Source organism: Streptomyces sp. NPDC050732 (genome assembly GCF_040654255.1).
GTDB lineage: Bacteria > Actinomycetota > Actinomycetes > Streptomycetales > Streptomycetaceae > Streptomyces.
Genome location: NZ_JBFAHP010000024.1, coordinates 1 through 112705 on the forward strand (window position 1 = coordinate 1; position 112705 = coordinate 112705).

The window sequence follows — 112705 nt, forward strand, 5'->3', positions numbered from 1 at the left end:
CGGTTACATTCCGAACCCGGAAGCTAAGCCTCATAGCGCCGATGGTACTGCAGGGGGGACCCTGTGGGAGAGTAGGACGCCGCCGAACTCCTTTTATAGCCGTGCCCCCTGGATTAAGTTCCGGGGGGCACGGCTTTTTTTGTTTTTCGGGTGTTCTGGGAGCCCGGCCACCCCTCCGCGCCGACCTGCCACAACTGAGGGTAAGGTCAGGGGGCATCATTGGCTCTTTCCCACAGGAGGCCCCCGGGTGGAGGTCCAGGAGACTCGCGTCCAGACGGACCGGGTCCTCACCATCCCGAACATCCTCAGCATGGCGCGCCTCGCCGGCGTACCTCTCTTCCTGTGGTTGATCCTCAGGCCCGAGTTCGGAGGGCCCAACAGTGACGGCTGGGCGCTGCTGGTCCTGGCGCTCAGCGGCGTCAGTGACTACCTCGACGGCAAGCTCGCACGCCGGTGGAACCAGATCAGCAAGCTCGGCCGGCTGCTCGACCCCGCGGCCGATCGGCTCTATATCCTCTCGACGCTGGTCGGCCTGACCTGGCGGGAGATTCTCCCGCTCTGGCTGACCGCGGCGCTGCTGCTGCGCGAGCTGGTCCTGCTGGTGATGGTCGGGATCCTCAGGCGCCACGGCTATCCGCCGCCCCAGGTGAACTTCCTCGGCAAGGCCGCCACCTTCAACCTGATGTACGCCTTTCCACTACTGCTGCTGAGCGACGCAAGTGGCTGGATCGCCACACCCGCTGCTATTTTCGGATGGGCGTTCGCCGGATGGGGTACAACGCTCTACTGGTGGGCAGGGATCCTATATGTGGTTCAGGTCCGCCGACTTGTCAAGGCGGACAACCCGGCCGATTGAGCTCGCCGATTCGGTGGCTGTAGAGGCTCCATGGGCCCGCATCCGACATGTGCGGGTCCATTCAGGTGAGCTCGTCGGCTAAATCGTCGTCTATTGAGGAGGACGCTTCCGACATGAAGGCCGTCGTGATGGCCGGCGGTGAGGGCACACGCCTTCGCCCCATGACCTCTAGCATGCCCAAGCCGCTCCTGCCCGTGGCCAACCGGCCGATCATGGAGCACGTGCTTCGGCTGTTGAAGAGGCATGGGCTCACCGAGACCGTAGTGACAGTGCAGTTCCTGGCGTCTCTCGTCAAGAACTACTTCGGCGACGGCGAAGAGCTTGGGATGGAGCTCACCTATGCCAACGAAGAGAAACCGCTCGGTACCGCAGGCAGCGTGAAGAACGCCGAGGAAGCGCTGAAGGACGACGCCTTCCTCGTGATCTCCGGTGACGCTCTGACCGATTTCGACCTCACCGACCTGATCGCCTTCCACAAGGAAAAGGGCGCCCTGGTCACCGTCTGCCTGACGCGCGTACCCAATCCGCTGGAATTCGGCATCACCATCGTCGACGAAGAAGGAAAGGTCGAGCGCTTCCTGGAGAAGCCGACCTGGGGCCAGGTCTTCTCCGACACGGTGAACACGGGCATCTACGTCATGGAGCCCGAAGTCTTCGACTACGTCGAGGCCGATGTGCCCGTCGACTGGTCCGGTGACGTCTTTCCGCAGCTGATGAAGGAAGGCAAGCCCGTCTACGGCTACATCGCCGAGGGCTACTGGGAGGACGTCGGCACGCACGAGAGCTACGTCAAGGCGCAGGCCGACGTCCTTGAGGGCAAGGTGGACGTCGAGCTGGACGGCTTCGAGATCTCTCCCGGGGTCTGGGTGGCGGAAGGGGCGGAGGTGCATCCCGACGCCGTCCTGCGCGGACCGTTGTACGTCGGGGACTACGCCAAGATCGAAGCGGACGTCGAAATCCGCGAGCACACCGTCGTGGGCTCCAACGTCGTGGTGAAGAGCGGCGCCTTCCTGCACAAGGCCGTCGTGCACGACAACGTCTACATCGGGCAGCACAGCAACCTGCGGGGCTGCGTCGTCGGCAAGAACACCGACATCATGCGCGCGGCCCGCATCGAGGACGGCGCGGTCATCGGCGACGAGTGTCTCGTCGGCGAAGAATCGATCATCCAGGGCAACGTCAGGGTCTACCCCTTCAAGACCATCGAGGCCGGCGCCTTCGTCAACACCTCGGTCATCTGGGAGTCCCGTGGGCAGGCGCACCTCTTCGGAGCGCGCGGAGTCTCCGGAATCCTGAACGTGGAGATCACGCCCGAACTCGCCGTGCGCCTGGCCGGTGCGTATGCCACGACCCTGAAGAAGGGATCCACCGTCACCACCGCGCGTGACCACTCACGAGGCGCGCGGGCGCTGAAGCGGGCGGTGATCTCGGCGTTGCAGGCCAGCGCCATCGACGTACGAGATCTTGAGAACGTGCCCCTGCCCGTCGCGCGGCAGCAGACGGCCAGAGGAAGCGCCGGCGGGATCATGATCCGCACCACGCCTGGGGTGCCGGACTCCGTCGACATCATGTTCTTCGACGAGCAGGGCGGGGACCTCTCGCAGGGCAGCCAGCGGAAGCTGGACCGGGTCTACGCGCGCCAGGAGTACCGGCGGGCCTTCCCCGGGGAGATCGGCGACCTGCACTTCCCGTCCAGCGTCTTCGACTCCTACACGGGGTCGCTGCTCCGGAACGTGGACACCACAGGCGTCGCCGAGTCCGGTCTCAAGGTCGTCGTCGACGCGTCCAACGGCAGTGCCGGGCTGGTACTGCCGAGCCTCCTCGGCAAGCTCGGGGTGGACGCGCTGACCATCAACCCGGGGCTCGACGAGTCGCGGCCCACGGAGACCGCCGAGTCCCGCAGGGCCGGGCTCGTCCGGCTCGGGGAGATCGTGGCGTCCGCCCGCGCCGCCTTCGGGGTGCGGTTCGACCCGGTGGGCGAGCGGCTTTCGCTCGTCGACGAGAAGGGCCGGATCGTCGAGGACGACCGGGCCCTGCTGGTGATGCTCGACCTGGTGGCCGCCGAGCGGCGCAGTGGGCGGGTCGCGCTGCCGGTGACGACGACGCGCATCGCCGAGCAGGTCGCCGCGTACCACGGGACGCAGGTGGACTGGACGACCACGTCGCCCGACGATCTGACGAGGGTCGGCCGGGCCGACTCCACCATCTTCGGCGGTGACGGGCGGGGCGGGTTCATCGTCCCCGAGTTCAGCGGCGTCTTCGACGGAACTGCCGCGTTCGTGCGGCTCATCGGTCTTGTGGCGCGTACGCAGCTCACCCTGAGCCAGATCGACGCGCGCATCCCGCGCGCCCACGTGCTGCGGCGGGACCTCGCGACGCCGTGGGCGGTCAAGGGGCTCGTGATGCGGCGCGTGGTGGAGGAGGCCGGCGAGCGGTCCGTGGACACCACCGACGGTGTGCGGGTCGTGGAGACCGACGGACGGTGGGTGCTCGTGCTGCCCGACCCGGCCGAGGCCGTCACCCATCTGTGGGCCGAGGGCCCCGACGACGCGTCCGCCCAGGCGCTGCTCGACGAGTGGTCCGCGGTGGTGGACAGCGCAGGTCGCTGACCTTTCCGAGCGCCGGGCAGCACCCACAACGGGTGCTGCCCGGCGCGTCGGTGGGGCCATTCGGAGGTAGCGCCCCCGACGTGCGACGATGTGCGGCATGCCGCAGCAGCCCCCCGTTCGGAGCACCCCCTCGCGCCCCCGGCGCCCGGACGCGTCCATGTCGCTGCTCACCACCGTCATGGACCACAGCCTGGACGAGGGGTACGCGGAAGCGGCCGCCCGCAAGCAGGCCAGGGGGAACAGTGGTGTCCCTCGCCCCCTGCGGGCCAAACTCGGGCTCGCGGCCGGGCTGGTGCTCGCCGCGCTGGTGGTCACCGTGGGGGCCGCGCAGGCGCGCATAGAGGCGCCGGTACTTGCGAAGGAGCGCGAGGAGCTCATCGACCGCGTCGAAGAGGCGACGGCGGGAGCCGACCGCCTCGAAGACGACGTGGACGAGCTCCGCGACGACGTCGGCGAGCGGCAGCGCGCCGCGCTGAAACAGCACGGCGGCAGCCAGGGCGAGTTGCTCGGACTCCTCTCCGGAGCCACGGAAGCCCAGGGGCCCGGCGTGAAGCTCGTCGTGGACGACAAGAAGCAGGCCGACCAGGGCGGCGGCGGGCCGCGCGAGAGCTCCGGATTCTCCGACACCGGACGGGTGCGCGACCGCGACATGCAGCGCGTCGTCAACGGCCTGTGGCAGTCGGGCGCCGAGGCGATCTCGATCAACGACCAGCGGCTCACCGCCCTGTCGGCGATCAGGGCCGCGGGTGACGCGATACTGGTCGACAACAGACCGCTGGTGCCGCCGTATACGGTGCTCGCGGTGGGTGACGGGAAACGCATGAGTACCCGTTTCCAGAACAGCCGTGACGGTCAGTACCTGCATGCTCTGCAGGAGAACTTCGGCATCAGGACCAGCATCTCCGTGTCGGACGAGCTCCGGCTGCCGGCTGCGCCGAGCGTGACCGTACGAACAGCAGAGCCGAAGGCAGGAAAGGGCACATCGTGATCGCCGTACTGGGCCTCGTCGTGGGAGTCGTGGCCGGATTGTTGGTTCGGCCCGAAGTTCCGGCGGTGGTCGAGCCGTATCTCCCGATCGCCGTGGTCGCGGCTCTCGACGCCGTGTTCGGAGGGCTGCGGGCGATGCTCGACGGCATCTTCGACGACAAGGTGTTCGTGGTGTCGTTCCTGTCGAACGTGGTGGTGGCCGCGCTCATCGTGTTCCTGGGCGACAAGCTCGGCGTCGGTGCCCAGTTGTCCACCGGCGTCGTCGTGGTCCTCGGCATCCGGATCTTCTCCAACGCCGCGGCGATCCGCCGGCACGTCTTCAGGGCGTGACGCCGATGAGTGCCGACGAGAGGCCCGAGTACAACCGGCGCAAGGAACTTCCCGCCGAGGTTCCCAGCGCCCCCGAGACGCCCGCGTCCGCGGAGCCCGGGGGGAAGCCGCAGCTCACCGGCCGTCAGCGGCTGGTGAAGGGCCTGTGGCCGCCACGGGTGACCCGGCCCCAACTCATCGTCGCCCTGCTGCTGTTCGTGCTGGGCCTCGGCCTGGCCATCCAGGTGCGGTCCAACAACGACAGCAGCGCGCTGCGCGGCGCGAGGCAAGAAGATCTCGTACGCATCCTCGATGAACTGGATGACCGTACCGAGCGTCTGGAAGAAGAGAAGCGACGCCTTGAGGAACAGCGGACCGGACTGGAGAACAGTTCGGATCAAGCCGAGGAGGCGCGCAAGCAGACGGTCGAGCGGGAACGGCAACTCGGCATCCTGGCAGGCACGGTGGCGGCCCAGGGGCCCGGCATCACGCTCACCATCGAGGACAGGAAAGGGGCGATCGAGGCGGACATGCTGCTCGACGCCATTCAGGAGCTGCGCGCCGCGGGCGCCGAGGCGATCCAGATCAACGACGTACGCGTCGTGGCGAACACCTATCTGTCGGACGCCGGCGGCGGGGGAGTACGGGTGGACGGCCACAAGGTCGGCGAACCGTACCTCTTCAAGGTGATCGGCAAGCCGCAGGATCTCGAACCTGCGCTGAACATTCCGGGAGGCGTGGTGCAGACTCTGGAGAAGGAGCAGGCCACGGTCACCGTGGAACGCTCGGAGAAGATCGTCGTGAACGCCTTGCGACCTGCGAAGCAGCCTGACTACGCTCGGTCGTCCTCCCAGTGAGGGGCGGACGCATGAGGGTCGTCGGGCGGGGGCATGAGGTTGCGGGGGGTCGGCGCACCGGAAGCGTGGTGCGTGGTGGAAACTGTTTGGTGGCCACGGACGTTGTGAGGATGTCTGGCTCACCGATGAATGCCGGTGTGTGCAATCAGGGTTCGTCCTGCCCCACGGGCGGGTCTGTTTCGGTCAAGGGGAATCGCCCGTGAAGTTGTTTGCGAAGTTGTTCGGCAAGAGCGCACGAGAGGACAGCGGCAATCCGGCCACTGCCCGGCACCGTGCTCCGCGCCATGGAGATGCCGAGGAGCAGGGCGCGGGGCGCCCGATGTTCCGCGATCAGGTCGCTGGTCCAGGCGGTGACATTTCGGGCGGACAGGGCGCGTCGTCTGTTGACCCTGCCGGTCCCGGACGCATAGGTTTCGGAGAACCTTCAACCTCAAGTGCGGGTGGAGGGTACACCTCCGACCCGTACGCATCGAATGCCCCTGCGGGGCAGCCACGGCAGGAGGACCCGTCCATGGCGCTGGTGTGTACGAGGTGCGGTAACCGAAACGCCGAGGCGAGCCGGTTCTGCTCCAACTGCGGTGCGCCGCTGCGGGCCGGTGCCGCACCGGAGCGCGCGTCGGAGACGACCTCGACGATCTCCATCTCGGGCCTGGAGGCCTACGACGCCGAGGCGACGGGTACGAACCCGTCTCCCGCGCTCTCCCCGGAGGCGCAGGCGGCCGTCGACGCACTGCCGCTCGGCTCGGCGCTCCTGGTGGTGCGCCGCGGGCCGAACTCGGGCAGTCGTTTCCTGCTCGACGGTGAGCTGACCACGGCGGGGCGTCACCCGCAGAGCGACATCTTCCTGGACGACGTGACGGTGTCGCGTCGCCACGTGGAGTTCCGTCGCCTCGGGGACGGTTCCTTCACCGTCGCCGACGTGGGCAGCCTCAACGGCACGTACGTCAATCGGGAGCGGATCGACTCGGTCTCGCTGTCGAACGGCGACGAGGTGCAGATCGGCAAGTACCGACTGGTCTTCTACGCGAGCCAGCGGGCCGTCGGCATCTGACCCTCCCCCAGACGCCGTCCGGGGGGATCCCCAGGGAAGGTCCATGCTTCAAACACCGAGGGGCGGTGCCGGTCACGGCACCGCCGCCGCGGACCGCCGGCTGATGAGCATCGGCACCGTGCTGAACGAACTGCGTGCCGAATTTCCCGAGGTCACGATCTCCAAGATCCGGTTTCTGGAGTCCGAGGGGCTCATCGAGCCCCAGCGCACCCCTTCCGGATACCGGAAGTTCAGCCCGGAGGACGTCGAGCGGCTCGGTCAGGTCCTGCGGATGCAGCGGGACCACTATCTGCCGCTCAAGGTCATCCGTGAGCACCTCGACGCGCTGGAGCGCGGCGAGAGGCCCCCGATGCCGTCCCTGGGGCGTCAGGGGGACGTCGGCGACGCCCAGGGCCCCGGCGAGGCCGAGGGGCCGACGGCGGCCCGTGTGGGCCGTGCCGAGCTGCTGGCGGCCGCCGAGATCGACGAGGTACAGCTCGCCGAGTGGGAGGCGTACGGCCTCGTCGCACCGTTGCCGGACGGCGGGTACGACGCGGAGGCGGTCACGGTCGCCTCACTCGTGGTCGAACTCGGCCGGTTCGGCATCGAGCCACGGCACCTGCGGGCCATGAAGGCCGCCGCGGATCGCGAGGCCGGGCTCGTCGACCAGGTGCTCGCTCCGCTGCGGCGGCACCGTAATCCGCAGACCAGAGCCCATGCCGAGGCCCGCGCCAAAGAGCTGGCGGGCCTGACGGGGCGGCTGCATTCGGCGCTCGTGCAGACGGCGCTCGGCATCAGATTGCCCTGACTCGCCCAGTCCCGTCCGGTACTCGGCGGGTGCCCGACTACCCAAACCTGCCAGCCACGTCCTAGGGTTGCTGTGTGAACGAGCTCGACGTCGTAGGTGTCCGGGTCGAAATGCCCTCCAACCAGCCGATCGTGCTCCTGCGTGAAGTGGGAGGCGACCGGTACCTCCCCATCTGGATCGGTCCAGGTGAGGCGACCGCCATCGCCTTCGCGCAGCAGGGCATGGCACCCGCACGGCCGCTGACCCACGACCTGTTCAAGGACGTGCTGGAAGCGGTGGGCCAGGAGCTCTCCGAAGTGCGCATCACGGACCTGCGGGAAGGGGTCTTCTACGCGGAGCTGGTCTTCGCCAGCGGTGTCGAGGTGAGCGCGCGTCCGTCCGACGCCATAGCGCTGGCCCTGCGCACCGGGACGCCCATCTTCGGAAGCGACGGTGTCCTGGACGACGCCGGCATCGCGATCCCGGACGAGCAGGAGGACGAGGTGGAGAAGTTCCGCGAGTTCCTCGACCAGATCTCGCCCGAGGACTTCGGCACCAACAGCCAGTGAGCCGCTTCCTGCGGCTCTCCGTCGGGCCATTCGGCTAGCCTTTCCCCGCGGTGAGGTACGGGAAACCACTCTCAGGGTGATTATCACTCGGCGTGCCGAGTGTGGCGATCGTTGACGAGCCCCTGGCGACTGCCTACCGTCGAGAAGGCAGGTCAAGGAGGGAGGTCGGCGTGAGAAGCAGCGGCGACGGTACGGCGATGGGCGGTCCGTACCCGCTCCACGGCGGCGCGGCCGGTCACTCTCCGACTCGACCGATGGCGGTCCAGGGGAGCGGGGACACGACGTCCGAGCATTCCGAGCAGGTCGGCTACCGCGGTCCCACCGCGTGCGCGGCCGCGGGCATCACCTACCGGCAACTCGACTACTGGGCCCGTACGGGCCTGGTCGAGCCCAGCGTGCGGGCCGCGGGCGGCTCAGGGACGCAGCGGCTCTACAGCTTCCGCGACGTCGTCGTCCTCAAGATCGTGAAGCGGTTCCTCGACACCGGGGTCTCGCTGCAGAACATCCGTACGACGGTGCAGCATCTGCGGGAGCGCGGGTTCCGCGACCTGGAGCGGATGACGCTGATGAGCGACGGCGCCACGGTCTACGAGTGCACGTCCTCCAGCGAGGTCCACGAGCTGCTCCAGGGCGGCCAGGGGGTCTTCGGGATCGCTGTGGGGGTCGTCTGGCGTGACGTCGAGGCCGCGCTGTCCCAGCTGCACGGCGAGCGCATCGACACCGGGGAGACGCTCATCGGGCACAATCCGGCCGACGAGCTGGCCAGAAGGCGCAACAAGGCGGTCTGAGGCCGCGTTGTCAGTGGCGTAGGGCAGCATCGGAGATGTGAGAAGCGCCCCGACGATCCTGCATCTGGACATGGATGCCTTCTACGCGTCCGCGGAGCAGGCCGCGAAGCCCAGTCTGCGTGGCAAGGCCGTGGTCGTGGGCGGGCTGGGGCCGCGGGGTGTGGTGGCGACCGCTTCTTACGAGGCGCGGCGGTTCGGAGTGCACTCGGCGATGCCCATGGGGCAGGCGCGCAGGCTGGCGCCGAACGCCGCGTATCTCGTGCCGCGCTTCGGGTTGTACCGGGAGATCAGCGAGCAGGTGATGGGGCTCCTGCGGGAGCTGTCGCCGCTGGTGGAGCCGCTCAGCCTGGACGAGGCCTTCGTGGACCTGGAGGCCGGCGGCGTCGCCGACGACGAGGAGTCGGCCAGGGCCGTGGGGGAGCGGCTGCGGGCAGACATCAGGGCGGTGACGGGGCTCGCCGGGTCGGTGGGGCTCGCCGTCTCCAAGATGCTGGCGAAGATCGCCTCGGAGGAGGCCAAGCCGAACGGTCTCGTGCTGATCGCCCCGGGGACGGAGCGCGCCCTGCTGGGGCCGATGTCCGTGCGGACGTTGCCCGGGGTGGGGCCTGCTACGGGGGACCATTTGCGGCGGGCCGGGATCACGACGGTCGAGGAGCTCGCGGAGGCGGGTGAGGACGAGCTCGTACGACTGCTGGGGAAGGCCCACGGGGGCTCGCTGTACGCGATGGCGCTCGCGCACGACGAGCGGCCCGTGGTGGCCGAGCGGGAGTCGAAGTCGGTCAGCGTCGAGGACACGTACGACGTGGACATCCACGACCGGGTGCGGGTCAGGGCGGAGGTGGGGCGGCTCGCGGAGCGGTGTGTGCAGCGGCTGCGGGCGGCCGGGCACTCCGGGCGGACCATCGTGCTCAAGGTGCGGAGGTTCGACTTCTCGACGCTGACGCGGTCCGAGACGCTGCGCGGGCCCACGGACGACCCTGGAGTGGTGCGGGAGGCCGCGGCGCGGTTGCTGGAGTCCGTGGACACCACGGGAGGGGTGCGGCTGCTCGGAGTGGGCGTCACGGGGCTCGCGGACTACACGCAGGAGGATCTCTTCGCGCAGGCCCAGGCTGCTGAGGCGGCCCTGGCCGGTGCCGAAGGGGCGGCGGGGGAGGATGCCGGTGGGGCGGCGGCCGCGGAGGTGGCCGCGGGTGATCCGGAGGGGGAGCGGGCCGTGGAGCCGGTGGTGCCTGCCGAGCGGCGGTGGGTGGCCGGGCACGACGTGCGGCATGCCGAGTACGGGCACGGCTGGGTGCAGGGGAGCGGGCTCGGGCGGGTGACGGTGCGCTTCGAGACGCCGTACTCGCCGCCCGGACGGGTGCGGACGTTCCGGACGGACGACCCGGACCTGGAGCCTGCGGAGCCGTTGCCGCTGGTCGCCGCCGGGCCGGGGCGCGTGACGGCGGCAGGAGCGGGGCTCGAAGCGGCGTCTGAAGCGGCTCGGGCGGCGGTGGAGGGCTAGGGCGTGTGTCGGTCAGGGGGCTTCCGTGCCGGCGATACGGCCGAAGTCCTGGTCGGGCGGGGGTGGGGACGGCGGGGCGTTCGGCGGTGTCGTGTCCAGGCCGTAGTGGTGGTAGAGCTGGAGTTCCTGCTCGGGGGAGAGGTGGCGGCCCACCCCGAAGTCCGGGGCGTCCTTGATCAGGGCGCGCTCGAAGGGGATGTGCAGGGTGCCGTCCTCGGCCAGCTCGCTCGGCTCCAGCGGGACGAAGGCGTCGCGGCTGAACAGGCCGGTGCGTATGGCGGCCCACTCCGGGGCGCCGGTGGCGTCGTCGAGGTAGACCTCGTCGATCGTGCCGATCTTGGTCCCGTTCCGGTCGAACGCCTTGCGGCCGATCAGGTTGCGCGGATCGATATCGGTCTGCACGGGCCCTCCAGCTGGTCGCGGCTCGTCGGAAACGGGCGTAACTCATCTTTAATCATTCGTAGTCACTACGAAAGAGCACTTCGGGGCAGGTGGCCACTTGAGGGAACGGCCGGGGTCCTCGCTGGTAGGCTGACGCTTGGCTGCTGACCCCGTGCGGGAGAGCTCTCCGGAAGGCACTTCCCGGAGGCGCCGAAGGAGCAAATCCTCCCCGGAATCTCTCAGGCACCCGTACCGCACGGACGAGGTCACTCTGGAAAGCAGGGCGGGCGTCGGGCGGGCACGTTCGGAACCCTTCCTCACCGACGGTGAAAGCAGATCTGTCGAAACAGACGGGTCTGTGAAGCTCTCAGGTTGAGATGACAGAGGGGGAGGCCGTCCGGGTACCCGCGCCGTGGTACCCCTCGCAGGTCGTGCAGACCAGGAGGCCTCCGCAATGACTGCCACCCATCGCACCCCGCTCTCGGAGCTTGAGCAGGGCATCCCCTTCGAGCAGCGGCACATAGGGCCCGATGCGGAAGCGCGGGCGAAGATGCTCGCCCAGGTCGGGTACGGCTCGCTCGACGAGCTGACGGCCGCCGCGGTGCCGGATGTGATCAAGAACGCCGAGGCGCTGGACCTGCCCGGCGCGCGCTCCGAGGCCGAGGTGCTGGCCGAACTGCGCTCCCTCGCCGACCGGAACCAGGTCCTCGACTCCATGATCGGACTCGGGTACTACGGCACCTTCACGCCGCCGGTGATCCTGCGGAACGTGATGGAGAACCCGGCCTGGTACACGGCCTACACGCCGTACCAGCCCGAGATCTCGCAGGGCCGTCTTGAGGCGCTGCTCAACTTCCAGACCATGGTCGCCGAGCTGACCGGCCTGCCCACCTCCGGAGCCTCGCTGCTCGACGAGGGCACCGCCGCCGCCGAGGCCATGGCCCTCTCGCGCCGCATGGGCAAGGTCAAGAACGGCGTGTTCGTCGTCGACGCCGACGCCCTGCCGCAGACCATCGCCGTCATCCGGACCCGCGCCGAACCGACCGGTGTCGAGGTCGTCGTCGCCGACCTGAGCGAGGGCCTGCCCGCCGAGGTCGCCGAGCGCGGTGTCGTCGGCGTACTCGTCCAGTACCCGGGTGCCTCCGGTGCCGTCCGCGACATCAAGCCGCTCATCGACCAGGCGCACGAGCTCGGTGCCGTCGTCACCGTCGCCGCCGACCTGCTCGCCCTGACGCTGCTCACCTCGCCCGGCGACCTCGGCGCCGACATCGCCGTCGGCACGACGCAGCGCTTCGGTGTGCCGATGGGCTTCGGCGGCCCGCACGCCGGTTACATGGCGGTCCGCGAGAAGTTCGCCCGCAGCCTGCCCGGGCGGCTCGTCGGCGTCTCCGTCGACGCCGACGGCAACAAGGCCTACCGGCTCGCGCTGCAGACCCGTGAGCAGCACATCCGCCGCGAGAAGGCCACCAGCAACATCTGTACCGCTCAGGTGCTGCTCGCCGTCATGGCCGGAATGTATGCCGTCTACCACGGGCCCGACGGTCTGAAGGCCATCGCGCGGCGCACCCACCGGTACGCGACGCTGCTCGCCGCCGGTCTCACCGGGGGCGGCTACGAAGTCGTCCACGGCGCCTACTTCGACACGCTCACGGTGCGGGCGCCCGGCAAGGCCGAGCAGCTGGTGGCCGCCGCCCGCGAGGGTGGCGTCAACATCCACCTCGTCGACGCCGACCACGTCTCCCTGTCCTGCGACGAGACGACCACGCGCCGGCAGCTCAGCGCGGTCTGGGGCGCCTTCGGCGTCGACGCCGACGTGGAGGCGCTCGACGCCGCCGTCGCGGACACGCTGCCCCAGGGCCTGCTGCGCGGCGACGACTACCTGACGCACCCGGTCTTCCACCAGTACCGCTCCGAGACGTCGATGCTGCGCTACCTGCGCAAGCTCGCCGACCGCGACTACGCGCTCGACCGCGGCATGATCCCGCTGGGCTCCTGCACCATGAAGCTCAACGCGACCACCGAGATGGAGCCCGTCACCTGGCCCGAGTTCGGCCAGCTGCACCCCTTCGCGCCCGCCCAGCAGGCCCAGGGCTACCTCACGCTCATCCGTGAGCTGGAGGAGCGGCTCGCCGAGGTGACCGGGTACGACAAGGTCTCCCTGCAGCCCAACGCCGGTTCGCAGGGTGAGCTCGCCGGTCTGCTCGCCGTCCGTGGCTACCACCGGGCCAACGGCGACGAGCAGCGCACCGTCTGCCTCATCCCGTCCTCCGCCCACGGCACGAACGCCGCGAGCGCCGTCATGGCCGGCATGAAGGTCGTCGTCGTGAAGACCGCCGACGACGGCGAGGTCGACATAGCGGACCTGCGCGCCAAGATCGAGAAGCACCGTGACGAGCTCTCCGTGCTGATGATCACGTACCCCTCGACGCACGGCGTCTTCGAGGAGCACGTGGCCGACATCTGCGCGGAGGTGCACGAGGCCGGCGGTCAGGTGTACGTCGACGGGGCCAACCTCAACGCCCTGGTGGGTCTCGCCAAGCCGGGCCACTTCGGCGGCGACGTCTCGCACCTGAACCTGCACAAGACCTTCTGCATCCCGCACGGCGGCGGCGGTCCCGGCGTCGGCCCGGTCGGTGTGCGCGAGCACCTCGCGCCGTACCTGCCCAACCACCCGCTGCAGCCCGCCGCCGGCCCCGAGACCGGCGTCGGCCCGATCTCCGCCGCGCCCTGGGGCTCCGCCGGCATCCTGCCGATCTCCTGGTCGTATGTGCGCCTCATGGGCGGCGAGGGCCTCAAGCGCGCCACCCAGGTCGCGGTGCTCTCCGCCAACTACATCGCCAAGCGCCTGGAGCCGCACTACCCGGTGCTCTACACCGGTCCCGCCGGTCTGGTCGCGCACGAGTGCATCGTCGATCTGCGGCCGATCAGCAAGGCGACCGGTGTCAGCGTCGACGACATCGCGAAGCGCCTCATCGACTACGGCTTCCACGCGCCCACCATGTCGTTCCCCGTCGCGGGAACCCTGATGATCGAGCCGACCGAGAGCGAGGACCTGGCCGAGATCGACCGGTTCTGCGAGGCGATGATCGCCATCCGCCGGGAGATCGAGAAGGTCGGCTCCGGCGAGTGGGCCGCCGACGACAACCCGCTGCGGAACGCCCCGCACACCGCCGCCGCGCTCGGCGGCGAGTGGGAGCACGGTTACAGCCGTGAGGAGGCCGTCTTCCCGGCCGGGGTCTCCGCCGCGGACAAGTACTGGCCGCCGGTGCGCCGTATCGACCAGGCGTACGGCGACCGGAACCTGGTCTGCTCCTGCCCGCCGCTGGATGCGTACGAGGACTGATGTCCGCGCCCGCGTGAGGCGGGCATGCGGCGGGGCCGGTTCGGAGAGTTCTCTCCGGGCCGGCCCCTCGTCTGTTCGGTGGTGCGCTGCTGCGGACTTGCGGTGTGGTGCGGTCGCGCGGATGTGCCGTCGGTGCTCAGGCGGCTGTCATGACCTGGTCGGTGCCCAGCGGTCGGTGCGGGGCGATGATCTGGCCGTCCGGCAGCAGCTCACCGGTGTCCTCGAAGAGCAGGACGCCGTTGCACAGCAGGCTCCAGCCCTGCTCCGGGTGGCTCGCCATGAGGAGCGCGGCTTCCCGGTCGGCGGAGTCGGCTGTCGGGCACGCGGGTTGGTGCTGGCACATGGAAGGGTTCTTTCGCTGCGATGAGATGGCTGTGACGTCGGTCCTGTGGCTCGATGCGGTGTTCATAACCGCCCCCCGTATGTAGTCGGTCCGATCCCAGTGTTGCCCTCCGGGCGTCAATCCGCAGGGATTTTGCCGCAGCAGCTCCTACTGCTTAATGACGTATCACCCGGCCGGACGGTTCAGCCCAACTTGCCTGTCTCTTCGGGTGGTTCGGGGTGGCCTGACCGGGCTAGTCCACCTGGGTGGACAGCGCTGTGCCCCGCGGCCGGGAGCGGCGGGGCACAGGAAGCGGCAGAGGCGCTGTCAGGCGGGTGAGCTCAGCAGCGGTGCCGGGGTCAGACGGTGGTTGAGCATCGGCAGCAGCTCGGCGACGCGGTGCGGGCGGTGGGCCGCGATGCCGGGCGGGGCGGGCGCCAGGGGCACCAGCAGGTCGGTGGCGGCGAGGGGGCCCTCGGCGCCGTCGTCGGTGCAGTCCCGGTGCAGCCAGAGCGTGAGCATATAGAGCTCGGGCACGGAGAGCAGCCGCGGCTGGCAGGGCATCGGCATGGCTTCGGCGTGCCTCAGGGCTCGTTCGGTGGAGGCGATGTACGGCCCTTCGAAGAAGTGGGAGAACGCCCAGCCGTCCGGAGTGAGCATCGTGTCGGCCGCGGCGACGGCGCGCTCGCCGCAGCGGATGAGGAAGCGCCAGCCGGCGAGTCGGGTGGGCGAGGTGCCCTCGGGGGTGATGCGGTCCAACACGTGGACCGGCAGCGGGAGTTCGGGGCTCGCCGGTCCCTGTGCGGTACGCAGGGACGGCGTGCGGGCCTCGCGTACGGCTGTGGGGGAACCGAGTGCCGCGAGGACGCTGCGCAGGGCGGGCGCTGGAGCCGGGGGGACATGCAGCGGCATGGTGGGTCGCCTCTCTCATTCGACAGGCACGGTGGAGCGGGGGCAGGTGCGTGACGGCGCTGTCAGCTCTGGGTCAGAGGGGCGGGGGCCGTTGCCGCGAGCGCCAACTCTCTGCCTAGATTGCGCAGTTTATACGAGACGTGTTCGAGCAGTGTTTCATCTAGGCGCTTCGTATATTGCGAGCAAGGCCTTAATGAGACGTCCTTGTGGGGCCTTTCTCCCGATTTCGCAGGGGGCTCGGCCCTCATGACCTCGGATTTCTCCGTAAACGCGGTCGGCCGATTTCTGCCGGTGCTTTTGACCAGGCGCATCGGAAGGGAATCTTCATCCTGCCGCATGCCTGGCGAATGTGCCGGACCCCAGCTGTGTCGAGCGTACCGGCCGGTGGCCGGAGCCGGGGCGTTATCGATCACATTGCCTGGGCATCATCCCTCGTACACAGCGGCCGGACCCGTGGCTGCCCGATCGAGGAGGGATGCTTCGATGGGGGAGAAGGTCGTGGCGGGCACGTTCGACCTGGCCGATCGGAACCACTTCCGAGGCAAGCTCCGACAGTGCCTGACGGGGCTGGAGCGTTTGTTGGAGGAACAGCGATTCGATCGGCCCAAGAATCTGATGGGCATGGAGATCGAGCTGAATCTCGCCGGGCCCGACGGGCTGCCGAGGATGTTGAATGCGCAGGTTCTTGAGCGCATCGCGAGCCGGGATTTCCAGACGGAACTCGGAATGTTCAACCTGGAAGTGAACATTGCTCCGCACCGGCTCGGCGGACGTGTTCTCGACCGGCTCGCCGAAGAGCTGCGCACCGGCCTCAACTACGCCCACAGGAAAGCCGCCGAGCTCGACGCCGGCATTGTCATGATCGGCATTCTGCCGACGCTGAACCGCGCCGATCTGGTCTCCGCGAACCTCTCGGACGTCGACCGCTACGCCCTCCTGAACGATCAGATCGTGGCGGCGCGCGGTGAGCACTTCGCCCTCGACATCCAGGGCGTGGAGCGGCTGACCTGCACTTCCGCGTCGATCGCCCCGGAAGCGGCGTGCACCTCGGTGCAGTTGCACCTCCAGGTCACCCCGGGCCGGTTCGCCGATGTGTGGAACGCGGCGCAGGCGATCGCCGCGGCCCAGGTCGCCGTGGGCGCCAACGCGCCGTTCCTGTTCGGCCGTGAACTCTGGCGCGAGTCCCGGCCACCGCTGTTCCTGCAGTCCACCGACACGCGGTCGCCCGAACTGCAGGTCCAGGGCGTGCGCCCACGCACCTGGTTCGGGGAGCGGTGGATCACCGAGCCGCTGGAGCTCTTCGAGGAGAACCTGCGGTACTTTCCCGCGCTGCTGCCCCTGATGGAGGAGGAGGACCCGCTCGGCGTCCTCGACGCGGGAGGTGTGCCGCGCCTCGGTGAACTCGTCCTGCACAACGGCACCGTGTACCGCTGGAACCGCCCGGTGTACGGCATCGCCGACGGCGTCCCGCACCTGCGGGTGGAGAACCGGGTGCTGCCCGCGGGCCCCACCATCACCGACGTCATCGCCAACGCCGCCTTCTACTACGGGCTCGTGCGGGCGCTCGCCGAGGAGGCGCGGCCCGTGTGGTCCCGGCTGCCCTTCGAGGCCGCGGCCCACAACTTCGACGTCGCGTGCCGCCACGGCATCGACGCCACGCTGCGGTGGCCGCGGCGCGGCAGGCTCGGCGGACTCACCGAGGTGGCGGCCGTCCGGCTCGTACGCGACGAGTTGCTGCCGCTCGCGGCCACGGGACTCGACGCGTGGGGCGTGGAGGCCGCGGACCGGGATCTGTACCTCGGGGTGATCGAGGAGCGGTGCCGGCGGCGGGTCAACGGCGCGTCGTGGCAGGCGACGACCTATCACAAGGCCCTGGAGAGCGGGATGGCCAGGGAGGAGGCGCTGGCCGCGACCACCAAGCGGTACTGCCGACTGATGCATGAGGGAGAGCCGGTGCACACGTGGCCCGTGGGGCTCAGGGAACCGGCGATACCGCTGAGCTGACCGGGTTCCGGGGCGGTCGCGGTTCCGGCAGCGTTCAGCCCTGGTTGCTGCCCGCCTCCATGATCGCCTTGAGGATGACCGCGTGGATCTGCGTCGGGTCGTCCACCTGGTGGCCGGAGCCGCCGGTCGCCGCGGCGATCTGCTGGACCTCGTCCTTGTCCGCGTCGGGGCCGACGGCGATGGCGATGATCGGCACGGGCCGCGCGGGATCGGCGAGATCCTCCAGGCGGGCGATGAGGGAGCTGCGCGAGATGCTGCCCGGGTCCTGGTTGGCGCCGTCCGTCAGGATGACGAGGGCGTTGAACTTGCCGCTCGCGTACGTCGACCGGGCTTCCTTGTAGGCGGCGAGTGTCGTGTCGTACAGGCCGGTGGCGCCGCCCGGCACGGGCTGCAGGGCGGTGAAGGCCGCGGACAGCTTGTCGCGGTGGGTGACGTTGCCCTTGCGGTCGCCCAGGCGCCGGGTCGGCTGCAGTTCCCGGTAGTCCCGGCTGCCGTCGAGGCGGGTGGCGAACTCCCACAGACCGATCTCGTCCTCGTCGGTGAAGCCCGCGAGGGCCCGCAGGAGTGAGGCCTTGGTGACCTCCATGCGGGACTGGCCGCGGCCGGGAACGAGCTGCCGCATGGACTCCGAGGCGTCGACGACCGTGCTGAGGCGAGCGCTCTGCACCGTGATCGTCCACATGCCCAGGGTCTCCTGGAGCTGCTTGTCCGAGGGCGGATCCGTGGCCTCGTCCGCGTACGGCTGCGGGGTGCGGCCGCCCGCGGCGGTGACCAGCTTGTCCGACGGCCGGCCGGGGTCGGTCCTGAAGCCGTACCCGGCCAGGATCCGGCGGCCGTCGTCGTCACTGAACATCGTCATGAAGCGCAGGGCGGCGCGGCTCGTGTCGGTGGACATCCGGTCGTCCTCGACGAGCGTGTACGGATAGTCGAGTCGGGGCGAGCCGTCCTTGGGGTAAAACAGATCGAGGCTGTTCTCCTCGCCCGCCGAGGCGTTGTGTGCGTACGCGGCCTGTTCGGAGAGGATCAGGGCCTGGTTGCGGCGCGGGTTGCCCTTCTCGGCTCCCGAGCCGTCGCGGGCCAGGGTGTCCAGCAGCTGGCCGTCACTGTCGGTCGTACGGGTCGACAGGGCTTTCGCCATGGCGGCGGCCCGGGTGTCGCCTTCCTCGCCGCCCTGCTTCTTCGCGGAGGCGCCCAGCTTGGCGAGGGCGAGCAGGCCGGTCGCGCTGCGTGCGGGGTCGGCGGCGCCCAGGCGCAGCTTGTCGCCCTTCAGGGCGGCCGCCGTCAACCGCGGCCAGTCGTACGTCTTCTCCGGCCAGCCCAGCGACGCGGCGGCGGACGGGATCATGCCGACGCCGACGGGCGAGGAGGCTATGTTGCCCGCGGGCGCGATCTTGGTCTGTTTGGCGCCGAGACCGACGCGCTGCACCCACAGCTCGGAGTCCGGCACCCACACGTCGTACTCCCGATCGCCCTTGCCGGCGCGGAGTTCGGCCGCGACTTCGTACGAGTCGCGCGCGGTGACCCGTACGTCGATGCAGTGCCCGTCCGAGGTGAGCTCCTTCTCGCGGGCGAGGTCGGCCGCCTCGCGCAGGGCGGGGGTCACGTCGGGTGCGGCGACGACGTCGAGGCGTACCGCGTCGTCGCCGCAGGTGCCGCCGAAGGAGAGCAGTCCGCCGCTGACCGCCGCCGCCGCGCCGCCCGCGGTCACGAGGACGAGGGCCGTGGCGATGGCGACAGCGCGGCCGCGCGCACGAGGTCGGGGGTCGGCCGCTGCCGTCCCGCGCTCATCGGGCAAGCTGTGACGTCCCATGGCGGTGGTGCCCCCTCCTTGAACGATGTGGCAAGGAAAGAGGGGGCTGTACGCCCAACCGGCGTTCGTCCCCCTCGGCCTGTCGCGCACGGTCTTCGTAACTTCTTTCGAGACCCTAGCGGGACGAAGATGGGGATGAGACGGGATTACTCAACTGGAGGCGGAAGTGCAAGCGGAGCCGGGGCCGATGGCCGGTTCTCTTCCGGTGGACGGACCTTCGCGGCGGATGCTGCGGGACGAGACGCTGCTCGTCCTGGCCGTCTCGCTCGGGGCCAGCGGTGTGTCCGCGCTGATCAGCTTCGTGGGTTCGGTCACCAGACCGGGCGGCCTGAAGGACCAGGCGGCCACGATGAACGCGTCGGCGGCGCCGGGCCGGCCGTGGCTTGATCTCGCGTGGCAACTGTTCGGCATCACGACCGCGTTGGTGCCGGTCGCACTGGTCGCGCACTTCCTGCTGCGGGAGCGGGCGACGCTGCGGACCATCGGTTTCGACCGGACGAGGCCATGGCCGGACCTGGGGCGCGGCACCGTGATCGCCGCGGTGATCGGCAGCACGGGGATCGCCTTCTACCTCGCGGCCCGCAGCCTCGGCTTCAACCTGACGGTGGTGCCGGAGGCGCTGCCCGACGTGTGGTGGAAGTATCCGGTTCTCGTGCTGTCCGCGGTGCAGAACGCGGTCCTGGAAGAAGTGATCGTCGTCGGCTACCTGCTGCGCAGGCTCGGACAGTTGGGGTGGACGCCGATGGCCGCGCTGGTGGGCAGTTCGGTGCTGCGGGGCTCGTACCACCTGTATCAGGGCATCGGCGGCTTCCTCGGGAACCTCGCGATGGGTGTGGTCTTCGTGCTGCTCTACCGCAGGTGGGGCCGGGTCGGACCGCTGGTCGTGGCCCACTCGCTCCTCGACATCGGCGCGTTCGTCGGCTACGCGCTGCTCGCGGGGAAGGTGGGGTGGCTGCCCACGCCTTCGTAGGCAGCGCCCCGTCGTGGCGCAGGGATGCGGCGTCAGGCGAAGAGGTCGCCTTCGATGACCGTGACGGCGTGGCCCGTCAGGAGGGTGCGCTCGCCGCGGAGCCGGGTACGGACCAGGCCGGTGCGGGCCGAGGCCTGCAGCCCTGTCAGTTCGGTGCGGCCGAGCCGCTCGGACCAGAAGGGGGCGAGGGCGGTGTGGGCGCTGCCCGTCACCGGGTCCTCGTCGATGCCGACGCGCGGGAAGAAGCCACGGGAGACGAAGTCGTAGCCCTTGGAGGGATCCTCGGCCACGGCAGTGGCGATGATGCCGCGCTCGGAGTGGCGCACGAGGGCCTTGTGGTCCGGGGTGAGCGACCTGACCGCCTTCTCGTCGGCGAGTTCGACCAGCAGGTCACCGACGTTCCGACCCGTGTCGTACGCGGCGAGCGGCTCGGCGCCCAGCGCCTCGGCGATGCCGTCGGGGAGCGCGGTCGCGGTGAGCGGGGCGGTCGGGAAGTCGAGGGTGAGGGAGCCGTCCTCGTGCGCGGTCGCGGTGAGGACGCCGCTGCGGGTGGCGAAGCGGACGGTGCCGGAGGCCGCACCGGTGGTGTGCAGGACGTGAGCCGTGGCCAAAGTGGCATGGCCGCAGAGGTCGACTTCGGTGGCGGGTGTGAACCAGCGGAGGGCCCAGTCGGCTTCGCCGCCCGCGGGCAGCCGGTGGGCGAAGGCGGTCTCGGCGTGGTTGACCTCCCTGGCCACGTGCTGCAGCCAGGTGTCGTCGGGGAAGGCGTCGAGGAGCAGGACGCCGGCCGGGTTGCCGGCGAAGGGGCGGTCGGTGAAGGCGTCGACGACGCGGATGCGGTGGGGGGCTTGGGAGCGGGGTGCGGTGTCGGAAGTCGGCATGGACATCACGGTAGAGGGCTGTGGAGCGTCGTCGGTAAGGCCAATTCGGGGTTGCTGGCCTGGTTTTGATGGGGGATTGGCATGGAGGGGGGTGAGCCTAGGGGATGGATGGGATGGGTTCGTTTGACCTTGACACGGTGACAAGGTCTTCAGTTCTGCCGAGGAGGTGGTCCCCATGACCATGTCGGAAGAGGACACGAAGCCGAAGGGTGACACGGACACGGCGCGAGCCCTCCGTGGGCTGGAGCACGGCAGCCCGTCGGTGCGGCTGCAGGCGGCGCTGGCGGTCGGCACGGCCCCGGACCCCCGGTTCGTCGACCGGCTCGTCGAGCGGTGCGCGACCGAGCCCGAGTTCTCCGTGCGGGAAATGCTCACGTGGGCGCTCACCCGCCATCCAGCGGGAATGACGGTCCCCCGGCTCGTCGACGAACTCCGTACGGAGGGCGCGCAGGCGCGAAGTCAGGCGCTGCACACGCTGTCCAAGATCGCCGACCGGCGGGCGTGGCCCGCGATCACCCGGGCGCTGCTCACCGACGCCGACGACGAGGTGGCACGGAGCGCCTGGCGGGCAGCGGTCGTGCTCGTACCCGAGGGAGAAGGGGCGGAGCTGGCCGGCGTACTGGCGACGCAGCTCGGGCGCGGCGGGCGTGAGACGCAGCTGAGCCTCAGCCGGGCACTGAGCGCGCTCGGCGAGGCGATCGTGCCGACCCTGCGCGCCGCGACGACGGACTCCGACCCGCGCGTACGTCAGCACGCGATCGCCACGGAGCGGTTGCTGCGCGACCCGGAGGCCGGATTCGAGTTCGCGATCGAGGAGGCCAAGCGCGTCGTGGCCCTCGGTACGGGTGGTCAGGAGGAGTCTTAGGCCGTGTTGATCGGTGATGTGGCACGACGGTCCGGGGTGAGCGCGCGCATGCTCAGGCACTACGACGCGCTCGGTCTGGTGCGCCCCACGGGACGTACCGGCGGCGGCTATCGGGAGTACTCCGAGGCCGACATCCGGCGGATCTTCCATATCGAGAGCCTGCGGTCGCTGGGACTGTCCCTGCGTGAGGTCGGGCGCGCGCTCGACGATCCCGGCTTCACGCCCGCGGAGCTCGTCGACGACCTCGTCCGCCAGACGCGGGAACGTGTCGCGAGGGAGATGGAACTGCTCACGCGACTCCGGCGGATCGGTGCCGCGGAACCCGCCGGGTGGGAGGACGTCCTCCAGATCGTCGCTCTGCTCCAGGGGCTGGGGTCGAAGAGCGCGGGGGCGCGTCAGCGGGCGGCCCTGTCCTCGGTGGAGGAGGCTCCGGTGCCGGTGGAGGTGCTGGTCGAGGCGGTGTTGAACGAGGCGGACCCGAATGTCGCCGGGGCCCTTCGGTGGGCCTTGGCGCAATCGGGCGGGGCTTGGGCCGGGGTCGGGGGCGAGGGAGAAGGAGAGGGCGATGGTGGGGGCGGCGGTGCGTTGGCACTGCTGGCGGAGGGGCTCGACTCTGCGGTCGCCGCGGTGCGCAAACGTGCCGCCCAGGCCATCGCCGCGCTGGGGGACGGCGAGGCGGCGATCGCACTGCTGCGCGACGCGCTCGCCCACCCCGACCTGGTGGTCCGCGGGCACGCGGCTCTGGCGCTCGGGGCGCGCGGAGAGGCCGACGCGATCCCGACGCTCATCGACCTGATCGTCGGCGAGGTGCGCGTCGGCGGTGAGGTGCACGCCGGCGGTGAGGTGCACGCCGGCGGTGAGGTGGGTGAGGGCGGTGAGGCGAGCGGCGTCGACGGGATGAGCGACGTCGGCCGGGTGAGCGACGTCGACGCGGCCGACGCGCTGAGCTCGCTGGCGGGCGATCCCGCGCTGGCGGACCGGATCGCCACCGGGCTCGTCGACCGCGTGACCCACGGCGCCACGGAACCAGCAGCACGTCGGCGGCTGACGCAGGCGCTAGCGGACATCCCGGGCGCCACGACGTCGCGTGCTCTCGAAGACCTGTCGCATGACGAGGACCGCGCCGTCGCGCTCACCGCCACGTATCTGCTGTCGCTGCGCGCGGCGCGGTGAGCGTCCTGTCTCAGGTCGGGCCGGCGCTGTACCGGTCGGGTTAGCGCTGTACCGGTCGGGCCGTCACGCCCTGGCGCTCAACGCGGCTAACGCGGCTGCGCGTTCCGATGCCGGCCGCCCGCCTGCTCCAAGGCGGCTTCGTAGGCGTGTAGGGCGTTGATGACGGTGGCGCGTTCCGCGGGGTCGAGACCGCGCATGACGGATTCCCAGGCAGAGGCGCTGCCCGAAAGCCATTCGCTGATCGGTGCGGCGTAGGCGGGGGCGATGGCGATGATGCGGCGGCGGCGGTCGGCGGGATCGGCAGTGCGCTGCAGGACGCCGGGCCGTGACAGCTCGCTGACCATGAGGCTGACAGTCGTCGGGGCCACCTCCAGCCGAGCGGCCAGCTCATTGATGCTGGTGGGGCCGTCGTACTCCAGGTGGGCCAGCAGTGCGAGGTGTCGCGGCGCCAGATCCAGACCCTGGAGCGCCGGAGGTACGGGCAGGCGCTTGGCGCGGCCCACGAGCCGCGGCATGAGCAACAGCAGGGTGCGGACGGCCTCATTGACGGCTGGACCGTCCGATTCCGTGGACATCAGGACCTCTCCCGGATACCTTTGGGAACAAAGGCTTTGGATTCAAAGGGAACGAGGGGCACTATGCCGCATCTGACCGTCCACCTTCCAGAGAACAGGCTGACCGGCAACGAGCCCATGCTCGTCACCGCACTGACCGACGCTATTGCCGACGTCTATGGCGAATGGGCCCGCGACCTCGTAAACGTCCGCCTGGCCGGAGTCCCCGCAGGCCGTTTCGCGCAGGGCGGCAAGGCCGTCGACACAGTTGCCTCGGTGGCCTTGGGCGTCCGCGCCGGCGTCTTCGACCGCCCCGACGCCGCCCGGATCACCGCGCGCCTCGGTGCCGCGCTCACCGACGCGATCACGCGCGTCGTCGGCGATGACGTCCGCGCCGGCACCATGGTCGAACTCGTGGCGTCACCGCCGGAACGCACCTTCGTCGGCGGCGCCCTCGCCGTGTGACCCCCGTCGGGGCCGCCTTGCGACCGGCCGTTTGCCGCCGCCCAGTGCCAGGACGTCGAGGCGGCCAGGACTACCGCCCTTGTCAGGTGCGTGTGGCGAGGTTCCAGTGTGCGGCGGGGTCGTCGAAGGCTTCCTGGTAGTCGGGGTTGGCGATCGGGCGAGTGTCGAAGAACTGGGACGGCAGGTCGAAGGCGTCGATCAGCACGAGCGCCTGGTCGGTGAGTCGGCCGATGCCCTCCTCGATCAGGTCGGGCAGTTCGCTGGCCTGGCCGGCTGTCAGGTGCTGCTCGCTGAGCAGCGTGACGGTGTGGGCGCTGACGCACCTCAGGGTGAAGAGCTGGTGCAGGTCGAGCAGTGCGGCGCGGGCGTGCGGGTCGGCCGCTGACTCGGCCATGGCCAGCAGAGCGGTGGCGGCGCGGTGTTCGGCGTGGGCGGTCACGGCGGCCAGCACGGCGGGTGCGGCGGCATTCCACCGGCGCAGGCTGTCGCCGGCCGGCGCTTGGCGCAGGCGAGTGCGGGCACGGACCAGGAGCAAGTGCTCCGCCATGTGCAGGAGCTGTTGACGGACCACCGGGTCGGTCAGCTCGCCGCGGGGAGGGGTGGCCGGCGGGGTGTCGTGGTCGAGGAGCAGTTCGGCCCCGGTCTTGGCCCACAGGGCGAGGTTGTCGCCCTCGGCCGTGATCGTCCCTTCGACGTCGATGGTGGCGGAGACGATCCCGTTGACGGGCAGCAGGCCCTGGGCGCCACAGCGTTCGCGGCACTCCGTCAGCAGTGCGCGCGCCTGCCAGGTGATCCAGCCCTTGGTGACCGCCGCCTCGCGTTCGGCGAGGGCTGTGACCGTAGGGTCGGCGCGGTCGTGCTCGGCCCACTGGGTCACCGTGGCCCGGTGCAGCGCCGTCATGGCGTAGGCGGTGGCGATGCCTTCCAGCAGCGGTCCGTGGTGGGTGCGGTGCGCCCAGAGCGGCACCTTGCGGTCCGGACGTGCACCGGTTACCTCGCGGTGGTGGGCGTAGCGGATGGCGGTGGCCAGTGCCGCCCGGGTGGCGCCCAGGGCGCTGGCGCTCATGCAGAGCTTGCCGAGGGTAACCCGGCTGATGCTGGTGAGGAATCGCTTCCGCTTGCTGCCGAGCGCGCTGGAGAAGGTGCCGTCGTCGTCGAGTCGGCCGTGCGCGCCGGTCAGCAGCGCCTCGTGGGGCAGCAGGACCTGGTCGAAGGAGGTCAGGCAGTGGTCCACCGGGCTGCCGGGGCGTAGTGGGAGCGGGCGCACGGTGATGCCTGGCAGGGGGCCCGAGTGGTCGGTGAGCGGGGTGAGGAAGAGGAAGATCCCGTGGTCCCGGCCCTCGATCATCAGCCGGGCTGCGACCACCGCCGACTTCGGGCCGCCGCTCGCGCTGGTGTTGGGCATGAACTTTTGGGCGCCGGCGTGGGGTGTGTGCAGGGTGAAGGTGCGGTTGGTGCGGTCGTAGGCGGCGGTGGTCTCCAAGGCGGTGGCGTCGTTGCCGTGGCCCAGTTCGGTGCACAGGAAGGTGCCGATCCGCTCCATGGCGGTGTACTCGGCCAACGGCCGTTTTTCGTGGGAGTCGTGGTCGAGCAGGCTGCCGAGGAACAGGTTGTAGTGGATACCCACCAGGACGGTGAGCGCGCCGTCCAGCGGGCCGGTCCATTCGTGCAGTGCGGTCAGGCGGTAGGGGTCGGTTGCCAGTTCAGCGGCCTCGGTCAGCTGGTTCACTCGCCGCAGCCGCTGGTAGGACGCGGCGACCTGGTCGGTCGTGGGCATCTCGTGCCGTCGGTGCATCCATGGATCGGCGGTCAACTCCCGCCAGGGCCCGTGGACCCCCATTCGATCGGCACCGAAGAGGAGGGTCCGTAACTCGGTCGTGGTCGGGTCAATGGCCACGCTCGTGACGTCGGTGCAGGCACGGCCGGGGTCGGGATTCGCGATCATGCTCTGTTCATAGCCATGCCTGTCATACAGGACACGCCGCTGTGACGGTTGTCACTATCCGTAATCGTTCTCGTGCACAGAAACAGTCGGGTGAACAGCGAAGACCCGAACTGAGACGACGAGCGAATCGCCCAGATCACCTGACGCAGGGGGCGAATTGGCGGGGCGGGACACCAGAGGTGAGAGACAGGGGTTGTCAGCCGATCGCTCCCGATATATCGTTGAGGCATCGCGACAGGTTCGCGACTGATCAACAAGTGACTGATCAGCAAGTGGCTGATCGACGTGCGATCGGTCAGTCGGCAATCGATGTATCAAGGAGTGATCACCATGCGTTCCCATGGTTTTGAACACGAGCACGGCCGCGGCCACGGACATGGCCGACGTAGCGCGTTCGGTCCGTTCGGGCCCGGTTTCGGTGGGCCCGGTGGGCCCGGCGGGCCCTGGGGTGGTGGCCGGGGCGGGCGTGGCGGACCGCGTGGCAGGGCGCGGCGTGGCGACGTACGCGCGTCGATCCTGGCCCTGCTCAAGGACCGTCCCATGCACGGCTACGAGATGATCCAGGAGATCGCCGAGCGCAGCGGCGGGGCGTGGAAGCCCAGCCCCGGTTCGGTCTACCCGACGCTGCAGCTGCTGGAGGACGAGGGTCTGATCAGCAGTGCGAGCGAGGGCGGGAAGAAGCTCTTCTCGCTCACCGACGACGGCCGCGAGGCCGCCGCGGAGGGCCCCGAGGCGCCTTGGGAAGAGGCCGGGCGCGGGGTCGACTGGGAGACGCTGAACGAGGTCCGGCAGGCCGGTTCCGCCTTGATGGAGGCGTTCGGCCAGGTCTGGAAGACCGGCAGCAAGGAGCAGCGCGAAAAGGCGCTCACGGTCGTCAACGACGCCCGCAAGAAGATGTATCTGATCCTCGCCGATGAGGACTGAGGTGGTCGGGGCCGATGGCCCCCGCCGTGGATGAGGCGCCCCGCACGCATGGTGTGGGGCGCCTCGTTCGTTGCGCGCGGGCACGCGTGCCGGCCTCAGGTCACGAGGCCGTCCAGCTTACGCAGGGATTCGTTGAGCGCGGCGGTCGCCGAGTCCTTCAGCTTGCCCGCCATCAGGGACACCGCGGCACCGGTGAACTCCCCTTCGATGCGGACCACCGTCGCGGGTCCGTCCGGCGAGAGGGCGTAGCGGGTGCGTACGTTGACGCCCATCGGGCCCTTGCCCGCGATGGCCAGGGTGCGCGCGGTCTCCAGCTCTTCGATGGTCCAGTCGACCTCGGCGGGGAAGCCCATCAGCTTCATGTTCTCCACGAAGGTGCCGCCCACCTCCAGGGTGGTGGGGCCGCCCTGCGGGAAGCTCGTGTGCGTGGTGTTCCAATCGCCGTACGAGGAGAAGTCGGTGAGCCGGGCCCAGACCTTCTCGGCGGGCGCCTCCATCCGTGCCTCCGCGCTGACTTCGGCCATGCGGCCACCTCTTCCCGTCGGGCGCTGCGACGGCCGCAGCTACGGTGTCGCGGAACGTAGCCGCAGGGTCCGGAACATTCAATACTGATGAACCGTCAGCTGAGGTTGTCAGATGTGACCCCTGTGGGGGAGTGGGGTACTGTTCCCCTGCCCTGTGACAAACACAAACACAGACACAGGCAACGCGCTTTGGAGGTGAGACCCATTACCGCAGTGGCAGGTCGGGTGCTCCCCCTTCGCGACCGCGCGGTTCACCCGGCATAGGTGATCCGAGGGAGCCCCATCGGGATCCCGAAAGGTTTTCATCAGTATGTCGATCTCAGCTTTCCCCGCAGTACACCGTTCCTCCGTCGTCGACGCCCTGCGCGCCGCGGGCTGTGTCTTCGCCGAGGACGAGGCGGAGTTGATTCTCTCGACCGCGCGCACCCCTGCCGAAGTGGCCGACATGGTCGAGCGTCGTGCGGGCGGCCTGCCCCTCGAACACGTGGTGGGCTGGGCCGAGTTCCGCGGCCTGCGCATCGCCGTGGACCCGGGGGTCTTCGTGCCGCGCCGCCGCACCGAGTTCCTCGTCGGACAGGCGGCCGCGCTCGCCGGGCGCGAAGCCGTCGTCGTCGATCTGTGCTGTGGCTCGGGGGCGCTCGGCGCCGCACTCGCCGCAGGCCTCGACCGGGTGGAACTGCACGCCGCCGACATCGACCCGGCGGCGGTCCGCTGTGCCCGCCGCAATGTCGCGGCAGCCGGGGGCGCGGTCTACGTAGGCGACCTCTACGACCCGCTGCCCGGCACGCTCCGCGGCCGCGTCGGCATCCTGCTGGCGAACGTCCCTTACGTCCCCTCCGAAGAGGTCGGTCTGCTGCCCGCCGAGGCCCGCGTCCACGAGGCGCGGGTGGCGCTCGACGGCGGCGCGGACGGGCTCGACGTGCTGCGCCGGGTGACCGAGGCGGCGCCCGCGTGGCTGTCACCCGGCGGTCACCTGCTCTTCGAGACGAGCGAGGGACAGGTGGCCGCCGCTGTCGACGCCGTCGAGCAGGCCGGTCTCGTGGCCCGGGTGGTCACCGACGAGACCCTGTACGCCACGGTGGTCATCGGGACGCGGGCGGCGGGACGCGGGAGCCGGCGGGCGTTGTAGGGGCCGGACGGCATGGTCGACGCTGCGCGTCGGGGGGCGTGCACGTCGCTCGGCCGAGCCGTCGTGTCTCCGCCGCTCAGCCCACCTGTCGTATCTCCGCCGCGTCGAAGAGATCCCATGCCCTCGGGAACGGGCCCTCGTCGTGGCAGTGCCAGGCCTCCCAGAACAGGTCGGCGGGCAGCGCGTCGTCGGGTGCGTACACCCGGTAGACGTACTGCCTGCCGTCGACAGCAGGCAGGGCGACCATCCAGCTCCTGCTCTCCATGATTGTTGGACGTGCGAAGCCCCGTCATGGTTGCGCGCTCGGCACGGCGCAAGGCGGCGCGCGCGCCTTCGCGCGGGTCGGGCCGATCTCATCCGTAAGGAGGACAACCATCGCATGCGTGCCCACCCTGTGTCGGACGCCAAGATGCTTCCCGCCGCCGATGCATATGCCCCTGGGGGTTGATGTGGTGGAAGGTGTGCAAAGCCGTACCCCGCCGGGCGCCGAGCCCGGCCCGACCCGAGCAGAACTCGACTCCGGACTCAGCGCGGAACTGGCGTCGGTGGTGGCCGGCGCGCGCCGTCGTGCCGTCCGTGACGGGGATCGGCAGATAGATACCGCGCACCTGCTGCACTCCCTCCTGGAGACCGACCCCGAGGTGCGGTCCGTCTTCGAGAGCGGCGCGCAGGCCGTGCGGGTGCTCGGCTATCTCGTGCAGCGCAGCATCGGCTACGGCCTGCAGTGGCAGGGCACCGTCGAGGACTCCGGTGCCGTGCCGGTGGTGACGCCGGCGAAGGAGACCGGCTGGTCGCCGGCCGCCACCGGCGCGATGGACGTGGCCCTGGAACGCGCCGCTCTGCGCGGGGAGCCGCGGGCCCTCGGCATCGACCTGCTCGCAGGGCTCGTCGCCGACCCGGACTGCCGGGCCGTCGAGGTCCTCGGGCGGGCGCGAGTCGACGTCCCGGCGCTGCTGCGGCGCATCGAGGCGGGGTGCAGGCAGTACGCGTCCGGCGGCCAGGAACATGCCGCGAGCCATGGATACGTCGTACATCGTGGGTACGCCGGAGACGGAAAGCTCCCGGAGGGTGGCGCGGCGTCCGCCGATTGAGACAGGGGTCTATAGGGATGACGCTCCTGACGTCGGCTGCCATGATGTGCCGGTGCGAGCGTCTGACGGTGTTCAAGAGGGCCGGGTGGGCCGGGGAGCTTCGGGTGACCGAGGTGACCGAAGTGGCCCGGGAAGCGACGGAAAGAGTGGTGGCAGGGGCGTCGGGCTGAGCCTCGCCCTGATCTCAGCGGTCGCCTTCGGCGGTTCCGGCGTCGCGGCGAAACCACTGATCGAAGCGGGCCTCGACCCGCTGCACGTGGTGTGGCTGCGCGTGGCGGGGGCCGCTCTCGTGATGCTGCCCGTCGCCTGGCGCCACCGGGGACTGCTGCGGAGCAGGCCCGCGCTGCTCGCCGGGTTCGGTCTCCTCGCCGTGGCGGGCGTGCAGGCCTGCTACTTCGCCGCGCTCTCCCGCATCCCCGTCGGTGTCGCGCTGCTGATCGAGTACCTCGCGCCCGCGCTCGTGCTCGGCTGGGTGCGCTTCGTGCAGCGGCGGCCGGTGACGCGGGCCGCCGCGCTCGGTGTGGTGCTCGCCGTCGGCGGGCTCGCCTGTGTCGTCGAGGTGTGGGCGGGGCTGAGTTTCGACGCCGTCGGCCTCCTGCTCGCGCTCGGCGCCGCCTGCTGCCAGGTCGGCTACTTCGTCCTGTCCGACCAGGGCAGCGACGCGGGCGAGGACGCCCCGGATCCGCTCGGCGTCATCGCGTACGGCCTGATCGTCGGCACCGCGGTGCTGACCGTCGTCGCGCGGCCGTGGGGCATGGACTGGTCGGTGCTCGCGGGCGACGCGGACCTGGACGGCTCGGCCGTGCCGGCCTGGGCGCTGCTCGCCTGGATCGTGCTCATCGCGACGGTCGTCGCCTACGTCACCGGCGTCCTGTCCGTGCGCAGGCTCTCGCCCCAGGTGGCGGGCGTCGTGGCCTGCCTCGAAGCGGTCATAGCGACCGCCCTGGCCTGGGTCGTCCTTGGCGAGCACCTCTCGGCGCCGCAGGTCGTCGGTGGCGCGATCGTGCTCGTGGGCGCGTTCATCGCCCAGTCCTCCGCACCGGCCGAGGCCGCCGTCGTACCGGGGGAGATCCCGGCATCCGAAACGGAGTTGTCGCACAGCGGGAGCCGGCCCTAAGGTGCCGATCATGTATGCACGCGTACTCGTTCTTCCGCCCCCCGCCGCTTAACGCGGGGCACTGACGGAACACGCCCGAGCCGATGGCCGGGCGGAACGGTGCTGCCCGCAGACGGAGCCAGTCATCCCCCTCTGCTGCGGAGAACTCACGTGTCGAACATGTCGAGCACGTCCAGCGCGCCCGTGATCTCGGACGCCGCTGTCCCCCATACCGTCCGGCGCCTGCCCGTCGGACGAGGCCTCTTCTATCTGATCGTCGCCGGAATCGCGTGGGGCACCGCGGGCGCCGCCGCCGCGCTGGTCTTCGACGCCAGTGACATGGGCCCGGTCAGCCTTTCCTTCTGGCGGTGCGTGGGCGGCTTCGTGCTGCTGTTCGCCGCTCGTCTGGTGCGGCCGCGCCGCCGCGCCAGGGCACACGAGGCGGCCGCCCAGCCACTGAGCCGTCACATGCAGCAGGTGCAGCAGGTGCAGCAGGTGCAGCAGGTGCAGCAGGTGCAGCAGGTGCAGCAGGCGCACCGGGTGCGGCGGCTGCGCAGGATCGTCGTGACGGGCGTGGCCCTCGCGGTGTTCCAGACCGCCTACTTCGCCTCCGTCGAGGCGACCGGCCTCGCGGTCGGCACCGTCGTCACCATGGGATCGGGGCCCGTCCTCATCGCGCTCGGCGCGCGACTGACCCTGAAGGAGCGGCTCGGACGCGGCGGCGTCGTGGCCGTTGTGGGCGCCCTCGGGGGCCTCGCCGTGCTCGTCCTCGGCGGTGACGGCGGCGGTGGCGCGACCGTGCGGCCTTCGGGGGTCGTCTGGGGCCTCGTCTCCGCGGCCGCGTACGCCGCCATGACGCTCCTCACCCGCTGGTGGGGCCGGGACGGCGGCCCCGACTCGGCCGACACCACGGTCTGGGCGTTCGCCGTCGTCTCGATCTGTCTGCTGCCGCTCGCCGCGGTCGAGGGCCTGGTGCCGCACGCCGCCGACCCCGTGCGCGTGGCTCTGTGCCTGCTGTACATCGCCGCCGTGCCGACAGCCGTCGCCTACGCGCTGTACTTCGCAGGGGCGGCCGTCGTACGGTCCGCCACCGTCTCCGTGATCACACTGCTCGAACCGGTGGGCGCCGCGATCATCGCGGTCGCACTCCTCGGTGAGGCACTGACGGCGGCGACCGTGCTGGGCACGGTGCTGATGCTGGGAGCGGTGACGGGTCTCGCGGTCACGGAGGCGCGGGGCGTGGTGGCGGAGCGGCGCGAAGTGGCGCCGGTATAGGGGAGCGGTAGGGGCGCCTCGCGGTGACACCTGATGACCGTGAGGCGCCCGCCCCTGCTTCTGTTCCTGGCCTCGCCCCCCGTGTGCGGCCGGATCAGGCCTCGCGGCGGCGCACCTGGTGCGCGCGGGCGGCCGCGTCGCGAGGCCCCTGCCGCTCGGCGAGGCCGGCGGCGATGCGGTCCTGCACCTCGTCCGGCTTGTGGCTCGCGTACTTGAACTTCGCCCGTACGTCCGTCACTTCGAGGGACAGCGCGCGGATGCCGGAGAGCATACGGCCGTACGGAGCCTCACCCACCGCCGCCCGCGCGGAACCGCCCTCCGGCTGGAAGTGGCCGACCTGGCGGTTCAGGATGTCGGCCTTCTCCTCGGGGTCGTCGACGACGCGGGCGGTGCAGCGGAGCTGGACGGCGGCGTAGAAGCTGGTCGGCACGCCGTGCTCGGGCGGAGTGTCCGGCGCGGCCTGCCAGGGCCCCGGCACGTACACGTAGTCGTCGACCACGCTCAGCAGCACCACGGGGTTGGCTTCCAGGGCGTGCCACAGCGGATTCGGGCGCGCCAGATGGCCGAGGACCCGCCCGTAAGTGCCATGCGTGCCATGCGTGCCATGCGTGCCATGCGTGTCGTGAGCGCTGTGATGGCGGTGTGTGGCTTCGTACGCGAAGTGGAGCGGCTGGACGTGGGGCGGCTCGCCCGGCAGGCCGTTCACTGCGAGCTGCCCGAAGTCATGGGTCGCCAGCCACTGTTGCCACTCGGTGTCGCTCCGGGCGGCGTCCCAGGGGTGGATCAGCATCACAGCCCCGTCAGGTAGTCGGGAACCTCGATGCCCGGTGCGAGGTCGGCGGCGGGGATCAGGGCGTCGTGGCCCTTGCGGAGCGGGACCACGCCGGCCCAGTGGGGGAGGTCCATGTCCTCCGGCTCGTCGTTCGGGCCACCGGTGCGTGCCTTCGCCGACACCTCGTTCAGGTCGAGGCGGAGCACGGCGGTCGCCGCGAGCTCCTTGGCGTCGGCGGGGCGGGAGTCGGCCGCCCGGCCCGGCACGACGTGGTCGACGAGCGCGTCCAGCGCGAGCCGCTTCTCCTCCGGGTCCGTGACCTGGTGGGCCGTGCCGTGGACCACGACGGAGCGGTAGTTGATCGAGTGGTGGAAGGCCGAGCGGGCCAGCACCAGGCCGTCGACGTGGGTGACGGTCAGGCACACCGGCAGGCCGGGGTCCTGCTCCTCGGCGGACGCGCTCGCCATGCGCAGCGGCCGTGATCCGGTCGAGCCGTGCACGTACAGGCGGTCGCCGACCCTTCCGTAGAGCGTCGGGAGCACGACGGGGGCGCCGTCGCGGACGAATCCGAGATGGCAGACGTAGGCCTCGTCGAGTATCGCGTGCACCGACTCGTGGTCATACGAAGCGCGCTCGCGTGAGCGGGTGGGGATCGTGCGGTCGGTCGGTGCGTAGGCGGCGCTGCCCGGCGACGGGGTGTTGTTGGTGCTCGGCTTCGTCTGCATGGTTCTCCCTGCTCTGCTCTGCTCTGTTGTGCTGTGCGGTGCTGCGCTGTTCGACTTGCGGCAGGTATTGCACTAGTGCATAATCTGCTTTGTGCTAGGAGAGTATCGGATCGAAGGTCGGCGCGCAGCTGAGATCGCGGCCAGCGTGGAGCGAGCCGTGGGTGACGGCGGCCTCGAACCGGGGCAACTGCTGCCACCCATGCGGGAGTTGGCGACCCGTCTCGGGGTGAATCCCAATACCGTCGCGGCCGCCTATCGCACGCTGCGTGAGCGGGGCGTCATCGAGACGGCGGGGCGGCGCGGCAGCCGCGTCCGTCCGAAGCCCGCCACCACCGCACGCGAACTGATCCGGGTGGACGCGCCGCCAGGGGTGCGCAACGTCTCCAAGGGAAACCCCGACCCGAGGCTGCTGCCCGCGCTGTCCGAAGCGCTCATGGCGGCCGCCGCGCAGAACGACGAGCGACCCGTCCTCTACGGAGAGGGTGCGGTCGACCCGCTCCTCGAACGGCACGCGCGCGTGGCCTTCGACGCCGACGGCGTGCCCCGTGGGCCGCTCGCCGTCACCTCCGGATCGCTCGACGCCATCGAGCGCGTGCTCGCCGCGCACCTGAAGCCCGGCGACGGGGTCGCCCTGGAGGACCCGGGCTGGGGCAGCCTGCTGGATCTCGTCTCCGCCCTCGGGCTGCGCGCGGTCCCGGTGGGTGTGGACGACGAGGGTCCGCTGCCCGCCGACGTGGAACGGGCGCTGGCGTCCGGCGCGCGAGCGGCCGTCGTGACGGACCGTGCGCAGAATCCCACGGGTGCCGCCGTCACCGCCCCGCGCGCGCGTGCCCTGCGGGACGTGTTCGCCGCGCACGAGGACGTGCTGCTCATCGAGGACGACCACGGCCACGGCATCGTCGACCTGCCGCTGCACCCGCTGGCCGGGGCGACCCGCAGCTGGGCCCTGACGCGCTCCACCGCCAAGGCGTACGGCCCCGATCTGCGGCTCGCCGTGCTCACCGGCGACTCCGTGACGGTGGACCGGGTGCAGGGGCGCCAGCGGCTCGGCCCCGGCTGGGTGAGCCGGCTGCTGCAGCGCGCCGTCGCCCGGCTCTGGGCCGAGGGCGCGGTCGACCCTCGCGTGGTGGCGGCGTCCTACGACCGGCGTCGGGAGGCGCTCATCGCGGCGCTCGCCGAGCGGGGCGTGGCCGCGTACGGGCGCAGCGGCATGAACGCGTGGGTGCCGGTGCCCGACGAGACCGGGGCGGTCGCGCGGCTGCTGCACGCGGGGTGGGCCGTGGCTCCGGGGGCGAGGTTCCGGCTGAACACGCCGCCGGCGGTGCGGATCACCGTGGCGGCGCTCGACGACGAGGACATCGTGGTGGTGGCGGACGCCGTCGCCGCCGCCACCGGGCCCGCTCCTGCCCGGCGTTACGACTGACGGGGCGACCGGCCGTGCGGCTTGGACCGGCTGCGCGGCTTGGATGGGCCGTGCGGCTTGGACTGGGTGAGCGCGGCGCCCGCCAGGACGATCACCGCGCCGACCGGCGTCGACCAGCTCAGGGACTCGCCGAGCACCGCGACACCGGCGGCGGTCGCGATGACCGGGATGAAGTACGTGACCATCTGGGCGGTCGTCGGGCCGACCTCGGCGACCAGCGCGTACTGCAGCAGGAACGCGAGCCCGGTGCCGAGGGCACCCAGTGCCACGATGGCGAGCAGCGGTACGACGGGGAAATGGGTCGGCAGCGAGGTGAACAGCGGGGTCACGATGGCCAGTTCGACCGTCGCGACGAGCAGCTGGGCGCCGGAGAGGGAGAGGTTCGAGTGCCCGGAGCCGGCCAGTGTGCGGCGTACGTAGATCCAGCCGATCGGGTAGCTGAGCGAGGCGAGCAGCGCCATCAGGGTGCCGCCGAGGTCGAGGCCGCTGAAGCCCTGCCACGCGCCGAGCACGGTGAGCACACCGAAGAAGCCGATGCCGAGGCCCGCGACGCGGCGCCGGGTCGGCCGGTCCTCGGAGAGCGCGACCAGCGAGAGGGCCATGCCCCACAGCGGTGACGTCGCGTTGCAGATGCCCGCGAGGGTCGACGGGATCGTCAGCTCCGCGTACGCGAAGAGGGAGAACGGCAGGGCGTTGAGCAGGAAGGCCGCCACCGTCAGATGCAGCCAGGTCCACGTCCCGCGCGGCAGCCGCTCCCGCTTCACCACGAGCACGGCGGCGACGACGGCGGTGCCGAACGCCAGCCTCCCGAGGGTGACTTGGAACGGCGCGTACCCGTCCGTGCCCACCTTGATCAGCAGGAAGCTGAAGCCCCAGATGAGCGAGAGGACACCGAAGCGGATGCGCCAGTCGAGGGTGGCGCGTGTGGGCGTGGCGGGAGGAGTGACGGTCGGGGAGTCGGCCGGAGTGGCGGGAGGAGTGGCGGCGGGGGCGGTGGCTGACCGGGGCGACGGGGACGCGGTGCTCATGCGTCTCACGATGGACCCGACGATCTCGTAGCACAAGCGAGATTTCGTGCGCTGTATCGCGTAGCATCGCTTACATGTTGAACCTGGAGCGGCTGCGTACGCTCGATGCCCTCGCCCGGCACGGTTCCGTCAGCGGGGCGGCCGCGGGTCTGCACGTCACGACGTCGGCGGTCTCGCAGCAGATGACGAAGCTGGAGCGCGAGGTGGGCCAGCAGCTCCTCGCCAAGAACGGCAGGGGTGTGCGCCTGACCGACGCGGGGCGGCTGCTTGCCGAGCACGCCGCGCGGATCCTCTCGCAGGTCGAGCTCGCCCAGGCCGACCTGGAGGAACAGCGCGGCAAGGCCGTCGGTGAGCTGCGGATCTCCGCGTTCCCCACGGCCATGCGCGGCCTGCTGCCCGCCACCCTGTCCGCGCTCCGCGCCGACCACCCCGGGCTGCGGGTGGCCTGCCAGGAGATGGAGCCGACACCGGCCGTCGCGGCCGTGGTGCGCGGCGACATCGACATGGCGGTCGTCCTCGACTGGTACAACAAACCACTGCCCGTCCCGGACGGCCTGGTCAAGGTGCCCCTCCTCGACGACCCGGCCGACATCGCGATGCCCGCGGCGCATCCCCTCGCGGACCGCACCGAAGTGGACCTGGAGGAGTTCGCGCACGACGAGTGGATCACCTGGGCGGAGGGCGAGTTCTGCCACGAGTGGCTCATGTTCACGCTGCGCGGCAAGGGCGTCGAACCGCGCGTCGCGCACCGCGCCGAGGAGCACCACACGCAGCTCGCGCTGGTCGCGGCCGGTCTGGGGGTGTGCGTGGCCCCGCAATTGGGCCGTGACCCGATGCCGGCGGGGGTGCGCGCGGTCCCGGTGCGGCAGCGGGTGCGGCGGCATGTGTACGTGGTGTGGCGGGCGGACGCGGACCGCCGCCCGTCGATCAGGGCGGCGGCGGAGGCGCTGAGGGCGGCGGGGGCGGGGCTTCGGTAGGCGGGTGCCGCATGCCCGGTGTCGGGTGTCGGATGGCCCGGCGCCGGGGGCTGGATGGCCCGGTGCCGGGGGCCGGTGGGCAAGCGGCGTCGGCTACCCCAGCGCGGCCAGTTTCCGGAAGTCCCAGGACGTGACCGCGTCCGGCGTCAGGCGGATCCAGGCATGGCGGCCGTCGTGCGGCATCTCGTCGAGGCCGAACACCCTGCGGGCGAACAGCCGCTCCGGAGCATCGAGTTCGGGGCAAGGTTCCCCCACGCGCGGGGACTCGCCGACGAACTCCGCGGTGCCCGTCAGCTCCACGCCGCGCAGCTCGCCGTACTCCTCCCCGGCGTCGACCACCACCGCGATCCGCGGATCCTTGCGCAGGTCGGACCAGCGCTTGCTGCGGATGATGGAGTACAGCCACAAAGAGGTGCCGTCCCAGGCGAACCAGAGGGGGCTGGCGTGCGGGGCGCCGTCCCGGGACACGGTCGCCACCCGGCAGGTGCGCTCCGTGGCGAGGAACGCGTCGACCTCGTCCGGCGTCATCATGATCCTGCGACCCCGGCGCTGCGTGACGGCCATCTGTCCTCCAGTCGCATGCGTTCCACGGTCTTCTGACCGCACGTCAGGAAAGAATGCGGGCTCTTCCTTCGTGACGCAATGGCCGTTAGCCTCGCGCGACGTCCGCGACAAGGGGAAGCCATGCCGTCGTACGAACAGCTGAGGGAACTCCTCGACCCCGCCACCACGGCCCTGCTGACCGTCGAGTGCCAGCAGGGCGTCGTCGGTACCGAGAGCGCCCTGCCCGAACTCGCCGCGGAGGCGCGGAAGTCGGGCGCGCTTGCCAATGTCGCCCGGCTGGTGGCCGCGGCGCACCGGAGCGGGGTGCAGGTCCTGCACGCGGTTGCCGAACGGCGGCCCGACGGGCGCGGGGCCAGCCACAACGCCCGGCTGTTCCGGGCCGCCGGGCGGCTGCCCGTACAGCAGCTCTCGGGCACCGCGACCGTACGGATCGCGCCACCCATCGAAGTGGCCGACGAGGATTTCGTCGTTCGACGCCTGCACGGCCTGTCACCCATCGCGGGCACCGACGTGGACCCCCTGCTGCGCAACCTCGGCTGCCGCACGCTGCTGGTCACCGGCGTCTCGGCCAACGTCGCGATACCGAACGCCGTGTTCGACGCCGTGAATCTCGGCTACACCGCCGTCGTGCCCGCCGACGCCATCGTCGGCGTCCCCGCCGACTACACACCCGCCATGATCCGCCACACCCTCGCACTCGTCGCCACCGTCACCACCACACAGGACGTGCTCGGCGCCTGGAAGCGGCCGGGCCGCGCCGGCTAGACCAGCTTGATCGAGTCGCCCGCCACGGTGATCTCGGCCGCCGGCAGAGGCTTGGGCGCCGGGCCGCCCCGCACGCTGCCGTCCGCGATGTCGAACTTGCTTCCATGGCAAGGGCAGTTGACGGTGCCGCCCTCGACGCTCGTCACCGGACACTGCTTATGGGTGCAGCGGTTGGAGAACGCCTTGAACTCGCCCTCCGTGGGCTGGGTGACCACGATCTGCTCATCCTTGAAGATCTTGCCGCCGCCCACGGGGATGTCCGACGTCTTGGCCAGCACGGCTCCACCCGCCCCCGCGCCACCGTCACCACCGCCCTCCGGCTCCTGCACGTCCGCGGCTTCGGAGGAACTCTTGTCGTCACCGGCTCCGCAGGCGGTGAGGGCGGCGGCGATGCCCGCGGCGCCGATGGTGGCCACGACCGTGCGGCGGCAGGGCGCGGAGCCGGTCTCTTCGGAAGTCGTCGTACCTGGCAGTGAAGTCCTCATGCCGGGTGGTACGGAGCCGCGGGCCCTCGTGTTCAAACGCTCAAGGATTTCGTCAGCCACGTGATCGAACAGCGTCGGAGCGGCAGTAACCTGGGGCAATGCTCAGCGAAGTCACCGCGGTCCGGTATGTCACGCCCCTACGGGAGGGTGGCTCGCTGCCCGGGGTCGTCGAGGCCGACGACCACGGCGCCTACGGAACGTACGTCATCAAGTTCACCGGCGCGGGACAGGGGCGCAAGACGCTCGTCGCCGAGGTGATCTGCGGTGAGCTCGCCCGCGGGCTCGGTCTGCGGATGCCGCGGCTCGTCGGGATCCGGCTCGACCCGGTCCTCGGCCTCGGCGAACCCGACGAACGGGTGCAGGATCTGCTCAAGGCGAGCGGCGGGCTCAACCTCGGCATGGAGTTCCTGTCGGGCGCCCTCGGCTTCGACCCGCTCGCCCACGACGTGGACCCCGTCGAGGCGGGCCGCGTCGTCTGGTTCGACGCCCTGATCAACAACGTGGACCGGTCCTGGCGCAATCCGAATCTGCTCCTGTGGCAGGGCGACCTGTGGCTCATCGACCACGGGGCCAGCATGATCTGGCACCACAACTGGCGCACCGCGGAGACCGCCGCCGCGAAGCCGTACGACGCCTCGGACCACGTCCTCGCCCCCTTCGGGCCCGACGTGGCGGCGGCCGCCGTCGAGCTCGCCCCCCTCGTCACCGAGGAACTGCTCACCGACGTCGTGGCCCGGGTGCCCGAGGAGTGGCTGACGGACGAGCCGGGCTTCGACAGCGCGGACGCCGTCCGCCGGGCGTACGTGGCCGCTCTGCTGCCGCGTGCCGGGACCATCCACGAGCGGGTCACCCTGCCGGTGACCGGGCCGAAGCCGAAGGGCGCCATCAAGTGACCGAGCAGAACGTGCCCGCACGGGACGTCTTCGAGTACGCGCTGGTGCGCGTCGTGCCGCGCGTGGAGCGCGGTGAGCAGTTCAACGCGGGGGTCCTGGTCTACTGCCGCGCCAAGTCCTTCGTGGCCGCCCGCACGCACCTGGACGAGGCCAAGCTCCTCGCCCTGGACCCGGCGGCGGACGTGGCCGGGATCAGGGCCTCGCTCGGCGCCGTCGAGCGGGTCTGCCGGGGCGGCGCGGCCGCGGGGCAGGCCGAGGGCGACGACGCGGGACGGCGCTTCCGGTGGCTGATCGCGCCCCGCTCCACGGTGGTCCAGCCGGGGCCGGTGCACACCGGCCTGACGGCGGATCCCGAGGCCGAGGTGAACCGTCTCCTCGACCTGTTGGTGAGGTAAAGCGGCACGGCTCTCCTGGTTGCCGTTGACACCCGGTGCCAGGGCTTCTAGCGTCTCGTCCAGCTGAGGGTACTAAGCGGTCGCTCACCATCCGGGCGTACCGTGGAGCCGCACCCCGTAGAGCCACACCCGTAGAGCCGCATCCCAAGGGCGAGGAGAACCAGCATGTCCACCACTGAGCAGCGCGTCGCTGTCGTGACCGGTGCCGCGCGAGGCATCGGCGCGGCGACCGCCGTACGGCTTGCCGCCGAGGGCCGCGCCGTGGCCGTCATCGACCTCGACGAGGCCGCCTGCAAGGACACCGTCGCGCAGATCACCGCGGCCGGTGGCAGGGCGCTCGCCGTCGGCTGCGACGTGTCCGACGAGGCCCAGGTCGAGGCCGCCGTCGCCCGCATCGCCGACGAGCTCGGCGCACCGACGATCCTCGTCAACAACGCCGGCGTGCTCCGCGACAACCTCCTCTTCAAGATGAGCGCGAGCGACTGGGACACGGTCATGAACGTGCACCTGCGCGGCGCGTTCCTGATGTCGAAGGCCTGCCAGAAGCACATGGTGGACGCGGGCTTCGGCCGCATCGTCAACCTCTCCTCGTCCTCCGCGCTCGGCAACCGCGGCCAGGTCAACTACGCCGCGGCCAAGGCCGGACTCCAGGGCTTCACCAAGACCCTCGCCAAGGAGCTCGGCAAGTTCGGCGTCACCGCCAACTCCGTCGCCCCCGGCTTCATCGTCACCGAGATGACGAAGGCCACCGCGGACCGCGTCGGCATGGGCTTCGAGGAGTTCCAGGCCGCGGCCGCCACCCAGATCCCGGTCCAGCGCGTCGGCCGCCCCGAGGACATCGCCAACGCCATCGCCTTCTTCACGGGCGACGCCGCGGGCTTCGTCTCCGGGCAGGTCATGTACGTCGCCGGCGGCCCGCTCAACTGACCCGGAAGCTGGAAGGCAGGGATCATGGCTGTGCAGGACAGCGGGAAGGCCGCGCTCGTCACGGGTGCGAGCCGCGGCATCGGATACGGCATCGCGGAGGCGCTGGTCGCCCGCGGCGACCGGGTCTGCATCACCGGACGCAATGAGGACGCCCTCAAGGAGGCCGTCGAGAAGCTCGGCTCCGACCGGGTCATCGGCGTCGCGGGCAAGGCCCACGACGAGGCGCACCAGGCGGTCGCCGTCGAGCGCGCGATGGAGGCGTTCGGCCGCGTCGACTTCCTGATCAACAACGCGGGAACGAACCCGGTCTTCGGACCGATCGCCGAGCTCGACCTGAACGTGGCGCGCAAGGTGTTCGAGACCAACGTCATCTCGGCGCTCGGCTTCGCCCAGCAGACCTGGAAGGCCTGGCAGGGCGAGAACGGCGGCGCGATCGTGAACATCGCCTCCGTCGCCGGAGTCTCCGCCTCGCCGTTCATCGGCGCGTACGGGATGAGCAAGGCCGCCATGGTCAACCTCACCCTGCAACTGGCACACGAGTTCGCGCCGAAGGTGCGCGTGAACTCCATCGCGCCCGCGGTCGTCAAGACCAAGTTCGCCCAGGCGCTGTACGAGGGCCGCGAGGCGGAGGCGGCCGCCTCCTATCCGCTCGGCAGACTCGGGGTGCCGGAGGACATCGGGGGCGCGGCCGCGTTCCTCACGTCCGCCCAGTCCGACTGGATCACGGGCCAGACACTGGTGGTCGATGGCGGCATCTTCCTCAATGCGGGCGTCGGCTGACGAAGGCCGCACACCGGGTGAGTGCATCGCTTTCAGTGACGTACACGCGCATCAAGTGCCCTGTCGGCGCCGAGACTTGGCCCGGCGGGGCACTGCGATATTGTCTCCCGATCCCATGGCATGGCCGATCGAGGAGCGTGCGCGTGTTCAGTGAAGTCCCCCCTGCCAAGCGGACCCGGGGTCTGCGCCCGGCGGCGGCGATCGCGTCCATATCCCTGCTCGCCGGTTGTGGGGTGTTCTCGTCCGAGGGGTCGGACGACGAGGAGCGGATCACCGTCGGCACGATGAGCGCGCCGAGCACCCTGGATCCCGCGAAGGCATGGGACAGCTCCTGGGAGCTCTACAGAAACGTTTTCCAGACGCTGCTGAGCTTCCCCTCGGGGGCCACCGAGCCCGAGCCGGACGCCGCGGAGTCCTGCGGGTTCAGCGACGCCTCCAACACGGTCTTCACCTGTGAGCTGCGCGAGGGCCTGCAGTTCTCCGACGGCGACAAGCTGGACGCGGCGGCCGTGAAGTACTCCTTCGACCGCATGCGCACCATCGGCGTCAAGGGCGGCCCCACCGGACTGCTCGGCTCGCTCGACAAGGTCGAGACGAAGGGGGACCGGACCGTCATCTTCCGGCTCAAGAAGGCGGACGCGACCTTCCCGTTCGTGCTCGCGACACCGGCCATGTCGATCGTCGACCCCGCCGAGTACCCGGCGGACAAGCTCCGCGAGGGCAACGAGATCACCGGCTCCGGGCCGTACACCCTGGAGTCGTACGCTCCGAACCAGAAGGCCGAGCTGGTCAAGAACGACCACTACAAGGGCGCGGCCGACGTCAAGAACGACGCCGTGACCATCCGCTACTTCAAGAAGTCGTCGGCCATGGTCGACGCCCTCAAGGACAAGCAGATCGACGTGACGTTCCGAGGCCTGGCCGCCGAGGACATCGTCGCCATGCAGGGCAGGGGCAGACGCGAGCAGGACATCGAGCTCGTCGAGGGCTCGGGCACCGAGATCCGCTACCTGGTGTTCAACACCAGGGACCCGTGGGCGCGGAAGCTCCCGGTCCGGCAGGCCTTCGCGCAGCTCGTCGACCGCGGGGCCATCGCCCACAAGATCTACAAGGACACCGTCGAACCGCTGTACTCCATGGTTCCCAGGGGCCTCACGGGCCACGCCACCGGGTTCTTCGACGACTACGGAAACCCCAGCGCGGCCAAGGCCAGGAAGATTCTGACCGACGCCGGCATCCACCAGCCGGTGCCGCTCACCCTCTGGTACACCACCGACCGCTACGGCTCGGCGACCGAGCCGGAGTTCACCGAGCTCAAGCGGCAGCTGGAGGCCTCCGGCCTGTTCAGGATCACACTGAAGAGCCGTCCCTGGACCGAGTTCCAGGAGGGGTACAGCAAGGGCGAGTACCCGGTCTTCGGACGCGGCTGGTTCCCCGACTTCCCCGACGCGGACAACTTCATCGCGCCGTTCATCGGCCCCAAGAACGTGCTCAACACGCCCTACCCCTCGAAGGAGATCACCGACGAGGTGCTGCCGCGCCAGCGCAGGGAGGCCGACCGCGGCGCGGTGATCGACGAGTTCGAGCGGGCCCAGGAGATTCTCGTCGACGACGTCAGGCTGCTGCCGCTGTGGCAGGGCAAGCAGTACATCATCTCCAGCGAGGAGATCGCGGGCGGCGAGCGCGCCCTCGACCCCTCGGCGATCATGATGATGTGGGAGCTGCAGCGCAAGACGAGCTGGTAGCGGGGGCGGGGCGGCAGTCGTCGGCGGGGGCGTCAGCGGGTGCGTCGGCCGGCCGGGGCGGTCGGTTGTCAGTGGTCGCCGGTAGGTTCTGTGGTGAGAAGTGACCGCACACCGGAGGTTGTTGACGTGACCGACATCGCCATGCTGCCCGCGTCCTGGCGCGGAGTCCTCGGCGAGGAGCTCCAGAAGCCCTACTTCAAAGAGCTCACCGAGTTCGTCGAGCAGGAGCGGGCGAAGGGCCCCGTCTACCCTCCGCGCGAGGAGGTCTTCGCCGCCCTGGACGCGACTCCGTACGACCGGGTGAAGGTCCTGATCCTCGGCCAGGACCCGTATCACGGCGAGGGGCAGGGGCACGGCCTGTGCTTCTCCGTGCGCCCCGGCGTGAAGACCCCGCCCTCGCTGCGGAACATCTACAAGGAGATGAAGGAGGAGCTCGGCCACCCCGTGCCGGACAACGGCTATCTGATGCCGTGGGCCCAGCAGGGCGTCCTCCTGCTGAACGCGGTCCTGACGGTCCGCGCCGGTGAGGCCAATTCCCACAAGGGCAAGGGCTGGGAGAAGTTCACGGACGCGGTGATCCGGGCGGTGGCCGACCGCCCCGACCCCGCCGTCTTCGTCCTCTGGGGGAACTACGCCCAGAAGAAGCTGCCGCTCATCGACGAGGAGCGGCACGTCGTCGTGAAGGGCGCACACCCCTCGCCGCTCTCCGCGAAGAGGTTCTTCGGCTCGCACCCCTTCACACAGATCGACGAAGCGGTCGCCGCGCAGGGCCACGAGCCGATCGACTGGCGGATCCCGGACATAGGCTGACGTCAGCCCGTGGCGGGTCCTGGCCGTGGAGGGCACGGGCGCGGCGGACGCCGAGGCGCTCGGGCCGCCTGAGCCGGCCCGGGCTCCGCGCCGAGGCGGCAAGGAGCGTCACCGGGCTGGCCCAGCGGTACGCGTGAGCACCCCCTGTCCGAACGTGCCTGACCGCGATTGTCAGTGGTGGCCGCTAGCGTCGTCAGGGATGGGGGCGGAAGGCCGGCACGACCACGGAGGATCCGTTGACGGAGCAGCAGGAGCACACGGCGGAAGACGCGATGATGACGCGGATCGGGCAGGCGGTCATGCTGCATCACGGCGGCGACCGTGAGGAGGCACAGGACCGCTTCCTCGGCCTCTGGGGGGAGATCGGCGAGACCGGCGACCCGCTGCACCGCTGCACGCTCGCGCACTACATGGCGGACACGCAGGCCGACCCTTCGGACGAACTGGCCTGGGACCTCCGGGCGTTGTCGGCGGCGCACGAGCTCACCGACGAGCGGCTGAGCGAACACCACCAGTCGCTGGCGGTGCGCGGGTTCTACCCCTCCCTGCACCTGAACCTCGCCGCGGACTACGTGAAGCTGGGCCGCCCGGAAGCGGCCCGCAGCCATCTGCGCCGAGCGCGGGGCGCGGTGGGCGCGCTGGAGGACGACGGCTACGGCAGAGGCATCAAGGAGGCCATCACCCGTCTGGAGGGTGAGGTGGGGGAGGGGAGCGAGGAGGAGTAGGGAGTGAGAAGGGGGAGGGAAGGCGGTAGGGGGACGAGGGGGGCAGTAGGGGGCGCGCCTCTCGGGGTCAACGGCCGTACGTGTTACGGCAGATGACGGCTTGCGGGCTGTCCGGGTCCCAGTTGCCGTACGCCTCGCCGAGTGCGCAGACGTCCGTGCCCCGTCCTGCGGCGGGGGCCTTGGGCGGGGCGGGCCGGGGGGCTCGCGCGTCGGGCCGCGCGGGGGCAGGTTTGCGCACTGGCGCTGCGGGTGGGGGCGGGGGTGCGGCTGGTGTCGGGCGGTCGTGGCTGTGGGGCGGGCCGGGACGCTGGGTTCCGGCTTCGGTCTGCCGGGGGGAGGGGCGCCGGGGCGGGCCCATGCGCTGCAGTGCCTCCCGGGCCGGGGCCTGCACGAGGTGCGGCCGGTTCGTCCCGTCGGTGCGGGCCGCGGGCGGCGGGCCGGTGACCGCGGAGGGGGCGGGTTCCGGGGGCTGCTCGACGCTCACGCAGCCGGAGACGGCGGCCGAGACGGCGACGGAGACGAGGATCGCGGCGGCGGCAGTGGTCGTCGGTCGAGGCACCCGCACAACCATGGTGCGCCCGGCGCACGTTGGGAGTGAAATTCGCGAGGTTGCCCTGTACGGGTGACGGAGGGGCGGGATAAAGGGGGAGGGGGCCACCTCTCACAGTGCACGACTCGCCCCCCGGCCTGATCGCCGCGTCGGTGACGAGGACACCCTGCGCGACGACGCACGACACCTGACGAGCGCGACGCCGCTCGCCGCAGACCACCACGGCCGCGTCGGCGACGCGGCGCACGCGATGACATCGAGCACCGAGCCTCGGGCGGGGCGGCAACCAGGCCATCGAGACACCCTCATCTCGACGGCGGCGCGGCTCGGCCCCCACCTCATGCCGCCTTCATTCCGCCCTCGTCCCGCTCGGCTTCTCCCCCATCGCCGACTGGTGTCGCCCGCAGGCCCCGTATGCTGCGGGAACGACGACCGCGACCCCCGGGCGGAGCACGGAGGCGGCGGTTCGCGAGCCAGCACAGCGGTAGACCGGGCCAGTGGCAGTGAGAGCGACAGTGGCAGTGGTCGGTAGGGAGACAGTGGTGAAGATCGGCTGCATCGGACTCGGCGACATCGCCCAGAAGGCGTACCTGCCGGTCCTCACCACCCAGCCCGGGGTCGAACTGCACCTGCAGACGCGTACGCCCGCCACCCTCGCCCGGGTCGCCGACGTCCACCACATCCCGGAATCCCGCCGCCACACCGATCTGGACGCCCTGCTCGCCCAGGGCCTCGACGCCGCCTTCGTGCACGCGCCGACCGCCGTGCACCCGGAGATCGTGGCCCGCCTCGTCGAAGCGGGCGTGCCGACCTACGTGGACAAGCCCATCGCGTACGAACTCGCCGACTCCGAGCGCCTCGTGCGCCTCGCCGAGGAGCGCGGGGTGAGCCTCGCCGTCGGCTTCAACCGCCGTTACGCACCCGGTTACGCGCAGTGTGTCGAGCACCCGCGCGAGGTGATCCTGCTGCAGAAGAACCGCGTGGGCCTGCCCGAGGACCCGCGCACGCTCGTGCTCGACGACTTCATCCACGTCGTGGACACCCTGCGCTTCCTGGCGCCGGGCCCGGTCGACGACGTCACGGTGCGCTCCCGCGTCGAGGACGGGCTCATGCACCACGTGGTGGTGCAGCTGGCCGGCGACGGGTTCGTCGCGATCGGCATGATGAACCGGCTCAGCGGCTCCTCGGAGGAGATCCTGGAGGTCTCCGGGCAGGACGCCAAGCGGCAGGTGATCAACCTCGCCGAGATCGTCGACCACAAGGGCCAGCCCAGCGTGCGGCGGCGCGGCGACTGGGTGTCGGTGGCCCGCCAGCGTGGCATCGAACAGGTGGTGCTCGCCTTCCTCGACGCCGTGCGCGAGGGCAAGGTGCTCAGCGCCCGGGACGCACTGGCGACCCATGAACTGTGCGAGCGCGTGGTCCGTGCCGCTGTGGAGCAGGCCGCCTGACGGCGCGCAGTCCCTCGGCCGCGGCCAGCGCCGCGAGCACGGCGAGCGCGGCGTGCACGGGCCAGTCGCCCCACTTGACGTAGGCCGTTTCGCCCTCGCCCAGCGGTACGTCGTACACCGCCGCGGCGCTCGCCGACGTGCCGAGCGGGCTGCCGACGCGCGAACCGTCCGGGGCGTGGACCGCGGAGACGCCGGTGAGCGTGGCGTGCACCATGGGGCGGCCGGTCTCGGCGGCCCGCACCGCCGCGAGCGACGCGTGCTGGGCGGGCGCCCAACTGGACTGGAACGACGACGTGGCGGACTGGGCGAGCAGCAGTTGCGCGCCGTCACGGGTGAGCCGACGGCTCATGTCGGGGAACGCCGACTCGAAGCAGACGAGAGGACCGACGCGCAGGCTGTGTCCGGCTTCGGTGGCGCGTCCGGTGTCCATCACCACCTGCCGGTCGCCGCGCCTGCGGTCCTCGCCCGCGGCCTTGCCGACGGACGTCGCCCAGCCGAGCAGGGACCGCGCCGGGATGTACTCGCCGAAGGGCACGAGCCGCATCTTGTCGTAGCGGTCGCCGGTCGGCCCGTCCGGGCCCACCAGGACGGAACTCTTGAATATGCCGGGCCGGTCGGAGCGGCGGGCGTCGACGTTCACCATGATGTCCGCGCCGACCTCGCGGGAGAGCGCGGTGATCCGGCGCGCGACGTCCGGCCGGTCGGCCAGGTCGTAGCCGACGCTGCTCTCGCCCCAGACGACGAGGTCCGGGTCCCGGCCCACCAGCGTCCGGGTCAGCGCCTCCTCGCGGGCCAGCCGCTTGTCGGCGCTGGCGATGCCGTCTTCTATGATGCCCGGCTGCACGACGGCGACGCGGACGTGCCCGGCGGGCTCGGGCCGGGGCGCCCAGGCCCAGGCGGCGGAGGTGGCGGTGGCGACGGCGAGGAGACCGGCGAGGGCGGGGACGACGGGGGCGGTGGGGGCGGCCGGGGTGGAGGACGCAGGCGCGACGGAGGTACGTGAGGGCGACGTCCGCGCAGTCGACGTACGGGGGACGGGTACGTACGAATCCGGTGCACCAGCAGCCGAGGCAGCCGACGCAGACGACACAGCCGATGCAGATGACACAGCCGAAGCGAAAGAAGCAGGCGGAGACGACCTGCGCGCCGCCGCGGCGACGGCCAAGAGCGCGAACCCCGTGTTCAGCGCCACGACGAACGCGCTGATCAGCCACACCCCGCCCACCGAGGCGAGCCGTAGCGCGGGTGTCACCTGCCACTGACTGGAGCCGAGCAGGCCCCACGGCCCGCCCAAGCCCTCCCAGGACCGGACCAGTTCGACCATCAGCCAGCCCGAGGGCAGCACGACGAGTGCGGCCGCGGCACGTCCGGACGTCGGTACTCCGCCGAGGAACCGGCGCACCAGCCAGCCCCAGGGAGCCCACAGCAGGCCGAGCAGCGCGGCGATGACCATCGTGAAGACGTGCAGGCTCGGCAGCAGCCAGTGGTGCACGGCGATCATGAAGCCGAGGCCGCCGAGCCAGCCGTCGAGCGCGGCCCGCCGGGCGGTCGGGGCCGACCTGGCCAGCAGCATCCAGGGCACGAGCGCGACGTACGCGAACCACCACAGCGACGGTGCGGGGAACGCCAGTGCGGGCAGCGCCCCGGCCGTGACGGCGAGGGCGCCGCGCCACCAGCGCGACGCGAGCATTCGCGCGACACGCGGCCTGAGCCGCTCCCGCGGGCCGTCGCCGAACTGGTCCATGCAGTGCCTCCCTCGCCCCCCGACGCCGGTCGTACTCACGTACCCATCAGTGTGCTCGCCAAAGACGATCTAGGACAGTGGGCCAGGGATGGATGGTCAGGACCTCCGGGCGGGCCTTGAGGGAAGGTCGAGCGGAGGTCACGTGTCGGAGGCCGCCGCCCGCCGCTCGGACCGCTCCCGCGCGCCCCCCACCTGGCGCCACTTCTCCGTGACGACCACTTGGCGCAACCGCCACCCACTGGGCGTACGCAGGAGCGCGAAGCCGTAGCGGCCGCCGCAGACGAAGTCCGGGGCGGTGGACGGGGCGGGCAATGGGGCGGTCGACGGCTCCGAGCGCGGTGCCGGGTCGGCGCGCTCCACGAACCGCATGGGATTCACATAGTCGGCCTGTACGTGGGCGGTGTCGCCGACGTCCTGGTCGAGCGTGCCGAACTCCAGCTTGCGGTTGGTGATCAGATGCTGGCGCATGGGGAACATCCGCATCGTCTCCGCCAGCCAGGTGGCGATCTCGTCGGCTTCTCCTTCGATGCCGCCCGCGGAGCGGTAGTCGGCGCGCCCGCCCGGGGCGAACAGCTGTCGGTAGGCGTCCCAGTCGCCGTCGTCAACGGTCACCGCGTACTCGGTGATGAGGGCATCGACGGCCAACCGGTCGATCACGGCGGCGAGTTCCACGCGCTGCGTCATCGGCTCAGTGTTGGGCACGCGAGGTGCCGAGCCAAGGGGGCGTGCTGATCGATGTGGGCGGAGCCCTGGTCCGCGAGTCCCTGTCCGCCGCGGCGGCGCGGGGCGGACGGCTTCACCTACGCGGTCTTCACCCTCTCCTCATTACGCGGCCTTCACCATCTCCTCGCGGACCGCGGCGGCCCACTCCGTCACCAACTGCTCGTACTCCCTGCGCTGTTCGGCGGAGAGCCGACCGCCGGCGCGCAGCCACAGGCCACGGATCCGCTCGTTCAGTTCGGCGGAAGACCGCGCGGAACCATGGGGAGGAGGGGTTAAGGGCATGGCATCAGCCTAGGCGATGGGTACGACATTCGGAACTGTCAGCTACCGCACACCTGCGCGACGTGATCGCCGTCGCACTCGATGCGCGGAGCGGGGCCTGAACGGCGGACCCGACACGCGGCTCCTGGCGGGCCGGTCCATCACGGTGACGTGGGCCTGCGAGATGCCGAAGACGGAGGACACCATCCAGATCGAGGTGTCGCCGGACATGGAGACGGAGACGGCGATCTTCACGGGAGACGTGAAGGAGCAGCCATGAAGGAGCAGTCGTGAAGGAGCAGCCCTTCCGCAACGAACCCGCGACCCGGGGCGGGCTCGCGCTCAACGCGGACGAGCGCGTCACCGATAGGGAAGGTCGGTGACGCGCTCGCTTCGTTCGGCCCGCGGTGCCGCAAGGGTTCCCCTGTGGTCACCGCGGGCAGGTGCGTCCGATCAGTCGTTGACGCACTTGTTGCCGAAGGTCGGGTTCAGCAGGCCGATGATGTCGACGGTGTTGCCGCACGCGTTGATCGGGATGTGCACCGGCACCTGGAGGGTGTTGCCGGAGATGACGCCGGGGTTGTTGACGGCCGCGCCCTGGGCGCCGGCGTCGGCGGTCGCCATACCGGCGGCGCCCATCACGAGGGCACCGGTGCCCAGCACCACACTCATCGTCTTCTTCATGGTGGTTCTCCTTGATGATTCGTTCAGCTTGCGGGCGCCTGGCCGTGTCGCGCGGCCGGAGCAGCACTCTGTGTGGGCACCCGCGAGATCAACGCCGCACCCTCCTCCTGGACACGCCCGGAGACGCTGATTCAGCCGATGAGCCGCGCCGACGAGCCGCGAAGGCCGACTCCGCTCACCCGGTTCCGCTCACGCGACTCCGGTGACCGTGCCCGCGCCGACCGTGCGGCCGCCCTCACGGATCGCGAAGCCGAGGCCCGTCTCCAGCGGTACGTCGCGGCCCAGCTCGACCGTCATCGTGACGGTGTCGCCGGGGCGGGCCACGGCGGCCTCGCCGAGGTCGACGTCGCCGACCACGTCCGCGGTGCGGATGTAGAACTGCGGCCGGTACCCGGTGGCGATCGGCGTCGTACGGCCGCCCTCGCGCGCCGACAGGACGTACACCTGCGCGGTGAAGCGCCGCCGCGGCGTGACGCTGCCGGGCGCCGCGACCACATGACCGCGTCGTACGGCGTCACGCGGCAGACCGCGCAGCAGCAGCGCCACGTTGTCACCCGCCTGCGCCTCCTCCATCGGCTTGCCGAAGGTCTCCAGGCCGGTGACGACCGTCTCCGTGTCCGCGCCGAGCACCTCCACGCGGTCCCCGAGGCGGACGGTGCCGCGCTCCACGGCGCCGGTGACGACGGTGCCGCGCCCGGTGATGGTCAGCACGTTCTCGACGGACAGCAGGAACGGCGCGTCGAGATAGCGCTCGGGCATCGGCACATACGTGTCCACGGCGTCCAGCAGCGCCTCGATCGAGGCCGTCCACCGCGGGTCGCCCTCCAGCGCCCCGAGCCCCGAGACCCGTACGACGGGGACCGCGTCCCCTCGGTATCCGTGCGCGGAGAGCAGGTCGCGGACTTCGAGCTCGACGAGGTCGGTGAGCTCCTCGTCCCCGACATCGGCCTTGTTGAGGGCGACGACGATGTGGTCGACGCCGACCTGCCGGGCGAGCAGCACGTGCTCGGCGGTCTGCGGCATGATCCCGTCGAGCGCCGACACGACGAGGATCGCCCCGTCCAGCTGCGCCGCGCCGGTGACCATGTTCTTGATGTAGTCCGCGTGGCCCGGCATGTCCACGTGCGCGTAGTGCCTGGTGTCGGTCTCGTACTCGACGTGCGCGATGTTGATGGTGATGCCGCGCTGCGCCTCCTCCGGCGCGCGGTCGATGCGGTCGAAGGAGACGTACTGCGTGCTGCCACCGGTACCGCGCTCGCTCAGGACCTTGGTGATGGCGGCGGTCAGCGTGGTCTTGCCGTGGTCGACGTGGCCCATGGTGCCGATGTTCAGGTGCGGCTTCGTGCGGACGTAGGCGGTCTTGGACATGGTGGTTCCTTCTCCGGAACTCGAAGCTGTTCTCCCGGTCCCGCGGCGTGCGTGCGCGCGGTCGGGACGGGGACCCCGGGGGCCTGACCGACCCTCCCCCTGCGGGGTCCGCCGGAATGTCCGGGGAGGGTCAGCTTCGGGTGCCGTCGAAGGCGGCGGGCGCGACGAAGGCGACGAGTGCGGGAACGGCAGCCTTCGCAGCGCCCGCGACTGCGGGCGTGGCTGCGAGGAAGGCGTACCGGAACATGTGCCTGATCCTCACCGAAGGAGACGCGCACGTCGAATGGTTTTCGCGTGAACGGCACGCTCGGAAGGACGAGTTCAGAGGTTCTTCAGGGCCTCCCGCACCGACAGTGGCGCCAGCCTCCATCGTTCCCGCTCCACGAAGGCGCGTACGGCCTCCGGGGCGGTCTTGGCGTACTCCCTGAGGCACCAGCCGACGGCCTTGCGGATGAAGAAGTCGGGATGCCCGGACTGACGTACGCAGTACGCGAAGAGGCGCTCCGCGTCGGTGGCCGACTTGTACCGGAGCTGATGGAGAAGGGCGGTGCGGGCCACCCACAGGTCCTCGTCCTCGATCCACTCGTCCATGGCGTTCCGCAGCGTCGGGTCGGCCGTGATCAGCCCGCCGACGACGTGCGCGGCGAGCAGGTCGACCGTGTCCCACCAGGAGTGCGTCGTGACGAGGTGCCGGGCGACGGGCAGGAAGCCGGAGGAGCAGCGCCGCACGTGGCGGCGCAGGTAGTCGACGGCGAAGTAGGCGTACTCGCGCTCGGGCAGCTCCCAGCAGCGCAGCGCGATCGCCGTGCAGTCGGTCTCGTCGGGGCGCGGGGTGCCGGCGAGGACGGCGCGGGACAGTTCGCGGCGCACCGGCGAGGCCAGTCCGAGGAAGGGGGCGACGTCCTTCATGTACGCCCTCATCTGCGCGGCCCGCTCCGGATCGGCCGCTGCCCGGTAGGTCGTGACGAACCGTTCGAGGACCGTGTCGGCCAGCTCACTTCGCGGAGGCGTTTCCGGGACTGTGACGCTCATGAGACGCACCATACGGCGATCAGACACATGCGCCGGTTACGCTTCCGGGATGTCCGAGACCGTCACCGCCCGCCCGCAGGGCCTCGCCGTGCGCTGCGCCAGAGTGCTGCTCTCGCCGTGGTCGCGGCTGTCCTTGCTGGTGGCGCTGCTGGCCGCGGCGGCCACGTGCGTGCTCCTCTTCGAGCCGCAGCGCCTCCTCTCCGACGGCTGGCCCGCGCAGTTGGGCGGCGCCACGGCGGTGGCCCTGTTCGCCGTGGCGTACGGGGCGTGCACCGCCGCGTTCGTGCCGCGGCCGCTGCTCAATCTGGCGGCGGGCGCGCTCTTCGGCTCACAGGCGGGGCTGGGCGCGGCGATCGCCGGCACGGTCTTCGGTGCCGGGATCGCCTTCGGGCTCGGCCGGATGCTCGGCCAGGACGCGCTGCGTCCGCTGCTGCGCGGCCGCTGGCTGAAGGCGGCCGACGGCCAGCTCAGCCGGCACGGGTTCCGGTCGATGCTGGCCGTGCGGCTGTTCCCCGGCGTGCCGTTCGCCGCCGCCAACTACTGCGCCGCGGTGTCCCGCATGGGCTGGCTGCCGTTCCTGCTCGCCACGGGCCTGGGCTCGATCCCCAACACGGCGGCCTACGTCATCGCGGGCGCCCGCGCGTCGACGCCGACGTCGCCCGTCTTCCTGATCGCGATGGGGTTCATCGCGGTGACGGGTCTGGGCGGAGCGGTGGTGGCGTGGTGCAAGCGCCACCACTTCCGCGACCGCTGAGCCCGCCGCGGTCGTCCCTCACCTCTGTTGTCGCGTTACAGCGCTTCCAGGATCGTCGCGTTGGCGAGTCCGCCCGCCTCGCACATGGTCTGCAGGGCGTACCGTGCGCCGCGTACGCGCATCGCGTGGACGAGCGTGGTCATCAGCCGGGTGCCGCTGGCCCCGAGCGGATGGCCGAGGGCGATGGCGCCGCCGTGCACGTTGACCTTCCCGGGGTCGGCGCCGGTCTCCTGCAGCCAGGCGAGGACGACGCTCGCGAAGGCCTCGTTGACTTCGAAGAGGTCGATGTCGTCGAGGGTCAGCGAGGCCCTGCGCAGCACCTTCTCCGTGGCGGGCAGGATGCCGGTGAGCATGAGGAGCGGGTCGGAACCGGTGACGGCGAAGCTGTGCAGCCTGGCGAGCGGGCGCAGGCCGAGCCGGGCGGCGTTCTCGCTGGTCGTGATGAGAACGGCGGACGCACCGTCGTTGACGGGGCTGGCGTTGCCCGCCGTCACGGACCAGTCGATCTGCGGGAAGCGCTCGCCGAAGTGCGGGTCGTGGTAGGCGGGCTTGAGGCCGGCGAGGATCTCGGGGGTGGTGGTGGGGCGTACGGACTCGTCGCGCGTGAGGCCCGTGATCGGCGCGGTCTCGGCGTCGAACAGACCGCTGTCCCAGGCGCGCGCGGCCCGCTGGTGCGAGGTCGTCGCGAACTCGTCCATCCGTTCGCGCCCGATGGACCACTTCGCGGCGATGAGTTCGGCGCTGATGCCCTGCGGGACGAGGCCCTCCGGGTAGCGCTCGGCGACGCCGGGCCCGAACGGGTCGGCCCCCTCGGGCACGTTCGACCACATGGGCACGCGGCTCATCGACTCCACACCGCAGGCGACGGCCATCTCGTACGCGCCCGATATGACGCCCTGGGCCGCGAAGTGCACGGCCTGCTGGGACGAGCCGCACTGCCGGTCGACGGTGGTCGCGGGCACGGACTCGGGATAGCCGGCCGACAGGACGGCGTAACGGGTCGTGTTCATGGCCTGCTCGGCGACCTGGTCGACGGTGCCGCCGATCACGTCGTCCACCAGGGCCGGTTCGATTCCGGCGCGTTCGACGAGGGTGCGCAGGGTGTGGGCGAGGAGTTCTACGGGGTGGACGGCGGCGAGGGCGCCCTGGGGCTTGCCCTTGCCGACGGGGGTGCGTACGGCTTCGACGATGACGGCGTCACGCATGGTGCGGGCCTCTTTCGACTACCAGTGAACTGCTACTGAACTGCTACCAGTGAGTAGGAAATCCAAACTCACCATAGCCAAGTGAGTTGGAAAAACAAACCCTCTACGGCTGGCGCCCTAGACTGCCCGCATGAAGGATCCGCGCCCCTGCTCCATCGCCAACGCCCTCGCCCTCGTCGGTGAGAAGTACTCCCTGCTCGTGCTCCGGGAGGTGTGCCTCGGCAACGAGCGCTTCGACCAGCTGGTACGCAACATCGGCGCACCCCGCGACGTGCTCGCGACGCGCCTGCGCCGCCTGGTCGAAGCCGGCGTCCTGGAGAAGGTGACGTACAGCGAACGCCCGCAGCGCTTCCTCTACCGGCCGACGGCCGCCGGTCTCGAACTGGAGCCCGTCCTGATGACCCTGATGGCCTGGGGCGACCGCCACCTGCGCGGGGACCGCGAGCGCCCGATGGTGCTCGAACACGCCTGCGGCCATGAACTGGTTCCGGTGGTGACGTGCTCGGCCTGCGGCGACGCGGTCCACCACGACGACCTCACCGCGCATCCGCAGACCCCGGGCTGGACGACGACAGGCCCCATGCCGGCCCCGCCGACGAGCCCTCGCACACACTCCCCGGTCGGCCCTCCCACCGTCCCGTAACCCAGGACCGCTACGCTGCCCCCAACGAGGGACGTGATCACCCCTCACCCTCCCTCGCCCTTTCAGCTACGCCCCGCTATGACCGCTTCGACCGCATCCGCGGCCTGATGATCAGTACTTGGACGGCGCAGTTTTCATGTCTTGGCTTGAATCCTTCATCCTCGGGCTCGTCCAGGGACTGACCGAGTTCCTCCCGATCTCCTCCAGCGCGCATCTGCGGCTGACGGCGGCGTTCGCCGGCTGGCACGATCCCGGTGCCGCGTTCACGGCGATCACGCAGATCGGCACCGAGACCGCCGTGCTGATCTACTTCCGCAAGGACATCGCGCGGATCCTGTCGGCGTGGTTCGGCTCGCTCCTCGGCAAGGTGCCGCGCTCGGACCACGACGCGCAGATGGGCTGGCTGGTCATCGTCGGCTCGATCCCGATCGGTGTCCTCGGCGTCACGTTCAAGGACCAGATCGAGGGCCCGTTCCGCGATCTGCGCCTGATCGCCACCACGCTGATCGTGATGGGCATCGTCCTCGGCATCGCCGACCGCCTGGCGGCCCGCGACGAGACGGGCGGCAAACACCGTGCCGTACGCGAGCGCAAGAGCCTCAAGGAACTCGGCGTCAAGGACGGTCTCATCTTCGGCGTCTGCCAGGCGATGGCCCTGATCCCCGGCGTCTCACGCTCGGGCGCCACCATCAGCGGCGGCCTCCTCATGGGCTACACCCGCGAGGCGGCGGCCCGCTACTCCTTCCTCCTCGCCATCCCCGCCGTCCTCGCCTCCGGCGCCTTCGAACTGAAGGACGCGGGCGAGGGCCACGTCTCCTGGGGCCCGACGATCTTCGCCACGATCATCGCCTTCGTGGTCGGCTACGCGGTCATCGCCTGGTTCATGAAGTTCATCACCACGAAGAGCTTCATGCCGTTCGTCTACTACCGGATCCTGCTCGGCATCGTGCTGGTCGTGCTGGTCGGCATGGGTGTGCTGAGTCCGCATGCGGGGGAGTCGGCGGGGTGAGGGGTGGGCGGTTGTTCCGCCCTCATCCCTAGCCTTTCCTGGAAGAACCAGAGGGTAATAGAGGGCAACCGAAGTCACTCTCCTTGATCATCTCCCACTTGTCTCCCGCCCTGCTCTCAGGGGAAACGGACGTACGGCCCCCGCAGAGGTCATCCTCCACGGGGGCCGTACGTCCGTCCTGATGCCAGGGGACGGGCTACCACCTGGGGGCGGAATTGAGCCCTCCCCCTGACTGCTCAGGAGGTCGGAGGACGTGCGGACGAGGTCCCGGGCGAGAGGCATCAACAGGTTGGAGCGCTTCTCGCCGAGCGGTGTCGGCTCGCCCCAGAATCAGCGGCTCACGCGGTCGACGACGCCCCCGCGGTACTGGCTCGGCCGGTTCGCGGGCCCGAAGCGGGCGTTGTCGCGGTGCCGGTTGAGCTAGCGGAGGCGAGCCGGTCGGGGTTCGGTTCGCGGCGAGCCAGGTCGACCAGTCGGCCATGTCGGCTCGCACAGCCGGGTGGACGGGCGGCCAGGCGATGCCCATACTGGGAGCGGCATCATCCACCCGTCCTCGTCGTCATCCAGAGACACCCGCTCGATGGCATCGGCGATCTCGCGCAGCGCCTCGGCGTAGGGGTGCGGAAGTCCTCGACCTTGCCACCCCGCACGTCGAGAGTGATCGTCCCGGCGACGGTGACGGCCTCGCCTAGCCCGACCGTCACGGGGACTTCCCTCGGCGAGCATGGCGCGTCGGTCGGCGAGTTGAGCGACGCGGTGGCGAGTGGCTTCCTCGGTCATGGTGACGTCGAAGACGAGGCCCTCTTCACCGCATACGATGCTGACGGTGCGCTGGGCACGGCCGACCATACGGGCGATTTCGTTGCGCCCCTTGCCCTCGCCGTGCAGGCGGGCGATCCCGGCGCGTTCCTCGTCGGTGACCTTGTGCATGTCCCGGCGTACGGCCACGGGGTCACCTCCAGCGGGCGTGCGAAGGCCCGGCCGCAGTATGGTCGCGGCCGGGCTCGTCGTGGGTCAGACCTTGCAGAAACCCGTCGCCTTGAGCACGTCGTTGATCTTCGCGCCCTGCTCTTCCGTCGTCTTCACGTCCTTGTACGTGAAGCGCTGCGACGCCAGCCAGTTGAGACGCTGGCCATCCTTGTTGATCGCCATGCACTGGTTGCGCGCGGCATTCACGGCCTTGTCCTCGTAGCGCACGACGTCGGGTGCTGCGGCCTGCAAGGCGCGGATGAGCTTGGCCTGCTCGGCAGCGTCGGGCTTCGGCGGCAAGCCGGCCGATCGCGCGACGTCGTCCTTCTGCGTCTGCTCCGAGGCGGCGGCGCTGGGCTTGGCCTTCGGCTTGTCGTCGGCTTTGTCGTCGCTCGACGAGCAGGCGGTGAGGGCGAGGGCTGTGGTGAGAAGCAGACCGACGGTGGTGGTGCGGTGGTTCATGGTCCCCCCAGGGGTGTTGAGCGGGAGGGAGCCATCATGCCGTGTGAGTCTCGCGTGGTGGCGGGAGCTGATTGTTTTCGGGCATGCCAGATCTGCGGCACAGTGTGGAGGGTGATCGACCGGAATGCAACTACGGGCGTAGTTAACGGATCAGCGTCACAACAGACCACGCCAACGCCGCAGCGGAGATGAGGGCCAGCCCCACTCTCGACATGACGCGCGTCCCGGAACGACACCGGGCGGGTGGAGAGGACCACGGCGAGCCCAGGGGAACGTGAGGTGTTACCACCGGCGCATCTGCTGGGCCCCATGAAAAGGTGCCATCAGGTAGCCGCTGGCCGGGCTGCAGAATGCCGGAGCCCCATCTGCGCCAGCGTCGGGCCGCGGAGTCAGTGACGTCGACGTAGACCTTCTTCATATCCGGAGGCCCGCCTTCAACGGGCAGGGTGCCCAATGCCGAGGCGCCCGGCGCAAGGTAGTCACAGGAGCCGTCCGGGAGCAGCCCAGTGGTGTACCCCATGGCCACGCGGGTGAAGGGTTGGTTGCTCGTATTGGTGACGGTAACGGTCCAGCTCACGAATTGCCCGTCAAGAACAGCACGCCTGACTGGTCCGAACTGCAATAGCGACGCGTGCGTAGAGGCTTCTGCGCGAGCGATGAACGCCTCGCGCGCCACGAGGGCGCGCTCTCGGGCTCGAAGGTCTTGCCCAGCCTGCTTTTGCAGCCGGAGCCCGGCCACGCTGGTTGCTAACCCGCCTGGGCCCGCCAACACACCTATCCACCCGAATACAACATCCACTCGGACACCTTCCATAAGGGCAGTCGACGCGTCCAGAGGGGCGGCGAAGGCCCCGCCAAGTCGGGGGACGCGCGGCGGGGCCCGGTTCCAGGGGGAGGCGCTTCTTCAGCGTGCCAGTGGTCGACTTGTCACCCTTCATCCGCCCGCCAATGGGGGTGGATCACTCGTGGGCGGAGATGGCGGTGAGTGAGGCAGAAGATGTGGAGGATGGGGGCGCGGCGTGCGCACCGCCATGATGATCGCGGCGATACCTCCACACAATCCTCCCAACGAAGAGACCAGGCTGACCACGGAGGTGATCACGAGTGCTGTACTCGAAGTCTCTTCAGGAGATGAACCCTCACCCCCGGACCCAGGCCCCGGATGAGCGTCGTCGCCCGCGCCTACCAACATGAGCACGCCGATTAGCACCAACCCCAGAATCAAGAGAGCCGTTGACGCTATCCCGATACGACGTATTCGCCGTCTGCGCAATGACAGTTGGTCCATGGCGAGCCCCTCGTAAGGCAGATTCCCATCGTGCCGCACGGCTCGGCGAAAGGCCCCGCCGCGTTGGGGGGGATGCGGGGCGGGGCCTCAGTCTCAGTGTGCTCCTAGACCAGCGGCCGCGCCCCACCTCCCGCGTGATCATGTCCGCCTGCTCACGCATGGATGCGTCGGACTGCCGGCTTAGACGCCATTTCATTTGGTGATGCGGCGGTGGCATATGAGGGTTGCTGCGATGGCCGTGAAGGCGAGGAAGTGTTCCGGCTTGCGTTCGTAGCGGCGGTGAAGGCGGCGGCATCCGGACAGCCAGGACACCGTCCGTTCGACGACCCAGCGGTGTCGGCCCAGGTGCTGGGAGGACTCGGTGCCCTTGCGGGCGATGCGGTGGGTGATTTGCCGCAAGGAGAGCCAGCGCCGTAGGTGGGGATAGTCGTAGCCCTTGTCGCCGTGGAGCTTGGCGGGTCGTCGGCGCCGGGGGCCGCGGCGAGAGCGGATGGGCGCAATGCCGCGGACCAGCGGGATGAGGGCCTGGCTGTCGTGGAGGTTGGCGGCCGAGACGCCGAGCGAGATCGGCAGGCCGTGCCGGTCGACGAGCAGGTGGATTTTCGACCCGCTCTTGCCGCGGTCGGTCGGATTCGGTCCCGTCAGCCGCCCCCTTTGAGGGCTCGGACGCTGACGGAGTCGATCGCGCACCGTGACCAGTCCAGCTGACCGCGGGAGCCGAGTTCGTCGAGGACCAGGCGGTGGAGCTTGGCCCACACCCGCGCCTCGGTCCACTCGGAGAACCGGCGGAACGCGGTCACCCCCGATGGGCCGAAGCCGGGCGGCAGTTGATTCCACGTGCAGCCCGAAGTGGCGACGAAGATGATCGCGGCCAGCACCTCCCGGTCCCTGTGCCGGCGCCGACCGCCGCCTTGCGGGCGCTCGGGAGGCGGCGGGACCACGCGCTCGAACAACTCCCACAGGTCATCCGGCGCCATCCGCTCAACAAGCGAAGCAGTCACCGCACCAGACTGCCGCAAGATCACACCAAACGAAATGGCGTCTTAAGCCCTGGCGCTGCTCCGGCGTCCACTCTGCCGGGTTGCTCGGCAGGTCGTGTCGACGCTCTCGCCAAGGAGGCGGGCGGTGACGATGAGGGGGTCCACCCCTCGGCCCGGAGTTCCAGCTCCACATGGGCTGGGAGACCGTTACCGAGTACGACGCTAGCTACTTCATTGCCATATGGCGAGGAAGTCGGAGGATGGTGCCCTGTGGCCGACGAAGAAAGAGGGCCAGACATGGTGTCGCTCCGCGAGTTGGCCAGACGGCTCGTCAGCGATGGCGTCGTCGAGCGGATCACGCACCAGCGAATCTCTCAGCTGGCTCGCGATGACGCGGACTTTCCCCCGGTCGTGCCGGTCGGCAGGTCGAGCGTGGTCGACTACCGGAAGACTCGCCCGTACTTCGCCAACAGGAAGTCACGGCAGGGGGCGCACGGACCTGAAGAAGCCGACGTCGGAGGCGTAGCGGTGGATGATGTCGTGCGGTGGTACGGCGAGCAGCTCAACGAGGACGAGGTCGGTGCTCAGGACTGCGTCACGCGGGACGGCAGGTGGCGGGCGCTGGGCGAGTCGGTCCTCGATGACGACAATGCCGAGGTCGTCACCTTGTGTGATCTCGCGGACGCTGCCCACGTCGCCCGCCAAGACCCGGCGCGGGTGCTGCGCGAGATCGACGCCAACCGGCGGCGCCTCGAACGCCACACCCCGCAGCTCATGGTCGGCCGCGACAGCAACGAGGGCGCCCCGTCCACCTACGTTCTCGGCTGCCCGACCTGTCAGGCCGGCGTGGTGGTTGAGGGGGATTGGCCGTGCGAGGAGGTGCGGGACATGCTCGTCTCGTACGCGGACCGGCCCGGCTACCGCGAGGAGTGGCGGCCGTAGCGGCGCGTTCGGCCCCCTGTCTCGCGGGTCGAGGCTGCGGTATGCCGAGGAGGATCCGGTCGAGTAGCTCGGCCATCCCCGTCCTGGTCAGACGGCCCGGGGCGCGGATTCGGTCCTCAGGAGGGCGGGAAACCCCGGGTGTGACATTCCATGTCTGAAGGAGGCCGGTCATATCTTTCTTGGACAAGGTCAAGGCAAAGCAGACCAGATCCCGGACACGGCCAAGCATTCCGTAGACAAGACGGGCGACTTGATCGACGAGGGTACGGGCGGCAAATACGCGGACAAGGTCGACATAGCGCACGACAAGAGCAGGGACTTCACCGACCGCCAGGACCCGCCCCGGCCCTGAGGTGGTCACTCCTTGGGTATATCGCCGCCCACTCTCTTGCGTCGGCGGCGTTACCCTAGACCGGGCGCACGCCGCTGACGCAAGCGGAGTCAGCTGTGCTCCGACTCTTCCCTGGCCTTGCGCACGGAGTCCGCACGGGATGCCGGACACTTCGGCCGTTGCGAAGCCGGAGCCTCCATTGATGAGTGCGCGCCCATCTGGCGGTGGCGTTCGGCTGCTGCGCTGGCCTTCTGCTGTTCGCGGTTCTGCTCTTTGTCCTTCGCCATGGTTCGCATCCTCCTGTCGACATCTCGGAGCCGCAGAGAAGCCGAGTGACGAGTGCCGTCACCACAACGTTTCGGGGGGGGGGCCACCGTGACCGCACGCCGCAACCGACCGGCGGGTGACCCAGGCGTGGTGTGACCGTGTGGTTGTTCACCGGGCGCCAGGCTCGACCTTGGATGGCCGACATAGACTCGAACGCGTGAGCGGCGCATGCTGGAGTAGCCGGGCGTGCATCCCGCACCGCGGCCGATCACTTTGACGTCATGGCCTCCAGTGCGCCCGTTGTGATTTACCCACCCGACGAAGAGGGCGGACGCCCCGTCCGTATCGACGGAACGATCCTCGTTGATCGAGTGGAGGGGCGGCAGCCCGGAGGACTGGACGATGATCGGCGAGCGCGGCAGCCGAGAGATGTGACGAGCGGGGACGCCCTTCCTTCGGCTGAATGGGCTACAGCGAATCGTTTTCCCGGATTGATCGCGTGTAACGGCAGCCTGTGCACGGACAGACTCAGGCGTCCCTAACGCCTCTTTCCCAGGAGTCTGCTTCATGCGCCTTCGTCGTTCTGCCACCGCTGCTCTTGGAGCTCTCACGCTGGCCCTGACGGTCCCCACCTCGGCCAGCGCTGCCGACGGGCAGTTCCGCTACACCTATCTGACCGACGAGGGCTATGAAGCGGTTGGCTTCCTCAACAACCCGCCGAGTGGGGAGTGCATCAATCTCTATGGCGTCGGCTCCAACGATCTGCGCCCGGGGTACTCCCCGAAGAACCGGACAGATGCCACGGCTGTGGTCTTCCTGAACGCCGACTGCAAGGGTGACACCTTCTTCTCCCTGCGCCCCCATACCGGTGGCGGATCGGAACGCTTGAAGGTGCGCTCGGTCGTCTTCTCCTGACCGGGGCTGCAAGCGGGGGGGCTGTACCCCGGGGCAGGCCACCGCGGCGTGCACGGTGGCGGATGGCGTCGTCGAGGCGCTCGATGTTGGTCGGGCGAGTTGACTCGACATGCCCGCGCCCGTGTCAAATGGATCGGTCGTGGCCTTGGCCGGTCCACTCGTGGCGTCGGCCTTGGTGATCGTCAGGAGTGAACCGGCTCGAAGGTGTCAGGGTGTTCGCCGTCTGCTCACGTATCGGGCGACTCGCCTGGCGCCTGCGACTACCGGTACCACGGCGATGCCTCCGCCCAGACCCCACAAGATGCAAGCTGCCCAGGACTGATCGCTCACGCTGAAGCCGAGGAACGCTCCCATGGCGGCCAACACTGCAAGCGAGGCGGTCCGCTCGGCACCGGCGTGACGATCCTTCAAGTCATCTGTCATCGCAGTTCTCCTCACGAGTCATGTCGTCGGCGTTTGGAAGGGTGACAGCGGCGCCTGTCAGTCGAACAGGCCGCCGACGACTCCGGCGACGGCTCCGCCCAGACCTCCTGCGACAGCCCCCGGGATGCATCCAGCTCCTCCTCCGGCGACGGCGCCGCCCACGCACCCGCTGGCAAGTCCCATGGCGGTGCCCTTGGCGGCGTCGTTCACCCACTTGGGGTCGGCGACGACGGGGAAGGCTGTGGAGTTCGTGGTCCGTACCGACTGGATGAGGGTGTTGCCGTCGATGCGGTAGCTGGTGGGTATGGGCTTGCCGGTAGCGTCCTTGGCCCAGGGTGTAGCGAAACCGCCGAGGAGTGTGCCGTTCTTCGCGACTGCGGCGACGGCGCCGGTGTCGAGCTTGACCAGGCGGGCGCCGTCGGGCAGGCCGATGTCGTAGCGCTGTTCGCGCGGAGCGGCGGCGTTCTTGAGGACGGTCAGGGCGCGGATGCCGCCGTCAGTGGTGGGCTGGATCGCGAGGTCGGTGGCCTTGGCCGCCCCGGGGGTAGACGGTGGTGTTCTTGCCGCCTCTGGTGCCGATGACGTTGTTGCTGCTGGGAAGGGCGATTGATACGGCGTCACCCGTCGCGGCGACAGTCTTCGCGTCCCCCGTGGAACGCCGGGGGATCGTGGTTCCTGAGGCCGGGGCCGGGGCGATGCCGGCGGTGCCGGTGGCCTTCTCTACCGTGGCCGCAGTGCCTTCGACTGCAGAGGGGGCCTCGCTGGCCATGGCCAGCGAAGCGGCTCCCAGGGTGAGGGCGGCCGTGCTGACGGAGGCGACGACGCCGCTCACTATGCGCTGACGGTGGTTCATGGAAAACCCTTCGTGGACGGTGCGCGGGCCCCGGCGCAGCCGGTGGAGGGGGTGGCTGGCGCCGGGGTTGTGATGACCTTGGCATGCGCAAACGATCATGGGAAGGGTGTTCAACTGAGCTTGGCGAAGATGAGGGCTTTGGTCCTTGCGTTTGCCTGCTTATCAGGACCATAGTCATCGCACTTTCGAGACCCTTAGGTGTTTAGTGCTGGCTTTTGCCGTCTGCTGCTCCTTCCGTCATGCGGCGGCGAGTCCCCTCTCCGTCCAGATGCACCCGCAACCTGTGCGGTGGGCGGCTGCCGCCCTTCGCCGCCGTGGACGTCGATTGCACCGCCGCAATCACAGCGTCGTTCGGGGGCGCGGCGCTGTGCGGCGATGTCGAGGGCCCTCTCAACGCGTTCGGCCGCGCCCGCGGCGACGGCCGCGATCTGTTCCTGTTCCACCCCAGTCAGCCACCGGAACGGGCCCGGCCGGTCCTCGACCCGGGCCGACAGCCACAGGGCCGTGTACGGGACGGAGTGCCGGCGGCCGGTTCACCTCCATCGACGCGGGTCCATGGCGTCGGCGCGGGCGACGGCGTTGCGCCGCTCGCGGTCGGCGGTCGGCCACGTGTGAGGGGCGGGCCGCATGGGTGGCCGCTGGACGGAGCCGGTGATCTGGTCGGCGATGTCGTGGAAGGTGCCCTCGATGGTGCGCATCGTGTCGAGGACCCCGAGGTGGACCGGGGCAGGGCACTCGCCGAGCTGGTCGGCGGAACGTTCTAGCGAGCGGAGATGGGCGGCCTGGTGGCGGTCGTACTCCAGCTGGTCGGCATCGAGTTGGTCGAGGCGGGCGAGGCAGCGGACGAGGCGCGGCGCATCATCGAGCTGTCGGGGGAGCTGTCCTCCGACCGCACAGCGGCCCGTACCCGCGTCGTCCTGGAGCGACTGCAGCCGTATGCGGCCGTGCCCGCGGTGTGCAGCGTCCTCGCTGAGCACGGGCACCTGCCCCTGACATGAGGAAAGACCCGCTCTTACCCGGAGGCGAGAGGAGGTCTGCGTCGCGGGTACTTGCTGTGGGCGGGGTCGAGAGCGGCTGTGTCGGGGCCCGGCTCGACCAGGTCGGGCTGTGGTGTCCCCGTACGGCGGCGGACAGAGGCGGTGCCGTCGTCAGCCCTCCTTCGTAGGGGGTAGGCGCGCGGCTTTATCTAGAATCCGACTGGGCAGACCTTGAGGCCGATGGAGCGGGCCTTACGGATGGATTCCGTTGCGTACTCGCCTGCTTTGTCGAGGTGATCATTCGCCTTGTCCACGTTGCCCCGTTGTCCCCAATTGATCGCTATCTCATATTCTCGCGCAGCCGAGTCTGCTCCGTAGTATGAGTCATTTACTGCCTCTTCCAGCGCTGAAGGGAGCTCCACTGCTCCCCAGTCCCTGAGCCCTGGCCGGATTATCGCGATGCGTCGTTGCAGGTACTGCGTGTACACGGCGGCAGGGGCGCCGACAGGTTCTTTACCCAGCGACTGCAAGCTGGGGAGGTAGTTCGCACATGCCTGATCTGACTGGCTTACGTACTCGCCCTTGTCGAGCGTGTCCTTACCCTCCGAGAAAATTGCCCAAGCAATGGGGATCGCCGCCAAGACGAGCCCGATGACGCCGATCACCACGGCCTTATCCCTTACGGGGTGGCCGGAACGCTGGGGGTCAGCGTTGTTTGCGTCACTCATTTTGGCTCTTTTCGCACTTCGCGTGAACTGTCCTGAAACAAACTACGGTCACTTGAACTCGTTCTTCTAGACGGAGTAATGAGAGCGCTCGGAGCGCGCCGGGGGCGTGTGTCTGTTGCCCCACGCGGGGGGAATCGGGCGAGGTGGTGTACGGCTAGGTATCCGTGGCGAAGCAGAACGTGCCGCCTTCGCGCATCGTGATCGTCGGCAACGGCTCGCCCCTGCCGGACTTCCCGGATCTACCGGGCGAGGTGACGGTCGTCGAGAACGAGGAGAACCTGGGCTGCCCCGGCGGCCGCAACACCGGCATCGCCAGGCTCCGGAAGTTCGGCGACATCGACGTCGTGGTCGAGCTGGACGACGACGGCCTCCTCGTCCAGGACGACGTCTTCCGTCGTATCCGTGACCTGTTCACCAGCGACCCGTGCCTGGGCGTCGTCGGCTTCCGCATCGCTGATGAGAACGGGGAGACCGCGCGTCGCCACGTCCCGCGGTTGCGCGCGAAGGATCCCCTGCGGAGAGGCCCGGTGACCGCGTTCCTCGGCGGCGGGCACGCCCTCGCGATGCGGATGCTGGACCGGATCGGCGACTGGCCTGCGGAGTTCTTCTTCACCCATGAGGAGACCGACCTCGCCTGGCGGGCCCTGGACGACGGATGGAAGATCCTCTACGAGCCCGGGTCGCTGCTCCAGCACCCCAAGACGTCCCCGGCCCGGCACGCGGTCTACTACCGGATGACCGCCCGGAACCGGGTCTGGCTGGCTCGTCGTCACCTGCCTGCCCTTCTCGTGCCGGTGTATCCGGGGGTGTGGATCCTGCTCACGCTCGGTCGGACCCGTTCGGCGGCCGGATTGAAGGCGTGGGCGGGGCTTCGCCGAGGGCCTGCGCACTCCTTGCGATGGGCGCCCTTGCAGTGGGCGCCGACCGATGCGTTGGCGGACCGTGGTCCGTATGACGCGGCTCGGGCGGCCCCCGGTGGTCTAGCAGGACTCTTCGAACTTCACCGCGGTGAGCGTCACCGGCCGCCCGTCGAGCGCGGCGCCCGCGGTCGGCTGTTGCGAGCAGACCTTCCAGTTCGACTCCATGAGGATGAACCGGCCCTGCCCGGACGCGTCGTTGACGGTGATGCTCGTCCCGGAGTCGAGGGCGCCGCGCGCGACCTTGACGGCCTTGCCCTTGAAATCGGGCATCTTCGCACCCGCGGCCCGGGGCTCCTCGGCGCCGGCGTCCTTGGCCGGGCAGGTCTCGTCGAGCTTGACCGTGGCGAAGTCGACCTTCGTGTCGGTCGGGTGGTTGCCGGCCTTCGGGGTCTGCGAGCAGACCTTCCAGTTCCGGTCGAATGCCTGCATGCGGTCGCGGCCGAGCGCGTCGTGTGACGTGAGGCCGTAGAAGCCTGCTTCCTGCGCCTGGTCCTGTGCGGACTGCAGGCCCTTGTCGGCCATGTCGGGCAGTGCGGCGCTCTCGGCCTTCTCGCCCGTGTCCCCGGTGGCGGCGGGCTTGTCCTTGCCGGTGCCGGTGCTGGAGTCCTTCTCGGGGCCGCAACTGGTGAGTGCGAGCAGGCCGGCGCCGGCGATGAGTGCGGCGATGGTGGTGCGGGTGTGCATGATCCCCCCTGGGATGCGCGTGTGCTGAAGGAGCATCATGCGATATGTGGAGAGACCATGGAGCCGTACTGACGCTGCTGTGACACGTACGGGTCCGGAAACGGGTCAGGCCTGCACGCCGACGGGCCTGTTGTGGCTGGGCAGGCCGGATCTTCGACGAGCGTCCCGAGGGCGGTGCCGCGGACGTCCCGGACGGTATTGGTGGCGCCCGCCGGTTCTGGCTCGGCGGTGGGTTCAGCGTGTTGGACGGGCGTCCCCCCCCCCGACTCGTTTGTGACGTTCAGGTCCGGCACCCGGGCGAACGGAAGCGGCTGTGCCCGGTCGGTACGGCTCTCAGGGCGAGCAGGCACAATGGACGGTGTGGACGCGCAGGAGTTCGAGGGTGGGGCCGGGGTCGAGAGTTCCGGTGGGGGCGGGGACGAAGCGGTTCCGGTGATTCGGGAGGTTGATCACGGGGTCGCCAAGCTCATGCCCGACATCGACCGGGCGCGGGCCTGGCTGCTCACGGTCGACGGGGCGCCGCAGTCGTACGTCGACCTGGACGAGCCCACGCACCTGGAGTTCGAGTACGCGCGTCGGCTCGCCCATGTCCTGGACACCGCGGCCGAGCCGGGTGCCCCGCTCGACGTCACCCACCTCGGCGGCGGCGCCCTCACCCTGCCCCGCTATCTCGCCGCCACCCGCCCCGGCTCCCGGCAGCACGTGGTCGAGGCGGACCGGGGGCTGCTCTGGCTCGTGGAGGAGCGGTTGCCGTTGGGGGCGGCGACGGGGATCCGTGTGCACGGCGCGGACGCCAGGGAGTGGCTCGACGCGGCGCCGGACGGCAGCGCCGACATCGTCGTCGCCGACGTCTTCGGGGGCTCACGCGTGCCCGCCCACCTCACCACGGTCGCGTACGCGCGGACCGCCGCCAGGGTGCTCCGCCCGGACGGGCACTACACCGCGAACCTCGCCGACGGGGCGCCCTTCGCCTTCCTCCGTTCCCAACTGGCCACCTTCGCCGAGGTGTTCGCGGAGCTCGCGTTGATCGCGGAGCCGTCCGTGCTGCGCGGGCGCCGCTTCGGGAACGCGGTGCTGGTCGCCGCGCACCGGCCCATCGACGTCGCCGCGCTGGCCCGCCGCACGGCGTCCGACGTCTTTCCCGCCAGGGTCGAGCACGGTGACGCGCTGCGTCGCTTCATCGGGGATGTGTGTCCGGTGCGCGACGAGGACGCGGTCCCCTCACCCGAGCCGCCCGACGGCGCCTTCTCCATCGGCTGACGGGTCGGCGGCTCCGCGCGACACGGGCTTGGCCGAGGCGACCACCTCCGTCGTACGCCGTGTCAGGTTCCGTACGTCGGGGACGAACAGCACGGCCGCCGTCACCACGACCACCAGCGCCGCGCAGCCCCACAGCGACGCGGACCGGCCGAAAGCGGACTCCGCGGGGCCGGCGAGCGCCGTGGCCAGCGGCACCATCGCGACCGAGCCGAACCAGTCGTAGGCGGCGACGCGCGACAGCTTCTCCTCCGGTATCTCCTGGTGCATCGCGGTCATCCAGGAGACGCCGAACACCTCGATCGCCACACCGCTGACGAACATCACCGCGACGAGACCCGACACGGGCAGCGGCACCGCGAGGGCCGCCGAAGGGGCGGCCAGCGGGAAGACGCAGAGGGTGCCCGCGAACAGCAGCCGCCGAGGCTTCCACCGCGTCATCAGGAACGCCCCGCCGACCGTGCCCGCCCCGAACGCGCCGAGCGCCAGGCCCCACGGCCCCGCGCCGCCCAGCTCGTCCCGCGCCACCAGCGGCCCGAACACCGACTCGGCGGCCCCGACCACCGCCACCACCACCGAGAACTGCGCCACGATCGACCACAGCCAGGGACGGCCCGTGAACTCCCGCCAGCCGTCCCGCAGATCGGCGACGAGCCCGCCGCCGGGCGTGCGTTCCGGGATGTGGCTGACGTCGAGGAACGACCGCAGCGCCCCCGCGACCGCGAACGCCGCCGCGTCCACGGCCAGCACCCAGCCCGGACCGATCGCCGCGACCATCAGGCCGCCGAGCGCGGCCCCGCCGAGCCCGGCGCCCTGCATCGCCATGCGGTACATCGCGAAGGCCTTGCCTGCCTGCTCGCCACTGACCGACGACATCAGCATGCCTTCGGCCGCGGGTCCGAAGAAGGCCTGGCCGACGCCGCCGAGCCCGGTGAGCAGCATCATCTGCCACAGCTGTGGTTCGCCCGCGAGGACGAGGGCGGCGAAGGCCGCCTGGGACGCGCAGTTGAGGGCGTTGGCCGCGACCATGACGTGATGGCGCGGCAGCCGGTCGGCGACCGCCCCGCCGATGAGCAGGAACAGGACGAGCGGCAGGGTCCGCGCGGCGGCCACGAGCCCGACGTCCCCGCCGTCGCCGCCCGCGTCGAGAACCGCGAACGCCGCCGCGATCAACGCCCCGTGGCTTCCGAGGTTCGTCGCGATCGCGGCGGCGGTCAGCAGTGTGTAGTTGCGGCCCGCCCAGGAGGGGCGGGAGCGTTCTGCGGGGGCGGGATTCGTCACCCCGGGACTGTCCCCGGCAAGTCGCCGGCTTGGCAAACCGTTTTGGCGGTTCGTCGGCACGTCGGTTCGTCGGTTCGTCGGGGAGCAGGACCCTCGGGCCCGTGGCGCAGGACCCACGGCCCGTGGCGCAGGCCTCGGGCCCCGAGGCTCAGGACTCTTCGGACGCCGCCTTGCTCCACCGGACGGTGCTGAGGATCTTCTTCACCGTGGCGTCGGGCACCTCGTCCTTGACGCCCTTGGCGCCGTAGAGAGTCCAGGCCACGTACTCGCCGGCCTCGTTCTTGAAGCCGAACGTGGTGGCCTTGCCCTCCGAGTCGCACTTGGCCGATGTGGAGGCGCCGGACGTCGTCGACGTGGCGACGCTGCCCTTGATGCCGGCCTTGGTGGTGAAGTCCTCGATCTTGCCGATCTTGATCTTCTTCTTGTCGGCCTTGGTCTGCTCGGTGTAGCCGCCGAAGACCCACCAGGCCGAGTCGTTGCGCGCGATGTCCTCGGTGTTCTTGGCGCCGTTCTGGCCCTTCGTACCGACCGCGGCGAGCGAGGTGTCGTCGGGCTCGCCGTCCTTGTCGTCGTCGGACGTGCACCACTTGTCCTTGAGGATCGCGGGCGCGGACATGCCGATGATCGTCTTCGCGCCGTCGTCCTTGCGGTCGTCGAAGGCGATGAAGGTGTCCGGCGTCTTGACCTCCCAGTCGGGCGGGACGTCGAACGCGGTGCCCCACTTGGGGTTCACGACGACCTGCCAGCCGTCGATCATCGGCTTGTCGTCGTCGCCCTCGCCGCGCGCGTTCCCGTCGTCGGTGGCCGTCGGGCTCGGCTTCTTCGACACGGACTTCGAGGGCTTCGCCGGACCCGCCTCGTCGCTCTCGCCGTCGTCACCGCCGAGGACCAGGAACCCGGTGACGCCGGCCGCCACCACCACGGCGAGCGCGGCGACGATGGCCGTGACCTTCGTCTTGTTGCCGCCGCCACCGCCCTGCCCGCCGGTGCCCTGGACGCCGCCCAGGTGCTGCGGCGGTACGGGCGGCGGTGTCGGGGCCGCCCAGTGCGAGTGCTCGGGCTGCGAGTAGCCGCCCGGCTGCGGTTGCTGGCCGCCGCCCAGCGGCTGCTGGTATCCGCCCGCGGGCTGCTGCTGGTACCCCGGCTGCTGGTAGGGGTTCGGCTGCTGGTATCCCGGCTGCTGATACGGGTTCTGATTCTGGTCCTGCGGGTTCTGCTCGCCCCCGGGCGGCTGCTTTTCTGGCCACATGGCCAGTAACCATAGAGGTGCCGGGGGGCGAGGTGCCATGCGCGCCCCCTGAGGCGCGGATGCCGGGGCGCCGGGGGAGGGGAGAAGCCGTGGGGAAAGCGGAGGAAAGCCTCAGGATTCCGTCGGTTCTCCGTGGGTGCGCACCGTGCTCAGGATCTTCATGACGGTCTCCTCCGGTATCTCGTCCTTCACGCCCGTGGCTCCGTAGAGGCTCCAGGCGACGTAGTCACCGGCGGAGTTCTTGAAGCCGAAGGTGATCGCCTTGCCGTCCGTGGCGCACTTGCCCTTCTGCGGCGTGTCGGTGGACTTGGCGCGGGCGATGCTGCCCTTGATGCCGGACTTGGTGGTGTACGGCTGCGCCTTCTCGTCGGAGGTGAAGCTCTTCTTGTCCGGCTGGGTGTAGCCGGCGTACACCCACCAGCCCACCTGGTTCACCGCGACCTCGTCGGTGTTCTTCGCGCCCTTGGCGCCCTTGGTGCCCACGGCGGCGAGCTCGTGGTCCTCGCTCCTGCCGTCCTTGTCGTCGTCGGTGACACACCACTTGGACCGCAGGTACGCGGGTGCCGACATGGTCATCAGCGGCTTGCCCGTCTTCACGTCCTCGAAGGCGATCGCCGAGCCGGGGTTCTGCACCTCCCACTCGGGCGGCACGTCGAAGGCGGTGCCCCACCGGGGGTTCACCACGACGTGCCAGCCCTTGACGGTCGGCTTCAGGCCGTCGTCCGTACCACGCTCGCTGTCGTCGCCGTCGTCCACGGCGGGGCTCGGCGCCTTGGAGTCGGCCTGCGCGGGGGCGTCCGCCTTTGCGGCGTCTTTGTCGTCCCCGCCGCCGAGCACCAGGAATCCGGTCACACCGGCGGCCACGACCACGGCGGCCGCCAGCACCATCGAGATGATCTTGACCTTGTCTCGCCCGCCGCGTCCGCCGCGTCCATTACTGCCATCACCGCCGTCACCGCCGGTCCTGCCCGGTGCCTGCGGCACGGCCGCGGGCACGGTCGGGGCGCTCCACTGCCCCTGCTGCCCGCCCACGGGCTGCACCGGCTGCTGCTGGTACGGGTTCGGCGCCTGGTATCCCGGCTGCTGGTACGGGTTGGGCTGCTGGTATCCCGGCTGCTGGTACGGGTTCTGTCCCTGGTTCCGAGTCGGGTCCTGCGGGTTCTGCTCGCCCCCGGGCGGCTGCTGTCCTGGCCACATGGCCGGACACGATACGGGGCACCGTCGAACAAGATCACATCCGCCCCCGACGCGTGGCCCGTCCCTGGCGCATGGCGGGCCCGGCCGCCCGGAGGGGCTCAGTCCTGGACGGGTTCGTACAGGCGCACCGTCGCGAGGATCTTCCGCACGGTCGCATCCGGCAGCTCGTCCTTGACGCCCTTCGCGCCGTGGAAGGACCAGGACGCGAATCTGCCCTCAGGAGTCTTGAAGGCGAACACCGTGGCCTTGCCGTCCGAGTCGCACTTGTCCTGCTTCTCGGCTCCGGATGAACTGGCGCTCACCAGGCTGCCCTTGAGGCCGGACTTGGTGGTGTACGTCTCGGTCGGCCCCGTCGTGACCTTCTTCCTGTCCGGCTGCGTGTACACGCCGTAGACCCAGTTGGTCGCGTCGTGCCGCGCGGCCTGCTCGGCGCTCTTCACGCCGTGCCCGCCGCGCGTGCCCGCGGCCGCCAGGGTCGTGTAGTCCTTCGTGCCGTCCTTGTCGTCGTCGCTCGCGCACCACTTCTCCTTGAAGTAGGCGGGGGCCGCGTACGCGGCGAGGAACGGTGCCGAGTCGTCCTCGGCGTCCTTGTCCTCCACGACGCCGCCGGCCCAGTCCCGCGAGTCCAGGGACCACTCGGCGGGCACGTCGAAGGCGATGCCGAGCTTGGGATTGACGACGACCTTCCAGCCGGGGACCGTCGGGTCGGGCATGCCGTCCCCGGTGCGGGGGTTCGCGTCGTCGGAGGCGGCCGGGTCCGGCGAGACGCCGGCCTTCGCCGGGCCGGGCTTCGCGGTGTCGTCCTTGTCGCCGCCGAGGAGCAGGGCGCCGGTCACGCCCGCGGCGACCACGACGGCGCCGGCCGCGACGAGGGCGATCACCTTGGTCCGGTTGCCGCCGCTGTTGCCGCTGTGGGTGCCGGGCATGGTCGGGGCGTTCCACGGGGCCTGATGCGAAGTCCCCTGCGGAGGCTGTTGCCCGTACGGGTTGGGCTGCTGGTATCCCGGCTGCCGGTACGGGTTCTGTCCCTGGTCCCGAGTCGGGTCCTGCGGGTTTCGCTCGCCCCCTGGCGGCTGCTGTCCTGGCCACATGGGCGTCAACGATAGGTGACGGTGATCTACGCAGAGGCAGGTCCTGGTCAAGGTCCCTACTCGTGGGTAACATCGCGTGCCATGAGCGCAGAACAGATGTCGATCGGCGAGATGCTCGCCGCCACGGTTCCGATGGCCCGAACCCTGAACCTCGAATTCCGGGAGACCGCGCCGGACAAGGCCGTGGTGGCCCTGCCCGACCAGAGCGACTACCACAACCACGTCGGCGGCCCGCATGCCGGCGCCATGTTCACGCTGGGCGAGTCCGCGAGCGGGGCCATCGTCCTCGCCGCGTTCGGCGCGGAGCTGTCGCGGGCCGTGCCGCTCGCCGTCAGCGCCGAGATCGCGTACAAGAAGCTGGCCATGGGGCCGGTGACCGCCACGGCGACCCTCGGCCGCCCGGCCGCCGACGTGATAGCCGAGCTCGACGCGGGCGAGCGCCCCGAGTTCCCGGTCGCCATCGAGATCCGGCGCGAGGACGGCGCCGTGACGGGCGAGATGACGGTGGTGTGGACGCTGCGACCCAACAACCCCAGCTGAGCCGGTCGGGCCGACCCTGAGCCGGTCGGGCCGACCCTGAGCCGGTCCGCCCGGCCCGAGGGCGCCAGGCCGCCTGGCCGGGCCCGGGTTGCCGCCCGTGGTCGCGTTCCGTAACGCGACCACGGGCGGCTTCGCGTCGTGGGCGCTCTGTCGGTGCCTGCCTGGAATGGGGCGCCAGGTCATGACCCGGGACCTCGGCGTCGCCGTCTGCTCCTGCGAGGAGCTTTCCCGTCTCGTCGCCTGGGTCAACGGCGACTGGAGCTGAGCTCCGCTTCTTGTACAACTTATTGACACGAGTCATCGTCGGTCATAGTTTTCCCGCCGCCACACGTGGTGCCTAACGGTGTGTCAAGTCCCCTCTGCCGCATAGTGCGTTCAAAGGGCGAACGACGACCCGCCACTGGCACGTGTACACGCTTCGCTCCGCACAGTCGTGTTCGCGCACAACAGGCACAGAAGGAAGTGACGGCTCATGTCCGACTCCGTGTCCCGGCGGTCAGTCCTCGGACTGGTCGGCGGTGCGATCACCGTGGCGGCCGCGGCCACCACCGGTGCGGCGGCGCCCGCACACGCGGCGCGGGCGGCGCACGCGGCAGCCCGTGCCGGACAGGGCCCCGGCGCGGGACACCGCGTCGAGTCGCTCGTCCGCAGACTCACGCTCGACGAGAAGACCTCCCTGCTGCACGGCGCGACCGACCCCAAGGGTCTCGGCCAGGCGGGCTACGTGCCCGGCGTGCCGCGCCTCGGCATCCCGCCGCTGCGGCTCGCCGACGGCCCCGCCGGCGTCCGCGTCGCGGCCCGCGCCACCGCCCTGCCCGCCCCCGTCATGCTCGCCGCCGCCTTCGACCCGGCACTCGCCCGCCGCTACGGCCGGGTCATCGGCCGCGAGGGACGCGCGCTCGGGCAGGACGTGCTGCTCTCGCCGATGGTCAACCTCATCCGCACCCCGTACGCGGGCCGCAACTTCGAGACCTTCGGCGAGGACCCGCTGCTCGCCGCCGACATGGTGTCCGAGGAGATCAGGGGCATCCAGGGCGAGGGCCTCATCGCCACCGTCAAGCACTTCGCCCTGAACAACCAGGAGAAGGACCGCGAGTCCGTCGACGTGCGCGCCGACGAGCGGACCATGCACGAGACGGAGCTGCGCGGGTTCGAGGCGGCGGTCGCCGCGGGCACCGGCGCCTTCATGGGCGCGTACAACAAGGTCAACGGCGTTTTCGCCTGCGAGAGCAAGGCGCTGCTCAGCGACATCCTGCGCGAGCGGTGGGGGTTCGAGGGGTGGGTGATGACCGACTGGTTCGCGCAGCACAGCACCGTCGCCGCCCTCGCCGCCGGGCTCGACATGGAGATGCCCGACGGCTCCTACTTCGGGTCCGCCCTGAAGAAGGCCGTGCGGAACGGCAGCGTGCCCGAATGGCAGATCGACCGCTCGGTCCGCCGGATCCTCGGCGTCATGGAGCGGTTCGGGCTGCTCGACGCGCACGTGCCGGCGCGGCCGCGACGCGATCCCGAGGCGGGCAGGGCGGTCGCCCTCGACGTCGCCAAGGCGGGCGCCACACTGCTGTGGAACGTACGCGGGGCGCTGCCGCTGGAGGGTCGCGCGGCGCGCGACATCGCCGTCGTCGGACCCACGGGCCGCCACCCGTTCGTCAGCGGCGGCGGCAGCGCGCACGTCATCCCCGACCGGGCGGCGAGCCCCCTCGACGCCATCACCGCCAGGGCCGGGCGCGGCGCCGACGTCACGTACGCGCTGGGAGAGGACCTCTACGGCAAGGCCATCCCGCGGCGCGCGCTCAGCCCCGGCATCGACGCCGAGGGGCAGCGGGTCGCCGCGGGCAAGAAGTGGACGTACGAGGGGAAGCTGACACTCGACGAGCCCGACGAGTGGACGCTCGTCATCCACTACTCGGGCGAGCGGCCCACGGTGGAGCTGGACGGCAAGGAGCTCTACCCGAAACTGCCCGGCGTCGCCGAGTACTTCTCCGGCGGCCTCGTCTCCACCGCGCCCGACGGGCTCAACGTGCGCCGCGCGACGCTGAAGCTCACCCGCGGCGGGCACCGGCTGAGGATCAGCGCGAAGGGCGGCGACCAGGGGCAGACGTTCCGGCTGCGGCGCGTCACGCGCGCCACCCGCGCGGCCGATGTCGCCGAAGCGGCGCGGGCGGCGCGCGGCGCGCACAGCGTCGTCCTGTTCGCGTACGAGGACGCCACCGAGGGCCAGGACCGCACGACCATCGCGCTGCCCGGCCACCAGGAAGCGCTGATCAGGGCCGTGACCGCCGCCAACCCGCGCACCACCGTAATCCTGAACACGTCGTCGGCGACCTCCATGCCGTGGCTGCGGCGGACCGCCGCCGTGCTGCAGATGTACTACCCCGGCCAGGAGGGCGCGGCCGCCACCGCCGCCGTCCTGTTCGGCGACTGCGACCCGGGCGGCCGGCTCACCCAGTCCTTCCCGGTGGACGACGACCACCACCCCATGGCGGGGAACCCGCGCCGCTACCCGGGGACCGGCGGCGTCGAGGAGTACTCGGAAGGCGTCCACGTCGGGTACCGCTGGTACGACGCCGAAGGGGTGCGGCCGCTCTTCCCCTTCGGGCACGGGCTCTCCTACACCACCTTCGCCTACGAGGGCCTGGCGGTCCGCGGGGCGGGGCGGCACGTGGACGTGAGCTTCACCGTGCGCAACACCGGCAGACGCGCCGGCATTACCGTCGCGCAGGTGTACGTCGGCCCTTCCCCCGACCTGGACCTGAGCCAGGCCGAGCGGGTGCTCGGCGGCTACCGGCGGGTCGAACTGCGCGCGGGGGCGTGGCGGCGCGTCACCGTCCGCGTCGACCGGCGGACTCTCTCGGCCTGGGACGTGAAGCGTCACGACTGGGTGCTCGGCACCGGCCGACGGACCGTTCAAGTGGGAACATCAGCACGTGACTTGACCCTCTCCACGACCACCGTCATCAAGGGAGCCGGTTCATGAGGAAAAGGTTCACGAGGAAGATGAAGAGGTGCACGACGACGAGGAGAAGCGCGCGGGCCGCACACGGCCGGATACGCCGCGCCGCGTCGCTCGCCGCCGCCCTGGCGGCCGGCGCGGCGGTCTCGCTGGTGCCGCTCCCGGCCGCTCAGGCTGCTCAGGTCGCTCAGGTTGCTCAGGCCGCGACGACCGTTCAGGCCGCGACGACCGGCCGCGCCGCGACCGGACCGGCCGCCACGGACAGCACGCTGGTGCGTACCACCGCCGGCTGGGTGCGGGGCGAAACCACCGCTGAGGGGCGGCAGTTCCTCGGCATTCCCTATGCCCGGCAGCCCGTCGGCGCCCTCCGCTGGAAGGAGCCGCGCCCCGTGAAGGCCTGGGACGGGGTGCGCCGGGCGACCGCGTTCGGCAACCGGTGCGTGCAGACCGCCGGTTGGGACCCCGGCTACGAGAACCCCAGCCACACCGAGGACTGCCTCGATGTCAACGTCTACGCGCCGAAGGGGCAGGCGGCGAAGCAGCGGCCCGTGATGGTGTGGCTGCACGGCGGCGGGCTGACCGCGGGCGCGGGCGAGGACATCGTGCCCGACACCTTCGCCCGCAGGACCGGCGCCGTCGTCGTGACCGTCAACTACCGCCTCGGCGCCATGGGGTTCCTCGCCGGCGAAGGCCTCGACGGCGAGACGTCCGACGGCGTGTCCGGCAACTACGGGCTGCTCGACCAGCAGGCCGCCCTGCGCTGGGTGCGCGCCAACATCGGCCGCTTCGGCGGCGACCCGCACCGCGTCACCATCGCGGGCGAGTCCGCGGGCGGCCGCTCCGTCTGCACCCTGCTCGCCTCGCCCACCGCGCGCGGCCTGTTCCGCGCGGGCATCGTCCAGAGCGGCGCGTACGGCGACTGCGCGGCCCGCGGGCGCGAGCGGGCGGTCACCGACGGCGCGGCGTTCGCGAAGAAGGCGGGCTGTCCCGACCCGCGGACCGCCCTCGCCTGTCTGCGCGGCAAGCCCGCGAAGGACATCCTCGCCGCGCAGGCCGGCTTCGACTGGGGACCGGTCGTCGGCGGCGCGTTCCTGCCGGTCCAGCCCGAGGAGGCGTACGAGAAGGGGACCGCGGCCCGCGTACCGGTGCTGAACGGTGCGAACAGTGACGAAGGCACCCTTTTCGCCTTCGCCCAGTTCGACGGCCAGGGCAGGCCGCTCACCGCCGAGCGGTACCCCGGCGCGCTCACCGACGCGTACGGTCCCGAGCTGGGCGCCCGGGTCCTGAAGAGGTATCCGCTCGACGCGTACGCCTCGCCCACGCACGCGTACGCCGCGGCCCTCGGCGACCGGATGTTCGCCTGTACGGCGCTGCGCATGAACACGGCACTCGCGCACCGCGGGCCCGTCTACGCCTACGAGTTCGCGGACCGCACCTCGCCGCCCTTCGCCTCGCTCCGCGAGCTGGACACCGACTTCGACTTCGGCGCGACGCACGTCAACGAGGTGCAGTACCTCTTCAAGCACTTCGGCCTGACCTCGCCGCTCGACGCCGGACAGCGGGCGCTCGCGGAACAGATGGTCCAGTACTGGGGCTCCTTCATCCGCGGCGGAGTGCCGCGCGCCGACGGCGGGCCCGCCGCTCCCGACCAGCGCACCCGGCCCGGGCAGGTGCTGTCCCTGCGCACCGCGTCCGCGGGCGGCAGCACGATCAGCACGACGGTGCACGACGAACACCGGTGCGACCTCTGGGACACCGTTCCCGCCGGGTGATCCCGGGCCGGTGATCCCGTCCGGGTAGGCTGCCCGGCGTGCGTGGCCGAGAGGCGCGCACGCCGGGCAGACACACTTGAACCACGGGAGGAACCGGCGTTGCACGTCCAGGAATGGCTGGAGCACGTCCCAGCCGTCAGCATCTACGCGCTGGTGGGCCTTGTCATCGGACTGGAAAGCCTGGGCATTCCGCTGCCCGGTGAGATCGTCCTGGTCTCCGCGGCGCTCCTCTCCTCCCAGCACGGCGACATCAACCCGGTGATCCTCGGGGCGTGCGCCACCGCGGGCGCCATCATCGGCGACTCCATCGGCTACGCCATCGGACGCAAGGGCGGCCGCCCACTCCTCGCCTGGCTGGAACGGAAGTTCCCCAAGCACTTCGGCGCCGCGAACGTGGCGACCGCCGAGCGGTCCTTCCAGAAGTGGGGCATGTGGGCGGTCTTCTTCGGCCGCTTCATCGCCCTGCTGCGCATCTTCGCCGGGCCGCTCGCGGGCGTCCTGCGCATGCCGTACTGGAAGTTCCTGATCGCCAACGTCCTCGGCGGCATCGTCTGGGCGGGCGGCACCACCGCCGTCATCTACTACATCGGCGTGGTCGCCGAGGACTGGCTCAAGCGGTTCTCGTACGTGGGACTCGGCATCGCCGTGCTGATCGGCGTCGGCTCGATGCTGTTCGTCAAGCACCGGGCGAAGAAGGCGGCGGCGGAAGCGGAGGCGGCGGCCGCGGAGCCGACCGCGCCCGCGACGGCTACCGAGCCCCAGCCGGTCCCGGTCGCGGACTGACTCACTCCGCGGCGTGCGCGTCCCGGTGGGCCCTGGCCAGCTCGACGTACATCGTGCCGTTGAGCGAGATGCCCTCGCGCTCCTCGTCGGTGAGCGGCCTGCGCACCTTGGCGGGCACGCCCGCGACGAGTGAGCCCGGGGGCACGTGCATGCCCTGCGGCACCAGGGCCTGCGCGGCGACCAGGGACCCCGCGCCGATCACCGCGCCGTTCAGGACGGTGGCGCCCATGCCGATCAGGCAGTCGTCCTCGACGGTGCAGCCGTGCAGCACGGCGTTGTGGCCGACCGAGACGCGCTCGCCGATCGTGATGGGGAAGCCCGGGTCGACGTGGAGGCTGCAGTTGTCCTGGATGTTGCTGTCGGTCCCCACGACGATCGGCCCGCAGTCGGCCCGCAGCACCGCGCCGTACCAGGTGCTCGCCCCGGCGTGCAGCGTCACCTCGCCGAGCACGACGGACGTCGGCGCGGTGAAGGCGTCCTGATCGATCTTCGGGTCCTTGCCGCCGATGCCGGTGATGAGTGCCTCGTGGCCCATCGGATGTCTCCCTCTTCCGTACGTCGTCACGCCTGACGGCACCGTACGGGAACCGGCGCCTCGTACCGCCGCGTGGGGTGAAGATCACAGGGCAGGGGCCTGCGGGCCCCCGGGGCACTGAGTAACGTGAGCGCGTGCCGAAGAACAGGAACACGTTCTCATCCCTTGCCGCCGCGCCCCGCCGGCTCGCGCAGCGCGCCGTCCACGCGGGCTGGGACTGGGTGCAGCGCACCGGCGCGGTCACGGCCGCGCACCCGGGGCGGCTGCGGTTCGGCGCGATCGGCGAGGGCACGAAGCTCGCCTTCCCGCAGGGCACGGTCTTCGGGGAGCCGTGGATCAGGATCGGCGACCACTGCATCGTGGGCCAGCACGTCACCCTCACCGCGGGGATGATGCCGGACCTCGACCTCGGACCCGACCCGATCCTCCGCATCGGCAACGGCGTGGTGCTCGGCCGCGGCAGCCACGTCATCGCGGACACGACGGTGACGATCGGCGACGACTGCTACTTCGGCCCCTATGTGTACGTGACCTCCACCAACCACTCCTACGACGACCCGCACACCCCCATAGGCAAGCAGTGGCCCCGCATGGACCCGGTCGAGATCGGTCCCGGCTGCTGGATCGGCACGGGTGCGGTGATCCTGCCGGGGGCCCGGATCGGCCGCAACGTGGTGGTGGCCGCGGGCGCGGTCGTCCGGGGCGAGGTCCCGGACCACGCCGTGGTGGCGGGGGCGCCCGCGCGGGTCGTGCGGACCTGGGACGCGGAGCAGGGGTGGCAGCCGCCGCTGCGCACGCCCGCGCCGGTGCCGATCCCCGACGGCATCACGCCGGAACAGCTGATCGCGCTCGGCGAGTTGGGCGAGGCCTGAGCCACTTGTGGGCCTCGCAGTACAGTGTGGTGGACCATCCGGGCTCATCAGGTGCACCGCACGGCAGAACGCAGAACATGGACGGGAATGTGTCGGATCTCGATCAGCTGACCCAGTCGCTCGCGCGCAACCTCAAGCGGTGGCGCAACGAGAGGGGCTTCACCCTCGACGCCCTGGCGGCCCGTGCGGGCGTCAGCCGCGGCATGATCATCCAGATCGAGCAGGCCAGGACCAACCCCAGCGTCGGCATCACGGTGAAGCTCGCGGACGCGCTCGGCATCAGCATCACCACGCTCCTCGACTACGAACAGGGTCCGCACGTCCGCCTCGTGCCGCCGGAGCAGGCGGTGCGCATGTGGTCCACGGACGCCGGCAGCAGCACCACCCTCCTCGTGGGCACGGAGGCGCGCGGGCCCTTCGAACTGTGGTCCTGGCACCTGATGCCGGGCGAGGGCAGCGACTCCGACGCGCACCCGCCGGGCACCGTCGAGCTGCTGCATGTCTCACGGGGTCAGCTGACCCTCCTCGTGGACGGCGTCGAGCACGCCGTGCCGGCGGGGACGGCCGCCACCTTCGAGGCCAACGTGTCGCACGGCTACCACAACAGGGGCGCCGAGCCCGTGGAGATGACGATGTCGGTGTCGGTGCCGCCGGCCCACGCGGGCTCCTACTGAGGGCCGTCGATCCGTTGTCGAGGGCAGCCGATCCGCCGTTCCCGCGGGGCTGTTAGCGTGCCGCCATGCGTGCTCCTCTCGGTGAATTCGACGTCGTCCGCCCCGCCCCCGAAGCCCTCGGCCTGCTCGTGCCCCCCGTCGCGGATGCCGTGCGCGGCTGGCTCGACCCCGTCCCCGCCGACGAGCTGATCCATGTCGACACCGACCCGCGGTGGGCCGACACCGCCACCTTCCTGGAGCACTACGGCCCCGAACTCCTGGCCCAGTCGGCCAACTGCGTCGTCGTGGCGGGCAAGCGCGGCGGCGAGACGACGCTCGCGGCCTGCGTCGTCCTGTCCGGGACGCGCGTCGACGTGAACGGCGTCGTGCGCCGCCGACTCGGCGCGCGCAAGGCGTCGTTCGCACCGATGGAGACGGCCACGGGCGAGACCGGCATGGAGTACGGCGGCATCACACCGATCGGGCTGCCCGCCGCGTGGCCGCTGCTGGTCGACGCCGCCGTCGCCGACCTGCCGTACGTCCTGGTGGGCAGCGGCAGCCGGCGCGGCAAACTCATCGTGCCGGGCAAGGTGTTCGCCGGGCTGCCGAACGCGGTCGTGCTCGAAGGGCTCGGCGTCGCTGTCGACGGGTGAAGGGCGTCGGGTGCGCCGCGCGGCGGCTCACGGCTCCAGGCCGCCCAGCGCCACCAGTTGACGGGCTATCACATTGCGCTGGATCTCGTTGGTGCCCTCACCGACGATCATCAACGGCGCGTCGCGGAAGTACCGTTCGACGTCGAACTCCGTCGAGTAGCCGTGGCCGCCGTGGATGCGGACCGCGTCCAGGGTGATCCGCACGGCCGTCTCCGAGGCGAAGAGCTTGGCCATGCCCGCCTCCATGTCCACGCGCCGCCCCGCGTCGGCCTCGCGGGCCGCGTGCAGCGTGAGCTGGCGGGCCGCCGACAGCGAAGTGGCCATGTCCGCGAGGTAGTTGCCGATGGACTGGTGCCGCCAGATCGGCACGCCGAACGACTCGCGTCCTGTGCGTAGCGCAGCGCGTCCTCGAACGCGGCGCGGGCCACCCCCAGCGCGCGGGCCGCCACCTGCAGCCGCCCCGTCTCAAGCCCCTTCATCATCTGCCCGAACCCCGCACCCTCGACGCCGCCGAGCAGCGCGTCCGCAGGGGCGCGGTAGCCGTGGAACGACAGCTCACAGCTCTCCACGCCCTTGTAGCCGAGCTTCGGCAGGTCGCGCGAGACAGTGAGGCCGGGGCCGTGCTCCACGAGCAGCACGGAGATGCCCCTGTGCCGGGGCTCGGCGTCCGGGTCGGTCTTGCAGAGCAGCGCGATCAGCTGTGAGCGACGGGAGTTGGTGATCCATGTCTTCACGCCGTCGATGACGTATCCGCCGCCGTCCTCGTCCCGCCGGGCGACCGTGCGCAGCGCCTGGAGGTCCGATCCGCCGCCCGGTTCCGTCAGCGCCATCGTGGCGCGCACCTCGCCGGTGGCCATGCGCGGCAGCCAGCGCCGCCGCTGTTCCGGGGTGCCGAAGAGGAGCAGCAGCTTGGTGACGACCGTGTGGCCGCCCATCGCACCCGCCAGGCTCATCCAGCCGCGCGCCAGCTCCTCGGTGACCAGGACGTAGCAGGGGGTGGTGACGGGGGTTCCGCCGTACTCCTCGGGGACGGCGAGTCCGAAGACGCCGAGCTTTTTCATGCCGTCGATGAGGGCGGCCGGATAGGTGTCGGTGTGCTCCAACTCCCGTACGACCGGCCTGACCTCGCGGTCGACGAAGTCGCGGACGGTCGTGACGACCAGCCGCTCGGCGGGGGAGAGGGCGTCCAGGGAGCTCACCGGCAGACTCCCGCCGCGCGGAGCCGGGCGATGTCGTCGGGGCCGCGGCCCAGTTCGGTGAGGATCGCGTCGGTGTGCTCGCCCGCCGCGGGCACCGGGTCCATGCGCGGGGTGACCCCGGAGAGCCGGGCCGGCGGCAGCAGGGCCTGCACGGGCTCGGACGTGCCCGGCACCCTGATGTCCTGCCAGCGGCCGCGCTCGGTGAGCACCGGGTGGGCCAGGAACTCGTGGACCGAGTTGACCCCGGCGTTGGCGATGCCCGTGCGGTCGAGCAGCTTCGTGGCCTCGTCGCTGCCGAGTTCCGAGAAGCGTGCGGAGATGATCGCGTCGAGCGCCTCGCGGTGCGCCACACGGTCGGACCCGGTGGCGAAGCGCGGATCGCCGGCCAGCTCGGGCCGCCCGATGAACTCGGTGCACAGAGCGTCCCATTCGCGTTCGTTCTGCACCGAGAGCAGCACGTCCTTGCCGTCGGCCGCGGTGAACGGGCCGTACGGCGCGACCGTCGCGTGCCGGGCACCGACGCGGGGCGGCTGGATGCCGCCGTAGCGCGTGTAGTAGGCGGGCTGGCCCATCCACTCGGCGAGCGCGTCGAAGAGGGACACCTCGACGGCCGGCGCACGCCCCGTCGTCGCCCGCGTGAACAGCGCCGACAGGATGCCGCTGTACGCGTACATCCCGCCCGCGATGTCGGCGACCGAGATGCCGACGCGGGCGGCCTCTTCCGGGGTGCCGGTCAGCTGCAGGAGCCCGGTCTCGGACTGCACGAGCAGGTCGTACGCCTTGCGGTCCGCCCAGGGGCCGTCCGTGCCGTAACCGCTGACCGTGCACGGAATCAGGGCCGGGTGGCGGTCCTGCAGCTCTTCGGCGCCGAGGCCCATGCGGGTGGCAGCGCCCGGGGCGAGGTTCTGCACGAACACGTCCGCGCCCGCGAGCAGCTCCTCCAGGATCTCCCGGCCGCTCTCCGACTTGAGGTTGAGCGTGAGCGACTCCTTGGACCGGTTGAGCCAGACGAAGTAGCTGGCCTGTCCGTGCACGGTGGTGTCGTAACGGCGGGCGAAGTCGCCGCCGCCGGGGCGCTCGACCTTGATGACCCGCGCCCCGAGGTCGGCGAGCTGGCGGGTGGCGAAGGGCGCGGCGACGGCCTGCTCCAGGCTGACGACGGTGATGCCCGCGAGAGGGAGGGGAGGTGGCATGCCGCGTTTGTACGGCCAAAGGTGGGGTGGGTCAATGGCGCGCCGGCGAGGGGTGTGCGGGGTGGGCCGGATCTTGCGGGGGCCGCTACGGCTGTCGTAGCCGCAGTTCAGGCGGTGGGGGCGCACATCTCGGCCTTCGGCACGTGCAGGGGCGGACGGCCTGCCGGATCCCGGGGCGCGGAGGGCCCGCCCCGACGCGTGCCGGGCGGCTCGTTCCCGACGCGTGCCGGACGGCGGGCCGATGCACGGCTGAAGCGCGCAGTTCAGCCGGTGACGTCACGGTGCTGCTTGGGCGGGGCGGGTATGTGTCCGCCGCTCGCCGCTCGCCGCTCGACTTTCCGACCCATGTTCCCTGTCGGCTCCCCGTCCCCCGCTTCCCCGCTTCCCCGCTTCCTCGTCTCCGTCGTCCCCCTCGTCTCGACCCCATCGAACCGAGAAACGGAACTGTCATGCCCTCGACACCGCTCACCCCGTTCACGCCGCCCACGCCGTCCACTCCCCCTGCCCCGTCCGCCGCGGCGCCCGTCGGCGCGTACGTCACCTCCGTCGCGGATACCACCGCGCAGATCAGGGCCGCCCAGCGGCTGCGCCACCGCGTCTTCGCGGGGGAGCTGGGCGCGGCCCTCGACACGCCCCTGCCCGGCCACGACATCGACGCCTTCGACGACCTCGCCGACCACCTCATCGTCACCGACACCTCGACCGGCGAGGTCGTCGGGACGTACCGGCTGCTGCCGCCGGGGCGGGCCGACCGGTCCTATTCCGACGGGGAGTTCGATCTGCGCGCGCTGAGCGGTCTGCGGTCGTCCACCGTCGAGGCGGGCCGCTCCTGCGTCCACCCCGACCACCGTTCCGGTGCCGTGATCAACCTGATGTGGTCGGCTCTCGCCCGCTATGTCCTGCTCTCCGGCCACCGGTACCTGGCGGGCTGCGCCTCCGTGCCGCTGGCGGACGGCGGCCGGGCGGCGTCCAGCGCCTGGCTCCTCGGCACGGCCAAGCACGCGGCGCCGCCGGAGCTGCGGGTGCACCCCAGGCGCCCATGGGTTCCCGAGGGCCCCGTGGCGGGGCGCCCGGTCCCCGCCGACCTGCCGCCTCTGCTGCGCGGCTACCTCCGGCTCGGCGCGTGGGTGTGCGGCGCCCCCGCGTACGACCCGGAGTTCGATGTCGCGGACTTCTTCGTACTCCTCGACACGGAGCGGCTCAGCGCGCGCCACCGCCGCTACTTCCTCGGCGAGGACGCGCGGTGACACCGTGGTCGGTCGACCCGGGCTGCCCGGCGAGCTGCGCCGCCGACCCGGACCCGCGCGTATCTCTGGGTGAACTCACCCGCCGGTACGCCGCGTTGACGTACGCCCTGACCCGGTCCGTGGCCCGTGGCGACCGGCTGGCCGAACCCGCGACCCTGCGGGCCGAGGCGCGCGCGGTACTCGGCGCGCTCGGGGCGAGCCTGGAGGTGGCGGGTGACGACCGGCTGAGCCGGCGATCGCGCGGCAGCGGCGTGGGCACCCTGGTCGTCGCCAACCACGTCTCCTGGCTCGACGTCGTCGCCCTGCTCGCCGTCGAACCGGTGACCGTACTGGCCAAGCGTGAGGTGGGCCAGTGGCCGGTGATCGGTGCGCTGGCCCGGCGGGTGGGCACGCGCTTCATCGACCGGGACGGCGGGTACCGCGAACTACCCCGCGTAGTAGCCGAGTTGGCGGGTGCGCTGCGGGCGGGTACCTCGGTGCTCGTCTTTCCCCAGGCCACCACCTGGTGTACGGCGGAGGGCGGACGTTTCCGCCGGGCCGCCTTCCAGGCGGCGGTCGACGCGGGGGCCCCGGTGCGCCCGGTGACGGTCGAGTACCGCCAGAGCGGTGTGCCGACCACGGCTGCCGCCTTTCTCGGCGCGGAGGACTTCACGGCGTCGTTGCGCCGGGTCGCGAGCGCCCGTTGCCTGAGTGTGCACATCACGGCACATGCCCCGCTGTGGGGTACCGAGCGGCGAGTTCTGGCTGCGGCGGCGCAACAGGCCGTCCTGCGAAAGGAGTTGACCCTACAACAGGCGCCTCTGGAAACCTGGCCTGCAATGAGTTTCTGCAAGCGAGCGGGGACTCGGTCGTAAGCGTCGACGCGGGCGTCAAGGCGAGGTCCACGACCGCCGGCCGGTGACCGGCTTCGACGCGGCGCTCGCCGGGACGGCCCGCTGGTACGACCGCCACCGCTCGTGGTGGCAGCCGCTCATCGCGGCGTGAGCCGCCCCGACCCCGTGGAGCCCCGCACCACCAGCTCCGGCATGAAGACGAACTCGCCGTGCGGCGCGGGCGTCCCGCCGATCTCCTCAAGCAGCGCACGGACCGCCGCCTGGCCCATGGCCTGCACGGGCTGGCGGATCGTGCTCAGCGGCGGATCGGTGAACGCTATGAGCGGGGAGTCGTCGAAGCCGACCACCGAGACGTCACGGGGCACGCTCAGGCCCAGGTCGCGGGCGGCCCGGATGGCGCCGAGGGCCATCATGTCGCTGGCGCACACGACGGCCGTGCAGCCGCGGTTGATGAGGGTGGTGGCCGCGGCCTGCCCGCCCTCCAGGGTGTAGAGGGAGTGCTGGATCAGCTCGGCCGACTCGTCGGGGTCTAGGCCGAGGCGTTCGAGCAGGCTGAGCTGGAACCCCTCGATCTTGCGCACCACGGGGACGAACCGCTTCGGGCCGACCGCGAGACCGATCCGCGTGTGGCCGAGCGACGTCAGATGCGTGACGGCGAGCCGGACGGCCGCGCGGTCGTCCGTGGAGACGAAGGGCGCCTTCACGTCCGGCGAGAAGCCGTTGACGAGCACATAGGGGACGTCCTGGGCGCGCAACGTGTCGTAGCGCCCCATGTCGGCGGTGGTGTCGGCGTGCAGCCCCGAGACGAAGATGATGCCGCTGACACCGCGGTCCACCAGCATCTCGGTGAGCTCGTCCTCCGTGGAACCGCCCGGTGTCTGCGTGGCGAGCACCGGCGTGTAGCCCTGCCGGGTCAGGGCCTGCGCGATGACCTGGGCGAACGCGGGGAAGATCGGGTTGTCCAGCTCGGGTGTGATGAGGCCGATGAGGCCCGCGCTGCGCCGGCGCAGCCGCACCGGACGCTCGTACCCGAGGACGTCGAGGGCGGCGAGCACCGCCTCGCGGGTGCCCACGGCCACTCCGGGCTTGCCGTTCAGGACGCGGCTCACGGTGGCTTCGCTGACCCCCGCGTGGGCTGCGATGTCGACAAGCCGTGCGGTCATGGCACTGGACTGTACCTGTCGTGGTCGGGATTGCACACCGCCCGTGAAAGCTTGCGGAAAGAGCTGTCCTGCAAGAACCTTGCAGGCGTATTCAGCGCACGCCGTCCCGCTGTCATCAGCGCACGCCGTCCCGCTGTCATCAGCGCACGCCGTCCCGCTGTCATCAGCGCACGCCGTCCCGCTGTCAAGCGCAACACCGGCAACGGTAAGGACACACAGACGTAACGATCACCGGTGCTTGCAGAAATTTACCGCAAGGTCTTTCGGCCGCATTCCAACGCTGTTACGTTCCTGGCAACCCGGCGCCGCGTCGAGAGCGGCCAGCAGGAGGCACCTCTTCGTCTCCCCGTGATTCCGGGATCAGTTGAAGGAGTTCACATGCGGCGTGGCATAGCGGCCACCGGGCTGATTGCTGCCCTGGCCATGACAGCGGCAGCCTGCGGGGGCGACGACGAGGGCAGCGGCGGCAAGAAGGGTTCCGGCGAGCTCTCCGGCACCGTGACCTTCTGGGACACCTCGAACGACGCCGAGAAGGGCGCGTACGAGAAGATCGCCAAGGGGTTCGAGAAGCTGCACCCCGACGTCGAGGTCGACTATGTGAACGTGCCGTTCGGCGAGGCCAACGCGAAGTTCAAGAACGCCGCGGGCGGCAACTCCGGCGCCCCGGACGTCATGCGCACCGAGGTCGCCTGGACCCAGGACTTCGCCTCGCTCGGCTACCTCGCCCCGCTCGACGACACCGTCGCGCTCGACAAGGCCGACGACTACCTCCCGCAGGCCGCGGCGAGCACCAAGTTCAAGGGCAAGACCTACGCGGCGCCGCAGACCATCGACACCCTCGCGCTCTTCTACAACAAGAAGATGCTCAAGGCCGCGGGCGTTGACGTGCCCAAGTCCTTCGACGACGTCAAGACCGCCGCGAAGAAGATCAAGTCCAAGTCCGGCAAGACCGGCCTCTACCTCCGCGGCGACGACCCGTACTACTACCTCCCGTACCTCTACGGAGAGGGCGGCGACCTCCTCGACACCAAGAACAAGAAGGTCACCGTCGACGACCCCGAGGGCGCCAAGGCCTTCTCGGTGATGAAGGACCTCGTCGACTCCAAGGCGGCCGTCACCGACGCGAGCGACGGCTACAACAACCAGCTCAACGCCTTCAAGGACGGCGACGTCGCGATGGCGCTCGACGGCCCCTGGTCCATCGAGGGCGCCCTGCAGGGCAAGGAGTTCAAGGCCGACAAGGACAACCTCGGTGTCGCCCCGGCCCCGGCCGGCAGCGCGCGGCAGGGCGCCCCGCAGGGCGGCTGGAACCTCGCCGCGTACGCCGGTTCCGAGAACCTCGACGCGTCCTACGAGTTCATCAAGTACATGAGCTCCGCCAAGGTGCAGCAGCAGACCACCGAGGAGCTCAGCCTGCTGCCGACCCGCACCTCCGTCTACGACGTGAAGTCCGTCAAGGACAACCAGATGGTGCAGTTCTTCAAGCCCGCCGTGGAGAAGTCCGTGCAGCGGCCGTGGATCCCGGAGGCCAACGCGCTCTTCGAGCCGATCCGGCTGCAGCTGGGCAAGGTGCTCAGCGGCAAGACCTCGCCCGAGGACGGCGCCAAGGGCATCGGTGACGCCTACCGCAAGCTCCTCAAGGACTACAAGTAAGAGGGAGGGCTGACCGACCCATGGCTGTCGAGACGGGCCGGTCGGTGGTGAAGGCCGCGGATGCGCAGAGCGTCCGCGGCCGCGGCCACCGCCCCGCCAAGAATGCAGGACGGCTGCGCAGGGCGTTCGCCACCTACTGGTACGCGTGGGCCATGGTCGCCCCCGTGGTGATCGTGATCGGCGTGATCGTCGGCTATCCGCTGGTCCGCGGCATGTATCTGTCGACGACCAACGCCAACGAGGCGAACGTCGAGCGACACATCGGTGTCAACGACATCCCCGCCACGTACGAGTCCGTCGGCCTCGACAACTACCAGGCGATCCTGTCCGACGGCGTCTTCTGGGACCGGCTCACCTGGACCGTCGTGTGGACCGTGTCCTGCGTCGCGCTGTCCTTCGTGCTCGGTCTCGCGCTCGCCCAGATGCTCAACCGCAAGCTGGCGGGACGCTCCCTCTACCGCATGGCGCTGATCCTGCCGTGGGCGGTGCCGGCCTTCGTCTCCGTCTTCACCTGGCGGCTCCTCTTCAACGAGAAGAAGGGCCTGCTGAACAAGCTCCTCGCGGGCGGCGGCATCGACGCGGTCCCGTGGCTCAACGACCCGACCTGGGCCAAGCTGTCGGTGATCACCGTCAACGTCTGGCTCGGCGTGCCGTTCATGCTGGTGGCCATGCTCGGCGGCCTGCAGTCCATCCCGGGCGAACTGTACGAGGCGGCCGAGATGGACGGCGCGAGCGCCTGGCAGCGCTTCCGCCACATCACCCTGCCGGGACTGCGCTCCGTCGCCAGCACGGTGATCCTCATCAGCGGCATCTGGACCTTCAACATGTTCCCGGTGATCTTCCTGCTGACCAGGGGCGGGCCGGGAGACTCCACCGAGATCCTGGTGACGTACGCCTACCGGCTCTCGTTCGTCGTCAGCCCCCGCGACTTCGCGGGCTCCGCGGCCTGGGGCGTGCTCATCCTGGCCCTTCTGTCGATCATCGCGGTGGCCTACCGCCGCGCGCTCCGCAAGCAGGGAGAGGTGTGGTGACCACCGTGCCGACCGAACCGAAGGTGAAAAAGCGCAAGCCCAGGGGGCGCGACGAGCGCGGCCCGCTGGCGTCGGTCGCCCTGCACGCGACCCTGCTGATCGCCAGCGCCATCGCGGTCCTGCCGCCGCTGTGGCTCCTGGTCACGTCGTTCAAGCCGGAGAGCGAGGCCTTCTCCACCGACCTGGTCAAGGACTTCACCCTCGGCAACTACGACCACGTCCTGAACGACACCGAGTTCCCCAACTGGATCCTCAACTCCCTCATCGTGGTCGGCCTCACCACGGTGATCGGCGTCTTCATCGCGGCCACCACCGGCTACGCGGTGAGCCGCTTCAAGTTCCCCGGCATGCGGCCGCTCATGTGGATGCTCCTCATCACCCAGATGTTCCCGGTCGCGGTGCTCATCGTGCCGCTGTACAACCTCCTCGCCAGCCTCGGCCTGCTCAACCAGCCCATCGGGCTCGTCGTCACGTACCTGACGATCGCCGTGCCGTTCTGCGCCTGGATGATGAAGGGGTACTTCGACACCATCCCGGTCGAGATCGACGAGGCCGGGCGGGTCGACGGACTCAATCCGTTCGGCACGTTCTGGCGGCTCATCGTGCCCCTGGCCAAGCCGGGCCTCGCCGTCACCGGGTTCTACAGCTTCATCACCGGCTGGGCCGAGGTCGCCTACGCCTCCGCCTTCATGACCGGCGAGGAGAACCTCACGCTCGCCGGCGGCCTGCAGACCTTCGTCAACCAGTACACCAGCGACTGGGGTTCGCTGACGGCGTCCGCAGTGATCGTCGCGGTGCCCGCCGCGGTCATCTTCGGCTTCGCCCAGCGCCACCTGGTCTCCGGCCTGACGGCGGGCGCGACGAAGTCCTAGATGCCCCGTTCCGGGACATCCCGCCGCCCCCACCACACTCGATCCCCAGGGAAGACATGACCCAGCATCTCGCTGCCCCTGCCGCCCCCGCCACCGAGACGCGCACGGACTGGTGGCGCGGCGCGGTGATCTACCAGGTGTATCCGCGCAGCTTCGCCGACAGCAACGGCGACGGCATGGGCGACCTGGAGGGCATCCGCAGCCGGCTGCCGTACCTCAGGGACCTCGGCGTCGACGCCGTCTGGCTCAGCCCCTTCTACGCCTCGCCGCAGGCCGACGCCGGATACGACGTCGCCGACTACCGCGCCATCGACCCCGTCTTCGGCAGCCTCCTGGACGCCGACGCGGTCATCCGCGACGCCCACGAACTCGGCCTGCGCATCATCGTGGACCTGGTGCCCAACCACTCGTCCGACCGGCACGACTGGTTCAGGCGCGCCCTGAGCGAGGGCCCCGGCTCCCCGCTCCGCGAGCGCTACCACTTCCGCCCCGGCAAGGGCGCCGACGGCGAACTCCCGCCCAACGACTGGGAGTCCATCTTCGGCGGCCCCGCCTGGACGCGGGTGCCCGACGGCGAGTGGTACCTGCACCTCTTCGCGCCCGAGCAGCCCGACTTCAACTGGGAACACCCCGCGGTCCAGGACGAGTTCCGCTCGATCCTGCGCTTCTGGCTCGACATGGGCGTCGACGGCTTCCGCGTCGACGTCGCCCACGGCCTCGTCAAGGCGGCGGGCCTCCCCGACATCGGCAGCCACGACCAGCTCAAGCTGCTCGGCAACGACGCCATGCCGTTCTTCGACCAGGACGGCGTGCACGAGATCTACCGCAGCTGGCGGCGGGTGCTGGAGGAGTACGAGGGGGCCCGCATCCTCGTCGCCGAGGCGTGGACGCCGACCGTCGAGCGCTCCGCCCACTACGTGCGGCCCGACGAGATGCACCAGGCCTTCAACTTCCAGTACCTGGGCACCTCGTGGGACGCCGCCGAGCTGCGCGAGGTCATCGACGTGTCGCTGGCCGCGATGCGTCCCGTGGGCGCGCCCGCCACCTGGGTGCTCTCCAACCACGACGTGACCCGGCACGCGACGCGCCTCGCCAACCCGCCGGGCCTCGGCACCCAGCTGCGGACCGCGGGCGACCGCGAGCTCGGCCTGCGCCGCGCCCGCGCCGCGACCCTGCTGATGCTGGCGCTGCCCGGCTCCGCCTATCTGTACCAGGGCGAGGAGCTCGGCCTGCCCGACGTCACCGACCTGCCCGACGAGGTGCGCCAGGACCCGTCGTTCATCCGCGCCAGCGGACAGGACGGCTTCCGGGACGGCTGCCGGGTGCCCATCCCGTGGACCACCGAGGGCTCCTCGTACGGCTTCGGCCCCGGCGGCAGCTGGCTGCCGCAGCCCGCCGAGTGGGGTGAGCTGAGCGTGCAGGCGCAGACCGGCGACCCCGGCTCGACCCTGGAGCTGTACCGCAGCGCGCTCGCCGTGCGCCGAGCGGAGCCCGGGCTCGGCGCGGGCGGGACGATCGAGTGGCTGGACGCCCCCGATGGTGTGCTCGCCTTCGCCCGCGAGAGCTTCGTGTGCACGGTGAACACCACGGCGAAGACCGTACGGATCCCCGTACCCGGCCGGGTCCTGCTCGCCAGTGAGGAGCTCGTCGGTGAGGAGGCGACGGTCGTGGACGGAGCCGTGGCCCTGCCCGCCGACACCACCGTCTGGTGGGCGGTGTGACGCTTTCCTCCGCGCCGCGGGACGCCCACCGGGGCGCCCCGCGGCTCCTGGACATCGCGGCCCAGGCCGGCGTGAGCGAGGCCACCGCGAGCCGCGTCCTGAACGGCAAGGCCGGGGTCGCGACCGGCACCAGACGCAAGGTCCTCGCCGCCCTCGACGTCCTCGGCTACGAACGGCCCACGCGGCTGAAGCGGCGCAGCGCCGGCCTGGTCGGCCTGGTCATCCCGGAGCTCACCAACCCGATCTTCCCCGCCTTCGCGCAGGTCATCGAGCAGGTGCTGGCCGGGCACGGCTACACCCCGATGCTCTGTACGCAGATGCCGGGCGGCGCCACCGAGGACGAGCTGGTCGAGCAGTTGGAGGACCGCGGGGTCAGCGGCATCATCTTCCTGTCGGGCCTGCACGCCGACATGACGGCCGACCCCTCGCGCTACCGCGAACTGGCCCACCGCAAGGTGCCGTTCGTCCTCGTCAACGGCTACAACGAAGACATCCCTGTCTCCTTCGTCTCGCCCGACGACCGCTCCGCGGTGCGCATGGCCGTCCGCCACCTCGTCGACCTCGGGCACGAGCGGATCGGCCTGGCCATCGGCCCGACGCGGTACGTGCCCTCGCGCCGCAAGGCGGAGGGGTTCACGGCGGCGCTGCACAGCATGCTCGGCCTGGCGCAGGGGGAGGCCGAACGGCTCGTCCGGCGCACCCTGTTCACCGTCGAGGGCGGGCAGGCCGCGGCCGGCGCCCTCCTCGACCTGGGGTGCACGGCGATGGTCTGCGGCAGTGACCTGATGGCGCTCGGCGCCATCAGGACGGTGCGCGAGCGCGGTCTGGCGGTGCCCGACGACGTCTCCGTGGTCGGGTTCGACGACTCCCAGCTCATCGCCTTCACCGACCCGCCGCTGACCACGGTGCGGCAGCCGGTGCAGGCCATGGCGAGCGCCGCGGTGGGCGCCCTCCTGGAGGAGATCGACGGAAATCCCGTGCAGCGCACGGAGTTCGTGTTCCAGCCGGAGCTGGTCGTGCGGGGTTCCACCGGAGTGTGTCCAGAGGGTTGACCGGGCCCTGGGGGCGCCATACGGTCCAACCCGCAACAACTTGTGCTGACTTGCTGCAAGCACTTGCTGAAGGTTCCCCCCCCAACGCGCAGGAGGTTCCCCATGACCGGCCGGACCATCAAGAGCCGCAGGCCCGTCGCCACCGCGCTCGCCCTGGCGGCGGGCCTCGCGGGCAGCGTCGTCGCGGGCGCTCCCGCGGCCCAGGCGGCCCCGCCCGGCGGCAAGGACGTCACCGCCGTCCTCTTCGAGTGGAACTTCAGGTCGGTCGCCCAGGCCTGCACGGACCGGCTCGGCCCGGACGGCTACGGGTACGTGCAGGTCTCGCCACCGCAGGAGCGCCTCCAGGGCGAGGCGTGGTGGACCGCCTACCAGCCGGTCAGCTACAGGATCGGCACCCGGCTCGGCGACCGCGCCGACTTCAAGAACATGGTCGACACCTGCCACTCCGCCGGCGTGAAGGTCGTCGCCGACGCGGTGATCAACCACATGACCAACGCCTCCGGCACCGGCTCGGCGGGCTCCCGCTTCACCAAGTACGACTACCCGGGCACGTACTCGGCCCACGACATGGACGACTGCAAGGCCGACATCAGCAACTACCAGGACCGCTGGAACGTCCAGCACTGCGAGCTGGGCGGCCTGGCCGACCTGGACACCGGCGAGGAGTACGTACGCGGCCGCATCGCCACGTACCTGAACGACCTGCTCTCGCTCGGCGTGGACGGCTTCCGCGTCGACGCGGCCAAGCACATCCCCGTGGACGACCTGAAGAACATCAAGTCCCGGCTGAGCAACCCCGGCGTCTACTTCAAGCAGGAGACGCTGCACGGCGCCGGCGAGGCCGTCGACCCGGGTGAGTACACCGCCACCGGCGACGCCCAGGAGTTCCGTTATGCCAGGGACCTGAAGCGGGTCTTCACCAACGAGAAGCTCGCGTACCTCAAGAACTACGGCGAGGGCTGGGGCTACCTGCCGAGCGGCAAGTCCGCGGTGCTCGTCGCCAACCACGACACCGAGCGCCACGGCCAGACCCTCAGCTACAAGGACGGCGCCAACTACACGCTCGCACATGTCTTCATGCTGGCCTGGCCCTACGGCTCCCCGGACGTCCACTCCGGCTACGAGTTCAGCAGCAACGACGCGGGGTCGCCCAACGGTGGCCAGGTGAAGGCCTGTTACAGCGACGGCTGGAAGTGCCAGCACGCCTGGCCGGAGATCCGCAGCATGGTCAAGTTCCGCAACACCGCGCGCGGCGCCGCCGTCACCCACTGGTGGGACAACGGCAACAACGCCATCGCCTTCGGCCGCGGCGACAAGGCGTACGTGGTCATCAACCACGAGGGCGCCACCGTCAACCGCACCTTCCAGACCTCCCTGGCGGCGGGCACGTACTGCGACGTGCAGAGCGGCAGGAAGGTCGGCGTCGACGGCTCCGGCCGGTTCACCGCGTCCGTCGCGCCGAACACCGCCCTCGCGCTGCACACCGGCTCCAAGAGCTGCTGAGCAGCCCCCCCCCGGACCGGCCGCCCGGCCCATCCTTGTCCCCGCTGCCGGGCGGCCGCACCTCCCTCCCACCTCTCAAGGAGAGACTCTCGTGACCGGCTCCCCGCGCCGCACCGCCGTCACCGTGGCGGTCGCCCTGCTCGCCGCCACCGTGCCCCTGACCGCGACGGCCACGGCCGTGCCGCTCGCCCCGGCGGCACCGTCCGCCGCGGCCGCGCCGGCCGACGGCCTCGACCTCTCGACGTCGCGGGCCCAGTGGATCGACAGGACCACCCTCGCCTGGGACACCGGCACGGGCACCGCTCACGAACTCCTCTACGCACCCCACGGCGGCCTCACCGTCAAGGACGGCGACATCGGCGGCAAGGCGCACCGACTGCGCCTCAGCCCGGTCGACGGCGGCCTCACCGACGCCCAGAAGACCAAGTACCCGCACCTCAAGGGCTACGCAGCCTTCACCGTCGACCCCCGCGACCGCGACCGCATCCGCGCGGCCCTCACCGGCCAGCTCGTCGCCACGGGGCGGTCGTCCGACGGCACTCTGCGTGCCGCCACCGGCGTCCAGACCCAGGGCGTCCTCGACGACCTCTACGGCGCGGCCGCCACCAAGGTCACCCTCGGCCCCCGGTTCGCGCACGGCCGCGTCACCCTCGCCGTCTGGGCCCCGACCGCGCAGCGGGTCTCCCTCGACATCGGCGGCCGTACCGTGCGCATGCACCGCGACGGCGCCTCCGGAGTCTGGTCGGCGACCGGCCCCCGGAGCTGGTCGGGCAAGGCTTACCGGTACGTCGTCGAGGTGTGGGCGCCGAGCGTCGGGAAGGTCGTCACCAACAAGGTCACCGACCCCTACTCGACCGCCCTCACCAGCGACTCCGAGCGCAGCCTCGCCGTCGACCTCGCCGACCCGGGGCTCGCCCCCGAGGGCTGGGCCACGCTCCGCAAACCGAAGGCGACCCCGCTCCGCGACGCACAGATCCAGGAGCTGCACATCCGGGACTTCTCCATCGAGGACCGCACCTCGGCCCACTCCGGCACGTACCTGGCGTTCACCGACAACAAGTCCGACGGCATGCGGCACCTGCGCCGCCTCGCCCGCTCCGGCACGTCCTACGTCCACCTGCTGCCCGCCTTCGACATCGGCACCGTCCCCGAGCGCGCCGCCGACCGGGCCACCCCCGACTGCGACCTGCCCGCCCACGCCCCCGACTCCGAGGAGCAGCAGGCGTGCGTCACCAAGAGCGCCGCCGAGGACGCGTACAACTGGGGCTACGACCCGCTGCACTACACCGTCCCGGAAGGCTCCTACGCCAGCGACCCCGACGGCACCCGCCGCACGGTCGAGTTCCGCAGGATGGTGCAGGCCCTGAACGGCTCAGGGCTGCGCACGGTCATGGACGTCGTCTACAACCACACCGTCGCGAGCGGCCAGTCCGGCAAGTCCGTCCTCGACAGGATCGTGCCCGGCTACTACCAGCGCCTGGAGGCCGACGGCTCGGTCGCCACCTCCACCTGCTGCGCCAACACGGCACCCGAGAACGCCATGATGGGCAAACTCGTCGTCGACTCGATGGTCACCTGGGCCAGGGAGTACAAGGTCGACGGCTTCCGCTTCGACCTGATGGGCCACCACCCCAAGGCCAACATCCTCGCCGTCCGCAAGGCCCTCGACGCGCTGACCGTGGCGAAGGACGGCGTCGACGGGAAGAGCATCGTCCTGTACGGCGAGGGCTGGAACTTCGGCGAGGTCGCGAACGACGCCCGCTTCGTCCAGGCCACCCAGAAGAACATGGCGGGCACCGGCGTCGCGACGTTCTCCGACCGCTCGCGCGACGCACTGCGCGGCGGCGGCCCCTTCGACGAGGACCCGGGCGTCCAGGGCTTCGCCAGCGGCCTCTACACCGACCCCAACTCCTCCAAGGCGAACGGCACCCCGGCCGAGCAGAAGGCCCGCCTCCTGCACTACCAGGACCTCATCAAGGTCGGCCTGTCCGGCAACCTCGCCGACTTCACCTTCACCGACTCGGCCGGGCGCAGGGTGCGGGGCGCCGACGTCGACTACAACGGCTCCCCGGCCGGTTATGCGGCGGCCCCCGGCGACGCCCTCTCCTACGCCGACGCGCACGACAACGAATCGCTGTACGACGCCCTCGCCTTCAAGCTCCCCGAGGGCACGTCACCGGCCGCCCGCGCCCGCATGCAGGTCCTCGCGATGGCCACCGCCGCGCTCTCCCAGGGCCCGGCGCTCTCCCAGGCCGGCACGGACCTGCTCCGCTCCAAGTCCCTGGACCGCAACTCCTTCGACAGCGGCGACTGGTTCAACGCCATCCACTGGGACTGCCGCGCGGGCAACGGCTTCGGCCGCGGTCTTCCTCCGGCCGCCGACAACAAGGCCAAGTGGCCCTACGCCAAGCCCCTGTTGTCGTCCGCGGCGACGTTGACGCCGGGCTGCGCCGAGATCGACGGCACGTCGGCCGCGTACCAGGATCTGCTGAAGATCCGGACGAGCGAACCGGCCTTCTCCCTCGCCACGGCGGGACAGGTCCAGCGGGCGCTGTCCTTCCCTCTCTCCGGCACGGCGGCCGAGACGCCCGGTGTCATCACCATGAAGCTCGGCGACCTCGTGATCGTGTTCAACGCGAGCCCCGGGACGCAGCGGCAGCGCGTGAAGGCGACCGAGGGCACCCGGTACGCCCTGCACCCGATACAGGCATCGGGCGCCGACCGGACCGTCAAGTCATCGGCACACGAGCGGAGTTCGGGAACCTTCACCGTCCCGGCGCGGTCGGTCGCGGTGTTCAAGCGCGGTTGAGCCGGCTGAAGTTGTCCCCGAAGGTCCAGCCCTTGGCGCCGTCCCAGTTGATCGACCAGGTCATCAGGCCCTTCAGGGCGCCGTTGTAGTGGTTCCAGGCCTGGGCGACGAGGCTCGGGGACATGTAGCCGCCACCGGCGCCCGGCTGGGCGGGGAGGCCCGGGACCTGCTTGTCGTAGGGGACCTTGATCGTGGTGCCCTGGACGGTCAGGCCCTTGTTCAGGCAGTCGGTCTGGGCGGTGAAGCCCTGGACGGTGCCCGCGGAGTAGGAGTCGCCGGAGCAGCCGTACATGCTGCCGTTGTAGTACTGCATGTTGAGCCACCAGAGGCGGCCGTTGTCCGCGTACTTCTTGATGATCGGCAGGTACGCGCCCCAGATCGAACCGTAGGCGACGCTGCCCCCGGTCACGTACGCCGTCTCCGGGGCCATCGTGAGGCCGAAGCCCGCGGGCATCCGGGCGAGCACGCCGTCGATGATGCGGACGAGGTTGGCCTGCGAGGGCGACAGCTGGTTGATGTTGCCGCTGCCCACCAGGCCGGTCTCGATGTCGACGTCGATGCCGTCGAAGTTGTACTTCTTCAGGATCGGCACGATCGTCTCGACGAAGCGGTCCGCGACCTTGCTGGAGCTGAGGTCGATGCCGGCCGCGGCGCCGCCGATGGACATCAGGATCGTGGCGCCGTCCGCCTTGGCCTGGCACATCTCCGCCGGCGTCGCGACCTTCACGGTCGAGTCCATGCCGTCCTCCCACAGGACGGTGCCGTCGGAGCGGATCACGGGGAAGGCCGCGTTGATGACGTTGTAGCCGTGCTGGCGGATGCGGGGGTCGGTGATCGGGGTCCAGCCGAACGGCGGGTGCACGCCGTTGGCCGCGCCGTCCCAGTTCTCCCAGTACCCCTGGAGCACCTTGCCCGTGGGCTTCGACTTGAGCGCGCAGGTATCGGCCCGGGTGTCGGCCCGAGGTCCGGCCGGGTCCGGGCCGGAGGCCGCGGCGGCGGCCGGCAGCTGTGCGACACAGACCAGTGCCAGGGCGGACCCCAGCAGGCGTAACGTCCGACCGATCACGCTGTGCTCCCTGGGTGCGGTGGGGGATTGGGAGACGTGCCTCGTGCGGTGCGTCAACCTAGGCTGGACCAGACCAGTCGTCAATAGGTCTGTACCAAACCCACGGGCAGGCCCTGCGGGTCCTTGATCCGCTTCATGATGATCTGGGAGTTGACCTCGGTGACCCCCGCCAGCGCCGTCAGCCGTTCGATCCACAGGCGTTCGTACGCGGCCAGGTCCGCGACGGCGATGCGCAGCAGGCAGCCCGGGCTCCCGAACAGGCGGTACGCCTCGATCACGTCCGGGATGTCCTGGAGCGCCGCCTCGAACGCCTCGACCGTCTCGCGGTCGCGCCGCACCTCGATGGAGACGAGCACCTCGAAACCCCGGCCCACCGCCTCCGGGTCCACCACGGCGCGGTACCCCTGGATCACGCCGTCCAGCTCCAGCTGGCGGACCCGTCGCATGCACGGCGACGCGCTGAGCCCGACCCGCGCGGCCAGCTCCTGATTGGTCAGCCGGCCGTCGCTCTGCAGCTCGCGCAAGATATTGCGGTCGATCTCATCCATGGCGCAATTATCCGCCACGTATATTGCGGGAGCGCCGGATGTCGGCAAACACATTGCGTGATGTTCGATCTATCCTTGCGCCGAGGCTGCCCACCACCCGGGGGCTGAAGGACCTCAGCATCCCTGGGAGGTACACCGACGTGGAAGCACAGGCGCGGCGGATCGTCGTCATCAGCACCGGCGGGACCATCGCGAGCCGCTGGCAGGGGACCGGCTTCGCCGCCGACGCCCCCGGCCGCGAAGTGCTCGCCACGGCGGCGATACCCCACGGCATACGCTCCGAGGTCATCGACCTGTTCAACGTGAACAGCCCGCGCCTGACCTCCGCCCAGCAGCTCACCCTGCTGCGCACCGTGCGCGAGGTGTTCGCCGACCCCGGCGTCGACGGCATCGTCGTCACCCACGGCACGGACACCCTGGAAGAGTCCGCCTTCCTGCTCGACCTCCACCACGACGACCCGCGCCCCGTCGTCTTCACCGGGGCGCAGAAGCCGCTCGGCGCCGAGGACGGCGACGGACCCGGCAACCTCTACGACGCGCTGCTCACCGCCGCGACCGTCCGTGACCTCGGCGTGCTCGTCGTCTTCGACGGCAAGGTGCACGCCGCGCGCGGCACCGTGAAGACCCAGACCCTCGCCGCCGACGCCTTCGCCGACCCGTCCGCGCCGCCCGTCGGCAAGGTGGGCTTCGGCAAGGTCTCGATACTGCACCGCCCGGCGCGCCCCGAGCCGCTGCCGGCGCCCGCGGAGCTGCCGACCGGGTCCCTGCCGCGCATCGACATGGTCATGCACCACGTCGACGCCGACCCGCTGTTCCTGGAGACGGCGGTCGAGGCGGGCGCCGAGGGCATCGTGCTCGTCGCCACTGGAGCGGGCAACGCGACCCCCGAGTTCGTCGCCGCCGTCAGGGCCGCCATCGAGCGGGGCGTCGTGGTCGCCCTCACCACCCGCGTCCCCGCCGGGCCCGTCACCGAGATCTACACACACGGCGGGGCGGTCGACCTCGCGGCGGCCGGGGCGGTGCTGACCGGCACGTTGCGGGCCGGGCAGGCCCGTACCGCGCTCCTCGCCGCGCTGCTGTCGGCCTCCGGCCCGGTGGAGCGGACGGCGCGGCTGCGGCGGATCGTCGGTGACCCGGCGGTGTCGGACGAGGCCGCTGCCGCCTGAGTGTGTTCGTCTGCGGGCCGCATGTGGCTGGTCGCGCCCACGCGGCGGAGCCGCAAATGTCACAGTCTCGCGCCCCTGACGGGGCGCTCCACGCCGGAAGAGAACCATCATGACCCCCACCACCGCCCCCGCCCTCCGTCGCGAGCACGATCTGCTCGGTGACCGGGACGTGCCCGCCGACGTCTACTGGGGCATCCACTCCCTGCGCGCCACGGAGAACTTCCCCATCACGGGCATCCCGATCTCCGTGTACCCGCAGCTGGTCGACGCGCTCGCCGCCGTCAAGGAGGCCGCCGCCCGCGCCAACGAGGAGCTGGGGCTCCTCCCGAAGACCAAGGCCGACGCCATCGCCGCGGCCTGCCGGGAGATCCGCGCGGGGCGCCTGCACGACCAGTTCGTCGTCGACGTCATCCAGGGCGGCGCGGGCACCTCCACCAACATGAACGCCAACGAGGTCGTCGCCAACCGCGCGCTGGAACTCCTCGGGCACCCCAAGGGCGCGTACGAACACCTGCACCCCAACGAGGACGTCAACCTCAGCCAGTCCACCAACGACGTCTACCCGACCGCCGTGAAGGTCGCGACGGTCAGCGCGGTCCACGGGCTGCTGCGCGCGATGGCGGTGGTGCAGGACGCGTTCGCGGCGAAGGCCCTGGAGTTCCGCGACGTCCTGAAGATGGGGCGCACGCAGCTCCAGGACGCCGTGCCGATGACGCTCGGCCAGGAGTTCTCCGCGTACGCCGTGATGATCGACGAGGACCGCATGCGGCTCGCCGAGGCCGTCGAGCTGATCCACGAGATCAACCTCGGCGCCACCGCCATCGGCACCGGCCTCAACGCCCCCGCCGGTTACGCCGAGACGGCCCGCCGCCACCTCGCCGAGATCACCGGCATGCCGCTGGTGACCGCCGCCAACCTGGTCGAGGCGACGCAGGACTGCGGAGCCTTCGTACACCTGTCCGGCGTCCTGAAGCGGATCGCGGTCAAGCTCTCGAAGAGCTGCAACGATCTGCGGCTCCTGTCGTCCGGCCCGCGCGCGGGCCTCAACGAGATCAACCTGCCGCCGGTGCAGGCCGGTTCGAGCATCATGCCGGGCAAGGTCAACCCCGTCATCCCCGAGGTCGTCAACCAGGTCGCCTTCGAGGTGATCGGCAACGACGTCACCATCACCATGGCCGCGGAGGCGGGCCAGCTCCAGCTCAACGCCTTCGAGCCGGTCATCCTGCACTCGCTCGCGAAGAGCATCACCTCGCTCCGCCAGGCCTGCCTGACGCTCGCCGAGCGGTGCGTGGAGGGCATCACCGCCAACACGGAGGTGCTGCGCGCCTCGGTGGAGACGTCCATCGGCCTGGTCACCGCGCTCAACCCGCACATCGGCTACACCGCCGCCACGGAGATCGCCCGGGAGGCGCTCGCCACGGGGCGGGGCGTCGCCGAACTGGTCCTGGAGAAGGGGTTGTTGCCGCCGGAGCGGCTGGCGGAGCTGCTCACCCCCGAGCGGGTGGCCGGCGCCGCCTGAGCGGTTCGGGGCCGGGTCTCTGCTGCGGGCTCGTCGTGGCTTGTCGCGCAGTTCCCCGCGCCCCTGAAAAGCCACCCTTCGGCGCGCCCCTGATGGCTACCCTTCGGTGGCCAGAACGTCCAGGGCCGCCTGGGCCGTGAACTCGGCCTGGCCGCCCGGGAACAGGAAGTCCGCGTCGGCGAAGGCCTCATCGGAGGCGTGCGCGGCGACGTACGGTATCGCCACACACCGCATCCCGGCCGCCCGCGCCGCCAGCGCGCCCGGCGCCGCGTCCTCGAAGACCACGCAGTCCGCGGGGTCGGCGCCCAGCAGCTCGGCCGCCGCGAGGAACACGTCCGGCGCCGGCTTGCCGCGCGGGACCTCCTCGGCGGAGACCAGCGTCGTCAGCCAGGCGTCGAGGCCCGTGCCGACCAGGATCGCCTCGATGGCCGCGCGGGAGGACCCGGACGCCACCGCCATCGGCACGCCCGCCTCGTGCAGGTGCTCGACGAGCTTGCGCATCTCCGGGTAGACGGGCGTATTGGCGCGGGCCAGCGCGAGATAGCGGCGGTCGAGGTCGGCGAGCAGTTCGGCCGCCGAGGCCTCGATGCCGTACTCCGTCCGCCACAGCGCGAGCGTCTCCACGGAGCTGATGCCGACGTACTGCTCGTTGTCGGCCCAGGTGTACTCCCGGCCCGTGAAGTCGGCGAGCAGGGCCCGCGAGGCTTCGAAGTAGTTGGGCTCGCTGTCCACGAGAGTGCCGTCGAGGTCGAAGACGACCGAGGTCCTGCCGAAGGTGCTCATGGCATCCAGCATGCCAAACGGCCAGGTCACCCCTGTCCGGCGGTCGACCTGCCGAGCGATTCGACCAGCGGGAGCAGGCGGTGCGGCACCCGCTCCCGCAGCGCCATCTCCGTGCGGGTGCGCACCACGCCCGGCAGGTTGATCAGCTGCTGGATGACGTCCTCCAGGTGCCCGTTGTCGCGGGCCGCGACGCGCGTCAGCAGGTCGCCGCCGCCCGTGATCGAGTGCGCCTCGATGATCTCGGGAACGGCGGCGAGCGCGTCCCCCACCTCGTCCAGGTGCCCCTGGGTGACCTCGATGTGGACGAAGGCGAGCACGGGGTGGCCGAGCGCCGCGGGGGAGAGGAACGGACCCGTCCCGGTGATCACGCCGTCCCGCTCCATGCGGTCCAGCCTGGCCTGCAGGGTGCCGCGGGCGATCCCGAGGACGCGCGCGTACTCACGCAGGCTGGTGCGGGGCTGTTCGAGGAGCAGCCGCAGGATGCGGGTGTCGAGTTCGTCGACGGCCATGGTCCGAGGTTCTCCCAGGTGAGCGGTGCTGATCGCTGGTGACTGTAGCCGCTGGACCCGCGGCTGCGGCTGTGCCTGGGCCGCGATGAACTCGTCCCGGGTGGCGACCGACCCGGCCGGTGGCGCGGAGATCGCGGGGACGGCGCCGAAGTCCGAGTACTCCTCGTTGATCACCTCGGGCCCCTTCTTGCCCGTGCCGAGTGCGAAGTGATCTTAAGGGTTGCTTGAAGGTGTCTCCTTCGGCGTGGCTACTTCGGTGTGACCCAGACCTGGCGCTTGTACGTGTTCGCCGCGTGCAGCTGGACCCTGGTCCCGTTGGCGGTGGAGCCGCCCCGCACGTCGAGGACCTTGCCGGACGCGACGTGCACGATCTGGCCCCTGGCATTCACCGACCAGCGCTGCGACGCGCCGCCGTGGCAGTCGGAGAGGGTGATCCTGTTGCCGTCGGTGCTCTGGTTGCGGTGGTTGTCCAGGCACTTGCCCAGCGCCCGGAACGTGCCGTCCTTCTGCGGGATCCACGACTGCGCGACGCCGTTGTTGCAGGTGTGGATCTGGATCTGCGTGCCGTTGGCCGCCTTGCCGCCCTTGACGTCGAGGCACTTGCGGCCGATGCCGGTCACCTTGCCCTGCGGGGGCAGGGCCGCGCCGCCGCCGCGGGCCAGGTGGCGCAGGCCCTGCATGTCGAACTGCTGGACGTAGCTGCCCGCGCGCTTGTCCTGGTACGCGTAGGTGGGCGTGCACATCACCGGGACCTGGCCGGAGTCGGTGCCCTTGACGCAGTCGCCGCGGGCCGGGCTGCGGTTGGCGTGCGCGAGGCCCATGGTGTGCCCGAGCTCGTGGCTGATGTGGTTGCGCAGGTAGGTCGCGCCCATGGACGGGGCGGGCCTGCCGTCCGCCGTGAAGAACTCGTCGTCGATGTACGCGTGCCCGCTGGTCACTGTGTCGGCGATGGACGAGGCGTAGAAGCCGCAGCTCAGGTCCTTGCTGCCCGAGCCGTCCCGGACCACCTTCCAGCCCGATGGGCCGCCGTCGGCCGGGGGAACGCAGGGGCGGCGCAGGAGGCCGATGATGATCTCGCCCCTGGGCCGGACGTAGTCCCAGCCGACCGGCCTCGTGTCGACGGAGACGGGCAGCGTGGTGACCCGCCTGAGGTCCGCGGCGGACTTCTTCACGTACGGGCCGAGCCAGTCCGCGGCCCGCTTGTCGTAGAACTTGATGGTGTAGCCCGTGCCGAGGTACTTGGACGCGCCGCCCGACTTCCAGCCCGTGCCGTGCGGGGCCGCGGCGGCCGCCTGCCGCGAGGAGGGCGCGGGCTTCAGGGACATGACGCCGTTCTCGAAGGAGGTTCCGTCCGCGCGGGTGACGCCGAAGTCGTCCGTCCCGGCGGCAGGCCGTGCGGCCGCCGGCTTCTCGTCGCCGCCCGTGCCGAACGCGGCGGGCGACAGCTGGATCCCCGCCACGACGGCCGCCGCGGCGCCCGCGACGGCCATCGCCCTGCGGCGCTTGCGCGCGCCGCGCTTCCGTATGGAACTCAAGTCCCCGTCGTCCTCTCACCGAACGCATCTCACCGAACGCACTTCACCGAACGCATTGAGCCGAACAGATGATAGGGGGAACTGAGGTACGGGCGTTGCCAGTTGGGGCGTCAGTGCGCGTCCTCCGTCGGGCGCAGGCCCTTGGGGATCTTCGCCCAGGTGAGCGCCGCCGCGGCCAGCGGCAGCGCGGCCGCCATCAGGAACGTCGGCGCCATCCCGGAGGTGAACGCGTCGGCGGCCCGGGTGAGCAGGGTGGCGCCGGCCTGGCCCGTGAGCTCGTGGGCGACCCGCGCCGCCTCGCCGATCGAGTCGCTCACGGCCGCCGTGGTGTCGGCCGGGAGGCCCAGGTCGGGCAGGTTCACGCGGTACAGCGCGGTGGCGACGCTGCCGAGTACTGCCACGCCCATCGCCGCGCCGAGTTCGTAGCAGGTCTCCTCGACCGCCGCGGCACCACTGACGTCCTTGGCCGGGGTGGCGGCCATCAGCGTCACCGACGCGGCGGTCGTCGCGACGCCGACGCCGCAGCCGAGCACCGCCAGCGCGACGGCGACCCCGCCGTAACCGAGCGGCCCCGACAGCTGCAGCAACCACGGCAGGGCGAGCCCGGCCGCCATCACCACCAGGCCGCCGCCCATCACGTGCCGGATCGGCAGCCGGTGCATCAGGACCGGGGTCACCAGCGAGGTGAGGACCAGGCCCAGCGGGGCCGGCAGGAGCCGGACGCCCGCCTCCAGGGGCGTGTAGCCCTGCCCGTACTGGAACCACTGCGTGATCAGGAACAGCGCCGAGCCCAGGGCGATCATGCCGAGGAAGATCGCAGCGGCGGCGATGGCGAAGGGCCTGGACGTGAAGAGGCGTACCCGCAGCAGCGGGTGGTCGAGCCGCAGCTGGCGACGGACGAAGACGGTGAGCGTCACCGCGGCGAGGACGAGGAGCGCCCAGGCCACCGGGTCGGCGGGGCCGCCCTTGCCGAGCTGCTTGATGCCGCCCGCCAGGGCGAGCATGCCGACGACGGACTGGCCGACGCCCCACCAGTCCCAGCGGCCCTCCCGGGGCTGGTGGGACTCGGGCAGGATCCACAGGCCGAGCGCGATGACGACCAGCGCGACAGGGATGTTGATCAGGAACGCGGACTGCCAGCCGTTGTGCTCGACCAGCAGGCCGCCGACGACCGGGCCGAGCGCCATGCCGCCGCCGAAGACGGCCGACCACACCGCGTAGGCGAGGGCGCGCTCGCGGGCGTCGGTGAAGACGTGCCGCAGGATCGACAGGGTGGCCGGCATGATCGCCGCGCCACCCGCGCCGAGCAGCGCCCGGGCGGCGATGACCTGCCAGGCGGCGGTCGCGAAGACGGCGAGCAGCGAGGCGAGGGCGAAGACGCCGAAGCCGATCAGGAGCAGCCGTTTGCGGCCCCACCGGTCGCCGAGCGCGCCCGCGGTCACGAGGAGTCCGGAGAGCACGAGGGCGTAGATGTCGATGATCCACAGCTGCTGCACGGAGCTGGGCCGCAGATCGGTGACCAGGGACGGGAAGGCGACGTTCAGGATCGTGGTGTCCATGGCGATCAGCAGGAGGCTGCCGGAGAGGATCGCGAGGACGGCCCAGCGCCGTGAGTCACGTTGCGGGGTCATGGGGAGTAACACCTCAGTTCCGAATGAGACATCAATGTCTCACAAGGGACGTGTGAGTGTCCACTGAGTCCCGGATGGTCACTGGCCTGCCCTGCTCGCCCCGCCCTCTCCCCCCGCCCTCCCGCCTGGTCACTGCACGCGCTGGAGAGCCTCCGGGGTGAGATCGGCGAGGGTGGGGTAGCCGTCGACCGCCATGAGGAGATCGGCCTCGGCGAGCAGCGAGCGCAGCACGTGCGTGACACCGTCCGTCCCGCCGAGCCCGAGTCCGTACACGTACGGGCGGCCCACGCCGACGGCGGTGGCGCCGAGCGCGACGGCCTTGACGATGTCCGCGCCGCTGCGCACTCCCGAGTCGAAGAGGACGGGCAGCCCGTCCGCCGCCTCGACGACCGCGGGCAGCACGTCGAGCGCGGGAAGTCCGCCGTTGGCCTGGCGGCCGCCGTGGTTGGAGCAGTAGATGCCGTCCACCCCGCCGTCCCTGGCGCGGCGCACGTCCTCCGGGTGGCACAGGCCCTTCACAATCAGCGGCAGGGACGTCAGGGAGCGCAGCCACGGCAGGTCGTCCCAGGTCAGCGGGTTGCCGAAGACCCGCACCCACGTGAGTACCGCCGACTGCATGTCCTGCTCGGGGTCGGCGGGCAGCTGGGCGCGGAAGACCGGGTCGCTCGTGTAGTTGGCCAGGCAGTGGCCGCGCAGCTGCGGGAAGTTGGAGGTGCTCAGGTCGCGCGGGCGCCACCCGGAGATCCAGGTGTCCATGGTCACGACGATGGCCTTGAAGCCGGACTTCTCCGCCCGGCGCACCAGGCTCTCGGCGAGCGCGCGGTCGGTCGGCGTGTACAGCTGAAAGAAGCCGGGCGTCTCGCCGAGCTCGCCCGCGACGGCCTCCATCGGGTCTTCGGACAGCGTGGAGGCGATCATCGGCACGCCGGTCCGCGCGGCCGCCCGCGCCGTCGCGAGGTCCCCGTGCCCGTCCTGAGCGCAGATCCCGAGAACCCCGACGGGCGCCATGAACAGGGGCGACGGCAGCCTCATGCCGAAGAGGTCGACGGACAGGTCGCGTCGGGCGGCGCCGACGAACATCCGCGGTATCAGCCCCCAGCGCTCGAAGGCGGTGACGTTGGCGTTCTGCGTACGTTCGTCACCCGCGCCGCCGGCGACGTACGAGACGATCGAGGGCGGCATGGCGGCATGCGCACGTGCTTCCAACTCCCCATAGGTCATCGGATAGGTGGGAACGACACCGCGCAGCCCGTCAAAGTAGATCTCGTCCTGGTAGTCCTTGTGGTCCTTGTGGTCCTTGAGGTCCTTGGAGGGGCGAGGCGTCGGGCTCATGGGCGGCCTTTCCGGCGTGGCGGAGCGGACACCGCGCCTTCGACGCCGGTGCCGGCGGATGACCCGCTCAGTCTGATTTGAAGCTGATGTCAGGGTCAATGTGTGGCAAGGGAAGCGACCGCGGGCGGATTGAGGATCAGTGGGCGAGGGCATCACCGTGGGGCAGGACCGGTCGCGCGCCACGGGTCGCGGCCCCGGTGGCGACGTTGATCGCGGGTGGACGCCGGTTTGTCTCGGGGAGGGGAGTGAGCTGCCATGCGTGCGCACCAGCGCGCCCATCGGTCCAAGGAACGAGTGGAGTACGCGCTGCCGCAGGAGCCCGCGTCGGCGGGCCGAGCGCGGCACCTGACCTCGGGATTCCTCTCGGGATCCCGCCGCCGCAAGACCGAGGTGGCCGCCGACCGGGTGGACGACGCCACGCTGATCGTCTCGGAGCTCGTGTCCAACGCCCTGCGGCACGCGGACGGCGGCTGCCGCCTGAGCGTGGAGGTGTCCGGCGGCCGAGTCACCGTAGAGGTCACCGACACCAGCCCCGAACGCCCCCGGGTCCAGCGCCAGAGCACGGACAGGGAGAGCGGCCGGGGCCTGGCAATGGTCCGCCAACTGGCCCACCGCCTGGAGGTGGTGGGCACACACAGGGGAGGCAAGACGGTGCGGGCAGTACTGGCCTGAACCCCGGCACCCGCCGCAACCCCAGGCTCACGAACCTCCAGCTCGCGGGAGCTACGGCGTCCCGGGCGAGGGTACGGGGGTGCGCTGTAGGTGTGGGGCCGGGGGAGTGGGGTGAGGGCCGGCGGCTCTGGGGTGGTGCGGAATGCCTCGATCATGTAGGCCGCGAAGCGGCGGGAGGCCGTGAGTCGGGTGGCGCGCGGCGTGTCCTGGAGGCCGTGGTGGGCCGTGAGCATGAGGGTCAGGTCGCCGACGACGAAGCCGGGGCGGAGTCGGCCGGTCTCCTGGGCTCGGCGCGCCAGTTCGCCGACCGCGCGCAGTGTCTGCTCCCGGTCGGCGGTGAAGTCCATGGCCTCGGGAAGGCCGACATGAAGGCGTCGGTGAACCCCCGCCTGTGCGCGTGGAGTTCGAGTTCGCAGACCCGCACGACAAGGCGCCGGAAGCCGTGCCACGCGTCCGGGTCCGCGAGGGCGTCGCGGACCGCGGCACGGCACTCCCGCCGCTGCTCGGCGACGGCCGCCCCACTCTTACGCGGACTGTGTGACCGGGAGCCGGGGAAGCGGCCGGCCGCAAAAAAATGCGTTGCTGTCCCGGCCCCAGCCCCCAGACAGTGGACCCATGACCACGACCCTCACGCCGCCCCCGGGCCTGACCGTGCGCCCGGCGACCCTCGGCGACGCGGCGGCCGTGTGTGCGCTGCTCAATGAAGTCGACCTGCTGGAGATCGGCCGGGCCGACACCGAACTGGTCGAGGTGCAGGCCGACTTGAAGCACCCCGAGGTGGACCTGGAGCGGGACTCCTGGCTGCTGTACGACGGTGACCTGCTCGTCGGGTACGCGCTGCTGTGGGACGAATCCGGCGGCGAGCGGATCGACGTCGACCACTACGTCCTGCCCGGCCGCCCCGAAGGCTCCCTGCACCTCTTCGACCTGATGGAGGACCGCGCCGCGGAGCGGGCGGCGGCCAACGGTGCGGCGCGAGCCGTCGTGCACCTCCACCTCAACACCACGCCCACCACGGACCCTGCGGCGCTCCGGGCGCGAGGCTGGCGGACCGTGCGCCGGTATAACGTGATGGCCCGTCAGCTTGACCCGGTAGTCGATCCGGTGCCCTCGCCGCCGCCCGGAGTGACCCTGCGTCCGTGCCTGGCCGAAGAGGACCGCAGGCGCGCGCACGACCTGCTCCAGAAGTGCTTCACGGAGCACTTCGACCACCAACCCCGCACGTACACGCAGTGGTTGGACGACATCAACGCCGAGCGGGTCGACTGGTCGCTGATCTGGGTCGCCCACGTCGAGGGTCACGGTGACGCCGCCGTGCTGCGCACCCACAACGACCGTGCGTCGATGGGGTGGATAGGCAACCTCGGCGTCCTGGCCGAGGCCCGCGGGCGCGGCATCGGCAGCCACCTCCTGCGCCACGCCTTCGGGCACTACGCGTCGCTGGGCCGCGACCGGATCGGCCTCGGCGTGGACACCGACAACAGCAGCGGCGCGCTCGCCCTGTACGAACGGCACGGCATGGCCCTCGACTACGCCGTCGACACCTGGGAGCTGATCCGCCCGGTCTGAGGCCTCCGACGGGGGGAGGCCTCAGACCGGGGCACAGGCTCGGCGCTGCCCGGCCGACGAGCTTGCTCAGCGCAGACTGCTGCCGAAGAGCGCCGCCGTGTCCGGGGCCGCGACATCCTTCGGGCCGAAGGCCACGGACTTCTTGGCCGTCAGGCCGCCGGGCGTGCCGCGCAGCGACCACACCGCCCCGGCCTGGGCGTTCTCCGCCACGGAGGACGCCGCGAGGTCGCCGTGCCCGTCACCCGTGACGTCGAGCAGCGACACGGCCGTCCCGAACAGGTCACCCCTCTCGGCGACTCCGGGCACGTCCGCCGTGTCCTGGTGGAAGGCCTGCGCCCCGGCGCCCGTCACCCCGCCGGCACTGCCGCGCACGAGGACGACCGCGCCGGCGGCGGCGACGTTCCGGACGTCCTCGCCGACCACCCCGAGCGCGACATCGGCGTGGTCGTCACCGGTCACGTCGCCGGCCGCGACCGACCTGCCGAAGCTGTCACCGCTCTCCTCAACGCCCGGCATGCCCGGCAGATCCTGGTTGAACTTCTGCACACCGTCCTTCAGGCCGTCCGCCGAGCCGTGGGCGACCATGGCCCTGCTCTCGTAGTCGCTGTCGCCGACGACCAGGTCGGCGTAGCCGTCGCCGTTGAAGTCGTCCGTCGGCCGCACGGCGCCGCCCGCGTGGCCGGCGTCCCGCGCGGCCGCGTGGGCGGCGGTGCCCTGCCCCAGGGTCCAGGCCGAGAGGCCGCCGCCCACCAGCAGGGAGGGCGGCGATCAAAGGCATGGTGACACGGACTCTGCGGCTGGTGAGCGACATGCGTATTTCTCTGTTCCTCAGGTGTTCTCGACCGGTTGGCCGACCTGTGGCGCCCACCAGAGGTTGTACGGCCCCGCTACTGCGGCACGTTGAGGACGAAGTCGAAATCCGCCTCCTTCGCGTTGCCGACGGTGCGGACGTTCATCAGCAGCCGGGGGTCGAAGATCGTGTCCGTGTTGTTGCGCGGCTCACCCGGGAAGTACAGCTGCGTCGTGAGGATCGAGCGTCCGGGGGCCTGCACCTTGACGTGCAGGTGGCGGGTGCGCCCCGGGTAGAGGCCCGGCACGATCGTGGAGAGTTTGAACGCGCCGTTGGCGTCGGTGAACTGGTGCCCACGGAAGCGGTATCCCACGTTGTCGTACGCTCCGTAGGTATCGGCCTGCCAGAAGTCCAGCAGCGCCCGGGGGATCGGCTTGCAGGCCAGCCCGAAGACGTAGCCGGTGACGGTGAGGCGCACGCCCGGTGTGCCCGGCTGGACGAGCGAGGTGCGCTGCGGCGAGTTGCGCTTGAAGTACGGCCCCTCCATCTGCGGGATGGTCGGGTCGTCACCGTCGTCGCAGGTCGGGGTTACCTCGACGGCCTCGCCGCGCTCGCCGGCCGTCCGCGCCAGCGCGGGCGCGCCCCAGAGGGTCAGGGGCGCGGATATGCCCATCGCGGCGGCGGCCCGCAGGACGGTCTTGCGGCTCGGGCCCTTGCTGCCGTTCACACCGGGGCCGGACTCGGATTCGGGGGTGCCGTCACCGGTGGGGGTGCCGATCTCGTTGTCCATCGCTCGCTCCTCCTGAGCCGTAAGGGATGGGTGCGTTCCGGATCGGCTATGAAGCTATGCGGGGGAGGAGGACCCGACGATGGACTGGAGCCGGTGGTCGTGGTGAATATCGCCACCGCCGCGCCGGAAGTCCCCGGGGCTCGCGCCGGTCTCCCGGCGGAAGAAGCGGCAGAAGTACGCCGGGTCGGCGAACCCGACCCGCCCCGCCACCTGACGGACCGACAACTCGGTGCGCAGCAGCAGGCGTTTGGCCTCGTGCACCCGGGCCTGCCGGATCAGTTCGCCTGGCGTGCGGCCGGTGGAGGCCTTCACCGCCTCGCTGAGATAGCTCACCGAGACACCGAGGCGCGCCGCGCACGACCGCACCGATTCCAGGGCGCCCTCGGGAGCGGCGAGGAGCGTCACGAAATCCGTGGCCACCGAGACCGGCCGGGAGTGCGGCGTTCCCTCGTGCGGCGGCTCGGGGGCCGCCGGTGACGTACGGAGAGCGGGCAGCCGCGCCGCCCGCACCACCAGGATGTGCAGCAGGGCCCGCAGGACGCCCTGGAACCC

The 112705-nt window shown here is 70.7% G+C and carries 105 protein-coding genes, 1 rRNA gene, 5 pseudogenes and 1 riboswitch (1 of these 112 cut by a window edge); of the genes and pseudogenes, 62 read left to right on the plus strand and 49 right to left on the minus strand.

Translation table 11 applies throughout. The features are described 5' to 3' along the window. The 11 genes from rrf to AB0H82_RS22080 all read left to right on the plus strand — a co-directional run. Positions 1-88: ribosomal RNA gene (gene rrf, locus AB0H82_RS22030) — 5S ribosomal RNA — on the plus strand; the annotation flags it as partial. A 159-nt stretch (positions 89-247) separates the two neighbouring features. Beyond that, positions 248-856, plus strand: a complete 609-nt coding sequence (locus AB0H82_RS22035; protein WP_362995195.1) for a CDP-alcohol phosphatidyltransferase family protein — start codon at positions 248-250, stop codon at positions 854-856. 113 nt (positions 857-969) lie between these two features. Then, positions 970-3465 carry a mannose-1-phosphate guanyltransferase gene (locus AB0H82_RS22040; protein WP_362995197.1) on the plus strand — a complete coding sequence of 832 codons (2496 nt, stop codon included), beginning with the start codon at positions 970-972 and terminating at the stop codon, positions 3463-3465. An 88-nt stretch (positions 3466-3553) separates the two neighbouring features. Next, positions 3554-4453, plus strand: coding sequence for a DUF881 domain-containing protein (locus tag AB0H82_RS22045; protein ID WP_362995199.1), 900 nt, complete (start codon positions 3554-3556; stop codon positions 4451-4453). Continuing rightward, positions 4450-4782 (plus strand): small basic family protein, encoded by a 333-nt coding sequence (locus AB0H82_RS22050; protein WP_003988855.1) that lies wholly within the window; start codon positions 4450-4452, stop codon positions 4780-4782. Before AB0H82_RS22045 ends, AB0H82_RS22050 begins: the two co-directional genes overlap by 4 nt. Positions 4783-4787: 5 nt before the next feature. Next, positions 4788-5618, plus strand: coding sequence for a DUF881 domain-containing protein (locus AB0H82_RS22055; protein WP_362995201.1), 831 nt, complete (start codon positions 4788-4790; stop codon positions 5616-5618). A gap of 82 nt (positions 5619-5700) precedes the next feature. Next, entirely contained in the window at positions 5701-6669 is a 969-nt protein-coding gene (locus AB0H82_RS22060; RefSeq protein ID WP_362995391.1) for an FHA domain-containing protein, read from the plus strand. A gap of 43 nt (positions 6670-6712) precedes the next feature. Next, positions 6713-7456: a MerR family transcriptional regulator gene (locus AB0H82_RS22065; RefSeq protein ID WP_362995203.1), complete on the plus strand. Its 744-nt coding sequence runs from the start codon at positions 6713-6715 to the stop codon at positions 7454-7456. 74 nt (positions 7457-7530) lie between these two features. Beyond that, on the plus strand, positions 7531-8004 hold the full coding sequence (locus tag AB0H82_RS22070; RefSeq protein WP_063795355.1) for a bifunctional nuclease family protein: 474 nt from the start codon (positions 7531-7533) through the stop codon (positions 8002-8004). A 170-nt stretch (positions 8005-8174) separates the two neighbouring features. Further along, a complete protein-coding gene (locus AB0H82_RS22075) occupies positions 8175-8792 on the plus strand; it encodes a MerR family transcriptional regulator (RefSeq protein ID WP_362995206.1) in 618 nt (205 codons plus the stop codon). A gap of 37 nt (positions 8793-8829) precedes the next feature. Further along, positions 8830-10293, plus strand: coding sequence for a DNA polymerase IV (locus AB0H82_RS22080; protein WP_362995208.1), 1464 nt, complete (start codon positions 8830-8832; stop codon positions 10291-10293). Positions 10294-10305: 12 nt separating this feature from the next. Here the strand turns inward: AB0H82_RS22080 and AB0H82_RS22085 are convergent, their stop codons facing one another. Beyond that, positions 10306-10695 (minus strand): PRC-barrel domain-containing protein, encoded by a 390-nt coding sequence (locus tag AB0H82_RS22085; protein WP_362995210.1) that lies wholly within the window; start codon positions 10693-10695, stop codon positions 10306-10308. A gap of 144 nt (positions 10696-10839) precedes the next feature. Next, positions 10840-10939, plus strand: a riboswitch (glycine riboswitch). A gap of 189 nt (positions 10940-11128) precedes the next feature. On the opposite strand from AB0H82_RS22085, the gene gcvP reads away from it, so the two are divergent. Beyond that, positions 11129-14017, plus strand: a complete 2889-nt coding sequence (gene gcvP, locus AB0H82_RS22090; RefSeq protein ID WP_362995212.1) for an aminomethyl-transferring glycine dehydrogenase — start codon at positions 11129-11131, stop codon at positions 14015-14017. 136 nt (positions 14018-14153) lie between these two features. Here gcvP and AB0H82_RS22095 read toward each other — a convergent pair whose 3' ends face one another. Continuing rightward, complete coding sequence (locus AB0H82_RS22095) at positions 14154-14360, minus strand: DUF5999 family protein (protein WP_362995214.1); 207 nt, start codon at positions 14358-14360, stop codon at positions 14154-14156. A gap of 306 nt (positions 14361-14666) precedes the next feature. Then, positions 14667-15251 (minus strand): hypothetical protein, encoded by a 585-nt coding sequence (locus AB0H82_RS22100; RefSeq protein WP_362995216.1) that lies wholly within the window; start codon positions 15249-15251, stop codon positions 14667-14669. Positions 15252-15734: 483 nt separating this feature from the next. On the opposite strand from AB0H82_RS22100, the gene AB0H82_RS22105 reads away from it, so the two are divergent. Further along, positions 15735-17255, plus strand: a complete 1521-nt coding sequence (locus AB0H82_RS22105) for a glutamate--cysteine ligase (RefSeq protein ID WP_362995218.1) — start codon at positions 15735-15737, stop codon at positions 17253-17255. Positions 17256-17289: 34 nt separating this feature from the next. Here the strand turns inward: AB0H82_RS22105 and AB0H82_RS22110 are convergent, their stop codons facing one another. Next, positions 17290-19065 carry a substrate-binding and VWA domain-containing protein gene (locus AB0H82_RS22110; protein WP_362995220.1) on the minus strand — a complete coding sequence of 592 codons (1776 nt, stop codon included), beginning with the start codon at positions 19063-19065 and terminating at the stop codon, positions 17290-17292. Between the two features lie 166 nt (positions 19066-19231). Between AB0H82_RS22110 and AB0H82_RS22115 the strand changes: the two genes are divergently transcribed. Then, complete coding sequence (locus tag AB0H82_RS22115) at positions 19232-20035, plus strand: type II CAAX endopeptidase family protein (protein WP_362995222.1); 804 nt, start codon at positions 19232-19234, stop codon at positions 20033-20035. Positions 20036-20067: 32 nt separating this feature from the next. Here the strand turns inward: AB0H82_RS22115 and AB0H82_RS22120 are convergent, their stop codons facing one another. After that, positions 20068-20916, minus strand: coding sequence for a PhzF family phenazine biosynthesis protein (locus AB0H82_RS22120; protein ID WP_362995224.1), 849 nt, complete (start codon positions 20914-20916; stop codon positions 20068-20070). Positions 20917-21091: 175 nt separating this feature from the next. Between AB0H82_RS22120 and AB0H82_RS22125 the strand changes: the two genes are divergently transcribed. Then, positions 21092-21781 (plus strand): HEAT repeat domain-containing protein, encoded by a 690-nt coding sequence (locus tag AB0H82_RS22125; protein WP_362995226.1) that lies wholly within the window; start codon positions 21092-21094, stop codon positions 21779-21781. Between the two features lie 3 nt (positions 21782-21784). Continuing rightward, positions 21785-22954: a MerR family transcriptional regulator gene (locus tag AB0H82_RS22130; protein WP_362995228.1), complete on the plus strand. Its 1170-nt coding sequence runs from the start codon at positions 21785-21787 to the stop codon at positions 22952-22954. 86 nt (positions 22955-23040) lie between these two features. Here AB0H82_RS22130 and AB0H82_RS22135 read toward each other — a convergent pair whose 3' ends face one another. Beyond that, positions 23041-23529, minus strand: coding sequence for a helix-turn-helix domain-containing protein (locus AB0H82_RS22135; protein ID WP_362995230.1), 489 nt, complete (start codon positions 23527-23529; stop codon positions 23041-23043). A gap of 63 nt (positions 23530-23592) precedes the next feature. On the opposite strand from AB0H82_RS22135, the gene AB0H82_RS22140 reads away from it, so the two are divergent. Continuing rightward, the gene (locus tag AB0H82_RS22140; protein WP_362995232.1) at positions 23593-23973 is read left to right on the plus strand and encodes a hypothetical protein; all 381 of its coding nucleotides are present in this window, start codon (positions 23593-23595) and stop codon (positions 23971-23973) included. Positions 23974-24055: 82 nt separating this feature from the next. Here AB0H82_RS22140 and AB0H82_RS22145 read toward each other — a convergent pair whose 3' ends face one another. After that, positions 24056-25918: an acyl-CoA dehydrogenase gene (locus tag AB0H82_RS22145; RefSeq protein ID WP_362995234.1), complete on the minus strand. Its 1863-nt coding sequence runs from the start codon at positions 25916-25918 to the stop codon at positions 24056-24058. 330 nt (positions 25919-26248) lie between these two features. On the opposite strand from AB0H82_RS22145, the gene AB0H82_RS22150 reads away from it, so the two are divergent. Further along, positions 26249-26842 (plus strand): PadR family transcriptional regulator, encoded by a 594-nt coding sequence (locus AB0H82_RS22150; RefSeq protein ID WP_362995236.1) that lies wholly within the window; start codon positions 26249-26251, stop codon positions 26840-26842. Positions 26843-26937: 95 nt separating this feature from the next. Here AB0H82_RS22150 and AB0H82_RS22155 read toward each other — a convergent pair whose 3' ends face one another. Continuing rightward, entirely contained in the window at positions 26938-27366 is a 429-nt protein-coding gene (locus AB0H82_RS22155) for an SRPBCC family protein (protein ID WP_362995238.1), read from the minus strand. Between the two features lie 310 nt (positions 27367-27676). On the opposite strand from AB0H82_RS22155, the gene AB0H82_RS22160 reads away from it, so the two are divergent. Next, positions 27677-28495 carry a putative protein N(5)-glutamine methyltransferase gene (locus AB0H82_RS22160; RefSeq protein WP_362995239.1) on the plus strand — a complete coding sequence of 273 codons (819 nt, stop codon included), beginning with the start codon at positions 27677-27679 and terminating at the stop codon, positions 28493-28495. A 76-nt stretch (positions 28496-28571) separates the two neighbouring features. Here AB0H82_RS22160 and AB0H82_RS22165 read toward each other — a convergent pair whose 3' ends face one another. Beyond that, entirely contained in the window at positions 28572-28760 is a 189-nt protein-coding gene (locus AB0H82_RS22165) for a hypothetical protein (RefSeq protein WP_362995241.1), read from the minus strand. A 196-nt stretch (positions 28761-28956) separates the two neighbouring features. On the opposite strand from AB0H82_RS22165, the gene AB0H82_RS22170 reads away from it, so the two are divergent. The 3 genes from AB0H82_RS22170 (at position 28957) to AB0H82_RS22180 (ending at position 31957) form a co-directional block, all read left to right on the plus strand. Further along, positions 28957-29586 (plus strand): Clp protease N-terminal domain-containing protein, encoded by a 630-nt coding sequence (locus tag AB0H82_RS22170; protein ID WP_362995243.1) that lies wholly within the window; start codon positions 28957-28959, stop codon positions 29584-29586. Positions 29587-29752: 166 nt separating this feature from the next. After that, the gene (locus AB0H82_RS22175) at positions 29753-30703 is read left to right on the plus strand and encodes an EamA family transporter (protein WP_362995393.1); all 951 of its coding nucleotides are present in this window, start codon (positions 29753-29755) and stop codon (positions 30701-30703) included. A gap of 159 nt (positions 30704-30862) precedes the next feature. After that, positions 30863-31957 carry a DMT family transporter gene (locus AB0H82_RS22180; RefSeq protein WP_362995244.1) on the plus strand — a complete coding sequence of 365 codons (1095 nt, stop codon included), beginning with the start codon at positions 30863-30865 and terminating at the stop codon, positions 31955-31957. Positions 31958-32051: 94 nt separating this feature from the next. Here AB0H82_RS22180 and AB0H82_RS22185 read toward each other — a convergent pair whose 3' ends face one another. Then, positions 32052-32747, minus strand: a complete 696-nt coding sequence (locus AB0H82_RS22185; protein WP_362995246.1) for an FMN-binding negative transcriptional regulator — start codon at positions 32745-32747, stop codon at positions 32052-32054. Continuing rightward, complete coding sequence (locus AB0H82_RS22190; RefSeq protein ID WP_362995248.1) at positions 32747-33454, minus strand: pyridoxamine 5'-phosphate oxidase family protein; 708 nt, start codon at positions 33452-33454, stop codon at positions 32747-32749. The genes AB0H82_RS22185 and AB0H82_RS22190 overlap by 1 nt, the downstream gene beginning before the upstream one ends. Before the next feature lie 91 nt (positions 33455-33545). Between AB0H82_RS22190 and AB0H82_RS22195 the strand changes: the two genes are divergently transcribed. After that, on the plus strand, positions 33546-34877 hold the full coding sequence (locus AB0H82_RS22195; protein WP_362995250.1) for an aminotransferase class I/II-fold pyridoxal phosphate-dependent enzyme: 1332 nt from the start codon (positions 33546-33548) through the stop codon (positions 34875-34877). On the opposite strand, the gene AB0H82_RS22200 is transcribed toward AB0H82_RS22195, so the two are convergent. Continuing rightward, positions 34868-35941, minus strand: a complete 1074-nt coding sequence (locus tag AB0H82_RS22200; RefSeq protein WP_362995252.1) for a DMT family transporter — start codon at positions 35939-35941, stop codon at positions 34868-34870. The two genes, AB0H82_RS22195 and AB0H82_RS22200, sit on opposite strands and share 10 nt — an antisense overlap. 38 nt (positions 35942-35979) lie before the next feature. Between AB0H82_RS22200 and AB0H82_RS22205 the strand changes: the two genes are divergently transcribed. After that, positions 35980-36882: a LysR family transcriptional regulator gene (locus AB0H82_RS22205; RefSeq protein WP_362995254.1), complete on the plus strand. Its 903-nt coding sequence runs from the start codon at positions 35980-35982 to the stop codon at positions 36880-36882. Positions 36883-36975: 93 nt separating this feature from the next. Here the strand turns inward: AB0H82_RS22205 and AB0H82_RS22210 are convergent, their stop codons facing one another. Next, positions 36976-37446, minus strand: a complete 471-nt coding sequence (locus AB0H82_RS22210) for a pyridoxamine 5'-phosphate oxidase family protein (RefSeq protein WP_362995256.1) — start codon at positions 37444-37446, stop codon at positions 36976-36978. A gap of 120 nt (positions 37447-37566) precedes the next feature. Between AB0H82_RS22210 and AB0H82_RS22215 the strand changes: the two genes are divergently transcribed. Beyond that, the gene (locus tag AB0H82_RS22215; protein WP_362995258.1) at positions 37567-38211 is read left to right on the plus strand and encodes a cysteine hydrolase; all 645 of its coding nucleotides are present in this window, start codon (positions 37567-37569) and stop codon (positions 38209-38211) included. Here the strand turns inward: AB0H82_RS22215 and AB0H82_RS22220 are convergent. After that, positions 38208-38696, minus strand: coding sequence for a Rieske (2Fe-2S) protein (locus AB0H82_RS22220; RefSeq protein WP_362995260.1), 489 nt, complete (start codon positions 38694-38696; stop codon positions 38208-38210). The genes AB0H82_RS22215 and AB0H82_RS22220 overlap by 4 nt on opposite strands. A 98-nt stretch (positions 38697-38794) precedes the next feature. On the opposite strand from AB0H82_RS22220, the gene AB0H82_RS22225 reads away from it, so the two are divergent. From AB0H82_RS22225 to AB0H82_RS22255, 7 genes are all read left to right on the plus strand, one after another. Next, complete coding sequence (locus tag AB0H82_RS22225) at positions 38795-39589, plus strand: HipA family kinase (protein WP_362995262.1); 795 nt, start codon at positions 38795-38797, stop codon at positions 39587-39589. Between the two features lie 11 nt (positions 39590-39600). Beyond that, positions 39601-39984: a DUF3037 domain-containing protein gene (locus AB0H82_RS22230; protein WP_362995395.1), complete on the plus strand. Its 384-nt coding sequence runs from the start codon at positions 39601-39603 to the stop codon at positions 39982-39984. A 165-nt stretch (positions 39985-40149) separates the two neighbouring features. Beyond that, positions 40150-40911, plus strand: a complete 762-nt coding sequence (gene fabG / locus AB0H82_RS22235; protein ID WP_362995264.1) for a 3-oxoacyl-ACP reductase FabG — start codon at positions 40150-40152, stop codon at positions 40909-40911. 24 nt (positions 40912-40935) lie between these two features. Then, on the plus strand, positions 40936-41691 hold the full coding sequence (locus AB0H82_RS22240; protein ID WP_362995266.1) for an SDR family oxidoreductase: 756 nt from the start codon (positions 40936-40938) through the stop codon (positions 41689-41691). Positions 41692-41834: 143 nt separating this feature from the next. Then, positions 41835-43436 carry an ABC transporter substrate-binding protein gene (locus AB0H82_RS22245; RefSeq protein ID WP_362995267.1) on the plus strand — a complete coding sequence of 534 codons (1602 nt, stop codon included), beginning with the start codon at positions 41835-41837 and terminating at the stop codon, positions 43434-43436. Between the two features lie 126 nt (positions 43437-43562). Next, the gene (gene ung / locus AB0H82_RS22250) at positions 43563-44246 is read left to right on the plus strand and encodes a uracil-DNA glycosylase (protein ID WP_362995268.1); all 684 of its coding nucleotides are present in this window, start codon (positions 43563-43565) and stop codon (positions 44244-44246) included. 236 nt (positions 44247-44482) lie between these two features. Next, positions 44483-44971: a hypothetical protein gene (locus AB0H82_RS22255; RefSeq protein WP_362995269.1), complete on the plus strand. Its 489-nt coding sequence runs from the start codon at positions 44483-44485 to the stop codon at positions 44969-44971. A 67-nt stretch (positions 44972-45038) separates the two neighbouring features. On the opposite strand, the gene AB0H82_RS22260 is transcribed toward AB0H82_RS22255, so the two are convergent. Further along, positions 45039-45530 (minus strand): hypothetical protein, encoded by a 492-nt coding sequence (locus tag AB0H82_RS22260; protein WP_362995271.1) that lies wholly within the window; start codon positions 45528-45530, stop codon positions 45039-45041. Positions 45531-46063: 533 nt separating this feature from the next. On the opposite strand from AB0H82_RS22260, the gene AB0H82_RS22265 reads away from it, so the two are divergent. After that, positions 46064-46969, plus strand: a complete 906-nt coding sequence (locus AB0H82_RS22265; protein ID WP_362995273.1) for a Gfo/Idh/MocA family oxidoreductase — start codon at positions 46064-46066, stop codon at positions 46967-46969. Here the strand turns inward: AB0H82_RS22265 and lnt are convergent. The 6 genes from lnt to AB0H82_RS22295 all read right to left on the minus strand — a co-directional run bounded on the left by lnt (position 46893) and on the right by AB0H82_RS22295 (position 52781). Further along, the gene (gene lnt, locus AB0H82_RS22270; protein WP_362995396.1) at positions 46893-48659 is read right to left on the minus strand and encodes an apolipoprotein N-acyltransferase; all 1767 of its coding nucleotides are present in this window, start codon (positions 48657-48659) and stop codon (positions 46893-46895) included. The two genes, AB0H82_RS22265 and lnt, sit on opposite strands and share 77 nt — an antisense overlap. A 192-nt stretch (positions 48660-48851) precedes the next feature. Next, a complete protein-coding gene (locus AB0H82_RS22275) occupies positions 48852-49397 on the minus strand; it encodes a nuclear transport factor 2 family protein (RefSeq protein ID WP_362995275.1) in 546 nt (181 codons plus the stop codon). A 141-nt stretch (positions 49398-49538) separates the two neighbouring features. Then, complete coding sequence (locus AB0H82_RS22280; RefSeq protein WP_362995277.1) at positions 49539-49718, minus strand: hypothetical protein; 180 nt, start codon at positions 49716-49718, stop codon at positions 49539-49541. Positions 49719-50150: 432 nt separating this feature from the next. Beyond that, positions 50151-50381, minus strand: coding sequence for a chaplin (locus tag AB0H82_RS22285; RefSeq protein WP_362995279.1), 231 nt, complete (start codon positions 50379-50381; stop codon positions 50151-50153). A gap of 189 nt (positions 50382-50570) precedes the next feature. Beyond that, positions 50571-51749, minus strand: a complete 1179-nt coding sequence (tuf, locus tag AB0H82_RS22290) for an elongation factor Tu (RefSeq protein WP_362995281.1) — start codon at positions 51747-51749, stop codon at positions 50571-50573. A gap of 321 nt (positions 51750-52070) precedes the next feature. Further along, complete coding sequence (locus AB0H82_RS22295; RefSeq protein WP_362995283.1) at positions 52071-52781, minus strand: DNA alkylation repair protein; 711 nt, start codon at positions 52779-52781, stop codon at positions 52071-52073. Positions 52782-52830: 49 nt separating this feature from the next. Here AB0H82_RS22295 and AB0H82_RS22300 point away from each other — a divergent pair, with 49 nt between their 5' ends. Then, positions 52831-53535, plus strand: coding sequence for a TVP38/TMEM64 family protein (locus AB0H82_RS22300; protein WP_362995285.1), 705 nt, complete (start codon positions 52831-52833; stop codon positions 53533-53535). A 35-nt stretch (positions 53536-53570) separates the two neighbouring features. Here the strand turns inward: AB0H82_RS22300 and AB0H82_RS22305 are convergent, their stop codons facing one another. Further along, positions 53571-54740 carry a thiolase family protein gene (locus AB0H82_RS22305; protein ID WP_362995287.1) on the minus strand — a complete coding sequence of 390 codons (1170 nt, stop codon included), beginning with the start codon at positions 54738-54740 and terminating at the stop codon, positions 53571-53573. Between the two features lie 130 nt (positions 54741-54870). Between AB0H82_RS22305 and AB0H82_RS22310 the strand changes: the two genes are divergently transcribed. Then, positions 54871-55383 (plus strand): helix-turn-helix domain-containing protein, encoded by a 513-nt coding sequence (locus tag AB0H82_RS22310; RefSeq protein ID WP_362995289.1) that lies wholly within the window; start codon positions 54871-54873, stop codon positions 55381-55383. Positions 55384-55519: 136 nt separating this feature from the next. After that, a complete protein-coding gene (locus AB0H82_RS22315; protein ID WP_362995291.1) occupies positions 55520-56392 on the plus strand; it encodes an undecaprenyl-diphosphate phosphatase in 873 nt (290 codons plus the stop codon). A gap of 420 nt (positions 56393-56812) precedes the next feature. Here AB0H82_RS22315 and AB0H82_RS22320 read toward each other — a convergent pair whose 3' ends face one another. The 3 genes from AB0H82_RS22320 to AB0H82_RS22330 form a co-directional block, all read right to left on the minus strand. Continuing rightward, positions 56813-57322 carry a helix-turn-helix domain-containing protein gene (locus tag AB0H82_RS22320; protein ID WP_362995398.1) on the minus strand — a complete coding sequence of 170 codons (510 nt, stop codon included), beginning with the start codon at positions 57320-57322 and terminating at the stop codon, positions 56813-56815. Between the two features lie 84 nt (positions 57323-57406). Further along, positions 57407-57823 (minus strand): hypothetical protein, encoded by a 417-nt coding sequence (locus tag AB0H82_RS22325; protein ID WP_362995293.1) that lies wholly within the window; start codon positions 57821-57823, stop codon positions 57407-57409. Between the two features lie 1480 nt (positions 57824-59303). Next, a protein-coding gene (locus AB0H82_RS22330) for an IS5 family transposase (RefSeq protein WP_362995400.1) occupies positions 59304-60088 on the minus strand; the annotation gives its coding sequence in 2 pieces (ribosomal slippage) (positions 59304-59779 and positions 59779-60088; 786 coding nt in all). A 273-nt stretch (positions 60089-60361) separates the two neighbouring features. On the opposite strand from AB0H82_RS22330, the gene AB0H82_RS22335 reads away from it, so the two are divergent. Together AB0H82_RS22335 and AB0H82_RS22340 are read left to right on the plus strand one after the other, a co-directional pair. Then, complete coding sequence (locus AB0H82_RS22335; RefSeq protein ID WP_362995295.1) at positions 60362-61033, plus strand: DUF6221 family protein; 672 nt, start codon at positions 60362-60364, stop codon at positions 61031-61033. Positions 61034-61241: 208 nt separating this feature from the next. After that, on the plus strand, positions 61242-61385 hold the full coding sequence (locus tag AB0H82_RS22340) for an antitoxin (protein WP_362995402.1): 144 nt from the start codon (positions 61242-61244) through the stop codon (positions 61383-61385). An 89-nt stretch (positions 61386-61474) separates the two neighbouring features. Here AB0H82_RS22340 and AB0H82_RS22345 read toward each other — a convergent pair whose 3' ends face one another. Further along, a complete protein-coding gene (locus AB0H82_RS22345; RefSeq protein ID WP_362995297.1) occupies positions 61475-61651 on the minus strand; it encodes a hypothetical protein in 177 nt (58 codons plus the stop codon). A gap of 547 nt (positions 61652-62198) precedes the next feature. Here AB0H82_RS22345 and AB0H82_RS22350 point away from each other — a divergent pair. Next, a complete protein-coding gene (locus AB0H82_RS22350; protein ID WP_362995299.1) occupies positions 62199-62546 on the plus strand; it encodes a hypothetical protein in 348 nt (115 codons plus the stop codon). Between the two features lie 480 nt (positions 62547-63026). On the opposite strand, the gene AB0H82_RS22355 is transcribed toward AB0H82_RS22350, so the two are convergent. Both AB0H82_RS22355 and AB0H82_RS22360 read right to left on the minus strand, forming a co-directional pair. Next, positions 63027-63590 carry a hypothetical protein gene (locus tag AB0H82_RS22355; protein WP_362995301.1) on the minus strand — a complete coding sequence of 188 codons (564 nt, stop codon included), beginning with the start codon at positions 63588-63590 and terminating at the stop codon, positions 63027-63029. 765 nt (positions 63591-64355) lie between these two features. Continuing rightward, the gene (locus AB0H82_RS22360) at positions 64356-64520 is read right to left on the minus strand and encodes a hypothetical protein (RefSeq protein ID WP_362995303.1); all 165 of its coding nucleotides are present in this window, start codon (positions 64518-64520) and stop codon (positions 64356-64358) included. Positions 64521-64595: 75 nt separating this feature from the next. Between AB0H82_RS22360 and AB0H82_RS22365 the strand changes: the two genes are divergently transcribed. Beyond that, entirely contained in the window at positions 64596-64820 is a 225-nt protein-coding gene (locus tag AB0H82_RS22365) for a hypothetical protein (protein WP_362995305.1), read from the plus strand. 188 nt (positions 64821-65008) lie between these two features. Here AB0H82_RS22365 and AB0H82_RS22370 read toward each other — a convergent pair whose 3' ends face one another. Continuing rightward, positions 65009-65527 carry a hypothetical protein gene (locus tag AB0H82_RS22370; RefSeq protein WP_362995307.1) on the minus strand — a complete coding sequence of 173 codons (519 nt, stop codon included), beginning with the start codon at positions 65525-65527 and terminating at the stop codon, positions 65009-65011. 164 nt (positions 65528-65691) lie between these two features. On the opposite strand from AB0H82_RS22370, the pseudogene AB0H82_RS22375 reads away from it, so the two are divergent. Continuing rightward, positions 65692-66511 (plus strand): annotated as a pseudogene (locus tag AB0H82_RS22375) (glycosyltransferase). Here the strand turns inward: AB0H82_RS22375 and AB0H82_RS22380 are convergent. Further along, positions 66508-67131 (minus strand): hypothetical protein, encoded by a 624-nt coding sequence (locus AB0H82_RS22380; protein ID WP_362995309.1) that lies wholly within the window; start codon positions 67129-67131, stop codon positions 66508-66510. The pseudogene AB0H82_RS22375 and the gene AB0H82_RS22380 sit on opposite strands and share 4 nt — an antisense overlap. 468 nt (positions 67132-67599) lie before the next feature. Here AB0H82_RS22380 and AB0H82_RS22385 point away from each other — a divergent pair, with 468 nt between their 5' ends. Continuing rightward, positions 67600-68391, plus strand: coding sequence for a fused MFS/spermidine synthase (locus AB0H82_RS22385; RefSeq protein ID WP_362995311.1), 792 nt, complete (start codon positions 67600-67602; stop codon positions 68389-68391). Here AB0H82_RS22385 and AB0H82_RS22390 read toward each other — a convergent pair. From AB0H82_RS22390 to AB0H82_RS22405, 4 genes are all read right to left on the minus strand, one after another. After that, positions 68353-69669 carry an MFS transporter gene (locus AB0H82_RS22390; RefSeq protein WP_362995313.1) on the minus strand — a complete coding sequence of 439 codons (1317 nt, stop codon included), beginning with the start codon at positions 69667-69669 and terminating at the stop codon, positions 68353-68355. The two genes, AB0H82_RS22385 and AB0H82_RS22390, sit on opposite strands and share 39 nt — an antisense overlap. Positions 69670-69817: 148 nt before the next feature. After that, positions 69818-70918: a hypothetical protein gene (locus AB0H82_RS22395; RefSeq protein ID WP_362995315.1), complete on the minus strand. Its 1101-nt coding sequence runs from the start codon at positions 70916-70918 to the stop codon at positions 69818-69820. Positions 70919-71029: 111 nt separating this feature from the next. Continuing rightward, positions 71030-72115 (minus strand): hypothetical protein, encoded by a 1086-nt coding sequence (locus tag AB0H82_RS22400; RefSeq protein WP_362995317.1) that lies wholly within the window; start codon positions 72113-72115, stop codon positions 71030-71032. Between the two features lie 98 nt (positions 72116-72213). Continuing rightward, positions 72214-73206, minus strand: a complete 993-nt coding sequence (locus AB0H82_RS22405) for a hypothetical protein (RefSeq protein ID WP_362995319.1) — start codon at positions 73204-73206, stop codon at positions 72214-72216. A gap of 81 nt (positions 73207-73287) precedes the next feature. On the opposite strand from AB0H82_RS22405, the gene AB0H82_RS22410 reads away from it, so the two are divergent. The 4 genes from AB0H82_RS22410 to AB0H82_RS22425 all read left to right on the plus strand — a co-directional run bounded on the left by AB0H82_RS22410 (position 73288) and on the right by AB0H82_RS22425 (position 79254). After that, entirely contained in the window at positions 73288-73746 is a 459-nt protein-coding gene (locus tag AB0H82_RS22410; protein ID WP_362995321.1) for a DUF4442 domain-containing protein, read from the plus strand. Between the two features lie 472 nt (positions 73747-74218). Next, positions 74219-76723 carry a beta-glucosidase gene (locus tag AB0H82_RS22415; RefSeq protein ID WP_362995323.1) on the plus strand — a complete coding sequence of 835 codons (2505 nt, stop codon included), beginning with the start codon at positions 74219-74221 and terminating at the stop codon, positions 76721-76723. Then, a complete protein-coding gene (locus AB0H82_RS22420) occupies positions 76720-78471 on the plus strand; it encodes a carboxylesterase family protein (RefSeq protein ID WP_362995325.1) in 1752 nt (583 codons plus the stop codon). The genes AB0H82_RS22415 and AB0H82_RS22420 overlap by 4 nt, the downstream gene beginning before the upstream one ends. A 99-nt stretch (positions 78472-78570) precedes the next feature. Next, positions 78571-79254, plus strand: coding sequence for a DedA family protein (locus tag AB0H82_RS22425; RefSeq protein WP_362995327.1), 684 nt, complete (start codon positions 78571-78573; stop codon positions 79252-79254). A gap of 1 nt (position 79255) precedes the next feature. On the opposite strand, the gene AB0H82_RS22430 is transcribed toward AB0H82_RS22425, so the two are convergent. After that, positions 79256-79789, minus strand: coding sequence for a gamma carbonic anhydrase family protein (locus AB0H82_RS22430; protein ID WP_362995329.1), 534 nt, complete (start codon positions 79787-79789; stop codon positions 79256-79258). A gap of 134 nt (positions 79790-79923) precedes the next feature. On the opposite strand from AB0H82_RS22430, the gene AB0H82_RS22435 reads away from it, so the two are divergent. The 3 genes from AB0H82_RS22435 (at position 79924) to AB0H82_RS22445 (ending at position 81967) form a co-directional block, all read left to right on the plus strand. Then, positions 79924-80661 carry an acyltransferase gene (locus AB0H82_RS22435; protein WP_362995331.1) on the plus strand — a complete coding sequence of 246 codons (738 nt, stop codon included), beginning with the start codon at positions 79924-79926 and terminating at the stop codon, positions 80659-80661. 89 nt (positions 80662-80750) lie between these two features. Beyond that, positions 80751-81335, plus strand: coding sequence for an XRE family transcriptional regulator (locus AB0H82_RS22440; RefSeq protein ID WP_362995333.1), 585 nt, complete (start codon positions 80751-80753; stop codon positions 81333-81335). A 65-nt stretch (positions 81336-81400) separates the two neighbouring features. Beyond that, a complete protein-coding gene (locus AB0H82_RS22445) occupies positions 81401-81967 on the plus strand; it encodes a YbaK/EbsC family protein (RefSeq protein ID WP_362995335.1) in 567 nt (188 codons plus the stop codon). Positions 81968-81994: 27 nt separating this feature from the next. Here AB0H82_RS22445 and AB0H82_RS22450 read toward each other — a convergent pair. Continuing rightward, a pseudogene (locus tag AB0H82_RS22450) lies at positions 81995-83166 on the minus strand (acyl-CoA dehydrogenase family protein). Beyond that, entirely contained in the window at positions 83163-84359 is a 1197-nt protein-coding gene (locus tag AB0H82_RS22455; RefSeq protein WP_362995337.1) for a CaiB/BaiF CoA-transferase family protein, read from the minus strand. Before AB0H82_RS22455 ends, AB0H82_RS22450 begins: the two are co-directional and overlap by 4 nt. Positions 84360-84808: 449 nt before the next feature. Between AB0H82_RS22455 and AB0H82_RS22460 the strand changes: the two genes are divergently transcribed. Both AB0H82_RS22460 and AB0H82_RS22465 read left to right on the plus strand, forming a co-directional pair. Next, positions 84809-85606 (plus strand): GNAT family N-acyltransferase, encoded by a 798-nt coding sequence (locus tag AB0H82_RS22460; protein ID WP_362995339.1) that lies wholly within the window; start codon positions 84809-84811, stop codon positions 85604-85606. Next, the gene (locus AB0H82_RS22465; protein WP_362995341.1) at positions 85603-86460 is read left to right on the plus strand and encodes a lysophospholipid acyltransferase family protein; all 858 of its coding nucleotides are present in this window, start codon (positions 85603-85605) and stop codon (positions 86458-86460) included. The genes AB0H82_RS22460 and AB0H82_RS22465 overlap by 4 nt, the downstream gene beginning before the upstream one ends. Positions 86461-86576: 116 nt before the next feature. Here the strand turns inward: AB0H82_RS22465 and AB0H82_RS22470 are convergent, their stop codons facing one another. Continuing rightward, positions 86577-87602, minus strand: a complete 1026-nt coding sequence (locus tag AB0H82_RS22470; protein ID WP_362995342.1) for a LacI family DNA-binding transcriptional regulator — start codon at positions 87600-87602, stop codon at positions 86577-86579. Positions 87603-87980: 378 nt separating this feature from the next. Between AB0H82_RS22470 and AB0H82_RS22475 the strand changes: the two genes are divergently transcribed. The 7 genes and pseudogenes from AB0H82_RS22475 (at position 87981) to pulA (ending at position 98243) form a co-directional block, all read left to right on the plus strand. Then, on the plus strand, positions 87981-89255 hold the full coding sequence (locus AB0H82_RS22475) for an extracellular solute-binding protein (RefSeq protein WP_362995344.1): 1275 nt from the start codon (positions 87981-87983) through the stop codon (positions 89253-89255). 20 nt (positions 89256-89275) lie between these two features. Continuing rightward, positions 89276-90286 (plus strand): sugar ABC transporter permease, encoded by a 1011-nt coding sequence (locus AB0H82_RS22480; RefSeq protein WP_362995346.1) that lies wholly within the window; start codon positions 89276-89278, stop codon positions 90284-90286. Further along, positions 90283-91158 carry a carbohydrate ABC transporter permease gene (locus AB0H82_RS22485; protein ID WP_362995348.1) on the plus strand — a complete coding sequence of 292 codons (876 nt, stop codon included), beginning with the start codon at positions 90283-90285 and terminating at the stop codon, positions 91156-91158. The genes AB0H82_RS22480 and AB0H82_RS22485 overlap by 4 nt, the downstream gene beginning before the upstream one ends. A gap of 56 nt (positions 91159-91214) precedes the next feature. Then, a complete protein-coding gene (locus AB0H82_RS22490) occupies positions 91215-92879 on the plus strand; it encodes an alpha-amylase family glycosyl hydrolase (RefSeq protein ID WP_362995350.1) in 1665 nt (554 codons plus the stop codon). Continuing rightward, positions 92867-93931: a LacI family DNA-binding transcriptional regulator gene (locus tag AB0H82_RS22495; protein WP_362995352.1), complete on the plus strand. Its 1065-nt coding sequence runs from the start codon at positions 92867-92869 to the stop codon at positions 93929-93931. Before AB0H82_RS22490 ends, AB0H82_RS22495 begins: the two co-directional genes overlap by 13 nt. Before the next feature lie 102 nt (positions 93932-94033). Then, a pseudogene (locus AB0H82_RS22500) lies at positions 94034-95431 on the plus strand (alpha-amylase family protein); the annotation flags it as partial. 94 nt (positions 95432-95525) lie between these two features. After that, on the plus strand, positions 95526-98243 hold the full coding sequence (gene pulA, locus AB0H82_RS22505) for a pullulanase-type alpha-1,6-glucosidase (RefSeq protein ID WP_362995354.1): 2718 nt from the start codon (positions 95526-95528) through the stop codon (positions 98241-98243). On the opposite strand, the gene AB0H82_RS22510 is transcribed toward pulA, so the two are convergent. Further along, positions 98230-99309, minus strand: a complete 1080-nt coding sequence (locus AB0H82_RS22510) for a chitinase (protein ID WP_362995356.1) — start codon at positions 99307-99309, stop codon at positions 98230-98232. The genes pulA and AB0H82_RS22510 overlap by 14 nt on opposite strands. Before the next feature lie 80 nt (positions 99310-99389). Beyond that, a complete protein-coding gene (locus AB0H82_RS22515; RefSeq protein ID WP_362995358.1) occupies positions 99390-99857 on the minus strand; it encodes an Lrp/AsnC family transcriptional regulator in 468 nt (155 codons plus the stop codon). Between the two features lie 140 nt (positions 99858-99997). Here AB0H82_RS22515 and AB0H82_RS22520 point away from each other — a divergent pair, with 140 nt between their 5' ends. After that, positions 99998-101023 carry an asparaginase gene (locus AB0H82_RS22520; RefSeq protein ID WP_362995360.1) on the plus strand — a complete coding sequence of 342 codons (1026 nt, stop codon included), beginning with the start codon at positions 99998-100000 and terminating at the stop codon, positions 101021-101023. 109 nt (positions 101024-101132) lie between these two features. Then, positions 101133-102542, plus strand: coding sequence for an aspartate ammonia-lyase (gene aspA / locus AB0H82_RS22525; RefSeq protein WP_362995362.1), 1410 nt, complete (start codon positions 101133-101135; stop codon positions 102540-102542). A 96-nt stretch (positions 102543-102638) separates the two neighbouring features. Here the strand turns inward: aspA and AB0H82_RS22530 are convergent, their stop codons facing one another. The 5 genes from AB0H82_RS22530 to AB0H82_RS22550 all read right to left on the minus strand — a co-directional run bounded on the left by AB0H82_RS22530 (position 102639) and on the right by AB0H82_RS22550 (position 108332). Beyond that, the gene (locus tag AB0H82_RS22530; protein WP_362995364.1) at positions 102639-103325 is read right to left on the minus strand and encodes an HAD family phosphatase; all 687 of its coding nucleotides are present in this window, start codon (positions 103323-103325) and stop codon (positions 102639-102641) included. A gap of 26 nt (positions 103326-103351) precedes the next feature. Further along, a complete protein-coding gene (locus tag AB0H82_RS22535; protein ID WP_362995404.1) occupies positions 103352-103834 on the minus strand; it encodes an Lrp/AsnC family transcriptional regulator in 483 nt (160 codons plus the stop codon). 248 nt (positions 103835-104082) lie between these two features. Next, positions 104083-105369, minus strand: a complete 1287-nt coding sequence (locus AB0H82_RS22540) for a ricin-type beta-trefoil lectin domain protein (RefSeq protein ID WP_362995366.1) — start codon at positions 105367-105369, stop codon at positions 104083-104085. 110 nt (positions 105370-105479) lie between these two features. Further along, positions 105480-107000 (minus strand): MFS transporter, encoded by a 1521-nt coding sequence (locus tag AB0H82_RS22545; protein ID WP_362995368.1) that lies wholly within the window; start codon positions 106998-107000, stop codon positions 105480-105482. 129 nt (positions 107001-107129) lie between these two features. Beyond that, complete coding sequence (locus AB0H82_RS22550; protein WP_362995369.1) at positions 107130-108332, minus strand: alpha-hydroxy-acid oxidizing protein; 1203 nt, start codon at positions 108330-108332, stop codon at positions 107130-107132. A gap of 255 nt (positions 108333-108587) precedes the next feature. Here AB0H82_RS22550 and AB0H82_RS22555 point away from each other — a divergent pair, with 255 nt between their 5' ends. Beyond that, a complete protein-coding gene (locus AB0H82_RS22555; RefSeq protein ID WP_362995371.1) occupies positions 108588-109004 on the plus strand; it encodes an ATP-binding protein in 417 nt (138 codons plus the stop codon). 104 nt (positions 109005-109108) lie between these two features. On the opposite strand, the pseudogene AB0H82_RS22560 reads toward AB0H82_RS22555, so the two are convergent. Further along, a pseudogene (locus AB0H82_RS22560) lies at positions 109109-109512 on the minus strand (TetR/AcrR family transcriptional regulator); the annotation flags it as partial. Positions 109513-109619: 107 nt separating this feature from the next. On the opposite strand from AB0H82_RS22560, the gene AB0H82_RS22565 reads away from it, so the two are divergent. Continuing rightward, positions 109620-110573 (plus strand): GNAT family N-acetyltransferase, encoded by a 954-nt coding sequence (locus AB0H82_RS22565; RefSeq protein ID WP_362995373.1) that lies wholly within the window; start codon positions 109620-109622, stop codon positions 110571-110573. A gap of 66 nt (positions 110574-110639) precedes the next feature. Here the strand turns inward: AB0H82_RS22565 and AB0H82_RS22570 are convergent, their stop codons facing one another. The 3 genes and pseudogenes from AB0H82_RS22570 to AB0H82_RS22580 all read right to left on the minus strand — a co-directional run. Next, positions 110640-111323 (minus strand): FG-GAP repeat protein, encoded by a 684-nt coding sequence (locus AB0H82_RS22570; RefSeq protein WP_362995375.1) that lies wholly within the window; start codon positions 111321-111323, stop codon positions 110640-110642. Positions 111324-111463: 140 nt separating this feature from the next. Beyond that, a pseudogene (locus AB0H82_RS22575) lies at positions 111464-112036 on the minus strand (dioxygenase); the annotation flags it as partial. Positions 112037-112207: 171 nt separating this feature from the next. Beyond that, positions 112208-112705, minus strand: the 3' portion of a protein-coding gene (locus AB0H82_RS22580; RefSeq protein ID WP_362995377.1) for a helix-turn-helix domain-containing protein. 477 nt of this gene lie beyond the right edge of the window; 498 of the gene's 975 nt are visible here — the last part of the coding sequence; the start codon falls outside the window, past its right edge; the stop codon is at positions 112208-112210.

Coding starts and splice junctions, on each gene's coding strand:
- gcvP (WP_362995212.1), top strand. CDS start 11,129: ATGACTGCCACCCATCGCACCCCGCTCTCGGAGCTTGAGCAGGGCATC.
- lnt (WP_362995396.1), bottom strand. CDS start 48,659: ATGCTCGCGTCGCGCTGGTGGCGCGGCGCCCTCGCCGTCACGGCCGGG.
- AB0H82_RS22300 (WP_362995285.1), top strand. CDS start 52,831: ATGTCCGAGACCGTCACCGCCCGCCCGCAGGGCCTCGCCGTGCGCTGC.
- tuf (WP_362995281.1), bottom strand. CDS start 51,749: ATGTCCAAGACCGCCTACGTCCGCACGAAGCCGCACCTGAACATCGGC.
- AB0H82_RS22220 (WP_362995260.1), bottom strand. CDS start 38,696: ATGAGGACTTCACTGCCAGGTACGACGACTTCCGAAGAGACCGGCTCC.
- AB0H82_RS22180 (WP_362995244.1), top strand. CDS start 30,863: ATGTCGAGCACGTCCAGCGCGCCCGTGATCTCGGACGCCGCTGTCCCC.
- AB0H82_RS22350 (WP_362995299.1), top strand. CDS start 62,199: ATGCGCCTTCGTCGTTCTGCCACCGCTGCTCTTGGAGCTCTCACGCTG.
- AB0H82_RS22120 (WP_362995224.1), bottom strand. CDS start 20,916: ATGCCGACTTCCGACACCGCACCCCGCTCCCAAGCCCCCCACCGCATC.
- AB0H82_RS22215 (WP_362995258.1), top strand. CDS start 37,567: ATGCCGTCGTACGAACAGCTGAGGGAACTCCTCGACCCCGCCACCACG.
- AB0H82_RS22545 (WP_362995368.1), bottom strand. CDS start 107,000: ATGACCCCGCAACGTGACTCACGGCGCTGGGCCGTCCTCGCGATCCTC.
- AB0H82_RS22445 (WP_362995335.1), top strand. CDS start 81,401: ATGCGTGCTCCTCTCGGTGAATTCGACGTCGTCCGCCCCGCCCCCGAA.
- AB0H82_RS22400 (WP_362995317.1), bottom strand. CDS start 72,115: ATGTGGCCAGGACAGCAGCCGCCCGGGGGCGAGCAGAACCCGCAGGAC.
- AB0H82_RS22140 (WP_362995232.1), top strand. CDS start 23,593: ATGCCGCATCTGACCGTCCACCTTCCAGAGAACAGGCTGACCGGCAAC.
- AB0H82_RS22225 (WP_362995262.1), top strand. CDS start 38,795: ATGCTCAGCGAAGTCACCGCGGTCCGGTATGTCACGCCCCTACGGGAG.
- AB0H82_RS22550 (WP_362995369.1), bottom strand. CDS start 108,332: ATGAGCCCGACGCCTCGCCCCTCCAAGGACCTCAAGGACCACAAGGAC.
- AB0H82_RS22470 (WP_362995342.1), bottom strand. CDS start 87,602: ATGACCGCACGGCTTGTCGACATCGCAGCCCACGCGGGGGTCAGCGAA.
- AB0H82_RS22405 (WP_362995319.1), bottom strand. CDS start 73,206: ATGTGGCCAGGACAGCAGCCGCCAGGGGGCGAGCGAAACCCGCAGGAC.
- AB0H82_RS22320 (WP_362995398.1), bottom strand. CDS start 57,322: ATGCACAAGGTCACCGACGAGGAACGCGCCGGGATCGCCCGCCTGCAC.
- AB0H82_RS22565 (WP_362995373.1), top strand. CDS start 109,620: ATGACCACGACCCTCACGCCGCCCCCGGGCCTGACCGTGCGCCCGGCG.
- AB0H82_RS22365 (WP_362995305.1), top strand. CDS start 64,596: ATGGGCGGCCTGGTGGCGGTCGTACTCCAGCTGGTCGGCATCGAGTTG.
- AB0H82_RS22125 (WP_362995226.1), top strand. CDS start 21,092: ATGACCATGTCGGAAGAGGACACGAAGCCGAAGGGTGACACGGACACG.
- fabG (WP_362995264.1), top strand. CDS start 40,150: ATGTCCACCACTGAGCAGCGCGTCGCTGTCGTGACCGGTGCCGCGCGA.
- AB0H82_RS22455 (WP_362995337.1), bottom strand. CDS start 84,359: ATGCCACCTCCCCTCCCTCTCGCGGGCATCACCGTCGTCAGCCTGGAG.
- AB0H82_RS22185 (WP_362995246.1), bottom strand. CDS start 32,747: ATGCTGATCCACCCCTGGGACGCCGCCCGGAGCGACACCGAGTGGCAA.
- AB0H82_RS22475 (WP_362995344.1), top strand. CDS start 87,981: ATGCGGCGTGGCATAGCGGCCACCGGGCTGATTGCTGCCCTGGCCATG.
- AB0H82_RS22045 (WP_362995199.1), top strand. CDS start 3,554: ATGTGCGGCATGCCGCAGCAGCCCCCCGTTCGGAGCACCCCCTCGCGC.
- AB0H82_RS22285 (WP_362995279.1), bottom strand. CDS start 50,381: ATGAAGAAGACGATGAGTGTGGTGCTGGGCACCGGTGCCCTCGTGATG.
- AB0H82_RS22205 (WP_362995254.1), top strand. CDS start 35,980: ATGTTGAACCTGGAGCGGCTGCGTACGCTCGATGCCCTCGCCCGGCAC.
- AB0H82_RS22210 (WP_362995256.1), bottom strand. CDS start 37,446: ATGGCCGTCACGCAGCGCCGGGGTCGCAGGATCATGATGACGCCGGAC.
- AB0H82_RS22480 (WP_362995346.1), top strand. CDS start 89,276: ATGGCTGTCGAGACGGGCCGGTCGGTGGTGAAGGCCGCGGATGCGCAG.
- AB0H82_RS22165 (WP_362995241.1), bottom strand. CDS start 28,760: ATGGAGAGCAGGAGCTGGATGGTCGCCCTGCCTGCTGTCGACGGCAGG.
- AB0H82_RS22305 (WP_362995287.1), bottom strand. CDS start 54,740: ATGCGTGACGCCGTCATCGTCGAAGCCGTACGCACCCCCGTCGGCAAG.
- AB0H82_RS22240 (WP_362995266.1), top strand. CDS start 40,936: ATGGCTGTGCAGGACAGCGGGAAGGCCGCGCTCGTCACGGGTGCGAGC.
- AB0H82_RS22315 (WP_362995291.1), top strand. CDS start 55,520: ATGTCTTGGCTTGAATCCTTCATCCTCGGGCTCGTCCAGGGACTGACC.
- AB0H82_RS22150 (WP_362995236.1), top strand. CDS start 26,249: ATGCGTTCCCATGGTTTTGAACACGAGCACGGCCGCGGCCACGGACAT.
- AB0H82_RS22415 (WP_362995323.1), top strand. CDS start 74,219: ATGTCCGACTCCGTGTCCCGGCGGTCAGTCCTCGGACTGGTCGGCGGT.
- AB0H82_RS22145 (WP_362995234.1), bottom strand. CDS start 25,918: ATGATCGCGAATCCCGACCCCGGCCGTGCCTGCACCGACGTCACGAGC.
- AB0H82_RS22110 (WP_362995220.1), bottom strand. CDS start 19,065: ATGGGACGTCACAGCTTGCCCGATGAGCGCGGGACGGCAGCGGCCGAC.
- AB0H82_RS22100 (WP_362995216.1), bottom strand. CDS start 15,251: ATGCCGCTGCATGTCCCCCCGGCTCCAGCGCCCGCCCTGCGCAGCGTC.
- AB0H82_RS22420 (WP_362995325.1), top strand. CDS start 76,720: ATGAGGAAAAGGTTCACGAGGAAGATGAAGAGGTGCACGACGACGAGG.
- AB0H82_RS22105 (WP_362995218.1), top strand. CDS start 15,735: ATGGGGGAGAAGGTCGTGGCGGGCACGTTCGACCTGGCCGATCGGAAC.
- AB0H82_RS22310 (WP_362995289.1), top strand. CDS start 54,871: ATGAAGGATCCGCGCCCCTGCTCCATCGCCAACGCCCTCGCCCTCGTC.
- AB0H82_RS22055 (WP_362995201.1), top strand. CDS start 4,788: ATGAGTGCCGACGAGAGGCCCGAGTACAACCGGCGCAAGGAACTTCCC.
- AB0H82_RS22370 (WP_362995307.1), bottom strand. CDS start 65,527: ATGAGTGACGCAAACAACGCTGACCCCCAGCGTTCCGGCCACCCCGTA.
- AB0H82_RS22515 (WP_362995358.1), bottom strand. CDS start 99,857: ATGGATGAGATCGACCGCAATATCTTGCGCGAGCTGCAGAGCGACGGC.
- AB0H82_RS22345 (WP_362995297.1), bottom strand. CDS start 61,651: ATGGCGAAGGACAAAGAGCAGAACCGCGAACAGCAGAAGGCCAGCGCA.
- AB0H82_RS22380 (WP_362995309.1), bottom strand. CDS start 67,131: ATGCACACCCGCACCACCATCGCCGCACTCATCGCCGGCGCCGGCCTG.
- AB0H82_RS22360 (WP_362995303.1), bottom strand. CDS start 64,520: ATGCGCACCATCGAGGGCACCTTCCACGACATCGCCGACCAGATCACC.
- AB0H82_RS22155 (WP_362995238.1), bottom strand. CDS start 27,366: ATGGCCGAAGTCAGCGCGGAGGCACGGATGGAGGCGCCCGCCGAGAAG.
- AB0H82_RS22275 (WP_362995275.1), bottom strand. CDS start 49,397: ATGACGCAGCGCGTGGAACTCGCCGCCGTGATCGACCGGTTGGCCGTC.
- AB0H82_RS22280 (WP_362995277.1), bottom strand. CDS start 49,718: ATGCCCTTAACCCCTCCTCCCCATGGTTCCGCGCGGTCTTCCGCCGAA.
- AB0H82_RS22410 (WP_362995321.1), top strand. CDS start 73,288: ATGAGCGCAGAACAGATGTCGATCGGCGAGATGCTCGCCGCCACGGTT.
- AB0H82_RS22530 (WP_362995364.1), bottom strand. CDS start 103,325: ATGAGCACCTTCGGCAGGACCTCGGTCGTCTTCGACCTCGACGGCACT.
- AB0H82_RS22295 (WP_362995283.1), bottom strand. CDS start 52,781: ATGAGCGTCACAGTCCCGGAAACGCCTCCGCGAAGTGAGCTGGCCGAC.
- AB0H82_RS22555 (WP_362995371.1), top strand. CDS start 108,588: ATGCGTGCGCACCAGCGCGCCCATCGGTCCAAGGAACGAGTGGAGTAC.
- AB0H82_RS22040 (WP_362995197.1), top strand. CDS start 970: ATGAAGGCCGTCGTGATGGCCGGCGGTGAGGGCACACGCCTTCGCCCC.
- AB0H82_RS22095 (WP_362995214.1), bottom strand. CDS start 14,360: ATGTGCCAGCACCAACCCGCGTGCCCGACAGCCGACTCCGCCGACCGG.
- AB0H82_RS22460 (WP_362995339.1), top strand. CDS start 84,809: ATGCCCTCGACACCGCTCACCCCGTTCACGCCGCCCACGCCGTCCACT.
- AB0H82_RS22160 (WP_362995239.1), top strand. CDS start 27,677: ATGTCGATCTCAGCTTTCCCCGCAGTACACCGTTCCTCCGTCGTCGAC.
- AB0H82_RS22065 (WP_362995203.1), top strand. CDS start 6,713: ATGCTTCAAACACCGAGGGGCGGTGCCGGTCACGGCACCGCCGCCGCG.
- AB0H82_RS22190 (WP_362995248.1), bottom strand. CDS start 33,454: ATGCAGACGAAGCCGAGCACCAACAACACCCCGTCGCCGGGCAGCGCC.
- AB0H82_RS22385 (WP_362995311.1), top strand. CDS start 67,600: ATGCCCGACATCGACCGGGCGCGGGCCTGGCTGCTCACGGTCGACGGG.
- AB0H82_RS22135 (WP_362995230.1), bottom strand. CDS start 23,529: ATGTCCACGGAATCGGACGGTCCAGCCGTCAATGAGGCCGTCCGCACC.
- AB0H82_RS22430 (WP_362995329.1), bottom strand. CDS start 79,789: ATGGGCCACGAGGCACTCATCACCGGCATCGGCGGCAAGGACCCGAAG.
- AB0H82_RS22535 (WP_362995404.1), bottom strand. CDS start 103,834: ATGGCCGTCGACGAACTCGACACCCGCATCCTGCGGCTGCTCCTCGAA.
- AB0H82_RS22490 (WP_362995350.1), top strand. CDS start 91,215: ATGACCCAGCATCTCGCTGCCCCTGCCGCCCCCGCCACCGAGACGCGC.
- aspA (WP_362995362.1), top strand. CDS start 101,133: ATGACCCCCACCACCGCCCCCGCCCTCCGTCGCGAGCACGATCTGCTC.
- AB0H82_RS22395 (WP_362995315.1), bottom strand. CDS start 70,918: ATGTGGCCAGAAAAGCAGCCGCCCGGGGGCGAGCAGAACCCGCAGGAC.
- AB0H82_RS22325 (WP_362995293.1), bottom strand. CDS start 57,823: ATGAACCACCGCACCACCACCGTCGGTCTGCTTCTCACCACAGCCCTC.